The organism is Bacillus sp. FSL E2-8887 (genome assembly GCF_038007205.1).
Taxonomy (GTDB): Bacteria; Bacillota; Bacilli; order Bacillales; family Bacillaceae_G; genus Bacillus_A; species Bacillus_A mycoides.
The window spans coordinates 57,672-173,014 of sequence record NZ_JBBOWS010000001.1 but is presented as its reverse complement, the minus strand read 5'-3'; the positions used below and the strand labels follow the sequence as shown (position 1 = coordinate 173,014).

Annotated in this window: 96 protein-coding genes, 2 rRNA genes, 2 pseudogenes and 7 riboswitches (2 of these 107 cut by a window edge); of the genes and pseudogenes, 29 read left to right on the top strand and 71 right to left on the bottom strand. The window is 36.2% G+C overall.

The genetic code is table 11. The features are described 5' to 3' along the window. From NSQ08_RS00715 to NSQ08_RS00690, 6 genes are all read right to left on the bottom strand, one after another. On the bottom strand, nucleotides 1–677 hold the 5' portion of the coding sequence (locus NSQ08_RS00715; RefSeq protein WP_002139487.1) for an ABC transporter ATP-binding protein. The gene continues 73 nt to the left of window position 1, outside the view; 677 of the gene's 750 nt are visible here — the first part of the coding sequence; its start codon is at nucleotides 675–677; its stop codon lies beyond the left edge, outside the window. Continuing rightward, nucleotides 674–1,672, bottom strand: coding sequence for an ABC transporter substrate-binding protein (locus NSQ08_RS00710; protein WP_240380876.1), 999 nt, complete (start codon nucleotides 1,670–1,672; stop codon nucleotides 674–676). Before NSQ08_RS00710 ends, NSQ08_RS00715 begins: the two co-directional genes overlap by 4 nt. Then, the gene (locus NSQ08_RS00705) at nucleotides 1,669–2,442 is read right to left on the bottom strand and encodes an ABC transporter permease (protein WP_002091231.1); all 774 of its coding nucleotides are present in this window, start codon (nucleotides 2,440–2,442) and stop codon (nucleotides 1,669–1,671) included. The genes NSQ08_RS00710 and NSQ08_RS00705 overlap by 4 nt, the downstream gene beginning before the upstream one ends. Next, nucleotides 2,414–2,734 (bottom strand): MTH1187 family thiamine-binding protein, encoded by a 321-nt coding sequence (locus NSQ08_RS00700; RefSeq protein WP_000082898.1) that lies wholly within the window; start codon nucleotides 2,732–2,734, stop codon nucleotides 2,414–2,416. Before NSQ08_RS00700 ends, NSQ08_RS00705 begins: the two co-directional genes overlap by 29 nt. 101 nt (nucleotides 2,735–2,835) lie before the next feature. Continuing rightward, nucleotides 2,836–2,937, bottom strand: a riboswitch (TPP riboswitch). Between the two features lie 51 nt (nucleotides 2,938–2,988). Beyond that, entirely contained in the window at nucleotides 2,989–6,561 is a 3,573-nt protein-coding gene (locus NSQ08_RS00695; RefSeq protein WP_445685282.1) for a non-ribosomal peptide synthetase family protein, read from the bottom strand. Nucleotides 6,562–6,724: 163 nt separating this feature from the next. After that, complete coding sequence (locus tag NSQ08_RS00690) at nucleotides 6,725–8,464, bottom strand: methyl-accepting chemotaxis protein (RefSeq protein WP_340770372.1); 1,740 nt, start codon at nucleotides 8,462–8,464, stop codon at nucleotides 6,725–6,727. Between the two features lie 140 nt (nucleotides 8,465–8,604). Further along, a riboswitch (cyclic di-GMP riboswitch) is annotated at nucleotides 8,605–8,689 on the bottom strand. A 282-nt stretch (nucleotides 8,690–8,971) separates the two neighbouring features. Between NSQ08_RS00690 and NSQ08_RS00685 the strand changes: the two genes are divergently transcribed. Further along, a complete protein-coding gene (locus tag NSQ08_RS00685; protein ID WP_340770369.1) occupies nucleotides 8,972–10,285 on the top strand; it encodes an anaerobic C4-dicarboxylate transporter in 1,314 nt (437 codons plus the stop codon). Between the two features lie 117 nt (nucleotides 10,286–10,402). Here the strand turns inward: NSQ08_RS00685 and thiE are convergent, their stop codons facing one another. Then, complete coding sequence (gene thiE, locus NSQ08_RS00680; RefSeq protein ID WP_201051113.1) at nucleotides 10,403–11,062, bottom strand: thiamine phosphate synthase; 660 nt, start codon at nucleotides 11,060–11,062, stop codon at nucleotides 10,403–10,405. Nucleotides 11,063–11,075: 13 nt separating this feature from the next. Then, the gene (thiM, locus tag NSQ08_RS00675) at nucleotides 11,076–11,885 is read right to left on the bottom strand and encodes a hydroxyethylthiazole kinase (protein WP_340770359.1); all 810 of its coding nucleotides are present in this window, start codon (nucleotides 11,883–11,885) and stop codon (nucleotides 11,076–11,078) included. A 72-nt stretch (nucleotides 11,886–11,957) separates the two neighbouring features. After that, a riboswitch (TPP riboswitch) is annotated at nucleotides 11,958–12,067 on the bottom strand. Nucleotides 12,068–12,295: 228 nt separating this feature from the next. On the opposite strand from thiM, the gene topB reads away from it, so the two are divergent. Next, the gene (gene topB / locus NSQ08_RS00670) at nucleotides 12,296–14,485 is read left to right on the top strand and encodes a DNA topoisomerase III (RefSeq protein ID WP_340770357.1); all 2,190 of its coding nucleotides are present in this window, start codon (nucleotides 12,296–12,298) and stop codon (nucleotides 14,483–14,485) included. 39 nt (nucleotides 14,486–14,524) lie between these two features. Here the strand turns inward: topB and NSQ08_RS00665 are convergent, their stop codons facing one another. The 4 genes from NSQ08_RS00665 to NSQ08_RS00650 all read right to left on the bottom strand — a co-directional run bounded on the left by NSQ08_RS00665 (nucleotide 14,525) and on the right by NSQ08_RS00650 (nucleotide 22,105). Continuing rightward, entirely contained in the window at nucleotides 14,525–17,500 is a 2,976-nt protein-coding gene (locus NSQ08_RS00665; RefSeq protein WP_340770354.1) for a YhgE/Pip domain-containing protein, read from the bottom strand. A gap of 305 nt (nucleotides 17,501–17,805) precedes the next feature. Then, nucleotides 17,806–18,597 (bottom strand): endonuclease/exonuclease/phosphatase family protein, encoded by a 792-nt coding sequence (locus tag NSQ08_RS00660; protein ID WP_340770351.1) that lies wholly within the window; start codon nucleotides 18,595–18,597, stop codon nucleotides 17,806–17,808. A gap of 4 nt (nucleotides 18,598–18,601) precedes the next feature. After that, a complete protein-coding gene (locus NSQ08_RS00655; protein ID WP_002016687.1) occupies nucleotides 18,602–20,239 on the bottom strand; it encodes a PTS transporter subunit IIBC in 1,638 nt (545 codons plus the stop codon). A gap of 201 nt (nucleotides 20,240–20,440) precedes the next feature. Continuing rightward, nucleotides 20,441–22,105, bottom strand: a complete 1,665-nt coding sequence (locus NSQ08_RS00650; RefSeq protein ID WP_340770343.1) for a glycoside hydrolase family 13 protein — start codon at nucleotides 22,103–22,105, stop codon at nucleotides 20,441–20,443. Between the two features lie 376 nt (nucleotides 22,106–22,481). Here NSQ08_RS00650 and NSQ08_RS00645 point away from each other — a divergent pair, with 376 nt between their 5' ends. Then, nucleotides 22,482–23,816: an FAD-dependent oxidoreductase gene (locus NSQ08_RS00645; RefSeq protein WP_340770341.1), complete on the top strand. Its 1,335-nt coding sequence runs from the start codon at nucleotides 22,482–22,484 to the stop codon at nucleotides 23,814–23,816. A 30-nt stretch (nucleotides 23,817–23,846) separates the two neighbouring features. Here the strand turns inward: NSQ08_RS00645 and NSQ08_RS00640 are convergent, their stop codons facing one another. Next, nucleotides 23,847–24,773 (bottom strand): methyl-accepting chemotaxis protein, encoded by a 927-nt coding sequence (locus NSQ08_RS00640; protein WP_445686578.1) that lies wholly within the window; start codon nucleotides 24,771–24,773, stop codon nucleotides 23,847–23,849. 15 nt (nucleotides 24,774–24,788) lie between these two features. Then, nucleotides 24,789–24,974, bottom strand: a pseudogene (locus tag NSQ08_RS29840) (HAMP domain-containing protein); the annotation flags it as partial. A 375-nt stretch (nucleotides 24,975–25,349) separates the two neighbouring features. Here NSQ08_RS29840 and NSQ08_RS00635 point away from each other — a divergent pair. The 3 genes from NSQ08_RS00635 (at nucleotide 25,350) to NSQ08_RS00625 (ending at nucleotide 27,774) form a co-directional block, all read left to right on the top strand. Continuing rightward, complete coding sequence (locus tag NSQ08_RS00635; protein ID WP_078185151.1) at nucleotides 25,350–26,072, top strand: amino acid ABC transporter ATP-binding protein; 723 nt, start codon at nucleotides 25,350–25,352, stop codon at nucleotides 26,070–26,072. Between the two features lie 121 nt (nucleotides 26,073–26,193). After that, nucleotides 26,194–26,988: an ABC transporter substrate-binding protein gene (locus tag NSQ08_RS00630; RefSeq protein WP_002091263.1), complete on the top strand. Its 795-nt coding sequence runs from the start codon at nucleotides 26,194–26,196 to the stop codon at nucleotides 26,986–26,988. 93 nt (nucleotides 26,989–27,081) lie between these two features. Further along, on the top strand, nucleotides 27,082–27,774 hold the full coding sequence (locus tag NSQ08_RS00625; RefSeq protein ID WP_002113621.1) for an amino acid ABC transporter permease: 693 nt from the start codon (nucleotides 27,082–27,084) through the stop codon (nucleotides 27,772–27,774). Nucleotides 27,775–27,824: 50 nt separating this feature from the next. On the opposite strand, the gene NSQ08_RS00620 is transcribed toward NSQ08_RS00625, so the two are convergent. Next, the gene (locus NSQ08_RS00620) at nucleotides 27,825–28,910 is read right to left on the bottom strand and encodes a fatty acid desaturase family protein (RefSeq protein ID WP_002091268.1); all 1,086 of its coding nucleotides are present in this window, start codon (nucleotides 28,908–28,910) and stop codon (nucleotides 27,825–27,827) included. A gap of 578 nt (nucleotides 28,911–29,488) precedes the next feature. On the opposite strand from NSQ08_RS00620, the gene NSQ08_RS00615 reads away from it, so the two are divergent. Further along, complete coding sequence (locus NSQ08_RS00615) at nucleotides 29,489–31,015, top strand: FAD-dependent oxidoreductase (protein ID WP_340770315.1); 1,527 nt, start codon at nucleotides 29,489–29,491, stop codon at nucleotides 31,013–31,015. A 98-nt stretch (nucleotides 31,016–31,113) separates the two neighbouring features. On the opposite strand, the gene NSQ08_RS00610 is transcribed toward NSQ08_RS00615, so the two are convergent. Together NSQ08_RS00610 and NSQ08_RS00605 are read right to left on the bottom strand one after the other, a co-directional pair. Continuing rightward, nucleotides 31,114–31,896 (bottom strand): nucleotidyltransferase domain-containing protein, encoded by a 783-nt coding sequence (locus NSQ08_RS00610; protein WP_002191799.1) that lies wholly within the window; start codon nucleotides 31,894–31,896, stop codon nucleotides 31,114–31,116. Between the two features lie 113 nt (nucleotides 31,897–32,009). Then, nucleotides 32,010–33,119, bottom strand: coding sequence for a PRK06851 family protein (locus tag NSQ08_RS00605; protein WP_340770308.1), 1,110 nt, complete (start codon nucleotides 33,117–33,119; stop codon nucleotides 32,010–32,012). Nucleotides 33,120–33,268: 149 nt separating this feature from the next. Continuing rightward, a riboswitch (SAM riboswitch) is annotated at nucleotides 33,269–33,381 on the top strand. Between the two features lie 85 nt (nucleotides 33,382–33,466). Here NSQ08_RS00605 and NSQ08_RS00600 point away from each other — a divergent pair. Beyond that, nucleotides 33,467–34,099 carry a cyclase family protein gene (locus NSQ08_RS00600; RefSeq protein WP_002091277.1) on the top strand — a complete coding sequence of 211 codons (633 nt, stop codon included), beginning with the start codon at nucleotides 33,467–33,469 and terminating at the stop codon, nucleotides 34,097–34,099. 25 nt (nucleotides 34,100–34,124) lie between these two features. On the opposite strand, the gene NSQ08_RS00595 is transcribed toward NSQ08_RS00600, so the two are convergent. From NSQ08_RS00595 to NSQ08_RS00565, 7 genes are all read right to left on the bottom strand, one after another. After that, the gene (locus NSQ08_RS00595; RefSeq protein ID WP_033708170.1) at nucleotides 34,125–34,508 is read right to left on the bottom strand and encodes a hypothetical protein; all 384 of its coding nucleotides are present in this window, start codon (nucleotides 34,506–34,508) and stop codon (nucleotides 34,125–34,127) included. Between the two features lie 229 nt (nucleotides 34,509–34,737). Beyond that, nucleotides 34,738–35,964 (bottom strand): ATP-binding protein, encoded by a 1,227-nt coding sequence (locus NSQ08_RS00590; RefSeq protein WP_044444297.1) that lies wholly within the window; start codon nucleotides 35,962–35,964, stop codon nucleotides 34,738–34,740. A gap of 143 nt (nucleotides 35,965–36,107) precedes the next feature. Then, on the bottom strand, nucleotides 36,108–37,373 hold the full coding sequence (locus NSQ08_RS00585) for an S-adenosylmethionine decarboxylase related protein (protein WP_340770294.1): 1,266 nt from the start codon (nucleotides 37,371–37,373) through the stop codon (nucleotides 36,108–36,110). Nucleotides 37,374–37,604: 231 nt separating this feature from the next. Next, a complete protein-coding gene (locus tag NSQ08_RS00580) occupies nucleotides 37,605–38,273 on the bottom strand; it encodes a DUF2642 domain-containing protein (RefSeq protein ID WP_340770290.1) in 669 nt (222 codons plus the stop codon). Between the two features lie 179 nt (nucleotides 38,274–38,452). Continuing rightward, nucleotides 38,453–38,902 (bottom strand): spore coat protein, encoded by a 450-nt coding sequence (locus tag NSQ08_RS00575; protein WP_340770288.1) that lies wholly within the window; start codon nucleotides 38,900–38,902, stop codon nucleotides 38,453–38,455. Between the two features lie 20 nt (nucleotides 38,903–38,922). Beyond that, the gene (locus NSQ08_RS00570; protein WP_088293265.1) at nucleotides 38,923–39,447 is read right to left on the bottom strand and encodes a spore coat protein; all 525 of its coding nucleotides are present in this window, start codon (nucleotides 39,445–39,447) and stop codon (nucleotides 38,923–38,925) included. Nucleotides 39,448–39,695: 248 nt separating this feature from the next. Beyond that, nucleotides 39,696–39,935 carry a helix-turn-helix domain-containing protein gene (locus NSQ08_RS00565; protein ID WP_002010190.1) on the bottom strand — a complete coding sequence of 80 codons (240 nt, stop codon included), beginning with the start codon at nucleotides 39,933–39,935 and terminating at the stop codon, nucleotides 39,696–39,698. Between the two features lie 182 nt (nucleotides 39,936–40,117). On the opposite strand from NSQ08_RS00565, the gene NSQ08_RS00560 reads away from it, so the two are divergent. Next, complete coding sequence (locus NSQ08_RS00560) at nucleotides 40,118–40,486, top strand: hypothetical protein (RefSeq protein WP_002010187.1); 369 nt, start codon at nucleotides 40,118–40,120, stop codon at nucleotides 40,484–40,486. Between the two features lie 231 nt (nucleotides 40,487–40,717). Here NSQ08_RS00560 and NSQ08_RS00555 read toward each other — a convergent pair whose 3' ends face one another. Beyond that, nucleotides 40,718–41,767 carry an NAD(P)/FAD-dependent oxidoreductase gene (locus NSQ08_RS00555; RefSeq protein WP_340770279.1) on the bottom strand — a complete coding sequence of 350 codons (1,050 nt, stop codon included), beginning with the start codon at nucleotides 41,765–41,767 and terminating at the stop codon, nucleotides 40,718–40,720. Nucleotides 41,768–42,097: 330 nt separating this feature from the next. Between NSQ08_RS00555 and NSQ08_RS00550 the strand changes: the two genes are divergently transcribed. The 3 genes from NSQ08_RS00550 to NSQ08_RS00540 are packed head-to-tail and all read left to right on the top strand — an operon-like array spanning nucleotide 42,098 to nucleotide 45,108. After that, nucleotides 42,098–43,015: an iron-hydroxamate ABC transporter substrate-binding protein gene (locus tag NSQ08_RS00550; RefSeq protein WP_000732562.1), complete on the top strand. Its 918-nt coding sequence runs from the start codon at nucleotides 42,098–42,100 to the stop codon at nucleotides 43,013–43,015. A 48-nt stretch (nucleotides 43,016–43,063) separates the two neighbouring features. Continuing rightward, nucleotides 43,064–44,104 carry a FecCD family ABC transporter permease gene (locus NSQ08_RS00545; RefSeq protein WP_002091286.1) on the top strand — a complete coding sequence of 347 codons (1,041 nt, stop codon included), beginning with the start codon at nucleotides 43,064–43,066 and terminating at the stop codon, nucleotides 44,102–44,104. Next, a complete protein-coding gene (locus NSQ08_RS00540) occupies nucleotides 44,101–45,108 on the top strand; it encodes a FecCD family ABC transporter permease (RefSeq protein WP_340770266.1) in 1,008 nt (335 codons plus the stop codon). The genes NSQ08_RS00545 and NSQ08_RS00540 overlap by 4 nt, the downstream gene beginning before the upstream one ends. Before the next feature lie 46 nt (nucleotides 45,109–45,154). Here NSQ08_RS00540 and NSQ08_RS00535 read toward each other — a convergent pair whose 3' ends face one another. The 3 genes from NSQ08_RS00535 to mtnK are packed head-to-tail and all read right to left on the bottom strand — an operon-like array spanning nucleotide 45,155 to nucleotide 48,136. Next, entirely contained in the window at nucleotides 45,155–45,796 is a 642-nt protein-coding gene (locus NSQ08_RS00535; RefSeq protein WP_002029515.1) for an L-fuculose-phosphate aldolase, read from the bottom strand. Between the two features lie 54 nt (nucleotides 45,797–45,850). Continuing rightward, nucleotides 45,851–46,894 carry an S-methyl-5-thioribose-1-phosphate isomerase gene (gene mtnA, locus NSQ08_RS00530; protein WP_340770263.1) on the bottom strand — a complete coding sequence of 348 codons (1,044 nt, stop codon included), beginning with the start codon at nucleotides 46,892–46,894 and terminating at the stop codon, nucleotides 45,851–45,853. A gap of 12 nt (nucleotides 46,895–46,906) precedes the next feature. Next, nucleotides 46,907–48,136 carry an S-methyl-5-thioribose kinase gene (gene mtnK / locus NSQ08_RS00525; protein WP_002124934.1) on the bottom strand — a complete coding sequence of 410 codons (1,230 nt, stop codon included), beginning with the start codon at nucleotides 48,134–48,136 and terminating at the stop codon, nucleotides 46,907–46,909. Nucleotides 48,137–48,726: 590 nt separating this feature from the next. Between mtnK and ahpC the strand changes: the two genes are divergently transcribed. Beyond that, nucleotides 48,727–49,290: an alkyl hydroperoxide reductase subunit C gene (gene ahpC, locus NSQ08_RS00520; protein ID WP_000924420.1), complete on the top strand. Its 564-nt coding sequence runs from the start codon at nucleotides 48,727–48,729 to the stop codon at nucleotides 49,288–49,290. A 14-nt stretch (nucleotides 49,291–49,304) separates the two neighbouring features. Next, on the top strand, nucleotides 49,305–50,831 hold the full coding sequence (gene ahpF, locus NSQ08_RS00515) for an alkyl hydroperoxide reductase subunit F (RefSeq protein WP_002124933.1): 1,527 nt from the start codon (nucleotides 49,305–49,307) through the stop codon (nucleotides 50,829–50,831). A gap of 50 nt (nucleotides 50,832–50,881) precedes the next feature. On the opposite strand, the gene NSQ08_RS00510 is transcribed toward ahpF, so the two are convergent. Both NSQ08_RS00510 and NSQ08_RS00505 read right to left on the bottom strand, forming a co-directional pair. Next, nucleotides 50,882–51,490, bottom strand: a complete 609-nt coding sequence (locus tag NSQ08_RS00510; protein WP_340770260.1) for an SAM-dependent methyltransferase — start codon at nucleotides 51,488–51,490, stop codon at nucleotides 50,882–50,884. A 152-nt stretch (nucleotides 51,491–51,642) separates the two neighbouring features. Then, nucleotides 51,643–52,758, bottom strand: a complete 1,116-nt coding sequence (locus NSQ08_RS00505; protein ID WP_002124929.1) for a M20 peptidase aminoacylase family protein — start codon at nucleotides 52,756–52,758, stop codon at nucleotides 51,643–51,645. 289 nt (nucleotides 52,759–53,047) lie between these two features. Here NSQ08_RS00505 and nhaC point away from each other — a divergent pair, with 289 nt between their 5' ends. Beyond that, nucleotides 53,048–54,469, top strand: coding sequence for a Na+/H+ antiporter NhaC (gene nhaC / locus NSQ08_RS00500; protein ID WP_002010164.1), 1,422 nt, complete (start codon nucleotides 53,048–53,050; stop codon nucleotides 54,467–54,469). Here the strand turns inward: nhaC and NSQ08_RS00495 are convergent. Beyond that, nucleotides 54,466–55,743 (bottom strand): transcriptional regulator, encoded by a 1,278-nt coding sequence (locus NSQ08_RS00495; RefSeq protein ID WP_340770255.1) that lies wholly within the window; start codon nucleotides 55,741–55,743, stop codon nucleotides 54,466–54,468. The two genes, nhaC and NSQ08_RS00495, sit on opposite strands and share 4 nt — an antisense overlap. 93 nt (nucleotides 55,744–55,836) lie before the next feature. Between NSQ08_RS00495 and NSQ08_RS00490 the strand changes: the two genes are divergently transcribed. Together NSQ08_RS00490 and NSQ08_RS00485 are read left to right on the top strand one after the other, a co-directional pair. Then, entirely contained in the window at nucleotides 55,837–56,946 is a 1,110-nt protein-coding gene (locus tag NSQ08_RS00490; RefSeq protein ID WP_078203774.1) for a mandelate racemase/muconate lactonizing enzyme family protein, read from the top strand. Nucleotides 56,947–56,960: 14 nt separating this feature from the next. Continuing rightward, a complete protein-coding gene (locus NSQ08_RS00485; protein WP_340770247.1) occupies nucleotides 56,961–57,656 on the top strand; it encodes a GNAT family N-acetyltransferase in 696 nt (231 codons plus the stop codon). 132 nt (nucleotides 57,657–57,788) lie between these two features. On the opposite strand, the gene NSQ08_RS00480 is transcribed toward NSQ08_RS00485, so the two are convergent. From NSQ08_RS00480 to rlmD, 5 genes are all read right to left on the bottom strand, one after another. Next, nucleotides 57,789–58,496 carry a M48 family metallopeptidase gene (locus NSQ08_RS00480; RefSeq protein ID WP_340770245.1) on the bottom strand — a complete coding sequence of 236 codons (708 nt, stop codon included), beginning with the start codon at nucleotides 58,494–58,496 and terminating at the stop codon, nucleotides 57,789–57,791. Between the two features lie 94 nt (nucleotides 58,497–58,590). Next, nucleotides 58,591–59,109: a YehS family protein gene (locus NSQ08_RS00475; RefSeq protein ID WP_002029506.1), complete on the bottom strand. Its 519-nt coding sequence runs from the start codon at nucleotides 59,107–59,109 to the stop codon at nucleotides 58,591–58,593. A 375-nt stretch (nucleotides 59,110–59,484) separates the two neighbouring features. After that, nucleotides 59,485–61,503, bottom strand: coding sequence for a GAF domain-containing sensor histidine kinase (locus NSQ08_RS00470; protein ID WP_340770241.1), 2,019 nt, complete (start codon nucleotides 61,501–61,503; stop codon nucleotides 59,485–59,487). Nucleotides 61,504–61,716: 213 nt separating this feature from the next. After that, complete coding sequence (locus NSQ08_RS00465; RefSeq protein ID WP_088293279.1) at nucleotides 61,717–62,706, bottom strand: tRNA dihydrouridine synthase; 990 nt, start codon at nucleotides 62,704–62,706, stop codon at nucleotides 61,717–61,719. A gap of 201 nt (nucleotides 62,707–62,907) precedes the next feature. Continuing rightward, a complete protein-coding gene (gene rlmD / locus NSQ08_RS00460; protein WP_215590608.1) occupies nucleotides 62,908–64,284 on the bottom strand; it encodes a 23S rRNA (uracil(1939)-C(5))-methyltransferase RlmD in 1,377 nt (458 codons plus the stop codon). 121 nt (nucleotides 64,285–64,405) lie between these two features. Next, a riboswitch (purine riboswitch) is annotated at nucleotides 64,406–64,507 on the top strand. A 197-nt stretch (nucleotides 64,508–64,704) separates the two neighbouring features. Here rlmD and NSQ08_RS00455 point away from each other — a divergent pair. Further along, nucleotides 64,705–65,901, top strand: coding sequence for a NupC/NupG family nucleoside CNT transporter (locus NSQ08_RS00455; RefSeq protein WP_002010061.1), 1,197 nt, complete (start codon nucleotides 64,705–64,707; stop codon nucleotides 65,899–65,901). 46 nt (nucleotides 65,902–65,947) lie between these two features. On the opposite strand, the gene NSQ08_RS00450 is transcribed toward NSQ08_RS00455, so the two are convergent. Next, nucleotides 65,948–66,655 carry a hypothetical protein gene (locus tag NSQ08_RS00450; RefSeq protein ID WP_012260238.1) on the bottom strand — a complete coding sequence of 236 codons (708 nt, stop codon included), beginning with the start codon at nucleotides 66,653–66,655 and terminating at the stop codon, nucleotides 65,948–65,950. Nucleotides 66,656–67,160: 505 nt separating this feature from the next. On the opposite strand from NSQ08_RS00450, the gene NSQ08_RS00445 reads away from it, so the two are divergent. Beyond that, complete coding sequence (locus tag NSQ08_RS00445; RefSeq protein WP_340770220.1) at nucleotides 67,161–68,243, top strand: polysaccharide deacetylase family protein; 1,083 nt, start codon at nucleotides 67,161–67,163, stop codon at nucleotides 68,241–68,243. 116 nt (nucleotides 68,244–68,359) lie between these two features. Next, complete coding sequence (locus tag NSQ08_RS00440; protein WP_002029496.1) at nucleotides 68,360–69,589, top strand: aminopeptidase; 1,230 nt, start codon at nucleotides 68,360–68,362, stop codon at nucleotides 69,587–69,589. A 40-nt stretch (nucleotides 69,590–69,629) separates the two neighbouring features. Here the strand turns inward: NSQ08_RS00440 and NSQ08_RS00435 are convergent, their stop codons facing one another. The 10 genes from NSQ08_RS00435 to NSQ08_RS00390 all read right to left on the bottom strand — a co-directional run bounded on the left by NSQ08_RS00435 (nucleotide 69,630) and on the right by NSQ08_RS00390 (nucleotide 80,589). Beyond that, the gene (locus NSQ08_RS00435; protein WP_000263259.1) at nucleotides 69,630–69,953 is read right to left on the bottom strand and encodes a DMT family transporter; all 324 of its coding nucleotides are present in this window, start codon (nucleotides 69,951–69,953) and stop codon (nucleotides 69,630–69,632) included. Nucleotides 69,954–70,000: 47 nt separating this feature from the next. Further along, nucleotides 70,001–71,452, bottom strand: coding sequence for an NADP-dependent succinate-semialdehyde dehydrogenase (gene gabD, locus NSQ08_RS00430; protein ID WP_340770213.1), 1,452 nt, complete (start codon nucleotides 71,450–71,452; stop codon nucleotides 70,001–70,003). Continuing rightward, nucleotides 71,445–72,812 (bottom strand): sigma-54 interaction domain-containing protein, encoded by a 1,368-nt coding sequence (locus NSQ08_RS00425; protein WP_002029493.1) that lies wholly within the window; start codon nucleotides 72,810–72,812, stop codon nucleotides 71,445–71,447. The genes gabD and NSQ08_RS00425 overlap by 8 nt, the downstream gene beginning before the upstream one ends. 306 nt (nucleotides 72,813–73,118) lie before the next feature. Further along, nucleotides 73,119–74,483, bottom strand: a complete 1,365-nt coding sequence (gene gabT / locus NSQ08_RS00420) for a 4-aminobutyrate--2-oxoglutarate transaminase (protein ID WP_002124901.1) — start codon at nucleotides 74,481–74,483, stop codon at nucleotides 73,119–73,121. A gap of 155 nt (nucleotides 74,484–74,638) precedes the next feature. Continuing rightward, the gene (locus NSQ08_RS00415; protein ID WP_340770201.1) at nucleotides 74,639–75,385 is read right to left on the bottom strand and encodes an HAD family hydrolase; all 747 of its coding nucleotides are present in this window, start codon (nucleotides 75,383–75,385) and stop codon (nucleotides 74,639–74,641) included. Between the two features lie 194 nt (nucleotides 75,386–75,579). Further along, on the bottom strand, nucleotides 75,580–76,485 hold the full coding sequence (locus NSQ08_RS00410; protein WP_002010051.1) for a diacylglycerol kinase: 906 nt from the start codon (nucleotides 76,483–76,485) through the stop codon (nucleotides 75,580–75,582). A 521-nt stretch (nucleotides 76,486–77,006) separates the two neighbouring features. Continuing rightward, nucleotides 77,007–78,434, bottom strand: coding sequence for an Asp-tRNA(Asn)/Glu-tRNA(Gln) amidotransferase subunit GatB (gene gatB / locus NSQ08_RS00405; protein WP_002010050.1), 1,428 nt, complete (start codon nucleotides 78,432–78,434; stop codon nucleotides 77,007–77,009). 14 nt (nucleotides 78,435–78,448) lie between these two features. Continuing rightward, on the bottom strand, nucleotides 78,449–79,906 hold the full coding sequence (gene gatA, locus NSQ08_RS00400; protein WP_002010048.1) for an Asp-tRNA(Asn)/Glu-tRNA(Gln) amidotransferase subunit GatA: 1,458 nt from the start codon (nucleotides 79,904–79,906) through the stop codon (nucleotides 78,449–78,451). Between the two features lie 14 nt (nucleotides 79,907–79,920). Further along, entirely contained in the window at nucleotides 79,921–80,211 is a 291-nt protein-coding gene (gene gatC / locus NSQ08_RS00395; protein ID WP_000086999.1) for an Asp-tRNA(Asn)/Glu-tRNA(Gln) amidotransferase subunit GatC, read from the bottom strand. 141 nt (nucleotides 80,212–80,352) lie between these two features. Further along, on the bottom strand, nucleotides 80,353–80,589 hold the full coding sequence (locus NSQ08_RS00390; RefSeq protein WP_002029490.1) for a YiaA/YiaB family inner membrane protein: 237 nt from the start codon (nucleotides 80,587–80,589) through the stop codon (nucleotides 80,353–80,355). Nucleotides 80,590–80,819: 230 nt separating this feature from the next. Between NSQ08_RS00390 and NSQ08_RS00385 the strand changes: the two genes are divergently transcribed. The 4 genes from NSQ08_RS00385 (at nucleotide 80,820) to NSQ08_RS00370 (ending at nucleotide 83,422) form a co-directional block, all read left to right on the top strand. Beyond that, complete coding sequence (locus NSQ08_RS00385) at nucleotides 80,820–81,302, top strand: MarR family winged helix-turn-helix transcriptional regulator (protein WP_000942491.1); 483 nt, start codon at nucleotides 80,820–80,822, stop codon at nucleotides 81,300–81,302. A 228-nt stretch (nucleotides 81,303–81,530) separates the two neighbouring features. Beyond that, nucleotides 81,531–82,712, top strand: a complete 1,182-nt coding sequence (locus NSQ08_RS00380) for an ArsA family ATPase (RefSeq protein ID WP_340770193.1) — start codon at nucleotides 81,531–81,533, stop codon at nucleotides 82,710–82,712. Continuing rightward, nucleotides 82,705–82,896: a DUF3926 domain-containing protein gene (locus NSQ08_RS00375; RefSeq protein ID WP_002167044.1), complete on the top strand. Its 192-nt coding sequence runs from the start codon at nucleotides 82,705–82,707 to the stop codon at nucleotides 82,894–82,896. Before NSQ08_RS00380 ends, NSQ08_RS00375 begins: the two co-directional genes overlap by 8 nt. Nucleotides 82,897–82,957: 61 nt before the next feature. Continuing rightward, nucleotides 82,958–83,422: an HXXEE domain-containing protein gene (locus tag NSQ08_RS00370; RefSeq protein ID WP_340780019.1), complete on the top strand. Its 465-nt coding sequence runs from the start codon at nucleotides 82,958–82,960 to the stop codon at nucleotides 83,420–83,422. Nucleotides 83,423–83,589: 167 nt separating this feature from the next. On the opposite strand, the gene NSQ08_RS00365 is transcribed toward NSQ08_RS00370, so the two are convergent. Genes NSQ08_RS00365 through NSQ08_RS00355 form a run of 3 tightly spaced genes read right to left on the bottom strand, consistent with a single transcriptional unit; the run spans nucleotide 83,590 to nucleotide 86,140 of the window. Beyond that, nucleotides 83,590–84,444, bottom strand: a complete 855-nt coding sequence (locus NSQ08_RS00365) for a MetQ/NlpA family ABC transporter substrate-binding protein (RefSeq protein WP_340770189.1) — start codon at nucleotides 84,442–84,444, stop codon at nucleotides 83,590–83,592. A 21-nt stretch (nucleotides 84,445–84,465) separates the two neighbouring features. Beyond that, nucleotides 84,466–85,131, bottom strand: a complete 666-nt coding sequence (locus NSQ08_RS00360; RefSeq protein ID WP_001261868.1) for a methionine ABC transporter permease — start codon at nucleotides 85,129–85,131, stop codon at nucleotides 84,466–84,468. Next, nucleotides 85,121–86,140 carry a methionine ABC transporter ATP-binding protein gene (locus NSQ08_RS00355; protein WP_340770184.1) on the bottom strand — a complete coding sequence of 340 codons (1,020 nt, stop codon included), beginning with the start codon at nucleotides 86,138–86,140 and terminating at the stop codon, nucleotides 85,121–85,123. The genes NSQ08_RS00360 and NSQ08_RS00355 overlap by 11 nt, the downstream gene beginning before the upstream one ends. A 126-nt stretch (nucleotides 86,141–86,266) precedes the next feature. Beyond that, a riboswitch (SAM riboswitch) is annotated at nucleotides 86,267–86,371 on the bottom strand. Nucleotides 86,372–86,611: 240 nt separating this feature from the next. On the opposite strand from NSQ08_RS00355, the gene NSQ08_RS00350 reads away from it, so the two are divergent. Beyond that, nucleotides 86,612–87,154, top strand: a complete 543-nt coding sequence (locus NSQ08_RS00350; protein WP_340770181.1) for a cysteine hydrolase family protein — start codon at nucleotides 86,612–86,614, stop codon at nucleotides 87,152–87,154. A gap of 116 nt (nucleotides 87,155–87,270) precedes the next feature. On the opposite strand, the gene NSQ08_RS00345 is transcribed toward NSQ08_RS00350, so the two are convergent. The 7 genes from NSQ08_RS00345 to NSQ08_RS00315 all read right to left on the bottom strand — a co-directional run bounded on the left by NSQ08_RS00345 (nucleotide 87,271) and on the right by NSQ08_RS00315 (nucleotide 97,765). Continuing rightward, nucleotides 87,271–88,428, bottom strand: coding sequence for an acyltransferase (locus NSQ08_RS00345; RefSeq protein WP_340770178.1), 1,158 nt, complete (start codon nucleotides 88,426–88,428; stop codon nucleotides 87,271–87,273). Nucleotides 88,429–89,027: 599 nt separating this feature from the next. Continuing rightward, nucleotides 89,028–90,575 carry an L-glutamate gamma-semialdehyde dehydrogenase gene (gene pruA, locus NSQ08_RS00340; RefSeq protein WP_002124887.1) on the bottom strand — a complete coding sequence of 516 codons (1,548 nt, stop codon included), beginning with the start codon at nucleotides 90,573–90,575 and terminating at the stop codon, nucleotides 89,028–89,030. Nucleotides 90,576–90,728: 153 nt separating this feature from the next. Further along, nucleotides 90,729–91,499 carry a TSUP family transporter gene (locus tag NSQ08_RS00335; RefSeq protein WP_002029466.1) on the bottom strand — a complete coding sequence of 257 codons (771 nt, stop codon included), beginning with the start codon at nucleotides 91,497–91,499 and terminating at the stop codon, nucleotides 90,729–90,731. Between the two features lie 94 nt (nucleotides 91,500–91,593). Next, nucleotides 91,594–92,790, bottom strand: coding sequence for a CamS family sex pheromone protein (locus NSQ08_RS00330; RefSeq protein WP_063217654.1), 1,197 nt, complete (start codon nucleotides 92,788–92,790; stop codon nucleotides 91,594–91,596). A 16-nt stretch (nucleotides 92,791–92,806) separates the two neighbouring features. Further along, nucleotides 92,807–94,816, bottom strand: a complete 2,010-nt coding sequence (ligA, locus tag NSQ08_RS00325) for an NAD-dependent DNA ligase LigA (protein WP_002010032.1) — start codon at nucleotides 94,814–94,816, stop codon at nucleotides 92,807–92,809. Nucleotides 94,817–94,831: 15 nt separating this feature from the next. After that, on the bottom strand, nucleotides 94,832–97,063 hold the full coding sequence (pcrA, locus tag NSQ08_RS00320) for a DNA helicase PcrA (protein WP_002010031.1): 2,232 nt from the start codon (nucleotides 97,061–97,063) through the stop codon (nucleotides 94,832–94,834). Between the two features lie 12 nt (nucleotides 97,064–97,075). Next, nucleotides 97,076–97,765: a heptaprenylglyceryl phosphate synthase gene (locus NSQ08_RS00315; RefSeq protein WP_002029470.1), complete on the bottom strand. Its 690-nt coding sequence runs from the start codon at nucleotides 97,763–97,765 to the stop codon at nucleotides 97,076–97,078. Between the two features lie 325 nt (nucleotides 97,766–98,090). Here NSQ08_RS00315 and NSQ08_RS00310 point away from each other — a divergent pair, with 325 nt between their 5' ends. The 3 genes from NSQ08_RS00310 (at nucleotide 98,091) to NSQ08_RS00300 (ending at nucleotide 99,720) form a co-directional block, all read left to right on the top strand. Continuing rightward, a complete protein-coding gene (locus NSQ08_RS00310) occupies nucleotides 98,091–98,474 on the top strand; it encodes a YgaP family membrane protein (protein WP_002167052.1) in 384 nt (127 codons plus the stop codon). Nucleotides 98,475–98,694: 220 nt separating this feature from the next. Then, complete coding sequence (locus NSQ08_RS00305) at nucleotides 98,695–99,540, top strand: SPFH domain-containing protein (RefSeq protein WP_002063557.1); 846 nt, start codon at nucleotides 98,695–98,697, stop codon at nucleotides 99,538–99,540. Between the two features lie 15 nt (nucleotides 99,541–99,555). Further along, complete coding sequence (locus tag NSQ08_RS00300; protein ID WP_001085171.1) at nucleotides 99,556–99,720, top strand: toxin-antitoxin system HicB family antitoxin; 165 nt, start codon at nucleotides 99,556–99,558, stop codon at nucleotides 99,718–99,720. Nucleotides 99,721–99,756: 36 nt separating this feature from the next. Here NSQ08_RS00300 and purD read toward each other — a convergent pair whose 3' ends face one another. The 12 genes from purD to purE form a co-directional block, all read right to left on the bottom strand. Then, on the bottom strand, nucleotides 99,757–101,028 hold the full coding sequence (purD, locus tag NSQ08_RS00295) for a phosphoribosylamine--glycine ligase (RefSeq protein WP_340770153.1): 1,272 nt from the start codon (nucleotides 101,026–101,028) through the stop codon (nucleotides 99,757–99,759). Nucleotides 101,029–101,562: 534 nt separating this feature from the next. Further along, on the bottom strand, nucleotides 101,563–103,098 hold the full coding sequence (gene purH / locus NSQ08_RS00290) for a bifunctional phosphoribosylaminoimidazolecarboxamide formyltransferase/IMP cyclohydrolase (RefSeq protein WP_193652539.1): 1,536 nt from the start codon (nucleotides 103,096–103,098) through the stop codon (nucleotides 101,563–101,565). 24 nt (nucleotides 103,099–103,122) lie between these two features. After that, nucleotides 103,123–103,710, bottom strand: a complete 588-nt coding sequence (gene purN / locus NSQ08_RS00285; RefSeq protein WP_340770145.1) for a phosphoribosylglycinamide formyltransferase — start codon at nucleotides 103,708–103,710, stop codon at nucleotides 103,123–103,125. Continuing rightward, nucleotides 103,707–104,747, bottom strand: a complete 1,041-nt coding sequence (gene purM, locus NSQ08_RS00280; protein ID WP_340770144.1) for a phosphoribosylformylglycinamidine cyclo-ligase — start codon at nucleotides 104,745–104,747, stop codon at nucleotides 103,707–103,709. Before purM ends, purN begins: the two co-directional genes overlap by 4 nt. Nucleotides 104,748–104,847: 100 nt before the next feature. Continuing rightward, nucleotides 104,848–106,263, bottom strand: a complete 1,416-nt coding sequence (gene purF, locus NSQ08_RS00275; protein WP_002124870.1) for an amidophosphoribosyltransferase — start codon at nucleotides 106,261–106,263, stop codon at nucleotides 104,848–104,850. Continuing rightward, nucleotides 106,248–108,467 carry a phosphoribosylformylglycinamidine synthase II gene (purL, locus tag NSQ08_RS00270; RefSeq protein WP_002124868.1) on the bottom strand — a complete coding sequence of 740 codons (2,220 nt, stop codon included), beginning with the start codon at nucleotides 108,465–108,467 and terminating at the stop codon, nucleotides 106,248–106,250. The genes purF and purL overlap by 16 nt, the downstream gene beginning before the upstream one ends. After that, complete coding sequence (gene purQ, locus NSQ08_RS00265; protein ID WP_002140189.1) at nucleotides 108,451–109,134, bottom strand: phosphoribosylformylglycinamidine synthase subunit PurQ; 684 nt, start codon at nucleotides 109,132–109,134, stop codon at nucleotides 108,451–108,453. The genes purL and purQ overlap by 17 nt, the downstream gene beginning before the upstream one ends. Continuing rightward, nucleotides 109,131–109,385: a phosphoribosylformylglycinamidine synthase subunit PurS gene (gene purS, locus NSQ08_RS00260; RefSeq protein ID WP_000278823.1), complete on the bottom strand. Its 255-nt coding sequence runs from the start codon at nucleotides 109,383–109,385 to the stop codon at nucleotides 109,131–109,133. The genes purQ and purS overlap by 4 nt, the downstream gene beginning before the upstream one ends. Continuing rightward, a complete protein-coding gene (gene purC, locus NSQ08_RS00255; RefSeq protein ID WP_002029482.1) occupies nucleotides 109,378–110,097 on the bottom strand; it encodes a phosphoribosylaminoimidazolesuccinocarboxamide synthase in 720 nt (239 codons plus the stop codon). The genes purS and purC overlap by 8 nt, the downstream gene beginning before the upstream one ends. A gap of 88 nt (nucleotides 110,098–110,185) precedes the next feature. Continuing rightward, the gene (purB, locus tag NSQ08_RS00250) at nucleotides 110,186–111,493 is read right to left on the bottom strand and encodes an adenylosuccinate lyase (protein WP_002124866.1); all 1,308 of its coding nucleotides are present in this window, start codon (nucleotides 111,491–111,493) and stop codon (nucleotides 110,186–110,188) included. Next, complete coding sequence (purK, locus tag NSQ08_RS00245) at nucleotides 111,490–112,641, bottom strand: 5-(carboxyamino)imidazole ribonucleotide synthase (protein WP_002140188.1); 1,152 nt, start codon at nucleotides 112,639–112,641, stop codon at nucleotides 111,490–111,492. The genes purB and purK overlap by 4 nt, the downstream gene beginning before the upstream one ends. Further along, nucleotides 112,638–113,123: a 5-(carboxyamino)imidazole ribonucleotide mutase gene (gene purE / locus NSQ08_RS00240; RefSeq protein WP_002167058.1), complete on the bottom strand. Its 486-nt coding sequence runs from the start codon at nucleotides 113,121–113,123 to the stop codon at nucleotides 112,638–112,640. The genes purK and purE overlap by 4 nt, the downstream gene beginning before the upstream one ends. A 111-nt stretch (nucleotides 113,124–113,234) precedes the next feature. Continuing rightward, nucleotides 113,235–113,336, bottom strand: a riboswitch (purine riboswitch). A gap of 298 nt (nucleotides 113,337–113,634) precedes the next feature. Here purE and NSQ08_RS00235 point away from each other — a divergent pair. Further along, a pseudogene (locus NSQ08_RS00235) lies at nucleotides 113,635–113,889 on the top strand (hypothetical protein). Between the two features lie 43 nt (nucleotides 113,890–113,932). Here the strand turns inward: NSQ08_RS00235 and rrf are convergent. After that, nucleotides 113,933–114,048 (bottom strand): 5S ribosomal RNA (rrf, locus tag NSQ08_RS00230). A gap of 49 nt (nucleotides 114,049–114,097) precedes the next feature. Beyond that, nucleotides 114,098–115,343: ribosomal RNA gene (locus NSQ08_RS00225) — 23S ribosomal RNA — on the bottom strand (it continues 1,676 nt past the right edge of the window).

Sequence of the window (115,343 nt, the reverse complement as noted above, 5' to 3'; positions counted from 1 at the left end):
ATATCCATCGTTCGCGGCCTAGGTAATTCCACTTGGACCTCGCCAACTATTGATGCTGGTCTTTGAGATAAAATAAATACGCGATCAGAAAGTAAAATTGCCTCATCTAAGTCATGTGTAACCATAACAATTGTCTGCTTTTCTTGATGCCAAGAATTTAAGAGCCAACTATGTACTTCCATTTTTGTAAATGCATCTAATTTTCCAAAAGGCTCATCAAGTAGCATAATTGGCTTTTCACATAAATACGTGCGAAGGAAACTAATTCTTTGACGCATTCCACCTGACAACTCATCTGGATAATGGTCCGCATATTCATCTAGCTCAAACTGCTTTAATGCTTCCATTCCTTCTGTCAGCCTTTGTTTTTTAGGCTTTCCTTCAATTTCCAATGGAAGAACGATATTTTGCAAAGCCGATCGCCACGGTAGTAATAAATCTTGTTGCGGCATATAACTAACAACATCTTGTTTTTTTACATACTCTTCGTTATAAAACACTTCTCCGCTCGTTGGCTCTTCAACACTTGCAATCATATTTAATAATGTACTTTTTCCACAACCACTCGGACCTACAAAAGAGACAAACTCTCCCTCTTGTATAGAAGCACTAATATTTGCTAATACATTCTTTCCATCGAAAGCTTTTACAATATCTTTTATTTGTAATCCACTCATTTTTCACTTGGAAGGAATTCATTTGTAAAGGCATCTTTTACATCGATTTTCTTTTTAATAACTTTGTTGTCATATAAGAAATTCATGTAATTTGTCCAAATCTCTTCCTTCTGTACTCCCCACGCTTTTGCATCATCTTGATACTTTGTACTTAACCACTTTTGGCTTTCTTGTACTAATTCTTTATTCACATCTGGAACAGCTTTAATTAAAATATCCGCAGCTTCTTTCGGTTCTTTAATTGCAAAATCATAACCTTCTGTCGTTGCCGTCATAAATTTTTTCACAAAATCTTTATCTTGCTTCGTATGTTTTTCACTTGTAATAATAACAGGACTATAGAAATCAAGCGCTGGATCTAAGTCTTTTACCATAATTGTATTTAACTCTTTTCCTTGACGCTTCGCTTCAATTCCATCCCATCCATAATAAATCCATTCAAAGTCTGCATCACGACCGATTGATTTAAAGAAATCTGTTTGTCCAAGAATAATTTTTTCAACTTTATTAAAATCAGCTTGATGTTTCTCCATAATCGTCTTTAACGTCGCTTCTTCTGCTGGTCCCCCCCAGCCGCCATAACGTTTACCTTCAAAACCTTTCGGTGACGTCATATTATCTTTTTTTAGAGATGCAAAAGCAGAGGTATTATGCTGAATAATTGCCCCAACAGAAACAACTGGGATTCCTTCAACACGAGCTAATGTTACATTTTCTTGTGCGCTTATCGCAAAGTCTGCTTTCCCAGAAGCAATCATCTGCTCTGCCGTTACATTATCACCAGGTTGGATAATTTCTACATCAAGCCCTTGCTTTTTGTAATAATCTTTCGTTTGCGCTACATATAAGCCAGTATGATTCGTATTTGGAAACCAATCTAAAACGACTTTTACTTTTTTATCTTTACTTGAACTTTCTTCTTTCTTCGCCGGATTACATCCGGCAACAGTTACTGCTAATAATGCAGCTAACATAATTTTTAAACCTTTTTTCATTTTCTGCCGCCCTTTCTGTATATCCATGGTGCTGTTATTCTTGCCATAAATTCAACAATAAAGTACAGACATAATGTCACCATGACGATAATCGCTGCAACACCAAATACTCGAGCCGTTAAAAAGGATTTTGTTGCTCTTGTAAGCATAACTCCTAATCCTTCGCTGGCACCAAGCCATTCCCCAATAATCGCCCCCATCACACTATATGTAACAGCAATTTTTAAACCTGAGAAAAAGTATGGGAGTACTGCTGGAAACTTTACTTTCTGGTAAACTTGCCATTTCGTTGCCTTCATTGTTTGTAACAGTTTCAGCATATTTTTATCTACCGTTTGGAAACCTTCTAAAATGCTAAGCGCAATTGGGAAGAAACAAACAAGAATAACAACCATTACTTTTGGCAACATTCCGTATCCAAACCAAATAATAAATAATGGTGCGAGCACAACGATTGGAATTGTTTGCGAAATAACGAGCAATGGATTCATTAAAATCCGAAATAAAGGAATGACATCCATAATGATAGCAATACTCGTCCCAAGTAAAATTGCAAAAAACAACCCAATTATTACTTCCTGTAACGTTTGCACTGTATTCGGTAATAGTAAATCTTTCATTCCAATTAACTCTTGCACAATTGCAGAAGGCTTCGGTAAAATCCACGGCTCAATTTTAAATAATGAAACAGATCCTTCCCATATAGCAATGAGAAGGATAAGCCAAATTGTTGTGATTATTTTAGATCGCTTCTGGTTTTGCATATTCATCACGGTACTTCCAAACTTTTTCGTCAATCGTTACGCCCGTACTTGGACGATAGTGAATTTTAATAGAAGTGATTACTTCTTCTGCTCCAGCATCGACGCAAGCTTGTTGTGCGCGTTTAATGACGTCAAGAAGTACATCTAATTCTCCTTCCAACGTTGTTTCCATTGCCCCTACTTCATAACGAACTCCCGACTGTTGTACAACTTCAATTGCTTTATCAACAACGGAATACACATCTTTGTTCTTCGCTTGTGGTACTACTGAAAATGAAATTGTAACTTGTTGTGACATAATCAAATCCCCCTTACAAAATATGGTTCCCAAAAAAGAAAAGGCTTTCCTACCATGTAGGAAAGCCTTGTATACAAGTTATTCTATAATAACTTATGCTACATCACTTTAAAGTAACTCCCTACGCTGGCATTATCCAGATCAGGTTGAGGGTCGATGTATACTTACATCCTCTCAGCCAATTGGCTCCCCGGTTCTTAATTCGTTTTCATTGTAGCATGATTTATTTTATTGAACAAACAAAAGCGTACATATCATTTCATTATTTTTGGAAAATATCCAACTTCTTCACCATGAGCTAATAATTGCTGAATAAATTCTTTATTAATCGCTGGCACTACCAGTTCTTTTTTCTTAATCCATTCATTCGTTCTACGAGTACCCATTACAATTTCAGATTGCTGTGCTCCATCTCCTGCAACTTGAGAAGCAATTAGCTCTGCTATTACTTCATTTCCCTTCGCTAATTCAAGCCCGGTATTTACATATTCCGAAAGTGGAACCATTTCAAGATTGTATCCACATTCCTCAATTAGCTTTATAAAATGTTCAAATTCAATTTGATATGGGTGACAGATGTGTAACATTTCTCCAGCTATTTTTGAATCTTGTACATATGTTACAATCGATTTACTAGCAAAATCAATTGGTGTAAAATCAATTTTCCACTTTACATTCGGAGCTTGTCCAATAAGTAACATCGCTTTAATCAGACGATAAAATGCATTTCCTTCAATATTTTGTTGGAACCTTCCTGTTTCTGAATGACAAGCTAAGTTACCCGCACGATAAATATTTCCTCGTACACCATCTTTTATCGCTTCACGAACAAGGTTTTCTGCCTGTAGTTTACTATTAGAATACACATTCTCCAACAACACATCGTAGTTAAAATCACCTGTTTTTTCATATCTATCCCATTGATCCATCGCTAATTCTATCGGAATACCAATTGTTGAAACAAAGTGGAATGTCGCTCCTTCTTCAGTTAACGCTAGCATACGACCCGTTCCTTGCACATTCACATTTTCAAACTGATCCACATCTCCAAAATGTCTTACATCTGCACCACAATGAATTACAGTATCAACCTTGGAACGAATGACTTTAAATTCTTCCTCACTCATACCAAGATTCTCTGCCCCAAGATCACCAGGTACTGCTGTTATACGTTGTAGCCATTCTTTTTTTATATTTTTAAAGTAATTTGTTAATGTATTAACAATTCTTTGTTGTATATCTTGCGTTGGTCTTACTAAGCAATAAATATGTGCTGTTGTATCTTTTAGTAATTCATGCAATATGTGAGAACCTAAATAACCAGTAGCTCCTGTTAAAAAGATATTTGAAACTTTACCGCTTTTCACTTCTTTTATATGTGAAATTGTTGCTGGCTCATGAATTACTTTATATTCACGGAATACTTCTTCTTCCTCTACTTTTAATTCCCTTTGAATTTGCGATAACCTATATATTGTGCGTTCCTGGAAAAAGTCTTGAATTGTTAAATGCGGGAAATCCTCTTTCAATAGAGTTAAAACTCGTAATACCTTTAACGAATGCCCACCAACTGTAAAGAAGTCGTCATGGACACTAACTTTCGAGACGCCTAATACATCAATCCAAGCTTTTGCTATTTTTGCTTCCGCTTCAGTAGATGGTGCGATATATTCTTGTGAACGAACTGGCTCATACTCTTCTTCCAGTTGTGCTAATCGCTTCACATCAACCTTTTTATTTGGTGTAAGTGGCAGTTCATTAATATAAATTAACTTAGATGGCACCATATAATCTGGTAATTGTTCTCTTAAATCGTGTATTAAGGTTTCCATAGCAACTTCATTAACAGTTGTATAGAAAGCAACTAAATAATGACTACCTTCTTCACTTTTCTTCGTAAATACAACGGCATCTTTTATCATTTCATATTTTGCAATTGTATTTTGGATTTCACCTAGTTCAATTCGGTGCCCTCTAATTTTCACTTGATTGTCTTTACGGTGTAGAAATTCAATATTTCCATCTTCCAATATTTTAACAACATCACCTGTTTTGTATATCCTACTATCGTAATTTAAGGGGTGTGGAATAAACACTTCTTCTGTTTTCTCTGGCTTATTAAAGTAACCTTTCGCGATACCTACTGATTCTATATATAATTCTCCTGGAATACCAATTGGACAAACTTTCATATTGTCATTTAATATCCAAACTTTATAATTATCCGCTGGCTTCCCAATTGGAATACTAGCAAATTTATCATTTAACTCCGCTGGAATTGGATAAGTAGTTGTTGTAATTGTACATTCCGTCGGACCATATGCATTATTCAATTGAACATGAGTACCAATTCTCTGTCGCCATAATTTCACTACTTCAGCAGTAAGCATTTCTCCACCAACTGCAATTCTCTTTAATGAATCCAACTTATATTTACTTTCATCTGGAAGGTATGTTGCTACTTGTTGTAAGAAAATTGTAGCTAATCCTAAGATAGATGTTGCCTTTTCTTTATAAATTGCATTTGCAAAAGCATCGACTGAAAGTCTTTGCTCATCTAATAAAACATATACATTTCCACCACAGAATAATGAAGCAAATAACTCCCAAATAGACGCATCGAAACTAAATGATGGAAACTGTGCAAAAACATCTTCTTCAGTTAATCCATAATGTCTTTGCATCCATGTACATAAATTAACTACCCCGCGGTGCGCAAGCATTGTTCCTTTCGGATTTCCTGTAGAACCTGATGTGTAAATCATATATGCAATATCATCAAGATGAATTGACAATTTCACATCTGCATCTGAAAATTTTTCAAGATTATAAAGAGACAACTCTCGAATGCCTTCATACGGAATTTTTGTTTCTTTTGTTAGCACTAATTCCGATTGGCTATCCTCAATAATATACTGCACCCGATTGGCAGGATAATCTGGATCGATTGGAATATACGCAGCGCCTGCTTTTAAAACCGCTAATAAACTTACTACCGTATCAATACTTCGCTTCATAAAGATACCAACATAATCGCCTTGTTTCACTCCATTATGTAATAACATATGAGTGATTTGGTTACTTTTTTTATTTAATTGTTCATATGTTAATGTTCCTTCTAACGAAGATAAAGCTATACGATTTGAAAACTTCCTTACTGTTTCATAAAACATATCGGAAATACTCTTATTCGGATATGGTACTTCTGTATGATTTATCTCTTTATATATTGCTAACTCCTCTTCTGGAATAATATCCATAGCTACAATACATTGCTTCTCGTTTGTAATTCCTTGCTGTAATACATACTCAATTTGCTCTATATAACGAGTCGCTGTTTTTTCTTCCAATTGCATTTTATTATAAGAAACCTCAAAGTAATTATTCTTTAATTCAATAAAGTTCAACTGACTATTTCTATTCTCTTTTCCTACTGTAACTGCAGGTTTCCCCCATTTTCCTTCATCATATTGTAATAATACTTTTTGTACTTCTTCCATGTTTTCTAACTGCACAATTTGATTATTAATTTCTACTTTTAGCTCTTCATAAGAAAGTTCCTCTGAAATCGTAATACATAACGGATAACTACTCTGTTCCATATAATGAGGAATCACTATACATTTTTCATTACTAACATGATGCAACCATACAAAAGTAGCGACTATTATATCTAACTTACTATGTTCGATCGCTTGTATATCCTCAATTTTCATCTGCTTATATTCGTTTACTTGAAAATCCTTCGGTATCATAAGTGATTCATAATTTTGTTGCAAAAATTGTTCATATCTCTCCACATATGAACGTTTTAAGAAAATACTCATACTGAATCCTCTCGCTCTCCATAAAATAAAGTAAAACTTTAATCAGTAGGGGTGTTCATCCCCCACTGATTAAAGTTTTACTTCTAACATCCTTAAATTTAGATATTAGACTATTAATTAAAGAAATAAAGGTGCAGATTATATCTACACCTTATATTTTTTATTAACTTTTAAATTCTCCAATCAACTCTTGTAACTCCTGTGAAAGCCAACTTAAAGATGTAGCTAATTCTGCAATATCTTGTACTGATATTTCTTGCTCCTTCATACTTTCTTCAACATTACTACTGCTATTCGCATAAGTATTCGCGATATGTGATAATTCATTTACGACTTGAACGATATTCTGGCTATTTTGTAAAATATCACCTGAGTTGCTAGAAACAGCCCTAACTTGATCTGTAACAGACTGTGCTGACTTTGAAATTTTCTCGAAGAACGCACCACTACTTTGAACAAGAGTAATTCCAGATTCTACTTCTTTTGAACCTTTCTGCATTGAAACTACAGCCTCTTCTGTTTCAGTCTGCGTTTCACTAATTAATTTCGCTATATCTTTCGCTGACGTTTCAGTTTGTTCTGCTAATTTGCGCACTTCATCAGCAACAACTGCAAACCCTCTTCCAGCTGCTCCAGCACGTGAAGCTTCAATAGAAGCGTTTAAGGCTAATAAATTTGTTTGATTTGAAATACCTGTAATTACAGTTACAATATCACTAATTTCTTTTGACCTTGTTTCTAACGAATAGATGATAGAAGATAAATCTTGTACTGCATTTTGGATTAAACTCATTTGATTAATGATTTGTCCAATGACTTCATTACCTTCAATTGAATGTTGCTCCATACCTTCTGAAGCAACTGCAACTTGTTTCGCAGCCCCAGTTATCTCTTCTACCTTATTTTCCATTCCATGTACAATTCCTAGGCATTGTTGTACTGAAGTTTCTTGAGATTGCGCTCCTACTCTTAAACCTTCAATAGAACTTGCAATCTCTTGAACTGCCATACTGTTTTCCTCTGTACTTGCCGACAATTCTTGTGAAGAAGAAGAAACTTGCTCAGCAGTCTGTCTTACTTTATCTATAATCCCTTTAAATTTATCAATCGTGTTATTGAAATATATATTAATAATTCCAATATCATCTGGTCTTTCTTTTAATTTAATACTTAAATCACCTTCACCAATCTTACGTAATCCCTCTCGTAAATCTTTTAATGGAGCTAACGAGTGACGTACGATAAAGAATTGAGTAATAGTTGCCATTGCTAATGAAATAATAATAAAGAGTATACCCTGTATCACAAAATTCTTCTTTGTACTAGGAACGATAGAAGCATCTAAGTCAGCCGCAACAATTGCAACAATATTGTTTTCTCCATCTGTAATTGGCTCTAATATTGTCACCCACGAACCTAATTCATCTTCATATACTTCTGTCATCTGAGCCTTTTTCGTATCCATCACTTTATCGTATGCATTCATCCAATGAGCGGGTTGTTCATAATAATCTCCCGGCTTTACAGGGACTGCATTTGTTAACTCTGTAGTCAAACCAATGAGTTGTAACTCTCGCTTTTCATTCGCTTTTGCTCCTGTAACATACGTTTGTCCAACACTTTTCAATTCTTTTGACACTTCATCTAATTGCCCTGTTAACTTTTCTTTTTTCACTCTTTCGGCTGTAGGATCTTTCGTCATGTCTCTAACTAATTCTACATCCAGTTTTTTTAGCACTATCTCTCCCGTTTCAATAGACTGTCTTTCAAATAAAGACATCATACTATTTTGAAACATGTTGAAGCTTAATGCACCCATACTTCCAACAAGCGTCAAAATAACTAAGACAGTTAATAAGACGTTCTTTTGAAGAAATGATAACTTATGCCAATACTTTTTCACTAATATTCACCTTCCTTAATTATCAAAATTAAAAACAAAAAAACAAAATATACGAATATTTTGTTTAGAAATGATTCTCAATATGTTCGAGAATAAAAAAAGACCAATGTAAAAGCATTGGCCAAGACCAACCCTATCCGTCCGGTAACTGGCTAGCATAGCCTTTCGACCTTAGCTCCTGTAGTTTTGCGTCCTCATGTTTCCATCAGTTTGCCTTTCTCGCTGAACGAGTTGAACGATATGGGAGTTCTATGAGAATTACAATATTCTCTTTCAAAGATTACAACATAAAAATTAAAATGTCCACCCATTTGTACATATAAATATAAAGTTTTAACGGATTATTTTTTCGAAATAATTTAACAAAGTACGTGAATGTTACATTTCTTGTGTTATATAATAAAAAATGTATATAAAATAAGGATTATCACGGATATCTATTTAATTTTCATTCAAATTAAATTATTCGAATATATCTTAACTTACGAATTTCGGAGGTAGTTTATCATGTTTTGGCTACAATTTCTTACGTTACTACTCTGCATTTTTATTGGCGCACGCCTAGGCGGAGTTGGTCTAGGAGTAATGGGTGGCGTTGGTATGGCAATACTTGTTTTCGTCTTCCACTTACAACCTACAGCCCCTCCTATTGATGTAATGCTTATGATTTTAGCAGTAATTACAGCTGCCGGTGCTTTGCAAGCTGCTGGAGGAATGGATTACCTTGTCTACCTTGCTGAGAAAGCATTACGAAAAAATCCAAAGCGCATTACATTTTTTGCTCCTATTGTTACTTATTTATTCACGCTATGCGCGGGAACTGGTCATGTCGCTTATTCTGTACTTCCCGTTATCGCCGAAGTATCTCGTGAATCAGGAATTAGACCTGAACGACCAATGTCAATTGCCGTTATCGCTTCCCAGCAGGCAATTACAGCTAGTCCAATATCGGCTGCAACAGTTGCACTTTTAGCAATGTTAGCCGACTATAAAATCACCTTGTTAGATATTTTAAAAGTCAGTATCCCTTCTACTTTTATTGCTTGTATGGTAGCTGCATTCGTTGCTAGTAAAATGGGAAAAGAATTAAATGAAGACCCTGAATACTTGAAGCGATTAAAAGAGGGAATGATCCCTAAACTTGAAGAGAAAAAAGAATTTGCGGGTGTAAAAGGCGCTAAATTATCAGTTATCCTTTTCCTAGTAGGAACTTTCCTTGTCGTACTTCTTGGTTCATTTGAAGCCCTTCGTCCGGGATGGATGGTTGACGGGAAGTTAGCTCGTCTTTCCATGCCAAACACAATTGAAATGGTCATGTTAACCATTGCTGCTCTTATTATTATTTTCTGTAAACCAAATGTGGAAAGCATTGTAACTGGTAACGTCTTTAAAGCAGGCGCAACAGCAGTTGTTGCTATTTTTGGTATCGCTTGGATGGGAGATACTTTCTTCAACGGAAACTTAAATATAATTCAAGGATCAATTCAACACTTAGTGACAAGTGCACCATGGCTATTTGCTATTGCACTATTCATTCTATCTATTTTACTGTATAGCCAAGCAGCAACAGTTCGTGCTTTAGTGCCACTTGGACTATCACTTGGTATTCCGCCGGCATTACTTATTGCTATGTTCCCTGCAGTAAATGGATATTTCTTCATTCCAAACTACGGGACAATCGTTGCTGCAATTAACTTTGACCGTACTGGTACAACAGGAATTGGTAAATATGTTTTAAATCATAGCTTTATGATTCCTGGCCTAATCGCAACATTCATTTCTATCGGAATTGGAATGCTCTTAATTTCAATTATGTTTTAAAGAAAAAGCACAAACCTTTATTTAAAAAGGTTTGTGCTTTTTTAATCAAACGTTTGTTTAAACTTTTTTGGCAGTCTATTCCTCCATATAGCATTTAAAATATTACATGGGCTTTTTCTACAAACTCTTATTTACTTCTTCAACTAATTTCTTCGTACTTTCATACGCAGATTCCGCTAAGCTAATCGCTGAAATAACTGAAACACCATCCGCACCCGCTTCTATAACAGAAGCTGTATTTTCAATTGTAATCCCACCAATCCCAACGATCGGTATTGTAATCTCTTGTTCCCTAAAATACTTTAGACCTTTCGTTCCTTGAACCGCTTTTGTATCTTTTTTCGTACTCGTCGGGAAAATTGGACCAACTCCTAAATAATCGGCTCCATTTTCAATCGCCCAGCGTGCTTCTTCAATTGTATGTGTAGATACTCCAATAATTTTATCTCCCATTTTTTTACGAACAGATGTAATTCCTTCATCATCTTGTCCAACATGCACGCCATCTGCATCTAACTCGAGGGCTAGTTCCACATCATCATTTACGATGAATGGTACACCGTACTCCTTGCAAAGCGCTTGTAGTTCTTTCGCAAAATCAATACGTTTCTCTCCCGTTAAAGCCCCTTCTCCCTTTTCACGAAGTTGAAAAATTGTTATACCACCTTCTAGTGCATCTCTCAATACTTGTAGTGGCTCCTTCGTACAATTGTTACTTCCCATAATAAAATATACTGGTAATACCCTAGACATTTCATCCATTGTAATGCGCGACATCTAGTTCCCCTCCTTACTGTATAACCTCAATCTTTCCATACTTCTCAATATCATCTGAAGTTGTATTCGCTAACTGATTTAAAAATTCAATTTGAAAGCTTCCTGGTCCACTCTCTACTGTTTTCGAAGCCGCTATTTCTGCTGCTACTCCATAGAATGTTAATGCGGCTACTGCTGCCTTTACATAATCCTTTTCTACCGCTACAAATGCTCCTATTACAGAAGTTAGTAAACAACCTGTTCCAGTAACTTTCGTTAAAATAGGATGGCCATTTCGAATAAGAATAGTTCGCTCTCCATCTGTAACAACATCTTCTTGTCCAGTAATTATCGCAACTGTATTTAATTCATCCGCTGCCTGTTTTGCAATATTTACAACATTACCGTTTCCAGTACCAGCATCTACACCTTTAATTTCCCATTTCTCATTAATAACGTTAGCTATTTCAGCTGCATTTCCGCGGATAACAGCTAAATCGATTTCAGCTGGAATATATCTCGCAACTTCTGTTCGATAAGAAGTTGCTCCTGCCCCAACTGGATCAAACAATACTGGTACATCATTCTTATTTGCTGATTTACCAGCAAGTAACATCGCTTCTACCTCTTCAGGACGAAGTGTACCCATATTTAAAACAAGGGCTCCCGCAATGCTAGCCATTTCAGCTACTTCTTCTTTTGCATACGCCATTACAGGTGATGCTCCTAATGCTAACAAACCGTTTGCTGTAAAATTTGTTACAACAACATTTGTAATATTATGCACGAGTGGATTAGACCCTCTCACCAATTCCACTATTTTACTAATTCCTTGTACATTCATTCTATTCATCTCCTAACTTTAATGATGGGAGATACACAAAAAGGCACTTTGCGCGTACGCAAAGTGCCTGAACATGTGCTTTTACACTCTCCCTACGCTGGCATTATCCAACAGGTTCAAATGGTCAATGACGGATTAGTCATACTCTCAGTTTGCATCCACAAACTCCCATGTGTTTATTATTCATCTACTTCAAAGTCTACTCTTATTCTAGTAAAATAACAAGTTCTTTACTTTTATAGAATGATAGAGATCAGAACTCTCCTGGTTCAACCATTCTTCGCCTTTATATAAGTAAAACTCTCACACGTATATTTCACCACAAATAACTCAAACCGTCAGCAAGACTGAATAGAACAAAGATGTATGCTATATTTAACGTATGGAAATTTGAAAGGATGTTTTTAAATATGGCAAAAAGTATTGTAATTGCTGAAAAACCTTCTGTTGCACGTGATATCGCACGTGTACTGAAATGTGATAAAAAAGGGAACGGCTATCTTGAAGGTAGTAAATATATTGTTACTTGGGCTTTAGGTCATCTCGTTACATTAGCTGATCCAGAAAGCTATGATGTGAAATATAAACAGTGGAATTTAGAAGATTTACCAATGCTACCGGAGCGTTTAAAACTAACCGTTATTAAACAAACAGGGAAACAGTTTAACGCTGTAAAAAGTCAGCTTCTTAGAAAAGATGTAAATGAAATCATTATAGCTACTGACGCCGGTCGTGAGGGAGAGTTGGTCGCACGCTGGATTATCGATAAAGTTAAAATGCAGAAACCGATTAAACGTCTATGGATTTCATCTGTTACCGATAAAGCAATTAAAGATGGCTTCGCAAATTTAAAACCAGGAAAAGCATATGACAATCTATACGCTTCAGCTGTCGCACGTTCAGAGGCTGACTGGTATATCGGACTTAATGCGACTCGAGCATTAACTACTCGCTTTAATGCCCAACTAAATTGTGGTCGTGTTCAAACACCTACTGTAGCCATGATTGCAAGCCGTGAAGATGAAATCAAACATTTCAAAGCTCAAACTTACTATGGTATCGAAGCTCAAACAGCTGAGAGATTAAAGCTAACTTGGCAAGATACAAAAGGAAATGGCCGTAGCTTTAATAAAGAAAAAACTGATGCAATCGTGAACAAAATTAGTAAACAAAATGCTACTGTTGTAGACATTGATAAAAAACAAAAGAAATCGTTCGCTCCTGGTCTTTACGATTTAACTGAACTACAACGTGATGCGAATAAAATATTTGGTTACTCTGCGAAAGAAACATTAAACATTATGCAAAAATTATATGAACAGCATAAAGTTTTAACGTACCCTCGTACAGATTCACGCTATATTTCATCTGATATTGTCGGAACACTTCCAGAGCGTCTGAAGGCTTGCGGAGTTGGAGAATACCGTCCTTTAGCACATAAAGTATTGCAGAAACCTGTAAAATCTAATAAATCATTTGTTGATGATAGTAAAGTAAGTGATCATCACGCAATTATTCCAACAGAGAGCTATGTAAACTTCTCAGCTTTCACAGATAAAGAACGTAAAATTTATGACTTAGTTGTAAAACGTTTCTTAGCTGTTTTATTCCCGGCCTTTGAATATGAACAACTAACATTGCGCACGAAAATTGGTGACGAAACGTTCATCGCACGCGGAAAAACGATTTTACATGCTGGTTGGAAAGAGGTTTATGCAAATCGGTTTGAAGATGATGATGCAAACGATGATGTAAAAGAACAAATCTTACCTCGCATCGAAAAAGGCGATACATTAAACATAAAACTAATTGTCCAAACATCAGGTCAAACAAAAGCACCTGCACGCTTTAATGAAGCAACATTACTTTCAGCAATGGAAAACCCAACAAAATACATGGATACGCAAAACAAACAACTTGCTGACACGTTAAAGTCAACTGGTGGATTAGGTACTGTAGCTACACGAGCTGATATTATCGACAAGTTATTCAATTCGTTCTTGCTTGAAAAACGTGGTAAAGATATTCATATTACTTCAAAAGGCCGTCAGTTACTTGATTTAGTGCCAGAAGAACTGAAATCTCCTACACTAACTGGTGAATGGGAGCAAAAGTTAGAAGCTATCGCTAAAGGAAAATTAAAGAAAGAAGTATTCATTTCAGAAATGAAGAACTATACGAAAGAAATTGTTGCTGAAATTAAATCGAGTGATAAAAAATATAAACATGACAACATTTCAACGAAGTCTTGTCCAGACTGTGGTAAACCGATGTTAGAAGTAAACGGTAAAAAAGGTAAAATGCTTGTATGCCAAGATCGCGAATGTGGTCACCGTAAAAATGTATCCCGCACTACAAACGCACGCTGTCCTCAGTGTAAAAAGAAACTAGAACTTCGTGGTGAAGGAGCGGGCCAAATTTTCGCATGTAAATGTGGCTATCGTGAGAAACTTTCTACATTCCAAGAGAGACGTAAAAAAGAATCCGGCAGCAAAGCTGATAAACGTGACGTCCAAAAATATATGAAACAACAGAACAAAGAGGAAGAACCATTAAACAATCCATTCGCAGAAGCATTAAAGAAATTAAAATTTGATTAAATAAAAAGGTTCCTACCTCTATCGGTAGGAACCTTTTTATTAATGAATGATTTTACTTCCTTTTGCATTCTCAACGAATTTTTCACTTGATTTGTTAATTGGTGTTTTCAGTAATAACGCAGCAACAATCATAACTACTACGAAAACACTTAACACAAGTAAATCTCTAGTTACTATATCCCAAAGCATTCCGCCAACTGTTTCACGAATTGCACTAATTGCATATGTGAATGGTAAGAACGGATAAATCGCTTGGAAGAACGGTGGTGTCATTTGAATTGGGAATGTTCCGCCTGATCCTGCTACTTGCAGTACAAGTAAAATGATCGCCATCGATTTCCCAACGTTTCCGAAAATAGAAACGAGTGAGTACACGATACAAACAAATACTCCCCCAATAAATAAACTAAATAACACAAACCAGAACTTATCGACTACGTACGTACCGAGTAAGAATATATCTCCCATTGATACGATAAACGCTTGTGAAAGACCTATCGTTAAGAATGTTAATAAACGTCCGAAGTAAACTTCATGGCTCTTATAATTCGCGCCCTCTTCGTGTACTTCTACCGTTAATAATGAAACCATTAATAATGCGCCTACCCATAATGCAAGCACTGTATAGAATGGTGACATTGCTGAACCGTAGTTCGGCATTGCAAATAATTTATTCTCTTTTAAATTTACTGGATTTGCAAAGTAGTCACTTTGCTTTTCAACATCATTCTTTAATAAGCGTATGATGTCTTTTATATCCTCTTCAGATTCAAAATCACGAATTTTATCTGCTAATTCTTTAATCTTTTTCTCAGTAGCTGGCATTTCAGCTTTAATATCTGCAATTTTCTTTTGACCATCTACTAAGCCTTTTGATGAATCTTCAAGTAATTTTTTCACATCTGGAAGCTTCTTATCTGCCTCACCTAAAATTTGAGATGTATTTTTAGACATCTCTTTTGTACGAGCAATTGCTGCGTTAAAGTTTGGAACGATTTCTGAGTCATATTTAGCTAAAATGTCACCAATTTGGCCCGAAACATTTTTAGACACTTGATTAATACTTTCAATAACATCTGCTGCTGGTTTTTGACCTTTATTAATAGCGTCAATTCCTTTATCAGTTAAATCGATTCCTTTTTGCAAACCATCTTTTGCTTTATTTAACTTAGCAATTGTGCCATTAAGATTTTTATCACTATTCACATCGCCCAAAACTTTATTTGTACTTTCCATAACCGGAATCATATCATTAACTAAATTCCATCCTGCTTTGAACTGTCCATTTAAATCATTTAAGGCTACTTTTGTAGAATCTAATCCATTAACACCTTTGTTACTTAAGTCTTCTCTTGCTTTTTCAAGCTCCGTTTTTAATCTGCTGTAATCATTTACAGCCTTATCATATTTTTCTCTACCATTGTCTAATGCTTCATTTGTTTGGTTTACTAAATCATTTGCTGCTTTTATATCTTGATTTAAATTCCCTCTTAACTGCTGAGCATCTTCTTTTACATTTTCAGCTTTGTTTTTCAATTGCTCAGCTGTGCTTACTGCTTTTTCGAAATCTGCTACAAACGTAGCATTATAATCTGCTTCTGCTTGATTTACCAAGTTATTTATTGCATCTAATTTTTTATTAGTAGCGTCTCTTACATCTTGTTTCACTTCTTGCCCTGTACCAATAATATTGGCAATATCTTTAACGCCACCATTTGCATTTTCAATAGCTGATTTAAGGTTTGTTAATTTTTCTATTCTCTTTTGGAAGAATTCTTTTCCAAAATCAGTTGATGCAGACTCTTTAAATTTAGTAAAGACATCAATTAAATATGAAACACTATCTGCTCGACCTTGCAGCGTCTCAGAAACCTTATTAAGATCTTGTTTCGCTTTTTCCGGATCCAAATTACCATTTTGCAACCCGTTTATAACACCTTGTGCATAAGTTGTTCCGACACGTATCGAACTAAAAACATTATTTACAGTTTGATCAATATTTTTAGCAATATTTTTATACCCCTCACCATTCACTTGCGGTAACGCTGGAATTTCTGGTATTTGTGGTACTTGCGGAATAGTTATATTAGGCAACACTGGGAATTTAGCCGGATCTGGAAGTGTCAGATTAGAATCAAATGATGGATTTTTTAAGAAATCCGTAATTGCTGCCGCACTATCTAAACCTTGTTGCATTACAATTAAATTATTCTTAATTGTTCCAGGTGCACGCTTCAATGTTTCATCATTTCTCGCAAAGAATTTATCTAAATTCCCTAACGCTTCCTGCCCATCATTCATAACACTTTCTACAACTGGCAACTCTTTTTGCGCTACTTTCACAACATCTTCTGCCCGAGTCGCATCATCTAATGCCTTATCCACAAGTGTATTCATTTCTGGGAACTGTGCTTCTAACTTAAATACGAGATCCTTGACCTTCTCAATACTTGGTAAGTTAGTTTCTAAATCGATTCCAAGGTCATTGAAGATTTTAAAAATCTCACCGTTTGCTGTTTTAACAAAGTTTTTACTAACCTCTTCTGTAAGACCCGATGCACCTTTAGCTGTAATTTTCGGTGCAATCGCATTTACTTTTTCATTTACATAGTAATCAAGTTCTGGTTTCTGTGGATTTTCATTCAAGACCGTTGCAATCTTTTCAGAAAAATCTTTTGGAATAGTAATACTTGCGGAATAATCTCCACGCTCTACTCCATAAATTGCTTGCTTTTCATCAACAAACTTCCACCCGAAATTTTTGTCCTTCTTAAGTGAATCTACAATTTCTTCCCCGATGTTAATATCTTTCCCTCTTAAATTTGATCCAACATCTTGGTTAGAAACTGCAATTTGGATTCCTTTCGTATTTCCGTAAGGATCCCAAGAAGCTTTAATGTTAAACCATGCATATAACGATGGTAAAATCATTAACCCTAAAACAATAACAATTGCAGCCCAATGTTTGGCTACATTCCGTAAATCTGTCTTATAAATACGCCAAATTTGTTTCATAAAAGTTATCACCTAATTATATATTTTTCCTTCTTTAGAAAATGATACATACATTTTGTAATTATATCACTTTCTACATCGTGGATTAAACGAAAACATACTATTTTTCCCATTAAATATTTCACTTACTTCATTATATAACGAAGTAAAAAAAGTATGCATACAAAATGACCAAATTAGTTTTACATTCAATAATAACAAATATATAGGAAATGTCATAAAAAATACAAGTATTTTCTCTTGGGAATATTTGTATTTATCAAAAAACCCTCCCAGCTTTTCATTATCTGTGAGGGTTTCTTCTATTATATATCTAATTGTACTTCTACACCGAAATGGTCAGAAATTACATTTTGATTTGTTCCATTAAAAATGACTTTTGAAGAAGTAACTGTTTTACTTTGATTGCTTAATATTAGGTCGATTCGTAAGTTTTGTTTATTTTCATCCCAACCAGCAATCTCTCCTTGGACAGTTGTTCCTTCATCCTTCTCTATCGCTAGTTCATATGTGTCATATAAACCTTTTTGCATCATATACTCATAACCCTCTCCTTCCAAACGAGCATTGTTATTAAAATCACCCATTAAGAAGGAAAGTTCATTGCTATTTACACGCTCCATTAAACGATCAACTTGGTCTTTGAATGATTCTTCTTCATCATTCCACCAACCGAGATGGCAAGAATAAAACGTTATATTCTTATCATTATAAGCAATTGTTGCACTTACAATTTTGCGTGTTTTCCAATACGTTGTATCCTTATTTTCTGAGACAAAGAACGTATCTTCCTTTACAATGTTGTGCTTTGTTACAATTGCTAATCCTTCTTCGTACACATCATATCCAATATGAGAGAAATCCCAAATAATATTGTATTCTTTTACATTTAGTGCTCTTAACTCTTCTAGCAGTAAAAGCCCAAAATTATCTTTTTTCTTGTTACCGCATACATTTTCAGCTTGTATAGACTGACTTACTTCTTGCAATGCGATCACATCATAATCTTCTTCTTGAATTGCTTTAGCAAGATACTTTATTTTTTCAATTTGATTCTCTTCTTGCCAAGAGTGACAATTTAAAGTTAGCAATTTCATATTATTACGCACCTAACATATCTTGAATATCTGACTTTAATACGTCAGCTTTCGGGCCATATACTGCTTGTACACCTTTATCTTTTACAATAAGTCCTAAAGCACCATTTTGTTTCCATTTTGCTTCTGGTGCAACGGCATCTAAATCTTTTACTGTTACACGTAAACGTGTCATACAAGCATCTACGTCAGCAATATTATCTTTTCCGCCCAATAAATCAATAACTTTTGTTGCTAATGAACCATCTTGTACATTTCCTGTTCCTTCTGTTGACTCATCTTCATTATCAATATAGTTTCCTGCACGCCCTGGCGTTGGTAAATTGAATTTTTTAATTAAGAAGTTGAATAACGTAAAGTTAAGGCCGAAGAACACTAATGAAACAATGACAAAGTTGATTAAATCTCTCGTTAAACCTGCATTGATCATCATTGGTGTACGTGTAATTAACTCAATAAATCCAAATGCATGAACACGTAAATTAATTAAATCCGCTAATGCGAATGCAAGTCCTGTTGTAATTGCATACACAACATATAATACTGGTGCAATAAACATGAACATGAATTCAATTGGTTCTGTTACACCTGTTAAGAATACTGCTAATGCAGCTGATAAGAACATTGGTTTATATTTTGCACGTTTTTCTTTATCGACATTACGGAACATCGCAAACGCAATCCCCATTAACGCTGCCGTTGAGCCGATAACTTGTCCAGCTTTGAAACGAGCTGGTACAACGTTATTTAATAAATCGTTATATGCTTTCGTATCTCCATTTGCTAATAAGTTATTTAAATCTGTAATCCATGCAAGCCATAACGGATCTTGTCCCGCTACAATTTGTCCAACCTTTGAGCCAGTTAACATCGTATATGTTCCGCCTAGCTCTGTGTAGTTCATCGGAATTGTTAACATATGATGTAATCCAAATGGTAATAATAAACGTTCTAACGTTCCATATACAAACGGTGCAATAACTGGTGCACTATCTTTAGATGCTGCAATCCAGCGACCAAATTCATTTAATCCACTTTGGATAAATGGCCATACAAGTGATAATACAATCGCAGTGACTGTAGACCAAACAATTACAACGAATGGTACGAATCGTTTTCCATTAAAGAATGCTAATGCCTGTGGCAGTTTATTATAATTGTAGTATTTGTTATATAAAGTAGCTCCTAAGAAACCTGTGATAATCCCTACGAAAACTCCCATGTTTAATGCTGGTGCACCAAGTACAGAAGTAAAGTAATCTTTTACAAGTAAATCTCCTGCTAAAAATGAAGAAACTGTCGCTTTTGAATCCGTTAACATTTGAGCGTTTACGCCAAATATAGCTCCTGTAATTCTGTTTGTTAAAACGAATGCTAATAGTGCTGCAAATGCACCACCTGCTCGATCCTTCGCCCAAGATCCCCCAATTGCTACTGCGAATAAGATGTGTAGATTTGTAATAATTGCCCAACCGATGTCTTCCATTACTCGAGCAATGGTATGAACTGCGTTAACATCCCCAGCAGACATCCCAATTAACTTACCGATGGAAATCATTAAACCAGCTGCTGGCATTACAGCTACAACAACTAGTAACGCTTTCCCGAACTTTTGCCAAAAATCAAAAGACGTAATTTTCATCTGTTTTTCCTCCCCTTTATTTATAACAACATAATGATTTAAATTATAATTTCTGTTTCTCTTATGAAAACGATTCCTTATGTTTCTTTTTCTCTTTACGCAACCGTTTTCATAAATCTATTTTAATAAAAGCGTTTTCACATTGCAATAGAAATTTATTTTTTTTCATAAAAAAAGATGCTCAAGGAGCATCCTTTTTCATTATAAAATGCGATAAACCCTTGTTTCATAAGGTTTCAACGTGATTGTAGTTATTTGTTCATGTTCCGCAACTTCATAGTTATTTAAAAGCAAACGTTTGCGTTCTAATGCGAATAAACTCTCATTATGCACAGCTTCCTCTTTTGAGATATTACTAATTACAATGACTTTTTCATCCTGTAGCGTACGTGTATATGCATAAATTTGTGGATCGTCTTCTAATAGTAAATCGTACGTACCGTAGTTCAGTACATCGTGCTCTTTTTTCAAGGCAATCATTTTCTTATAGAAATTGAAAATAGACTTTTCTTCATTTTTTTGCTTTTCAACATTAATTTCTTTGTAATTTGGATTCATGCTAAACCAAGGTGTACTTGTTGTGAAGCCAGCATTCATTTCATCATTCCACTGCATAGGTGTACGTGAATTATCGCGGCAAGAAGCCCATATAATTTCCATCATATCTTGATGTGATACGCCCTCTGCAATTTTCTCACGATATAAATTTTTAATTGCTACATCATCGTAATCTTCAATATTTGGGAACTGAACATTTGTCATACCAATTTCTTGTCCTTGATAAATAAACGGTGTGCCGTGCATAAAGAAATACATCGCTCCTAAAGCCGTTGCACTTTCACGCCAATATTCTTTATCATTTCCCCAAGTAGACACAATACGTGGCTTATCATGATTTTCAATATATAAAGCATTCCATCCCTTATTTTCTAAACCTTTTTGCCACTTTGTTAATACTTTTTTCAACTCAACAACATCAAGATCTTTCTTCTTTTCTGCATCCCATAAGCTTAAATGCTCAAATTGGAATACCATATTGAATTTACCATTCTCTTCTCCAACCCAAAGATCAGCATCTTCAACTTTCACACCATTTGCTTCTCCAACAGTCATAATATCGTATTTAGCAAATGTGTTTTCTTTTAATTCTTCTAGTAATGGCTGAATACCATTTACATTCATATGTTTGTCAAAAGAAGGCACATACTTTAACCCTTTTGGGTTTGGCATATCCTTGAGGCCATCTTCTTTTTTTATATGACTAATCGCATCGACGCGGAAACCATCAATACCTTTATCAAGCCACCAATTAACAGTATCATATAAAACTTCACGAACTTCTTTATTCTCCCAGTTCAAATCTGGTTGTTTACGCGAGAATAAATGTAAATAATATTGCTCTGTCACTTCATCATATTCCCATGCAGAACCATTAAAGATACTTTCCCAATTGTTTGGTTCCGCGCCGTCTTTACCATCCTGCCAAATATACCAATCACGCTTCGGATTGTCTTTAGAAGAACTTGATTCAATAAACCATGGATGTTCATCACTTGTATGATTAATAACTAAATCAATAATAAGCTTCATGTCACGCTTATGAACTTCATCTAGTAGCATATCAAAATCTTCCATCGTACCAAATTCATCCATAATATCTTGATAGTCACTAATATCATAACCATTATCGTCATTAGGTGATTTATACATTGGACAAATCCAAATTACATCTATACCTAAATCTTTTAAATAATCCAGCTTTGCAATAATCCCCTGTAAATCTCCAATACCATCACCATTTGAATCCATAAAGCTACGTGGATAAATTTGATAAGCGACAGCTTCTTTCCACCATGTCTTATTCATACTAATTCTCTCCTTTTGCATCCCATCGGATTTTTTTATGCAAACGTTTTCGTAACACTATCATAACAAAATATGAATAGTTTGCAACTGTTTTCATTGAACTCTATGTAGTTTCCTTATTCTTATGCCTTATTTATTTCTCACAAAGATAAAGTGAAACTTTAATCGTTAAGGAGATGTCCATTCCCCGCTGATTATTAGCCCTTACCAATCGAGCTTTTACGAGCAGCCCTATCTTCTTTGTTTCAGCCGGATTGTCTTACTGCTCGCAAATAACGGGATAAATCTAACCCTTCTCTTCTTCTCGTCCATGCGTGTTAAATACACTCTTCATATACTAATACAAGCTCATATTATTTCAGAAAGGAGATATAAATTGAAACAAACAAAATTAACTGGTCGTATCGTCGTTCCCTCGGATCCTGGGTATGACATAGCCCGAATAAATTTAAATTTAAGCATTCCAAAATTTCCTTGTATTATTGTTTTTTGTCGAAATAAAAATGATGTGTGTAACGCCTTAAAATGGGCACGTGAGCGTCATATACCATTTCGCTTAAGAAGTGGACGACATAGCTACGAAAATTTCTCTCTTTTAAATGGCGGGCTTATTATTGATGTGAGTGAAATGAAGCAAATTACGGTTAGTACAGGAAAATTAACAGCAACAATTGAAGCGGGTGCAAATCTTGGCACTGTGTATAAAGAACTTTGGAAATATGGTGTTACAATACCAGCTGGCACAAGTGCAAGTGTCGGAATTGTGGGGTTAACACTCGGCGGTGGCATTGGCATGCTTTCACGCTTATTTGGACTAACATGTGATCAATTAGTAGAAGTCGAAATGGTACAAGCGTGCGGAAAATTTGGTGCAAAAATCATTCGTGCAAATGAACAAGAAAACCCTAACCTATTTTGGGCATGCCGTGGCGGTGGCGGTGGAAATTTCGGGATTATTACTTCCTTAACCTTTCGAGTCCACCCTATTAAAAACGTATCAATTTTCTCACTTACATGGGAATGGAAAGACTTTATTGCTGCATTTCAAGCTTGGCAAAACTGGGCACCTTATATAGATGAACGTCTCACTTCATCAATTGAATTATTCTCTAAACAACGAAATAAAATCGAGGTGAAAGGTGAATTTGTCGGCTCTCCTTCTGAACTCTATCCTCTATTATCTCCTCTTCTTGAAACTGGTAATCCTTCTCTCTTTATAGATGAAGTCCCGTATATAAAGGCTGTTCAATTCTTTAATAGCGGCAATATTCCTGAAAAATTCAAACGCTCTGGTTCCTACGTATATAAACCTATCCCTCTTAAAGGTATTCAAATCTTACAATATTTTCTTTCTCATGCACCAAATAAAGATGCGAGTATTTGGCACCAATCACTCGTAGGTGCTGTAGAAAACATTTCGCCTAATGAAACAGCTTATTTCCACCGCAAGGCAATTATTGCTCAAGAATATATTACTTCTTGGAAATGCAACGATGAAGAAAATCGAAATATACGCTGGGTTAAAGATTTACGGGAAAGCTTAGACCCTTACACGCTGGGAGACTATGTAAATTGGCCCGATATCGACATAAAAAATTGGCAAACTAGTTATTATGGCTCTAATTTTCAAAGGTTGCGTAAAGTGAAGACAGTATATGACCCTTGTAATGTTTTTCGTTTTCAACAAAGCATTCCTCCTTTCCATACGTAAAAAGGAAGAACAGAATTCTGTTCTTCCTTTTTACATTGAAAATCGTTCAATGGTTTGTTTCAAGTCCGCTGCTTGCTTCTCTAAATCCTTTAATAATTGATCGATTACTACCATATTTTTAGATTGTTGCAACGTCACACGTGCCACTTCTTGTGAACCAGCTGATGTTTCCTCAGCAATTGCTGCTACAGCCTTCGTCTGTGCTCCTGTTTGATGAATGTGACTCACTTGTTCGTTCATATAGCTACTAATTTGCTTAGTTGCATCGGCAACTTCCATAATACTCGATGACATTTCTTTTAAAATTAATTCAGTAGCTTCTCCTCGTTTTGCCTCTTCTTTAGCTGTTTTCACTTGCTCCGTCATTTTCAATGCGACTTGTTGCACTTCCTCTTGCATATTTCGTAATAACTGCGATATATTTCTTGCAGAATGATCGCTTTCATCAGCAAGTTTACGTACTTCTTCAGCTACAACTGCAAAGCCCCTTCCATGCTCTCCAGCACGAGCTGCCTCAATAGAAGCATTTAATGCTAATAAATTCGTTTGACTAGCAATCTCACTCACAACAGAAACAATATGTTCTACTTGTTTCATTCGTTCTTCTAACTTCTGTACATTTTGCATCGAAGCTTCATTCTCTTTTGCCAATGTTTGAATGCCTTGAATTAAAGAAGTAAAGACACGTGTACTTTGTCCTAAAGCTTGAACCATTTCTAAAGACAATTCGTCGGACTTTTTTGCTTTTTCTTCTACTTCACTCGCAATAGAGGTTGTTGTATCGACAGTTGAAACAATCGCCTGAATGGAAGCTGCTGATTGCTCGGCGCCAGAAGAAATCTCTGCAAGAGTTTCAGACACACCGCGTGCTTGCTTTGTCGCTTCCCCTGTTTGTCTTCTAATTTGCTGAACTTGATTATTTGTATACGAAAATGTAGTATCAATATTTTTCACCATACCTCTTAAGTTCTCGAGCATCATATTAAATGCAACACTTAAAGATTTAATCTCATCATCTACTTTTGGCAACGGGACATCTTCACGAATATCACCATCAGCCGCTTTCCTTGCTGCTTCTTCCAACTTTCGAAGTGGTTTAATTAAAAATATTGCTGCCCCATACGCTAAAATTCCAGACCATACTACACCTAATAACATAACGATAATATTATAAACAGTTTGACTTACATAACTTTGAAAATAATCATATATAACGTAAATAAAAAATAAACTTGTTGAATATGTAATTAAAGCTAAAACTGTAGTGAATAGCATAAGTTGTGTACGTAAGCCAAAGGAAAATGTCTTCCTTTCTTTTTCCATCTCTTCTTTCCCCCTTCTTATAAGCAATATAAGTGCTACCTATATATTATTATCCATATTTTCGTCATACAAAGATATAGAGATTTTAAAAATCATAATTCCCTTGAATATCAAATTCCGTCAAAAAAATAAAGGATTCTGACAATTTGTGACTAATAACAGAAATAAGGGGAAACATTTGTAAAATATATTTTTGACTGGGGGTTTTGTATGATTCAGGTTCGAAATCTAGTAAAATCATTCGGCTCGCTTGATGTTTTAAAAGGAATTGATTTAGAAATAACAGAAAAAGAAGTTGTTGTTTTAATTGGTGCCAGTGGTTCCGGTAAAAGTACATTACTTCGCTGTCTTAACTTTTTAGAAATGTACGATGAAGGTGAAATTCACTTACAAGGTGAACGAATTGATCCGAAGCATTCAAATTTAAACAAAGTCCGTGAAAATGTCGGTATGGTTTTTCAACACTTTAACCTCTTTCCTCATATGACCTCACTAGAAAACATCATAGAAGCACCTATTCACGTAAAAAAATTGGAGACAGCAGACGCGAAGGATGTTGGGAATCAACTCCTACAAAAAGTCGGCCTACAAGATAAGGCGGATGTAACTCCTCACCTCCTGTCAGGTGGTCAAAAACAACGCGTTGCGATTGCACGAGCTCTTGCTATGAATCCTAAAATTATGCTATTTGATGAACCTACCTCAGCCTTAGACCCTGAACTTGTTGGAGAAGTATTGCAAGTTATGAAAGAACTTGCTGAAGAAGGAATGACCATGATTATTGTTACTCATGAAATGAATTTCGCAAGAGATGTAGCTGATCGCGTCATATTTATGGATGACGGAAAGATTGTAGAGGACGCTCCGCCAGCACAATTCTTTTCAGCTCCATCACATGAACGAGCAAAACAATTTTTACGCAACGTTTTATAATATAACTTCTGTTTCAAATGAAAAGAAATACATCCATACGGTGCACAACTAATTGTCCAAATAAAATATCTCAGTAACATACTTAAAACCATCCGTATGATCAATATATAGGAGGGGTTTTATGAAAAGAAAACTATTAACCATTGTTGCGAGTATTACATTATGTACATCCTTCATACTAGGAGCCTGTAGTAAGGAAAGTGCTACTACTTCTTCAAATGGTGAAAAAGAATTTCGTTATGCGATGAGTGGCTTATATAAACCTTTTAACTATAAAGAAAATGACGGAAAGCTTGCCGGTTTTGATGTGGAAATTGGTGAGGCACTTGCGAAAAAAATGAATATGAAACCCACTCCTATTACAAATCCATGGGAAACGCTAATTCAAGGTCTACAATCGAAAAAATATGATGCTATATTGGGCAGTATGGCAATTACAGAAGAACGCTTAAAAGCTGTTAGTTTCTCCAATCCTTATTATCGCTCTGGTGCTCAAATTTTTGTGGCTAAAAAGAATACATCTATCTCTTCTCCAGAAGATTTGAAAGGTAAGAAAATTGGTGTTGTAAAAGCTAGTACCTTTAAAGACCTTGTTGCAAAACATACAGATCAAATCACAGAATATGATAGCGATATTACTGCACTTATGGACTTAGAGCCTGGACGTATTGATGCAGTAATCACTGATCAAATGGTCGGTTTACGTATGATCAAAGAAGGTAAATCAAATATAAAAGAAGCTGGAAAACCATTAAATCTTGATGAAATGGGAATTGCTATTCGTAAAGATGATAAAGAAATGGTTGAGAAAGTAAATAAAGCTTTAGATGAAATCATTAAAGATGGTACGTATGAAAAAATCAGTAAAAAATGGTTTGGGCGTAATATTCTTGGAGACGAGGCAAAAACAAAGTAAGTTAGCCATTTAGAGATTTCATAAATCATGCCCCACTTTGTATGTGGGGCACTTCATTCACTACTAAAATCCATACAATATGAGGTGACACATATGTTTGAAATTTTTATCTCTACCTATCCCACACTCTTAAAGGCTACTATTGTCACATTACAATTAACATTAACATCCCTATTACTCGGTTCACTAATTGGATTACTAGTCGCTTTCTTTCGAATCTCTAACAATAAGGTTTTAAATAGTATTGCTCATGTATACATCGCCATTATTCGTGGTACACCTTTAATTGTTCAAATCGCGATTCTCTATTTTGGGATTACATCCGTTGTTGTTTTTACCCCTTTTTGGGCAGGAGCAATTGCTTTAGCAATTCATAACGGTGCATATATTACTGAAATTTTCCGCGGATCCATTCAGTCCGTTGACCGTGGACAATTGGAAGCTGCTCGCTCTTTAGGGATGCCTTACCCTTTAGCGATGCGCCGGATTATATTACCACAAGCATTTCGTCTGTCTCTTCCCCCTCTAGGGAACCAATTTATTATTGGATTAAAAGATTCTTCACTTGTCGCTTATGTAGGAATGTCCGAATTATGGGGATCCGGTTTATCAATTGCCGCAGGTAACTTCCAGCAATTAGATACATATATCATTGTTGGTGTATACTATCTCGCACTAGTTCTTCTATTTACTTATCTTGTTAGTCTTCTAGAAAAACGACTACAACGAAAAGAAAATAACTCTGTCCAGGTCAAGACGAAGAACAAGAAAGAAGTCTCTTTATAACAAAAAGCAAGCTCTAAGAGAGCTTGCTTTTTCATCGTAAAATATGTCTATTATTGATTTACTTTTTTTATAGTCTCTTTTTCCTCTATATGTTCCTCACGATATGAAATATTATGAGGATCCAATCCATTTCCTAAAGAACCATAGAAATGCTCCCTATGCGGATCAACCAATTCACTTCCGTGATAATACACACGTGGTGTATTCCAAAGTGCTGCCAAAGCTTTTGTCATCGGCATTTCGTGATAGCGTTCCGGCCACATTTCTTTAATTTTATCTTTTACTAATGGATAGTATTTAGAACTCATAGCAGGAAACAGATGATGTTCTGTATGGTATGAGAAATTGAAATGTAAAACGTCTACCCAGCGCGGTACTGTTACTGATAAACAGTTTGCTAAAGGATCATTTACTGGAACAATAGGATTTAAGCGGTGATTTGTTGCGATATACGCCATTACAATAAAGTTAGCAATTAACAACGGAATCACGTATGCAAAGAACCACTTTGTAGGTCCCATAATAAACAATAAACTAATCCAAACTGTCCAGGGCAAAAGAAGTTGAAGCCATACAGATTTTTGATTGGATGACTTAAATTCTTTTATAAAATGAAAGAACATTCGAGTCGAATGTAACGTAAATTGAATTGTTAGTGACAGGAAACTAAAGAATGAACGTACATGAAGAGGCATGCGATATACCCAACTCAAAAACTTACTCTTTTTCAGTTTCTCAAATGTCGGCCATGCATCTGGATCATTCTCTTCATGCTGTGTGTGAACATGATGCGTTGCATTATGCCACTTTCTCCAAAGTTTTGGGCCAGTTGATAATGGCATAAATGCTATCGCACCTAAAAAATCACGAAGCCATGCCTTTCTTACAACTGTTCCATGTAAAATTTCATGTCCTAAAAATCCAAGTGAAGCAAAACATAATCCAAGAACAATTGCAATTCCTAGATTTGCCCACACATTCAATTCAAATACACCGATCGTTATTAAACCAGCCAATGCCACAAGTAAATAAGCCAGTCCACCAAATAATCGATTAGGAACTGGTTTAAATGCTTTTTTCGGCAAATGTGGTGCTACACGTGCTGCATACCACCCAAACGTATGAAGCTCCTTCATCCTTTTGCCCCTTTCTTATGCCGCGCCCCGCGCAACTTGCATATATCAATTCTTGCTTCCAGATTGATTTTACTACGTGATCCAAAAAGCATTTATCATAAGGAAAATATACTCACTCTATCGTCACTTAATTTTCGCTTTTATTATCAATGAAAAACATTTCTCTTTTTACTCTCTATCAACCTTTCCACATGATGAATCATAACAATAGAATTTCTATATTGTCAACAACTTTTATGACCTAGTAATAAAAGTTGGTTATATTTTTATAATTATACTTTATTTCACTAAAGAAAAAGCATAGATTTCATAAGGCTTTATCAGGTATATATACATATCCACTTAAACAATATAGACTCTATCTTATTCAAGAACTATCTATGTAATCAACAAATGGAATCACTTGAATTTAGCTTTATATAAATCCTACTTCTTCATACTGCCCCAATAAAATAATTATATTAAAATATTTTTTCTTTCGTTTAGTAAAAATAAAACGCTACGAAAACAACATACATGAATTCCATATAATATGGAAATATTAAAAGGAAAATTGTTCTAATTTGGAGGTTTTCAAAATGACAGATGACACATTTCCGCAGTTACCATCATCCTATTGGATTGAATCTACTCAATTACCTACTTTTCCTCATTTATCCGAAAATATAAAGACAGAAGTTGCTGTTATCGGAGCTGGTATTACAGGCATTACCACCGCCTATTTACTCGCTAAAGAAGGAATGAAAGTCGTTTTAATTGATTCTGGTTCTGTTTTAAATGGAACAACTGGGCACACAACCGCAAAAGTAACAGCTCAACATGATCTTATTTATGATGAATTAATAAACAATTTTGGTGTTGAAAAAGCCAGGCTTTACTACGAATCAAATAGTAAAGCTCTACAATTCATAAGCGAGACTGTACAAACATATAAAATCGACTGTAATTTCACAAATGAAGATTCGTATTTATATACAACTACCAATAATGGCCTGCGAAATTTAACGAAAGAATATGAAGCCTATCAAAAATTAAATATTCCTTGTGACTATGTTCAATCCCTGTCGATTCCTATTCCCGTACAATCTGCACTTGTGATGAAAAATCAAGCGCAATTCCATCCCCTCCTTTATTTAAAAACAATTTTAGAAAAGTTTGTGGAAATGGGCGGAAAAGTTTATGAGCAAACAACAGCCATTGATGTGGAAAAAGGAGATTATCCACAAGTTATTACAAAGGGTGACCATCGCATCACTTGTAAATATATTGTCTCTTGTTCACATTTTCCTTTTTATGATGCTAATAGCTTTTTCTTTACGCGAATGTACGCAGAACGCTCCTATGCCCTCGCAATAAAAGCAAAAACGGATTATCCAGGGGGCATGTATTTAAGTATCGATGATCCAAAACGCTCCATACGTTATACGACAAGCAATGGAGAAAAGTTGATATTTATTGGCGGAGAGAGCCATAAAACAGGCCAAGGAATTAATACGATGCTTCATTATGATGCACTATATTCCTTTGCTGAATCTACTTTTGGAGTAGATGAAATTCCTTATAGATGGTCAGCGCAAGATTTAATCACGCTAGATAAACTCCCTTATATCGGACATATTAACGAAAGGAATCCAAATATATTTGTGGCAACTGGATATCGTAAATGGGGAATGACGACTGGAACTGCAGCAGCTCATTTACTGAAGGACTCCATTCTAAAAGTCCACAGTCCATATAAAGAACTGTTTGCACCATCACGCTTTCATGCAAACCCGGATATAAAAACTTTCCTCTCTCAAAACATTGATGTTGCTAAACACTTAATTGAAGGAAAAATTGAAACCGCATTACGTAAGCCAGAAAATCTTGAAGTTGGCGAGGGTTCTGTTGTACATGTCAACGGTAAACGAGCAGGTGCTTATAAAGATAAAGAAGGAAAATTACATATCGTCGATACAACTTGCACACACCTCGGCTGTGAAGTTGAATGGAATAGCGGTGATTGTACTTGGGATTGCCCTTGTCACGGTTCCCGTTTTTCAATTGATGGGGATGTTATGGAAGGTCCAGCAGATCAACCATTAAAGCGAGTTGATAACGAATAATTACAGATTCAGCGTGAGTTTTCATTTACTCCCTTTTGTAAGAATAATCGTAACTAGCACCGTTTTCTTTATTCCTAAAACACAAAAAGAGCACAAACTCACTTGTGCTCTTTTTCATATACTTCAAACAACATATTTCGAAATAATGTATTCAAACTCTCAATATCAATCCCTAATCCCTTTTCAATCCCTTTCACGTATTGCTCATAATAATCAATTTGTTCTTCTAAAAATTGATTTAACACCTCAATTTTCAATCCAACATCTAATTCCGTACCTGCTTTTTTCTTTATTAACAACTTTTCAATTTCATCTAATACACTAGGCTCTACTGATAGTTCCATAATTAACCGGTCAAATTCTACTGGGGGCAATGTCCCTTTCTCTTCTAACCATTTACAAGCTAAAATAGGACGTAATACGTAAAAGTACTTTTTCAACTTTACATTTTCACCTTGTAAAAATTCACGATAGTTTTTTGAAGCCATATGTAAGTAATGATATATCGTTGATTTCGGATTAAAATCCTTTTCACTCATTTGCTGAAGCTGTTCTGGAAGGTTCGAGTTTTTCGAATAAAAAATCGGCGATCGAATCCATTCGAGTAACGCTGGATTTGACTTTGCAAACAGTTGCAATGCCTTTTTAATATCCCAACCACTTATGTCTAAATCATCACTAATTGGATATTCGATTACATCACGCTTATCATGAATTGATAAATACCATTCTACTGGATGTATATAAACAAACCTAACATCATAATCGCTATCTTTCGATGGGAATCCCCAAGCACGACTCCCTGATTCCACTGCAAATAAAATTTTCACATCATTCTCTTTTTCAATTCGTTCTAGTTCTAATTCAATTTTCTCTCTCATTTCATACCATCTCCATTTTTTGATTATTTCCCTGGTAATTCGACAAATATACGACTAATTTTACTATATACCAAAACAGCTGTCAGAAAATTTCTGACAGCTCAATAAAGCACCTATTTTTTCTTTTCCATTACAGTAGCAGTAATTCGTTCAAACTCTTTTTGAATTTCCTCTTTATATGCATCCACTTTTGAAAAATCCATAGCAGCAATATAAATTCGTTCTAATTTATCACGAACTGATTTTGCTTTTGCTAAGAAAGACATTGCCTCATTCATTTTTGCTTTATATTGAATGGAAACGTCACGAATTTCTGTAGCATACTTCTCATCCGTCCCTGGTTTAACAATAAGAGTATACATATCTATAATCTCATCACCTTCGCGACTTGGAAAATATTCATGTGGTGCGGTACTATCAAAAATTGCAAATCCTAATTCTCTTACGATAACCATATCAAGACTATTCGGGTCAAATCCGCAATGATATACTTCAACGTCAAAACCTTTTTCTTCTGCTGCCTTCGATAACTTTTTAAGCATTGTTGATTTTCCAGAACCCGGGCGTCCTTTTATAAAATAACGATGTGGTAATCCTTCTGTTAAATTAGGAACAAAATCAACTGCTCCTTTCGGTGTAGCAGCTCCTAAAAAACGATGTTTCACAATCGATTGTTTTCCCTTTTTATCTGCAAATAATTTCTGAATTAGCTGTTCTGTTAGTTCATTTGCTTTATTAAAATCAATGTTATTAATATATATTTTCTCCCACTCATCATGTATAACTAACGCCTCTTTAAAACATCCGTAAGCAGATTTGAAAGCCTTGCCCGCTTCTAATACAAACCGTTCAATTTCTAACTTCTGCTTTCTTAATTTATCTGAGTCCCAAGCAACTCCTAAATTTATATACTCTTCAATAACTCCTGGCATTTTCGGCTCAATAACATGCGGTGATGTTCCATCAACAATTCCTACTTTTAATTTCGGAATAATCACTCCATCAACTGACTTATTATCAGAAGAACAATGCAAAAGTTCAATATCATATCCTTTTTCAACCCATTCACGACCTATTGCCTTAATTAAAGAAGATTTTCCCGTTCCTGGACCACCCTTTAAAATAAACAACCTATCTAGCCCTTTTAAATTCTCTTCGTATAAATTATGAAATCCTCTAGCTGTATTGCCACCAGCATAATAATTTAATACATTCCCTGTCACTGCACTCACTCCTTCGCAACAGTCTACTTACATAAGCTACAATATGCGAGCAACTTTATTTGGGTGAACACCTAATTTGTATTGCACGAAAAAAGGAAATGAATTACAATTTAAATATCACAAATATTCCGAATTTAAAACCGAATAAACCTTTATCAAGAGAGGCAGAGGGACCGGTCCTTTGAAGCCCAGCAACCTCAGTTTATGCAAACTGAATAGGTGCTAATTCCTGCAAAATGCATTGCATTTTGGAAGATAAAACTCAACTAGTATGTAAAGCTCATCTTTCTTGATTATGAAGGATGGGCTTTTTATTATTTGAAAAAAATATATTGGAGGTATGTAAAATGAAAGTAATTGATCTATCACAAACGTTTGAAAATAATATGTCTCAATTTCCTGGAACACCAAAAATCCAACTAGAAGCCATTACAAGCGTTGAAGAAACAGGTTATCAAGTTACGAATTTTCATTCTGTCGTTCATGTTGGTACGCATTGTGATGCGCCTGCTCATTTCATTTCAGGCGCAACCACTATTGATCAATTACCCCTAAATCAATTTGTAGGCGAAGCTGTTCTTATCGATGTGACTCATGTTCAAGAGCGAAAATTACCTAAGGAAGTATTACATACTGTCGACATAAAAGAAGGCGATATTGTCATTTTCCATTCCAATCTATCTAATAAATGGAATACCGAAGCTTATGAGAAAGAAGCGTTTTATCTTTCCGAAGAATTAGCTGAAGAACTAGTTCAATTAAAAGTAAAATCTGTCGGTTTAGATTTTATTTCTCCTGATGAGGTAACGACAGAAACATCACCGATTCATCACATACTGTTAGGAAATAATATTTACTTAATTGAAAACTTAACAAACTTAGATGCCATTAAAGCGAAACGATTCTTTTTCTCAGCAGCACCTTTAAAAATTAAAAATAGTGACGGTGCTTTCGCAAGGGCATTCGCTGTTATTTTTTAAACATGTTCTACAAAAAAAGCAAAGATCACTTTTGACCTTTGCTTTTATATTTTTTATTTAAGTTAAAAAAGAATTGCTCCACCCTTGGGCGTATCCAAGCTAAATAATCTTTATCTTTCTTCTTTGTACAAGCTATCTCTTCTCCATCTACCATTTCGACAAGTTCTAGCTCTAACAGTTGCCTCGTAAATGCTACCATATTTACTTCTTCTGCTGGATATTCTTCTTTTAATTTCTCCTCAATTTCTCCCAATAAAAAACCGTCACGCATCATTGCTAGTGCATCAATCCAAAGTGGCGGCATTTCATATGTCTCTCCTGTAATCGTATCTTTTACAATATAGTTCTTTTGCTCTTTTCGAAATTGAATCGTGTGTAAACATACAGTCGAATTTAATGTTAATTCCATCATACCACCCCTTTCATCATATCCGCATAGAAAAAAGGATGCGCGTGCACCCCTTCTTTTCTTTTCATAACACTACTGAACCGTTACATGAGCTAAAAGCTCTATGTCGATATTTTCCTCCATTATAAACGAAGTTTTTTATAAAAAAAACCCTTCTTGAAACATTTTATAAAATGTTTATATTTACACAACAAGAACACTTTTCTGAAAAGTAATTTCGTCTAATGCACTACACTGTTGGTAAATAAATTTCCACTTTCGTTCCTATCCCCATACTACTTTCAATCGCGATACTCCCTTGATGTTCTTCAATAATTTTATATGTAATCATTAATCCAAGACCTGTACCATTCTCTTTTGTTGTATAAAAAGCTTTTCCGATCTTTTCTATTTTCTCATTTTCTATCCCAAGACCTTGATCTTCAACAGAAATACACAAGTTCTCTCCAGCTTTTTCATATGCCAGAATCTGAATATTCCCGCCTCCTGGCATCGATTCAATTCCATTTTTGATGATGTTTAACAACACTTGTTTTAATTGCTTATCATCACCATTTATAACGGGTAAATTTCCATCTACTTGCAAATTAAATTTCACTTTATATTGAGTTGCATAGCTTTCCATTAACTGTACAACATATAAAAGGATTTCCCCTATATTACACCATTCATAATTTGTTGGTTTCGGTTTTCCTAATAACATCAATTCACTAACAAACCCATTAATTCTCTCAATTTCTTGCAGCATAATCTCATAGCTCATCGTATCTTCAGGATTTCTTTCTTTTTGAATTTGTGTAAATCCTTTTAAAGCTGTTAATGGATTTCGAATTTCATGAGCGATTGTTGTAGACATAGTCCCAATAACCGCTAAATTTTCTGTCTCTTTCATACTGTTCATCATCTCAACAACTGTCCTTACATAAGATTGAAATCTCTTTAATAAAGAATGCGAAATGATGAAAAAGAATATACATAATACAAGCGGAATCACAACTTTTACATCTTGTAATATCAAAGTAAAAAATACATATTTTCCAATTACACTACAGGAAACGAAATAAAAATATTTTCTGTTCACGAAAATCGGTGCAAATAGAATTAAAAATATTTCAACCATATTTCCATTTTCAAAAACACGATCACTGTGTAAATAAATCATTAAGTTATTAATAAGATCAATAAGCATATACCCAATTAAAAATAAGTATTTCACAAAATATACATAACCTTGTTTTTGAAGATATATTGAAATAGGAAATAAAGATATTACTAATATATATACACCTATTCCCATACCACCTTCTGGCCACCCTACCCTTGCTTCATTAATATTCATAGCGGGATAAACAAAATAATAGATAACGTCATATAAAAAGAATATAATATAGAATAATAATATAAATACTTTTAAAGCTTCTCTTTCTTCATAAATCAAGCTCTTGTATTTGTTCATATAAAAACTCCTCTTGATCAATACAAAAAAACATTTCAAGTGTTATCTCTTTAAATTATAATTATGAAATTGCTTTCAGGGCAACATGTAACCTTCTAATACTAAAAGGAAGGAGATACAGCTCCTTCCTTTTCAGTTACAATTTATATCCATCTTACCCTATCATTTAGCAATCCATCTGTAAAATTATTATGTCCTACTACAAAATCCTTCATATATAAATTTAAATATTCCCCATACTTACTTTCAGTATTTAATAATAATTCTTCTACATAATAAGCGCCTTGTCCAAAAGTATCTAACAGTAAACTACATAAGCCAGCATAAATTCCACACCCTACTTGGAAGTACGTCGCATTTGTTTTATATTTTTGAAAAACTTGGCTACTATTCATTACATTATACATGTATGTCTCATTATGTTCATAAACGAGCAACACACCGACTAAATCTTCTCCTATAATATCATCTTCTGCTGGATTAAATACTTTACGATTCCAATTCCATAAATCTTCCACTTCATCTAAGTTCTGTCTAATTAAGTTTGTTGTATACTCATTGATCCGATAAAGAAAACCCACTTCCATATTAAAAGATTTCCCTAAAATTAAAACTTCTTCATGTGGCATTAAGCAACCATAAAATTCTTTTTCACCTAACTTTACTTTATACTCTGAAGCATATACATCCTCATAAAAGTAAAGTGGACGATGATGACTCATATACATAGGATAACTCCATATCGCTTCATCCAGAAAACGCTCAACTGCCCACGATGCATAAAGTGTATGAGGTTTTATAAGCTCTTTATCATTCAAAAATGAAGTATCATGTTCTACAATATAGCATGCTCGCGGCTTTTCATTTGGACGTTCTTTCATAAGCTCAACAACCATCCATTGAACAACACCAGGATTCATACCTGAGCCTATAATCGCTCTTGTATTTGTAAATGTTTCTTTCTCCTTCTCAAACCTCGTATACCTTTCCGTAAGCTGAAAACCAAGTAAACTATCGTCTTGATCTACTGCCTCATTTTCCAAAGCCGAATTAATATAACAAATGCCAAGGTCATTACAACAACTCAGTACCCTAATTGTATCTGCACCTGAAACATCAATAACAACCTTCGTTCTTTTTTCCTTTAAATGATGTTTAAATTTGACTACATCTTGAAGGTTTATTTCATATAAAAAAAATTGCTCTTTCAAATTTGGAAACAACTCATCATAATAACTTTTATCTTTTTGTTTTATATCCACCAAATGGAAGTTCACATTCTTTATCACTTCATAAATTGGATCTTTTTCATTTACTACCGCTTGATTCAAAATTGCTAACACTGCTTTTGCTGCTCCACCAGCACTGCCAAGTAATGTAATCGAAAACGAATCTGGAAACTGCTCCACAAACAAAACCCCTTTAATAAAGTAGTTGAGCAGCACTTCCTCAAAAGTGAGTTGAATACACAAAAAGGTAGCTCGTACACCTTTAGTACAAGATTGCCCCTTCAAAGATCACACTAACATACCTATATGATATTCAATTCATTTCCCCCTCATATCCAAATCGAATTAAACAAATAGGCTCGACCTTTTCTTCCCTATATATAAAAGAAAAAGCCAGCCCTTTCAACTAGCCTACGGACAATGGACAGATTTCACATGTTGAATATTCACGTACATTTTTGCGTCACGTGCTTTTAATATTTCAATATGCCCTTCATCAATTTTCGTCATCTTTCCGATTTTATTAGATTCCTCGCCTAAATCAAACACCATAATTTTCCCTGACATTTTAATAAGCTGTTCTTCAAAAGTTCTAGCTAGAGTAATATTTAATGGATTTACGGGGAGTTCATTTTTATTGAGGGAATAAGGCACTTGGTTCTCTTTATAAGGAATTAACCACTTCAAATGCTTTAAAGATATATATACAGTTTTGTAAACAGGGCTATAAAAAACAATATAATCGTTCATCACACTTGTAACATAACCGTGTATCGGAACATTTCCTGCCACATAAATTTCTGTAAAAATCCCTTTAGATGTGATTAATACTTTTCTCAAAGAAATTGAAGGTGATTCCCTCTTAATTACAGAGTCCACACCAGGCCTTAATATTTCTTCATCATGCTCTCTTAAAAATTTATAATACTGGATATGGTATAAAGATATATATACATAGTCTTGTCCATTGTAAAGAACTACAATATCATTTCCTACATCAATTAATACACCTTTAAATCTTTTTTCACCGATTAATTTAACGTATATATTTTCTCCAATATTTTTGTTTAACTCATTCATCTATATCCTCCTTTCTATAAAATACTACTTTTCCTGCCTTCCATTTCTAAAAAAAATAATCAGGGCAATGTTCTGTCTTTTAATAGTAAGAGATCCTTTTCATATATCGTTCATAATTGTAGCGAACTATGAAATCGTTCTTTACTTCCAATCATAATGCCCCTCTTATTTATTAAACATTATTCATCTTCATTCTTTTTACATTTCACTACTTGACTCACACTCTTAACATGATAATTAATTATATAAATAACTTCATCACAGTTTACTAGTATAATACATTCTTCATGCACTTCACTTAATAAACCTTCTACACACTCTGGTCCACCGCGATTAATCTTTATCCACTTATACTTCAGGTCTTTTAATACATCAAAAAAAGTATCTTCATCAGAATAGAAACCTGAACCATAGTAATCGTCACATTTTGTTTCTTTCACTTTCTTGACTAGACTCTTCACATGTTTCAGCTGATAATACACTACTTCTCCATGGGGTAATTGTAGTGTAAGGTAATCTTTTCCTAACGATAACAGTACACCTACTCGACTTTCTGGTCCGCGCAGATTTACTTTTACATTCTCACCGACTAAACCTTTAATTTGATCACAGCATAATACGCTCTCCAAGTTCGTATCCTCCTTCCTTATTATCTTCCTCTACTTGATTGTCTTTGTGCACGAGTTCGACCTGAATTATTGCTTTCACTATTGCTTTCACTGTTGCTTTCACTGTTACTTTCTTCGCTCTCTCCGCACACTACTGGGCTATAACTAACACTCTTAATATGAGTTATTGAGATTAATATAACTTCTTCTTTTACAATTAATGTCACATAATCACAAGAAACATCTTGTAAAATACCTTCAATTTTTTCTGGGCCACCCCGATTAATTTTCACCCAGCGATATTTGAAGCTTTGAAGTAGCTTTTCAAAGTCATCTTCATATTCCAACCATCCATAATCATCTGCTTCACAATCTTTCGTATTTTTTGTAACACTTTTTAGATGGCGAAGCTGATAGTAAGAAAGCTCTCCTTTTTCACTCTTTAATACAAAGTAATCCGAACATACTGCGACTATTATTCCTTTTTGAGATTCTGGACCACCTCTGTTTACTCTCACGTAAGATCCAATTAAGTCTTTCAAAAAATCACAATGAAATAAACTCACGAGAAAACCCCTTCCATTAATTTATAAGCTTTTGCACTGATAGTATATGTATCTGTACAGGTTATGTTCGCTATGTTTGTCCCCGCTATGAAAAAATATGCTTTTAACTAATAATACTAATCCCCATAAAATCTTCTTTCCCTTAAAGTAACTCTAGGATTTCGGATGACTTTTTCATCCCTTAATATAAAAAGCCCCCGTATTAAGATACATTTCTGCATATCTTAATACGGGGGCTTTTTATAAATTTAATCTTCGTCTTTAACATCCATATCTTCTGGAATTGGTTCATTTAATATTTCTTCCACTAACTGCTTATATTTCTCCATTTGTTCTAAATGTGTATTAAACTGTTCCTTATTTATTAAATATTGCTCTCCATCAAACAATGCACGAACTTTCTTTTGCTGAATTAAGTCTTCAACATACGATTTTGGTAATTTCAAATACTCCGCAGCCTCTTCTATCGTTATATACAATGTGTTCATTCCTTTATTATTTTTTCATATACATAATGTATCTTACTTTATTTTTGTAAACAAATAAAAAAGATTTTGTAAATACAAATTAAAAAGCAGGTAGATGCATTCCATATATTGTATAATAGTATAGTAAGTATTTTTTTAAATATAGAATGGTATTACCCATTTACACAAAGGAGAGTTAACATATGGCTACTCGTCACATCATTACAATGTTAGAAAAAACATTACGAGTTGAAACAGAAAACACAATTTCTCATCTATCTAAGTCTTTATCCGATCGTATTCTTTCACAAAGTGCAGCAGTACATGAAAATAATTGTTATCATACGATTGGTGAATGGTACAAAAATCATTTCTTATTCCAACAAGATGATTTCCTTTGGGCTAAATACGTTTTCTATGATGCATATTGTGAAGCTATAAAAAAACAAGGCAATCTTACAAAACGCGTTCGTCAAATATTAGAATCATTAGCTCGACAACATGGAAAACAATATATTGTTTCTATACAAAATATCCCATTTCCTAATGAACAGGAAAAAGGGACAGCATAATTTAATAATGTTCCGCACAAACCAACTATAGATTCATTGTTTCCTAGAAAGATTTACAAATAAAATGTTCAAGTCTTTGTGTTCCCTTTTTATAGAAATACATTCATATGACATGAACTAATGAAAACGGTGTCATGAAAATGATTGAAAATATAGTAAACAGGAAAAACCCCATTTGTATCTCTCGTCCATAGAAATAGAGATGTAAATGGGGGTATACTTGTTCCTTTATTATTTCATCATCTGCTTAATCAATTCTCGATTTCTCTTCTTAAATACTTCATTATGGGAAGAAACCATTCCGTACTCACTTGCATCAGGTTGAATAAATTGTTTCGCTTTATTCACAGCATTTCCAGCATCTTGGAATGCCCCTGCAATTAAATGTAATTTTCCGTCATGCTTTAAAATATCTCCAGCGGCATATAATCCGTCTACCGAGGACTCACTATTTGCATTCCCTGCAATATAATAATTATCAACAATAGCAACATCTAGCTCACTATTTTCTAATAATGTTATATCGCGTTCATATCCATGATTAATAATAACTTCATCGATAGATAAATGAGAAACTTCTCCAGTTTCATGATTTGTTAATTCTACATATTCAATCGCTTCATGGTTATCACCAGCAATTAATTTTGTAATCGATGTATTAAAGAAACATTCTGCTGAACTGTTCATAAGTTGTTTTACTTGTGCTTCATGACCAGATAATTCTTCTTTTCTATATGTTAAATAAACTTTTTTCGCGATTGGTTCTAATTCGTTCACCCAATCAATTGCGGAGTTCCCTCCGCCTGAAATAATTACCGTTTTATCTTTGAAACGTTTTAACGATTTAACTGTATAATTTAAATTTGAGACTTCGAATCTCTCAGCACCTTCAATTGATAACTTTTGTGGATTCAATATACCACTCCCAGTTGCGACGATCACTGTTTTTGAAAAATGTTCTTCCCCAGAGCTTGTTTTCAACGTAAAAATGCCATCCTGATTACGAATAATTGATTCTATTTTTGTATTCAATACAACTTCAGGCTGAAATGTTAATCCTTGTTGTACAAGTTGCTCAATTAATTTCTCACCAGTAACCGGTAATAATCCGCCAATATCCCAAATCATTTTCTCCGGATAAACATGTATTTTTCCACCTAACTGTGGTTGAAATTCTATTATTTTCGTTTTCATCTCTCTTAGTCCACTATAAAAAGCTGAATAAAGCCCTGCAGGTCCTCCGCCTATCACAGTTACATCAAACAATTCTTCTTGATTCATTCGTGTCACTCCTCAGCTACTAATAATTGATTATCATTCTCAATAAAATATAACTTGTTTTTATAAATTTTACAATCAAAATCACTATTGACAATACACCTATATAAAATTATAGTATTTAAAGAATCAATAGTGATAATCATTATCAATTTGTTAATTATTAGCAACTGTGAGATTACATCTTCTTCTATTACTATGGTGAATACTATATGGTAAAATCTCAAGTTCAAGATTGTTAATAAGACTTTTGTATTACCACTAACTTTTCAAAAGATCAAAGCTAAACAATTTATTGTATATCACATATCATCTATCAAAAGGAGAAAGACGATGAAAAAATTATTTATTTCACTAACAGTTCTGTTCGTCCTTGTTATGAGTGCTTGTAGCAACGGTTCAACAGACAAGAAGAACGACGCAAAAGGTAAGAAATCAGAAACAATTACATACCAATCTGAAAATGGTAAAGTAGAAGTTCCAGCAAATCCACAACGTGTTGTTGTCCTATCATCATTCGCTGGTAACGTAATGTCATTAGGTGTAAATCTTGTTGGGGTAGATTCATGGTCTAAACAAAACCCACGTTTCGATAGCAAGCTTAAAAATGTCGCTGAAGTATCAGATGAAAATGTTGAAAAGATTGCAGAATTAAATCCAGATTTAATCATTGGTTTATCAAATATTAAAAATGTTGATAAGTTAAAGAAAATCGCTCCTACTGTAACATACACTTACGGAAAAGTTGATTACTTAACACAACACTTAGAAATCGGTAAATTATTAAATAAAGAAAAAGAAGCAAAAACTTGGGTTGATGATTTCAAGAAACGCGCACAAACAGCTGGAAAAGACATTAAAGCGAAGATTGGTGAAGATGCAACAGTTTCTGTTGTTGAAAACTTCAACAAACAGCTTTACGTATACGGCGAAAACTGGGGCCGTGGAACAGAAATTCTTTACCAAGAAATGAAATTAAAAATGCCTGAAAAAGTAAAAGAAAAAGCTTTAAAAGAAGGATACTACGCATTATCTACTGAGGTATTACCTGAGTTTGCTGGTGATTACTTAATCGTAAGTAAAAACAAAGATACTGATAACTCATTCCAAGAGACAGAATCATATAAAAACATTCCAGCAGTAAAAAATAATCGTGTATATGAAGCAAACATGATGGAATTCTATTTCAATGATCCACTTACATTAGATTTCCAACTAGACTTCTTCAAGAAGAGCTTTCTTGGTCAATAATACAAACATGAGGAATTCTTAATTTAAGAATTCCTCTTCCTTTATTCTATGAAAAGAAAAGATGTGAAACGAATGAAAAAAGAGCAAGACAACCTACGTTCCAACGCTTTTACATACAAATTAATTTTGAGTATCATTGCATTCTTTCTTATTTTTATGTTTGCAATGGTGTTAGGCGCTGCAGATACTTCTATAAAAGACGTATGGTTAGCACTTACTTCCTCTGCTAAAGGAGATAAGCTATCCATCCTTCGTGAAATACGTTTACCACGTGAAGTTGCTGCTATTTTTGTAGGAGCTGGACTCGCTGTTTCTGGTGCAATTATGCAAGGATTAACGCGAAACCCACTTGCCGATCCTGGATTACTTGGCCTAACTGGTGGCGCAAATGCTGCACTTGCACTAACACTTGCCTTCAATCCTTCTATAAGCTACCTTTACTTAACACTAGCTTGCTTTATCGGTGCTGCAATTGGCGCTATTATGGTATTTGGAATTGGCATGGTGAAAAAGGGCGGACTTTCCCCTCTTCGAATTGTATTAGCTGGTGCTGCTGTTTCAGCATTTCTACTTGCAATCTCAGAAGGTGTTGGCATTTACTTTAAAATTTCACAAGATGTATCAATGTGGACGGCTGGGGGAGTAATTGGAACGAGTTGGAGCCAATTAAAAATTATTATTCCGGTTATTTCAATAAGTATATTTATCGCTATCTTACTTGCAAAGAAATTAACAGTTCTTAGTTTCAGTGAAGAAGTTGCCGTTGGACTCGGTCAAAAAATTATCGTCATTAAAACAATTTTATTTATCATTATTATCTTGCTTGCAGGTGCTTCTGTAGCGCTTGTCGGAAACATGGCATTTATCGGCCTTATGGTACCCCATATGGTTCGTCCAATCGTTGGACCAGATTACCGTTTTGTTATACCGATGTCAGCGATCGCTGGTGCTTCCTTTATGCTGCTCGCAGATACAATCGGACGTACAATTAACGCTCCGTATGAAACACCAGTTGCTGCAATCGTCGCAATTGTAGGATTACCATTCTTCCTATTCATTGTTCGTAAAGGAGGAAGAACTTTCTCATGATGCAATCTATTCTAAAGAAACAACGCCTTATCATACTTGCATTACTCATACTTACCATCACAACAATTGTAATTGGAATGGGACTCGGTTCTGCCGCTCTCTCCTATGACAGATTAATCCCAACACTTATGGGACAAGGTTCATTTAAAGAAGAATTCGTTTTATATTCTTTAAGGCTACCTAGAATCGTCATTACATTATTAGCTGGTATGGCACTCGCTTTATCAGGTGCTGTATTACAAGGTATTACCCGAAACGATTTAGCTGAACCTGGTATTCTCGGCATTAACGCTGGTGCTGGTGTTGCAGTTTCTGTTTTCTTTCTATACTTCCCGATAGACGTAGGTTCATTTCTTTACCTACTACCAGTCGTTGGATTTATCGGTGCGTTTCTAACAGCTGTTCTAATTTACGTATTTTCATATAGCAAATCCACAGGCCTTCAGCCAATAAGATTAACATTAACCGGCATCGGTTTTTCATTTGCACTATCTGGCGCGATGATTGTACTTATTTCATCTGCAGATCGTATGAAAGTAGACTTTATCGCTAAATGGATTGCCGGAAACATTTGGGGAGATGACTGGACATTTGTTTTAGCAATGCTTCCTTGGCTAATCGTATTAATCCCATTTGTTTTCTATAAGGCAAATAGATTAAATATACTAGCATTAAACGAGCCAGTAGCAATCGGTGTTGGAATTGAAATTGAAAAAGAACGAAGATACTTATTAATCGCAGCCGTTGCACTTGCTGCCGCTGCTGTTTCCGTAACAGGAGGCATTAGCTTTATCGGACTTATGGCTCCTCACATCGCCAAATCTTTAGTAGGTCCAAGGCATCAAATATTCATCCCTATCGCCGTTTTAATCGGCGGATGGTTATTACTACTAGCGGATACAATTGGACGAAATATCGTCGAACCTAGCGGTATTCCAGCTGGTATTATCGTTGCTTTAATTGGTGCACCTTACTTTATGTATTTGTTATTGAAGAAGGCATAGAGAAACACCCTCAAGATTTTTTTCTTGAGGGTGTTTTTATTTCATTCTACTGCTGCCCATACCCTTCAAACTTCTTCGCCAAATTCTCCATCTCGTCTTCTGGCAGTAATTTCGGTTCTCCGACACTTTTCGTTTGATAATAAATTTGAGCACAAAACTCTATTTCTTCTGCAATAGTAAACGCCATTTTTATATTATTCGCTCCGGCCATTAAACCATGGTTCGCAAGTAAAACTGCACGGCGATCAATCATGCCCTCGAAAGCAGCCTCTGCTAATTGCTCCGTACCAAATGTTTCATACGGTGCACAGCGTACATTCGGGCCTGCAAAAGCAATTAAATACGATACTGCAGGAAGTTCCCACCCTAATGATGCGATTGTCTTCGCGTAAGGAGAATGTGTATGCACAAGCGCATTTATATCTTCACGATTTCTATAATAGATAAGGTGCATATCTAATTCGCTTGATGGTTTTCTCTCTCCTTCTATCACTTCACCATCTAAATTCAATATAACTACATCTTCAGGCGTCGTTTCATAATAATCTAGACCACTTGGGCTAATTGCAACAAGACCTTGTTCACGATTGAAAATACTAATATTACCGCCAGTCCCCTTTGTTAAACCACTAGAAATCATTTTCTTTCCGTACGCTACAACTTCTTCTCTTTCTTTTTGCAGTAACATATACATCCCCCTAGTAAGAAACTTATGATGACTATTTTTCTAAAAACTATCTACTTATTGAAATAGCTTTTTTAAATTCTCCATAAACGGTGCTCTCACAATTCCTTTTTCCGTAATAATCGCTGTTACATTTTCATATGGCGTGACATCAAATGCCGGATTGTATACTTTACTTTCTTGCGGAGCAGAGTATTGTCCGAAACGATTGATCACTTCAGAAGCATCCCTTTCTTCAATTGGAATTTCTTTTCCTGTCAGTGTTTTCAAATCAATTGTCGGCGTTGGTGCTGCTACATAAAACGGAATGTTATAATATTTAGCCAAAATCGAAACACCTAATGTTCCAATTTTATTTGCTACATCCCCGTTTGCTGCTACACGATCACATCCAACGATTACTGCATCGATTTTCCCTTGTGACATGACCATTGCCGCCATATTATCTGTAATGACCGTTACATCAATTCCCGCTCGCTGCAGTTCTAATGCCGTTAACGTTGAACCTTGTAATCTAGGGCGTGTTTCATCGGAATAGATTTTTAAGTCCCATCCTTTTTCTTTCGCTAAGTACATTGGAGCTGTCGCAGTGCCATACTTAGTCGTTGCTAACGCACCTGCATTACAATGCGTTAATACCCCCATGCCATCATGGAATAATGTTAATGCATGTTCTCCAATTTGACGGTTAATTTCTTCATCTTCTCTATGAATCTCTTTTGCTTCTTCTAATAATCTATCTTTCAACTGCGCAATTGATAAGTGAGCATTCTCTTTCGCGACTCTTTCCATTCTTTCAAGCGCCCAAAATAAATTTACTGCCGTCGGTCTTGATGTCGCTAAGTATGCACATACCTTTTTTACTTCCGCTATGAATTCTTCCGCCGAACTTTCCGCAACTTCCTTTACTCCTAAATACACACCGTAGGCTGCTGAAACACCTATTGCCGGCGCTCCTCGTACTTTCATTACTTGAATCGCATCCCACACACCCTCAGCCGTTTTAAAAGATTCATAGACTACTTCGTTCGGTAATACCGTTTGATCCAATAACACTAAAGTATCATCTTTCCACTGAATTGGTATTAATTGCTCTGCCATCATCTTCTCCCCTTATTTCGCACTATGCATTGACTGTTTTTTTAACGTTTCTACAAAGCTGCTACCTGTTTTATATTGATTCGCTTGTAAAATAAACTTCTTCGCTGTCTGAAGACAAATTCGCTCCGCTCTAGCACGCGCCTCTTCATTCTCAATACAAGTCATATCCTTTACCTTCGCTAGACCAACAATACGACGAATTAACTCAAGACCCGTCACTGCAGCTGTATCCTCTAATACAGATTGTAAATAAACTCGGTTAAAGCCTTCTTCCTTCGCCATAATCTCTGTCACATGAATATCCCAAGCATCTAAAAACTTCTTCTTAAATAAATCAATTACATCTATCATGGTAGATTCTATCCAGTTCATATATGTATCTTTCTCAATACCAGATTGCATCACTGCATCTGCATTCACCCATGCAAACATTAAATTCGCCATTATATTCCCAACGTCATATCCCATAGGTCCATAAAAAGCAAATTCAGGATCAATAACCTTTGTAGAATCACTTTTTACAAAAACAGAACCAGTATGTAAATCACCGTGAAGTAGCGCTTGTGCATTCGTCATAAACGAAAACTTAAGTTTTGCTACTTCCATACGAAGCTCTTTATCACTATAAATATGCTCCCTAATCCATCCTTCATTTAATTGAAACAATTCGTTGCGTTTATTATGGTTTGTGAATGGCTCTGAATATACGAGGTCCTCTGTAATCTCACATAACTCAGGATTTATATAATTTTTCACGAGTTCCTTCTTCTCTTTATGATTCATTACAACATCTGATGTTAATAGAAGGGTATTTACCATAAAAGTAGTTAAATCATCAGCAAGCCTCGGAAACATTTGATGATTTATGAGTGCTGTACGCAATATTGTGTGATCTGATAAATCTTCCATCACGCAACAATTCATCACACTATCAAACAAATATACATTTGGCACGAGTCCAGATGCTAACTCTCCTTCTAATCGCAAAACATCTGATTCTATACGGATTCGATTCGTCGACAACTTAAACTCATCTGAAATACGCGCTGTATCCCCAGCTTGCTTTACAATGACAGAAATGTTCTTCTGTTCATCCCAAACGCGGAACACATAATTTAAATTACCATCACCTATTTCTTTACACTTTAGCCCCTTTGCATGCTCGAACTTAGGTAATTTCTCTTGCACATATGCAATCACATCTTTAGCTTCCATTAAAAAATACTTCGTGAACTTAGACATGGTTTCCCCTCCACACTAAATGTAAACGTTTTCTAAAAGCCGTAAAAAATAATAGACTGAAACTTTTTCAATCTATACTATATCTTCTCTATTGCAATACATATCTCGCTTTTATTATATCTTGTTAGAAATGAGCGTCAATGTTTCTATTTCTCATTGCAATATACTTCTTATTATATATATTTAAGATGACAATAATTGTTCACAAAGATTCCGATACATTTTGTTTTATTTATTGCACAATTCTTTGTAAAATAGAAGTAAGCAGTTCCTTTTCAAATCCACAACTTCTAAGAAATATTGCCTTCCTAAGAATTTATACTTACACCATGTCTCTAACATACACACTACTCTTTCAAACACTCATTGAAAATTTATGACTTGAAAATTACCTTTTAATTCCCGAGCAGCCTTAATTGAGAATAAATATTAATTAAATTGGTATAAAGTTGGTTTATTCTCTTGACAAAATAACCACTTCTATATGATAATTAATATCGAATTAGAATTATTATAGTTAATTAAAAAATATATTTTATGAGCAAACTAATTTCCGATGCTCAAAACCAACCTTTAGGAGGAATTTTAATATGTTATTAATCGGCACAGAAGTAAAACCGTTTAAAGCTAATGCTTACCATAATGGAGAATTTATCCAAGTTACTGACGAAAGTTTAAAAGGAAAATGGAGCGTAGTTTGTTTCTATCCAGCAGACTTCACATTCGTTTGTCCAACTGAACTTGAAGACTTACAAAACCAATACGCAACTCTAAAAGACTTAGGCGTTGAAGTATACTCTGTATCTACAGACACTCACTTCACTCACAAAGCATGGCATGATAGCTCAGAAACTATCGGCAAAATCGAATACATTATGATTGGTGACCCAACTCGCACAATCACTACAAACTTCAACGTTTTAATGGAAGAAGAAGGTCTTGCTGCTCGTGGTACATTCATCATCGATCCAGACGGCGTTATCCAATCTATGGAAATCAATGCTGACGGTATCGGCCGTGACGCAAGCATCCTTGTTAACAAAATTAAAGCAGCTCAATACGTACGTAACAACCCAGGTGAAGTTTGCCCAGCTAAATGGCAAGAGGGTTCTGCAACACTTAAACCAAGCCTTGACCTTGTAGGCAAAATCTAAGGAGTTCGATCAAAATGATACTAGATGCAGATATAAAAACACAACTATCCCAATACCTTCAGTTAATGGAGAACGATATTTTACTTAAAGTAAGCGCAGGAGACGATAACGTATCTAAAGATATGTTATCTCTAGTAGATGAATTAGCTACTATGTCATCTAAGATTACAGTAGAAAAAGTTGAACTAGAGAGAACACCAAGCTTTAGCGTAAATCGCCCTGGTGAAGACACTGGTGTCGTATTCGCTGGTATTCCATTAGGACACGAATTTACTTCATTAGTGTTAGCTTTACTACAAGTTAGTGGACGTGCTCCAAAAGTTGAACAAAAATTAATCGATCAAATCAAAAACATTCAAGGCGAATATCATTTTGAATCTTATATCAGCCTAAGTTGTCATAACTGTCCTGATGTTGTACAAGCTCTTAACGTAATGAGCGTTCTAAACTCTGGTATTACACATACTATGATTGATGGCGCTGCATTTAAAGAGGAAGTAGAAAGTAAAGACATCATGGCAGTACCAACTGTTTACCTAAATGGCGAATCTTTCGGAAGCGGTCGTATGACACTTGAAGAAATTTTAGCTAAAATGGGTAACGGTCCAGATGCATCAGAGCTTTCTGATAAAGATCCATACGATGTTCTTGTTGTTGGTGGCGGCCCAGCTGGTGCAAGTGCAGCAATTTATGCAGCACGTAAAGGCATCCGCACTGGTATCGTTGCTGAGCGCTTCGGTGGTCAAGTAATGGATACTATGGGTATTGAGAACTTCATCAGCGTAAAACGCACTGAAGGTCCTAAGCTAGTAGCAAGCCTTGAAGAGCACGTAAAAGAATACGACATCGATGTAATGAATCTACAACGTGCGAAACGTTTAGAGAAAAAAGAACTTATTGAAGTGGAACTTGAAAACGGCGCTATTCTGAAAAGTAAGAGCGTAATCGTTTCAACAGGTGCTCGCTGGCGTAATGTTGGCGTACCGGGTGAAGCTGAGTTCAAAAACAAAGGTGTAGCATACTGCCCACACTGTGACGGTCCATTATTCATCGGAAAAGATGTAGCGGTTATCGGCGGTGGTAACTCTGGTATTGAAGCAGCTATCGACTTAGCAGGTATTGTGAAGCACGTAACTGTTCTTGAATTCATGCCAGAATTAAAAGCTGATGCTGTATTACAAGAACGTCTTAACAGCTTACCAAACGTAACTGTTCTGAAAAATGTTCAAACGAAAGAAATCACTGGTACTGATAAAGTAAACGGTATTTCTTACATCGATCGTGAAACTGAAGAAGTACACCATGTTGAATTACAAGGTGTATTCGTTCAAATCGGTCTTGTGCCAAACACAGACTGGTTAGGCGAAACAGTTGAACGCGTTCGCGGTGAAATCGTAACAGACAAGCACGGCGCTACAAACGTACCAGGAGTGTTTGGTGCAGGTGACTGTACAAATAATCCGTACAAACAAATCATCATCTCTATGGGTTCAGGTGCGAATGCAGCTTTAGGTGCATTTGATTACTTAATCCGTAACTAATTATATAAACGTGAGTTTTAAAAAAGCAGGTGCCAAGGCACCTGCTTTTTTTATAATCCTAATGTATAAACTAAAAATCTCTCATTCCCATTCTTCTCATAAGCACCCGGTAATCTTATTTCCTTCTTCAATTCAAATGCAGTCTGATTCTCCAAGAAGAAAATATAATCTTCAGAAGGGTAGTATAAAATAATATCAATCTCTCTCTCCACCGCTTCTACTGAAAGCAAAATGTTATTTACTACGTTCATAAACACTTGTACAGAAAATGGATTGAAGAAATAAAACCGGTTATCACGCGGATCAATCTCATATTCCTGCGCTAAACAACATTCAAACCGAATTTTATCTTTACTGTTTCTCACTTTTCGCGCATAATGATCACGATTATCCATTGCTTCTTTATAAAACTCTTCATTCATTTCAATCCCAACGGCCGAAGCATCACACTTATGGTGCATGTAAAAATTCAATCTCCCTTTTCCGCACCCAAAGTCTACAATTCGATCGCTACTTGTTATTTCATATTGATTCAATAACTCATCTAATCCGCTATATGGCGTCGGTTCATAACGGTGATAATGCATAGACTTATTAAATCCTTTTTGCTCGCCGACAGTTTTTATATTTAATACAGCATCGTAATATTGTTCGTTCATTCGTTTGCTCCTATTAAGAATATATTACTATTATTATACACCACGTACTGAATGCTCATTTTTATCAAATTAATTGGTACGTGAAATTATATTATCGCGAAATCGAATATATCGACTTAACAACAAATTCCTACCAAAAAAACAGGAGCTTTCTAGCCCCTGTCTTCTAATACTTTCAATACAGTTTGTTTCAATATTTCTACTCCATCCATTATACAGCTATGATCAAACTTCATATACGGATGGTGTAATCCAGGTTGTAAGTTCGCCCCTAGTCCAAGCATGACAGCTTTTAAATGGGGTCTTTTCACTGTATAGTAATGGAAATCATCGCTTCCTGTCGTATACAGTGGTCCAGTACATCCCTCTTCCCCGTACACTTCAAGAATGCCTTTCCGCATGAAACGCTCAGCTTCTTCTGACACTTCAGCTCCTGGTGCGAGATCAATCCACTCATAAGAAAGTTTAGATCCCATTGATTCAGCTGACTGAATTACTTGCTCTATTTTTCGCTTCAATTCATCTAGTAATATGTTATTTTCTGCTCTTACATCTAAACTAAAGTGCCCGTTACCTGGAATAATATTTAGATTATCACCACCAGCTTGGCATCTCGTCATCTTAACAGAATAAGACGTCTGCGGCGGTAACCATATATTTTTCAATCCAATATTGATCATCGAAATGACATCAATTGCATTTATACCTTGATGTGGGCGTGCCCCGTGTGCATCATCTCCATGAATCATCCCTTCTAAAAATGCTGCAGCTCCGTGACGAATAGATGGGGCTGCTTGTTTCAAAGGCAGTTCTTCAATCGGCCTTAAATGAACACCAAATAAGAAATCAGCATCATCCACGGCGCCCTTCTCTACCATCTTTAAGGAACCATTTCCTTTTTCCTCTGCCGGCTGAAAAATAAATCTAACAGTACCACTATCCCATCTCATATTTTTCAATTGTAAAATAAGGCCCATCACAATTGTCATATGAGCATCGTGGCCGCACGAGTGATTCGCTTTAAATTCTCCGTCTACTTCTTGCCATAGTGCATCCATATCAGCACGAATCGCGATAACTGGATTCCCTCTTCCGATTTCAGCAATCACGCCAGGGCAATCATCAAATATTTTATATGAAATTCCTTCTTCTTTTAGAAAGTTAGTAATATAAGCTGTCGTTTCATATTCCTTCCAGCTTACTTCAGGGTTTTCATGTAAATGCTGAAAAATTTCAGTTAAACGCTCTTGTAGTTCTAATGTTTTCAAAGCTTCATTCTCCTTCCCCTAATTACAAACCATTCAGATTAATTATACTTATGAAAAACAGATGTTTTTATGAACATATTGAATTTTAAGAAAAAAGTCAATTGTTTATTTTTTAATACCGTTAATACCCGATTTCAACTCATCTTATAAAGATATCCATACAAATAGAAGATTCGATATTTTCTGTTTTTATATTGACGCTTACATCTATTTTTAGTTATTATAACTTAATAACGTCTATTTTGCGACAATTCTAAAAATACAAACATACATAATGAGGAGGCAGTTTATGAAAAGAGAAATACCTTTTGGCATAGCAATAATCCCTATTATCATTACAGTTGCAGTTATGATGGTTACAATTGTTGTATTAGAACAAAGCCCTCACGTCCCACTTATTATCGGTACAACCGTTGCTTCGATCGTCGCTTGGCGATACGGTTACAAATGGAATGACATTGAAGAATCGATGTATAAAGGAATTCGCCTTGCATTACCCGCTATCGTTATCATTATTCTTGTAGGTTTAACGATCGGTGCTTGGATTGGCGGCGGAATCGTCGCTACTATGATTTATTACGGCTTAAAACTTTTAACTCCATCACTATTTTTAGTTTCAATTACAATTATTTGTTCTATCGTTGCATTAGCAATCGGTAGCTCTTGGTCTACAATGGGAACAATCGGTGTTGCTGGAATGGGAATTGGCCTAAGTATGGGAATCCCAGCTCCAATGGTTGCTGGCGCTATAATTTCCGGTTCTTATTTTGGCGATAAAATGTCACCGCTTTCAGACACGACAAACTTAGCAGCGGGATTAACAAATACAGATTTATTCACACATATTCGTCATATGTTATTTACTACAATTCCAGGTTTAATTATTACTCTTATCGTCTATGCTTTCTTAGGAAGAAGCTTCGGCGATAACAATATCGATGCAAAAAGCATCGATCAAACGTTACAAGTATTGCAACAAAACTTTGTTATTTCGCCTTTCCTATTAATTATACCCGTAGTCGTTATGGTATTGGTCGCTAAAAAAGTCCCTGCTATACCAGCTATTCTCGTAGGTGTTATTTTAGGATTCTTATCACAAGTCTTTATTCAAGGTGGCTCTGTCTCATCAGCTGTTGGTGCACTCCAAAGTGGATTTGTCATAGACACTGGAAACAAGCTAGTAGATGAACTATTTAACCGTGGTGGCTTAAGCTCTATGATGAATACAGTTTCTATGACAATTGTCGCTATGACTTTCGGCGGAGTACTAGAACATACTGGCATTCTTCGCTCAATTGTAAATCAAATTTTAAAATTAGCGACATCATCAAAAGGACTTATCGCTTCTACCATCGCATCTTGCTTTGCAACGAATCTTACTTGCTCTGAACAATATATTTCGATTGTTGTTCCTTCAAGAATGTATGCAAATGCGTACACAGAAAAAGGACTACATTCTAAAAATTTATCCAGAGCATTAGAAGATGGTGGAACATTAACTTCTGTTTTCGTACCTTGGAATACATGTGGTGTATTTATACTCGCAACACTTGGAGTCGGTGCATTCGAATATGCTCCTTATGCTATATTGAATTTCATCGTACCTATTATCTCAATCATTTATGGTATAACTGGCTTCACAATTACGAAGCTATCTGATATTGAAAAAGCAGACCTATTGAAAAAACAGAAAGCACAACTAGAAGCTTAAAATTTTTGAAACGAATACAACGGTAAATTTAGCTCATATATTGCACGAGGGCGCCCTTGTTGATAGGGCATTTCCTCGCCGCAAATATTGGCATATCTGTAATCAACTAATTTCTTTAACAGCCTTTCCGTCGATCGCCGAGTCACTTGTAAGTACTCAGAAAGATCCGCCGCTGTAAATTTCAATGATGGATGCGATTGACTAAATTGAATGATTTTTGACAAGTTTGCAGGACTAAGCTTCGTTTCCTTCGCTATTTTCATTAATTCAGGATTATCGTTTTTTAAACTTTGTACTCTCTGTTCTTTCGGGAACGGACCAAATAATTCTTTATCACTTGTTAGTATATAAAAGCAGCTTTCTATCGGATTATTCTTTGCGAAACCTCGAGCGATTTTTGCATTTTGTTCCGCTTCATTTACTGTTTTTCCGTAACCAAATCCAATAGATACTGCGCCTTCTATATTCATAAATAAACGATCTATCGTATTTGTTTTTATACTCAATTCAATATCACCACGAGTTGTATACAAAATAAAAGTCATTTCATCAACTTGTTTAAATGAACCACGTAATTCTTTTGAAATTATATTTAATTGTTCAAGCGAGCTTTCTTGTAACTCTATAAAGGATATAATACAAGCACCAACAGTAGCTGAATGGCTTTTTGCTAACTCAGCTTTTATTTTTGCATCTTTTAACCCATGTATAATTGATTGCGTTGGATCTATCATACGCTCTGAAGGAATCCCTATTTTTTGAAGTTCATCGTAGACAGCGTGAATACTAGTTAAAGCTAAATCAACCTCTCCAGATTGATATTTAGCTAAATGAAAATCAATGATTCTCTTAATTTCATCATTACTCCATAACATATTTTCATAATCCATCACTTGCGGCGTTTCTTTTAGACCGATGTCATGGAACACATTTGTAATAAACGAACGATCTACTAAATCAATTGAAATTTTATGAGGTTGAATACTTTGATGGTATATTATAGAAAGGAGTGAAGATGCGACAGTTGTCTCGTCTTGCTGCAAATATACACTTGGAATTGGTAATTGTTCTCTTATTTCTTTTGCCATATAATAAGGTAGGGCACCCGAGAAAAAGATAGCATCACAAGGTTTTAAACGCTTTAATAGTTCAGAAGATTCTGCCGGATGAAGGTAAATATATGGATCAATCTCTATTTCTTCTAGTTTATGAGCAATAGGTAAAAGATTCTCCATAAACTCTTTTGAACCGACAACTGCAATTTTTATCATCATTTTCTCTAACTCCTTATCATTAATTAACGACTATTTAACGTCAACTATATCAAATGTACAAAACCATTGTAAACAGGAAGGGGTCTTTATTCAATGAAAATTACAGCTATTCATCTTTACGCAATTCGTTTACCACTTCGCGATCCGTTTGTTATTAGTTATGGTTCTTATTCTGATATGCCTTCTATTATCGTCAAAATGGAAACAGATGAAGGCATTATCGGTTACGGTGAAGGCGTTGCTGATGATCACGTTACAGGTGAATCATGGGAAAGTACTTTCCATGTTTTAAAACATACACTAGCTCCTGCTCTAATTGGGAAAAATCCAATGAATATCGAAAAAATACACGATATGATGGACAATACAATTTACGGTATTCCTACTGCGAAAGCTGCGATTGATATCGCTTGTTTTGATATACTGGGTAAAAAACTAAATCAACCTGTATATCAATTAATTGGAGGACGCTACCATGAAGACTTTCCTGTCACTCACGTCTTAAGTATTGCAGATCCAGAAGACATGGCTGAAGAAGCTGCCTCTATGATTCTAAAAGGTTACCAATCTTTCAAAATGAAAGTCGGTACAAATGTAAAAGAAGATGTAAAACGAATTGAAGCTGTACGTGAACGTGTAGGAAATGATATCGCGATTCGTGTTGATGTAAACCAAGGATGGAAAAATAGCGCAAACACATTAACAGCACTTCGTTCATTAGGTCATTTAAACATCGACTGGATTGAACAACCTGTTGTAGCGGATGATATTGACGCAATGGCTCATATTCGTTCGAAAACAGATCTTCCGCTTATGATTGATGAAGGACTAAAAGGCTCTCGTGAAATGCGCCAAATTATTAAATTAGACGCAGCTGATAAAGTGAATATAAAACTAATGAAATGCGGCGGCATATATCCAGCTGTAAAACTCGCTCATCAAGCTGAAATGGCAGGCATTGAATGCCAAGTTGGATCCATGGTCGAATCATCTGTTGCCTCTTCCGCAGGATTCCATGTCGCTTTCTCAAAAAAAATCATTACTAGCGTCGAGCTAACAGGACCATTAAAATTCACGAAAGACATCGGAAACTTACATTACGACGTACCATTTATTCGCTTAAACGAAAAGCCGGGACTTGGCATTGAAATAAACGAAAATATATTACAAGAATTAACCGTCTTTCAAGACGTTGTACGCTAAAGGAGGACTAACACATGACGACTCTTTACGAAGGAAAATTAAAACAAAACAACGATCCATTTCACGTTACATTACTATCTTTAGAACATATGGAACAAATTTTATCATTACAAAACGTTGTAGTTGAAGCGCTAGAAGATAAAGGTCGTTTACAACCACTCTCGCTAGAAGAATTTCAATACATTCTAGAAGGAAACGGCATGATGATCGGGGCGTTTATACAAAACGAGCTCATCGCATTTCGTGCCCTACTAGTCCCTCCTATCGACGATGAACATTTAGGGCTTGATATTGGTCTACCAGAAAGTCAGCTACACCGCGTCATCTATCAAGAAATCTCAAACGTTCATCCAAACTGTCGAGGAAATGGCATGCAAAAAATATTAGCCACAGTCATCATGGATGAATTACAAAAAGAAGACAGCCAGTACGACTATGTTTGCTGCACCGTTGCACCTTTCAACATCCCTAGTTTAAAAGATAAGTTTGCGCAAGGGATGGAAATTGCTGCGCTGAAGGAGAAGTATGGCGGGAGTATGCGGTATGTTTTTGTGAAGGAATTGCGTAAGGACACAGAAAGAGATTGGACGAATGTTAAAAGTGTTCCGATGAGTGATGTTAGTGAAAAGCAAGCGTTACTTTCAGAGGGGTATCGTGGATATAAGATGGAGAAAATAGATGGGAATTTCGTTGTGAAGTTTGGGCGATAATCTATATGAAAAAAAGGAAGGGATACCCCTTCCTTTTTACGTTCTCCTCACTGAACAGTTCCTTGGTAAAGGAACTTATATTAACGATTCAACAAGGAATATCGATTTACCGACAAAAATCGATATTTCCTACTAAACCGTCATCTTCCAACTAGATAACGCTAACCAGTTTTCCATTTCCTTATAATCAGGCATTATCTTGCCAACAAGACGCCAAAAAGAGCGATCATGATTTAAATGAACCATATGACACATTTCATGAACAACTACATAATCAATTACCCTTTGAGGTGCCATTGCTAGCTTCCAATTAAACGTTAGCTGTAGATTTGAATCACAAGTTCCCCACGTACGACTACTATCTTTAATACGAATAGAACGCGGCTTTGTTTTGAAGTTACTTTGATGCACTTTAATACTCTTCTCTACTAATGCTTTGCACTGCTTATAGTAAAATCGTTTTAAAGCCTGCTGGATTTTCTCATCCTTAAGCTCATTCACATAAATGTGTAGCTTATCCCCTTCAAACACTGCATTGTCTTGCTCAATACTTGCATCCTGAGAAATCTGTATCGGATACGTATTCCCTAAATAGAGAAAACCCTCTCCTTGATCATAACCCTTTTCCTGTGGTCCAAGCGCTCGCTCCTGCATTTCCTTACGTGTTTTCTGAATCCAATCCCATTTCTCCTCTAACAATTGGACTAAGTATTCAACAGGCGTTCCTTTTGGAGCTTGCACTTCCACATTTCCGTACGAATCTACAAAAAGACGCACCGACTTTTTCTTCTTATAAGTTATATGAAAATTAATTGTCTCACCTAAATATGTATGTACCATTTCATCACCTAGTGTATTATTTTACAAATAAAAAAGAATAGGACACACACGCCCTACTCTATCTATTATATCATTTACTGTTTCACCGAACTTATTATCCTCTGTACTTTACACCTAATCCCTTAATGAAATTCCTTGCGTATCTATCGCCGCACTCTTTGTAATGCTTATGGCCTTTCTTTCTTAATAAAGCGCCTAACTCTCCTTTTGTTACGATGACGCCCACGCTGTCTAATATATCAAGCACATCTTCACTCGTTAAAGATAGTGCTATTTTCATTTTCTTTAAAAGAAGGTTATTGGCACTCTCCTTGCTCTGTACAGGTGCCGGTTGCCCTGGTTTCGGATCTTGCTTCCCTCTTTTTAAAGTAATAAATCCATTTAAAAATGCCTCTAGCATCATCATGTTGCATGTTAATACGTACTCATCTTCGATTACATCATCATCTTCCGCTTCATGTTGTGGACTTCTCTTTACTTTTGTAAGCATATCAAGTACGTCCTCTTTCGTTACTTCCATCCCGCCAAGTTCAAAGATTTCTACCATATCTATATCTCTTATATCTAAAGCGTATCTTACTCTTTTTAATATATCGTTGTTGCTCATTGCCATTGTATTTCCTCCTGAAATGTTGATTATAGTAATGCTTTTAGCATGTATAAATTAATATCGTTAAGTTACTACTTTAACATTTTAGAGGTAGGTTTTGTAGTCTTAGGTGGATTAATGCTTTTGGGGATGATTTTAAAACAGCAAAAAGGATGGGATAATCGCGCAAAATTACGGATGGGGATTTACTATTAATTAACACACTTAAAAATGGACTAACCTGATATAGGTTAGTCCATTTCTTTTTATGCAACTCTAATTTAGTGGGCAACTCAAACATGAATGTTACGCAAAATTCAGGTGAAATATATTGATTGTGTTTACTTAGGTTTTCCTTTTTATTTGTGGTACGGTTCACCGTAACTAATCTAAATGAGGTTATTGTTCATTATTTTCATAATTAAATTTAACAAAAAAGGTAGTACCTTCCGAGCCTGTTTGAATTTCTATTTTCGCATTATGCCGGGCAGCAATGGCATAACATATGCCTAATCCCAATCCAGTTCCATTATCTTTGGTCGTGTAAAATGGAGTACCCAGTTTCTCTAATACTTCAGGCCTGATACCTTTTCCTTGATCCCGCACTGCAAGCACCACACAATTTTGACATTCCTTGTAGGTGCTAATGGTTAGAATTTTCCCTGTGCTCATCGCTTCTAAGCCATTACGGTATAGGTTTATTAATAATTGCCGTATCTCATTACGATTTAAAAGTAATTCCGGAATGTCATTTGTATCGACTTGAATATATTTATTTTGATTATACGTATCAATCTTTATTAAAGGAATAATATCGTGGATAATTGAATTTAAATCTAACATCTGCAAATCCGATTTCCTTGTATTACCGATTGAGAGAAATTCAGTAATAATAGAATTGGCACGGTCAAGTTCTTCAATCATTAAATTAAAGTACTTATTATGTTTCTCATAGGTGTGCTCTTCTTTTAATAACTGCAAAAATCCTCTTACTGTTGTCATTGGATTTCTAATCTCATGGCTGATACCTGCTGCCATTTGTCCTATTAAATCTATGTTGGATAACCTTTTCAATTCCTGCTCATATTGCTTTTTTTTCGTTATGTTTTTAAAAATACAACAAATACCATCATCATACGGGTATGCAATAACTTCGTGCCAATATTCATCAGAGATAGAAAAAAATTCGAAATGAACTGTAATTCGCTCTGACATTGCACGATGAAATTCCTTATACATAACTGCGTCGACGCTACTCGGGAAAACCTCCCATATATTCTTACCTAATACATCTTTTGCTGTTTTTCTTTGTGGAAAATATTGATGCTTATTTACGTACGTGAATTCCCATTTATTATTCAAAGTAAAGAATCCATCCGTAATAATTTCAATCACACTTGTAACTTTTTCATTAGCAGCAGCTAGTTCTCTCGTTCGCTCTTCCACCATGCTTTCAAGTTGATCCATATATAACAAGTTTGAAAACGTAGGAGCTGTGGCATCAACGATAGATTTTGCCAGTTGAATTTGGGAATTATCGTAATTGTGAGCTTTTCCCTCTTTGCCCACGACGATTACCCCTAATACTTCTCCCATTGAAACCAATGGAATCATCAGTAGACCCTTACTATCTATATTTTTTGCTTGAATAACCTCTTGGATCTTGGCTTCATAGCTTTTCTCCATCCAATCCGCTTCTGTCCAATCACAGTCCTTGCTTAACTTCGTTGTTTTAATCGTTGTTTTGTCTATCGGGTCTAAAAGGTGGGCAGCCATGTTTTTACTCTCTAAAATCTGTCCTAAGTAAAAAAAACATTTATCAAAACTCTCCTGTATCGAGGAACACATTGATAAATCACGGGTAACATCTAGTAACAGCTGCTTCTCGGCAATAAGGTTTTCCTTTTGTGTTAAATTATTTGCGTTTTGAATTGCGACCGCAGCCATATTTACATAAGCTTCAACACTTTGAATCTCTGAATCTGTTAAGTTCATTGGAACTCCATAATCAAATAAAAAAACCAGACCAAATAACTCTTGTCCAAATGAGATAGGCAGGGCTAATAAGGACTTAATTTTGAACGCATCAACTGGTCTTGGATCCGGTCGATGATCCTTTGAGGTATCAGGGATATAGATGGTTTTTTTTGTTTCAATAACTTCTTTTGCCAGTAAGTCTATTTCAGGATCAATTACCTGAGTATCGAGCGTTACGCCATTTATGGTCTCTGGTTTCCCTGCAAACCCTCTAAATGTTCCATCTTCCTGGGGTAAATAAATTCCAACAGCGTTGCACCTAACAATCTCCTCTGATATCGCCATTGTTACACGCTGCAATACTTCACGTAGTTCTAATTTTGTATTTATTATTTTTGTTATATTCGCGAGCCTAGAATATCTCGTCTGATCACTTAACATTCACATAGCCTCCAAGTTATAGGCATAATAAAATAAACATGATAATATCAGTGAAAATCAAGACCAACCTGCCATTTTCAATTTTCTCCTGTATTCTTTTCTTACCCTTGTTTTACATAGAATACCTCACTTACTTATGATACGGTTCACCTCAATTAAAATGGAACAAACACTCATAAAATCGCTACACCCTATCCCTCTAACTTTCAAAAGTTACACTGTTTCACTATCTCCATCCTTATCAACACTCGCCTCAAACTTATCAAGCAACGCACGCACTTCATCCGTTGATTTCGTGTTCATCAATTGATTTCTTAGTTCAGCAGCTCCAGGGAAGCCTTTTACATAAATTTTGAAGAAGCGATGAAGCCCTGTGATTGAGCGTGGTAGTACTTCTGCATATTGATCTTGAAGATCAAGCTGTAGTCTTAAAAGGTCAAGGTGTTCTTTACTGCTATGTTCTCTTGGCTCTTTTTCAAAAGCAAATGGATTTTTAAAGATACCTCGTCCAATCATAACGCCATCAATACCGTATTTTTCAGCAAGTTCCATTCCAGTTTGACGATCAGGAATGTCTCCATTGATTGTTATTAGCGTATTTGGTGCGATACGGTCACGTAATTTTTTAATTTCCGGAATTAGTTCCCAGTGCGCATCTACTTGGCTCATTTCTTCTCTTGTACGTAAGTGAATAGAAAGGTTCGCAATATCTTGTTTGAAAATGTGCGTTAACCAATCTTCCCATTCGCTTAACTCTTTAAAGCCAAGTCGTGTTTTTACGCTGACAGGTAGTCCGCCCGCTTTTGCTGCTTGAATAAGTTCTGCCGCAACGTCTGGACGTAGAATAAGGCCACTACCTTTTCCTCTTGATGCTACATTCGGTACAGGGCAGCCCATATTAATATCGATACCTTTAAATCCTAGCTCTGCCATACCAATACTCATTTGGCGGAAATATTCAGGAGTATCTCCCCAAATATGCGCGACTATCGGTTGCTCATCTTCTGTAAAAATTAAACGGCCACGTACACTTTTCATACCTTCTGGATGACAATAGCTATCCGAGTTTGTAAACTCTGTGAAGAATACATCTGGGCTACCAGCTTCACTTACTACGTGACGGAAAACAACGTCTGTCACATCTTCCATTGGTGCAAGTACAAAAAACGGTCGCGGTAAATCATTCCAAAAATTATCTATCATTTCAAATTCAAATCCTCTCAATATGAATACAATTTCAAACTCTCAATTTAAAAATATAAAGCCAAATAGCAAAAGTACATTTGGACATTTATATTTTGTGAAAATCAGCAATACTCATTTTAACTAAAATCGTTGCTGAATGGTATTTTTATAAACCAAAAAGCAGATGGTATAGATTTTTCTATATCAACTGCTTTTATATTATACCAACTTAAGCCAAGCCACACACTCCACATGAGTCGTATGCGGGAACATATCAACAGGCTGTACTTCCTGTGTTTTATATCCGCCTTCTTCTAGTACTTTTAAGTCACGTGCTAATGTTGCTGGGTTACATGATACGTATACGACGCGCTTTGGCTTCATGTCGATGATTGTGTTTAGTAGTGCTTCGTCACAGCCTTTACGCGGTGGGTCTACGACCATTGTGTCGGCGATTACGCCTTCTTTGTACCATTTTGGAATGACTACTTCTGCTTCTCCTACGCCAAATTCAGCGTTTGTCATGTTGTTTAGTGCTGCGTTTCGGTTTGCGTCTTCGATTGCTTCTGGGACGATTTCAACGCCGTACACTTTTTTCGCTTTTTGTGCTAGGAATAAGGAGATTGATCCAATTCCGCAATAGGCATCAATTACTGTTTCGTTACCATTTAATTTTGCGTATTCTAACGTTTTATCGTATAGTACTTTCGTTTGTTCTGGGTTTACTTGATAGAATGAACGTGCTGAAATCGCAAATTTAATGTCACCGATAAAGTCATAAATATATTCTGATCCGTACAGTACTGTCGTTTTGTCTCCGAAAATAACGTTTGTACGTTTCGTGTTTACGTTTTGAACGATTGATTTTACTTCTGGGAATTTCGCTGCGATTTCTTCAATGATTGCTTCTTTATTTGGCAATTCAGCTGTACGTGTAATGAAGACAAGCATAATTTCCCCTGTTACTTGTCCGTAGCGAGCCATTACGTGGCGAAGTGTTCCTTTGTTACGCTCTTCATTGTAAGCCGAAATACCGTGCTTTTCACAAATACGTTTTACTTCTTGAATTAATGTATCGTTTTCTTCCGCCTGAATTAAGCATGATTCCATATTAATGATGTCATGCGTTCCTTGACGATAGAAACCAGCTACAAGTCCACCTTCACGTTCTCCAATTGGCACTTGTGCTTTATTGCGGTATACCCACGGGGTTTTCATGCCAAGTACAGGATGAACAGGAACATCACTTAATCCACCGATGCGCTGCATAACGTCACGTACTTGTTTTTCTTTCGCTTTTAATTGTCCTTCATATGTTAAGTGCTGAAGTTGACAACCTCCGCACTCGTTGTACACGGGGCATTCTGCATCTTTACGATATGGACTTTCTTGATGAAGCTTCATTAAACGACCGAACGCGAAGTTTTTCTTCACTTTAATAATTTTAATTTGCGCTTCCTCACCTGGTAATCCGTTTTTTACGAAAATAGGATATCCCTTCACTTTCGCAACACCGGCACCATCATGTGTTAAATCTTCAAACACTACATCTATAAACTCGTTTTTTTCAACTGGTGGCGTCATTTTTATACTCATTTTCCGACCTCTCTTTTTCATAACACTGCGTTACATTTTATCATACTTATATGGTCTATTTCTATTGGAAGAAAAAAAGCTATTGACGATAGTTCTCTAGTAATGTTACGCTACTACTAATTTAATACGGACGATGTTACCTCATATATAGTCGATAATATGGATCGAGAGTTTCTACCCGGCAACCTTAAATTGCTGGACTATGGGGAAAACTAATGAATATTAGCCTATGTATAAAAAAGACTCCTATTGATTAGCTTTCTCTCATAGATGAAAGTGAATCCATAGGGGTCTTTTTTTTATTTTTCAAAAAGGTCAGACATCTTACGTATGACATGAAACTTCCATTACTTTATTTTTAGTAATATAACGAGCGTTTTATGTAAAAACTTTATACGAACTTCTGAAAGGGGCAACTACATGCAATATGTAATGAGCATTATCGGTATTCTTGTCGTTTTAGGTTTATGCTTTGCTTTGTCAAACAATAGAAGTAAAATCAACTTCCGTGCAATTGCTATTATGATTAGTTTCCAAATTTTAATCGGTTGGTTTATGTTTGGCACAAAGATCGGACAGCAAATTATCATCTTCATTAGTAAAGTTTTCAACAAACTAATTAAACTTGGTACGACAGGTGTCGATTTTCTCTTTAATGGAATTCAAAGAGATTTTGTTTTTTTCTTAAACGTATTACTAATTATCGTATTTTTCTCAGCACTACTTTCTATCTTTAGTTATTTAGGTGTTTTACCATTCATCGTTCGTATTGTCGGCGGTGCACTTTCAAAAATTACTGGTTTACCACGCGTTGAATCATTCCACGCAGTAAATTCTGTATTCTTTGGTTCAAGTGAAGCGTTAATCGTTATTAAAAATGATTTACAACATTTTAATAAAAACCGTATGTTTATCATTTGTTGTTCTGCAATGAGCTCAGTTTCTGCCTCTGTAACAGCATCATACGTTATGATGTTAGATGCGAAATATGTATTAGCGGCTCTTCCGCTAAACTTATTCTCAAGCTTAATCGTTTGTTCATTATTAACACCAGTTGATACGAAAAAAGAAGACGAAGTGGTTCAAAAATTTGATAGAAACCTATTCGGAGATAGCCTTATCGGCGCTATGATTAACGGTGCGCTTGATGGTTTAAAAGTAGCTGGTATCGTTGCTGCGTTAATGATTGCCTTCATTGGTGTTATGGAAGTTGTAAACTACGTAATTAGCGCTGCTTCAGGTGCAATGGGATATGCTGTTACTTTACAACAAATCTTCGGTTATATACTTTCTCCATTCGCATTCTTAATGGGTATTCCAACTCAAGATATTATCCCAGCTGGCGGTATTATGGGTACGAAGATTGTATTAAACGAGTTTGTAGCAATCCTTGATTTAAAAGGCGCTACTGCAACATTAGCTCCACGTACAGTTGGAATCGTTACAGTATTCTTAATTAGCTTCGCAAGTATTAGCCAAATTGGTGCGATTGTTGGTACAATCCGTGCCCTTTCTGAAAAACAAGGAAGCATCGTATCAAAATTTGGTTGGAAAATGCTATTTGCATCAACACTTGCTTCTATTTTATCTGCAACAATCGCTGGATTGTTTATTTAATAAAAAATCACCTTACGCTTTTAAGTAAGGTGATTTTTTTGATTCCTTATGAAATAGAACGGAATTCAATTACTTCCTCTTTACTAATAAGTTTTCCTTCGTGTATACCTTTTACTGAAATATCAATAATGGATTTATCCTCTCCTTCAAGCTTACCCAAAGAAAATATATAAATTAAATTTTCTTCTTTTAGCATCCATTGCTTGCCATGCCAGGGCCCCGTTATCTTTTGTTCCAAAGATGTTTTTTCTTCTCCAACATACTGACATTCTCCAAACGAAGTTTTTACTATATTTTTCTCCGTATCAATTACTATATTTCGAAATAGCTCTAAGTTTTTGCTTGAAACAATTTCTATCTCATGGTTACTTTTTTGTTTAAATTGCAGTTTTCCATCACTTGTATTAGATAAACTACTATTCTCAACGGCGTTCCTAAAAAAGTTATATTCTTCTTCTGTAATACCAAAATTAGGATGATATGGCTTCACCTGTTTATCTATATGCCCCGATATGTAGTTTACATACCACTCTTTATCATTTTTCACATGATCACTCATTTTTTTAGTAATAGCCTCTACTTTTTTACGAGTATCACGATCCATCTCAATCGTCATAATATCCGCCGTCACTTCCGCATTCATAAGATGCGGTGGAATATACTCCTCCACACTATTCGCTTTACTCACTTCACTTTGACAACCGACTATGAATAGCGATATGAAAAGGATATATACTAGTTTTTTATATTTCATTTCTGTTCTCCACTCCGTACATCATTCTTACTTACATTTATAGCGGTTCTTATTATAGTCCAAGATCCTGATATTTTAATAGAAACTACTCTACATATGCAAAATTGCATATTAATAAACCTTTCTCTTACTTTAAAATTAACTTAAATTATTTACCAAAATATACAAATTACAAATGAAAAATGTTATAATTTGTAAAAAACATATTGGAGGATATTATGAAAGTTCACGCCCTTTTCGACTTCTTACACTTACTAGTTTTAAGCATGAAAAGCTATTATGTATGGGGAATGCCAATCTATGTATTCATTATCCCTCTTATTTTTGTAGTAGGTTATATCATTATCAAATCAAATAAGAAACGCAAGAATACCTCTATTCAAAGTCACTAACCTACCATTCACCTAAAAATGATATGATGAACAAGGGTATATCCCCACCTCTCTTATAGCGGTGGGGATTTTAATGTAAGCATGCAACATAATACACAATAGAAGGTGATTTTATGAGAAAATACGCAGCGATTGCTTTATGTACATCTGCTATTCTAGTAGGCTGTAATACTAGCAATGTAAGCCAAGAACCTAAAAAAGAGAAAAAGGTACAAGAGGTCAAAAAACAAGAAGAGACGGTGCGGGAACAAGGTAAAATTTCTTATAATCCAATTACGCACGAATCTACAAACGCAAATATTCATATTACAGACATAAAAGATTCTTTAACCGAAGTACAATATAAAATTTGGCGCACTGCTGATGGAAAAGAAAGTGCTAAATCTTTTTCTTCTAAAGAGAAAGATCAACAATTTACACTTCCCTTTGATATAAAAGAATTTGAAGGAAAACGCGGTGAATATCAAATTGAAGCTACAGGAACAACAGAGGGCGGAAAAACTATTCCACTTACGAAATCTACTATTACTTTCGAGCAAAAAGTTCCTGTTCTTATGTACCACGCAATTGATGATTATCATGGACAAGGTATTAAAGATTTATTCGTATCGCCTGCTAACTTTGAAGCACAAATGAAGTATTTAAAAGAAAATGGTTATACTTTGTTAACGTTTGAACGCTGGGGCGATATAAATAAAGTAAACAAGCCGATTTTCGTTACATTTGATGACGGTATGAAAAATAATATGAATGCATTTCATGTTTTACAAAAACTAAAAGACGATACATTTAAACCAGCGGCAACAGAATATATGATTGTTGATAACGTTGATGTAGAAGGAGCTCTTTCTACATCTGAAATAAAAGAAATGGTTGATTCAGGTATTTTTTCTGTACAATCTCACACAGCAACACACGCAGACTTGCCGAAAATTACAAACTATGATGAAGAGTTAAAAGGATCAAAAGAAAAGCTAGAGAAAATAACAGGTAAGCCTGTTATCGCAATTGCTTATCCATTCGGTCATGTAGATGATAAAGTTGTCGCAGAAACAAAGAAACACTATCAATTTGCAACAACAACGAAGCCTGGACAATTCATTACGAAAGGTGAACCTGATGAGTTGTTAAAAATGAAGCGTGTTCGCATACACCATACAACGACTGTAGAACAATTTGCTTCTTCGATTAAATAACTATTAGAGCTCAATACATTTTGAGCTCTCTTTTTACGTTATATTTATATATATTTTTAGAATTTTCTTGTATTATATATAGTAAGAAATCTTTCAAACTAAAGGAGATTATACATATGTCATTTGAACAAACGTTAGAGAAATATGCTGCCCTTGCAGTCAATGTTGGTGTTAATATTCAACCCGGACAAACTTTATCAATCAGTGCACCTCTTGAGGCTGTACAGTTTGTACGCCTAGTTACAGAAAAAGCATATAAATCTGGTGCAAAACACGTATATGTTGATTGGAATGATGAGACGTTAACACGCTTAAAGTTCGATCTAGCTCCTGAAGAAGCTTTCTCTGAATTCCCTTCTTGGAAAGCAAATGCTCGTGAAGAATTAGCAAAAGAAGGCGCTGCATTTATGTCCATCTATGCAGAGAATCCTGATCTATTAAAAGGTGTAGAACCAAAGAAAATTGCAACAGCTCATAAAGTAGCTGGAGAAGCGATGAAAGTATACCGTGATTATGTACAAGCAGATAAAGTAAGCTGGTGCGTAATTTCTGTTCCTACGAAAGAATGGGCTGCAAAAGTATTCCCTGACGTAGCGCCAGAAGAACAAGAAACAAAGCTATGGGATGCTATCTTCAAAGCTACTCGTGCTGATTTAGAAAATCCTGTGGAAGCATGGAAAGAACATGATGAAACACTACATACAAAAGTAGATTACTTAAACGAAAAACATTATAAAGCTCTTCACTATACAGGCCCTGGAACAGACTTAACAATCGAACTTCCAGAGAAGCATGTATGGGCTGGTGCTGGTAGCTTAAATGAAAAGAACGTAGCATTTATGGCTAACATTCCAACTGAAGAAGTATTTACAATGCCTCTTAAAACAGGTGTGAACGGCCAAGTATCTAGCACAAAACCGTTAGCATTTGCAGGTAATATTATCGATAACTTTACATTAACATTCGAAAACGGACGTATCGTAGACTATAAAGCTGAATCTGGTGAAGAGGCTTTAAAACATTTAGTAGAAACAGATGAAGGTTCTCACTTCTTAGGCGAAGTAGCTTTAGTACCTCATGATTCACCAATTTCAAACACAAATATTTTATTCTACAATACGCTATTTGATGAAAATGCATCTTGCCACCTTGCAATCGGAAATGCTTATGCATTTAACTTAGTTGGCGGAAAAACAATGTCTAAAGAAGAACTTGCTGAAAATGGCGCAAACGCTAGTATTACACACGAAGACTTCATGATTGGATCAGCTGAGCTTGATATCGACGGCATTACAGCTGATGGAAGACATGAACCGATCTTCCGTAAAGGTAACTGGGCGTTTTAATAAAAATAAAAGGCTATCTTCCACGCTGGAAGATAGCCTTTTATGATGCCGATGACACTTTCAGTCCAATTACTCCTAAAACAATAAAGAGAATACAAAATGCTTGGAATAAATTAATATGCTCTTTAAAAAAGTACACACTAATGATTGTAATAAGTAGCGTTCCCACACCAGACCAAATTGCATAAGCAATGCTTAAATGAATCTTTTTAACAACGATAGCAAACACGCTGAAACAAATTCCATAGAATACGAAAATAAGTACACTTGGAACAAGCTTTGTTAAACCGTTCGATAACTTCATCGCAATCGTTCCAGCTACTTCAAAAATAATTGTTACGAGTAATAATAGCCAATATACCATACTAGAATCTCCTTCTCTGTTACCTTATAGAGATTCTAGTATACTACTTATAGTCCTAACGAAATATATTTAATTTCTAAATATTCCTGGATACCGAAATGGCCTCCTTCACGGCCGATACCACTTTCTTTAAAGCCCCCAAATGGTGCTTGTGCAACTGATGGAAGGCCATCGTTTAAGCCGATAATTCCGTACTCTAACGCTTCACTAATTTGGAATGCTTGGCTAATATCTTTTGTGAAAATATAAGCAGCCAAGCCATATGGTGTATTATTTGCTCGTTCGATTACTTCTTCAACTGTTTTAAATTTCGCAACTGGTGCAACCGGTCCAAATGTTTCTTCATTCATACAAAGCATCTTGTCATTTGCCAATCCAATTACTGTTGGCTGAATGAAATAACCATCTAACTCTGCAAATTTATGGCCACCGTATAAAACTTCTCCGCCCTTTTGAATTGCATCTTCAATATGTTCTTGTACTTTCGAAACTGCATTCGCATCAATAAGTGGACCTACAGTTGTTCCTTCGCCGAATCCATCTCCGACTTTCAGCTGCTCTACAGCTGTTGTGAACTTCCCTGCAAATTCTTCATACACTTCTTCTTGAACAAAGATGCGGTTTGTACATATACACGTTTGTCCTGCGTTACGGAATTTCGAACCAATTACCGCTTCTACCGCCTTATCTAAATCAGCATCATTCATAACAATAAATGGAGCGTGACCACCTAATTCAAGCGAAACCTTTTTCATCGTTTGCGCAGCGCTAGCCATTAATTCTTTTCCAATTTCAGTTGATCCTGTAAAGGAAACTTTTCGAACGCGCTCATCTTCCATCCACGTATCAGCAATTGCTTTTGCACTACCTGTTACAATATTTATTACACCTTTTGGAATATCTGCTTCATGTGCTAATTCAACTAACTTCAATGCAGTTAATGGCGTTTGACTCGCTGGTTTCACAACTGCCGTACAGCCTGCTGCAAGTGCTGGAGCTACCTTTCTCGTAATCATAGCAGCCGGGAAATTCCAAGGCGTAATAGCTGCCATAACCCCAACTGGTTGCTTCATAACTAAAATACGCTTATTCGGATGAGAAGCAGGAATCATTTCACCGTATATTCGCTTTCCTTCTTCTGCGTACCATTCAACAAAACTATTTGCATAATTCACTTCACCAAGTGCTTCTGCAAACGGCTTCCCTTGCTCTCTCGTCATGATTGCTGCAATTTCTTCTTTATTTTCATCAATGAGCGTGAACCATTTTTTTAACTTTACTGCGCGATCCGCTGCCGTTAATTTTGACCATAATTTAAAAGCCTCATGTGCAGCATCAACTGCTTGCTTTGCCTCTGTAATCCCGCCCTTTGGTACAGTTGCAAATACTTCCTTTGTCGCTGGATTATTCACTTCGATTTGTTCTTGCAGTGTAATCCACTCACCATTTATATACATCGCTTTTTTATCTAAGTTTACGAACGTCGCTTTTTTATCCAATGTTTTCTTCCTCCTCTATGAACTTCTTAATCTTCCTAGTGGCAGCAGATTGACTTATTTGTAAAAACTCAGCCACTTTATAACTTGATCCATACGTTTTATACGCTTTAAGAATAATATTTCTTTCTACCTCTTCCAGCATTCTATAAAGACTTTGTCCGGATTGTTCAACTGTGGCCTCTTGCATAGATAGTGGCAAATCTTCTACCGTTACAAAATCATCTGCAGTGATAACAATTCGTTCAATTACATTTTCAATCTCTCTATTATTTCCTTCCCAAGGGTACCCTACAAACATTTGTAACGTACTAGGAGCTAACTTTACATCACGTCCGTACTTTTTATTAAAATGCTGTAAATAATGATAGATGAGCGGCAATATATCTTCTGTTCTCTCCCGAAGTGGCGGAATTGAAATTGGAATGACATTCAGACGATAGTATAAATCTTTCCGGAATGTTCCTTGTTTCACCATCGTACTTAAATCTCTATTTGTTGCCGCTACAATTCTAACGTCCACCTTTTTTAATTCTCTTCCACCTATAGGACGAAACGTTTTTTCTTGCAATACTTGCAAAAGCTTCGCTTGAATTTCAAGCGGCATTTCACCAATTTCATCTAAGAAAAGAGTTCCTTTATGCGCTGATTCTAATAGCCCCTTTTTCCCTTCACGATTTGCACCTGTAAAAGACCCACCTGAATATCCAAAAAGCTCAGATTCGATTAAATTCGTCGGCAATGCCGCACAATTAATTTCATAGAAACTTTCATTCTTCCGGTGACTCACTTCATGCAAATGGCGTACTAATCGGCTTTTCCCCACTCCAGTCTCACCTAATACGAGAACAGTACTATCTACTACTGATACTTTTTTTATTGTTTCGATTATTTTTTGCATAGCGATACTTTTAAAAATAAGTCCTTCGTGTTCATATGTTTCTCTTAATTCTTTTTTATATGTTTTTAACTGATTATCCATTTCCTCTACCTTTTGACGTAATTGATAGAGTTCTGTAAGATCACGAGAATAACTAATCACTCTTCTTAAATTTCCCTCATCATCAAAAACAGGCCTTGTACGAACATGCAAATACTCTCCTGATTTCGTTGTTTGAACAAGTTCAACTGGCCTTTTCTTTTCAATTACTTCTAACGTTGCAGACGGATAAAAAATCCCTTCTTTTTGTAGTTCTTTTACATGCTTTCCTACTAATTCCTTAGCAGAGAGCTGGTAATGTCTTTCACACATGCTATTTACACGTACAACGATTCCTTTATCATCCGTAACAAAAATTTCGTCAAATGCATATTCAAATACATCTTGTAAATCCATCAACACTCGTTCCTTTTCTGCAACCATCCTAGCCACCCCTTACTTTAAATCCATCGATTCACTTCACTACCTTTATTATAAAGTGAATTTTCTGCATTTTATATAGAGTAAGCTAGAATGTTTTCAATTTGTTATTTATACAAATCTATTTATATTTTTCAACACATAATTCGCTGCCTTGAAAAATACAGAATGCCATCGCTACCACACCCTCACTTTGTTTTAGCTTGGCATGGGGCAGGAAAAGGGGCTGATCGATTATATATATGACCAGATGCTCTCTTCCGCCTAAAAAGAAAAGCTTTATGCCCTTTTTTAAGTTATCCCAATTCTTTAAACACGAGCGATATTTGCTTGCTCATAACAAGCTTGCAATGATTCTTCAATTATTGTTAAACCTTCCTCAAGTTGCTCATCTGTAATCACTAATGGCATTAAAACACGAATAACATTTCCATATGTTCCTGCTGATAGTAGAAGTAATCCATGCTTATTTGCTTCTGCACATAAATTAGACGCTAATGTTTTATCAGGCGCTTTCGTCTTGCGATCTTGAACGAGCTCGAATGCACACATTGCCCCTAAGCCGCGCACATCACCGATGCAATTATATTTGTTTTTCATCTCTTGGAATCGGTTCATTACGACTTTCCCTACTTCTATCGCTCTATCATTTAATTTCTCTTTTTCTATTACATCAAGCACAGCTAATGCAGCCGCACATCCTAGTGGGCTTCCTGCATATGTTCCGCCCAGTTCTCCCGGTGCAGACTCATTCATAATTTCTTTACGTCCAATCACGCCACTTATCGGTACACCAGCACCTAATGATTTAGATACCGTAATTAAGTCTGGAACGACATCATAATGATCAATTGCAAAGTATTTTCCGGTACGACTAAAGCCTGTTTGAATTTCATCAGCTACAAATAAAATACCGTGCTCTGAACAAATGCTGCGTACTTCTTGAACGAATTTCTTACTTGGAACGATAAATCCGCCTTCCCCTTGAACAGGTTCCATTACAACTGCTGCAATTGTTTCTGGTGCTACTTCTGATATGAAGAAGTTCTTAAACTCTTCAATGATAAAGTCATCATACTGCTCTTCTGTTAAACCTTCTGGGCGACGGTATTCATATGGGAATGGCGCTTTATATACTTCTGGAGCAAATGGGCCAAATCCAAATTTATATGGTTTTACTTTACTTGTCATCGTCATTGTCATTAATGTACGCCCATGAAATCCTTTAGAAAATGCGATAATTCCAGGTCTCTTCGTATATTTACGAGCAATCTTCACTGCATTTTCAACCGCTTCTGCCCCACTATTTAAAAACAGCACTTGTTTATCGAAATTACCTGGCGCTAATGCGGCCAGCTTTTCTGCCAATTCAATATACGGCTCATACATCATCACATTAAATCCAGTATGAATATATTGATCTACTTGTTTATGAAGCGCTTCTTTAACAGCTGGATGACAGTGTCCTACATTAATTGTCCCAATTGCTCCTGCGAAATCAATGTACTGATTTCCATCCACATCTGTTACGAGTGCACCATTTGCAGACTGTACAAATGTTGGAATACCATTACTTACTCCTTTTGGTACTATATTTTGGCGGCGTTCTAATAAAGACGCTGCTTTCGGTCCTGGAATTTGTTCATTTACTTTAGCAAATTTTTTTGTGTTCATTGTGTACCCCATCCTTTTCTATACAATGTTTTCTCTTTATATTGCAAGATCTATGCCAACTTCCTCTTTCTAGTATTCATCCCATTCTCTTACTATCTCGGCATAAAAAAATAAGTCTATAAAGACTCATATAGAGTCCTTATAGACTTATTCATTTATACATTAGACTTTCCTTGTTCCCAAATAAACTCACCTGAATGAGAAATTAAATCTTCAACAGATTGTAATACTAAATCTGCAAGTGGTTCTAGCGTTTGACGATCACCCGTACCAGATAGTACGCCAATCGCATAACAGTCGCCACCATTTTTCGCTAAATATAAATCCGTCGGTGTATCCCCGACGACTGCTACTTCACATGTCTCTAAATTAAATCTCTCACAAAACGATTCTACAATTTTTTTATCTGGCTTCTGTGCTGGAAATGTATCTGAAGCTATAACACAATCAAAAAAAGCTTCCAATTGATATTGCTTTAAAAATAATTCTGTCGGCGCGAAATCATCAGCTGTAACGACACCTAGAATAAACCCTCTATCCTTTAACGCTTGTAAAACTTTCGGTAAATCTGCCGTCATTCTCATATGTGAACGATGCTCGTACATAAGAGCAAACAACTTTTCACTCACCCATTGATGCATCTCTTCTTCTCTAGATGATGCAATATACTTACAAAGCCCCTTGGCCACATCAAGACTCGTTCCAGCAGCGAGCGCACTACGCGGGTGAACAAATGCTCCATCTACGCCAATCTCTTTTAATAAAGCCTGCTGCATTGACTTTGGCAGTTCATATAAATTTATACATTCCGCCACAAGTTCTTCAGCCACTTTTATCCAAATTGAATGAAAATCCATTAATGTCCCATCTTTATCAAATAGTATTGCTTTTACCTTCTCCATAGCATCCTACCTCTCATTTCTTATCTCTTCCAGTGTATCAATAAAATATGGATATAAAATAAACGAATTGTAAAAATACCATAAAAATCAAACTAACTTACAATTTACAATTCATCTGCACATAGAGAAACTTTAATCAGTGGGGGAATCTTATTGCTCGCAAATAGTGAGGTGAAAGCAAAAAAAAGATGCCTTTACAGGGCATCCTCTTGATGTTCAGGAACAAATAGTTCCAGACAATGATATATATTTTCAAATTCCATTGGTGCATCTCCGCCATATTCACCATCTAAGTTGATCATTAATTTATCAGGTGAATGCACTTTAATACGATTCGCTTGTGTATATAGTACTTTCGGATTGTTAATATGTTCCCCACGCTGCGCTTGTGTTGCTGCTTTAATTAAATCAGCGATAGAACCTTTTTTCAGTACTAATAAATCAAATAATCCATCGTTAATAGATGCATATGGTGCTACTTTTTCGAATCCACCAACTGAACGAGTATTCGTAATTAAAAACATCGTAATTTCTTCTTGTAGCAACTTCCCATCATACTCAATTTCAACATATGTTGGATGTAATGATGGTAACATTTCGATTCCTTTTAAATAGTAAGCAAGTTGGCCTAATACCGTTTTTAGCTTGCTTGGTACTTCATATGTTAATTCTGTAATACGGCCGCCACCAGCGATATTAATGAAATATGTATCATTTGCTCTACCAAGATCTAACGGTACCGTTGTTCCTTCACAAATAATATCCGCAGCCTCTTCAATAACACGAGGTACACCGATCGCACGCGCAAAATCATTTGTCGTTCCAACTGGAATAATTCCAAACTTTGGACGATGCTCATGTCCTACTAAACCGTTCACTACTTCATTTAACGTACCATCACCACCAGCTGCGATAACAACATCAAACTTACGATCCGCAGCTTGCCTCGCTGCCACAGTCGCATCTCCAGGACCAGTTGTCGCATGACAAGACGCTTCATATCCAGCTTGTTCTAATTTTTGTAATACTTCTGGTAAGCTCTTCTTAAATAGCTCGCGCCCAGAAGTAGGATTATAAATAATTCTTGCTCGCTTCATCATTTATTAGCACAGGAAATTCCTTATTCATTGAAAAACGAATACACCGAACCCTTATTCAGTATCCCTATGCTTACCTCCTCTCATCTTCCTATCCTTCTTTAATTCCGCTCAAACAGGCAGTAAGAACCCGATTCGTGTAGCCCATCAAAAGTAACTATTCACTCCTGATAGTTTTACTTTATTTAACCAAGAAATTTATCCCGCTATTTACGGGCAGTAAAACTCTCACATCAATTTACATATAATGAATAATAATTATCTATTATTTCATGAGATGAAAAAACTCTCTATGTCTAGATTTATCATTATTCCCACCTTTTTGCAACTATCATACCATAGTTGCTATACAAACATTTTTTCACTTTTGACAGTTAATCAAACGTTTGTTTAAATTATTTTTCACCATTTAAACAAACGTTTGATTAGCTCAGAAAAAACACCCAAATACGGGTGTTTTTTCTGTTTAATCTTTAAGAATCTATACTATTTTAGCGTTCAAAAATAAGAATTCTTCTCTTTTTTTAGCGCTTATTAATCTCTTCAAGTAAGATTTTATTAACAAGCGGTGGATTTGCTTGTCCTTTTGTAGCTTTCATAATTTGACCAACTAAGAAGCCAATTGCACGGTCTTTACCGTTTTTAAAGTCTTCAATAGATTGCTCATTATTATCAAGAATTTCTGTTACAACCTTACGAAGTGTTCCTTCGTCAGAAATTTGAACCAGACCTTTCGCTTTAACGATTTCTTCTGGGTCTCCACCTTTTTCAATTAATTCATTAAATACTTTCTTCGCGATTTTAGAAGAAATTGTACCTTTTTCAATTAATTGAACCATTTTAGCTAAGCCAGCTGGCGTTAATGCAACGTCTTTTAATTCTTTTTGTTGTTTGTTTAAGTATGCAAGTACTTCACCCATTAACCAGTTTGATGTTAATTTCGCATCAGCACCGTCTGCAACTGTTGCTTCAAAGAAATCAGACATCTCTTTCGTTAATGTCAATACATGCGCATCATAAGCTGGTAAGCCAACTTCTTCAACATAGCGAGCTTTACGTGCATCTGGAAGTTCTGGAATAGAAGCACGAATTTCTTCTTTCCACTCATCGTCGATGTAAAGTTCAACTAAGTCTGGCTCTGGGAAGTAACGGTAATCGTCAGATCCTTCTTTTATACGCATTAAGATTGTTTTCTTCGTTGCTTCATCATAACGACGTGTTTCTTGTTGGATGATACCACCAGATAATAATTCTTTTTCTTGGCGCACTTGCTCATGCTCAAGACCTTTTTGCACGTAAGTGAAAGAGTTTAAGTTTTTCAGTTCTGCTTTTGTACCGAACTTCTCTTGTCCAACTGGACGAAGTGAAATATTCGCATCACAACGAAGAGAACCTTCTTCCATCTTACAATCAGATACACCTGTATATTGAATGATTGATTTTAACTTCTCTAAGTACGCATATGCTTCTTCTGGAGTACGCATATCTGGCTCAGATACGATCTCGATTAAAGGCATACCTTGACGGTTGTAGTCTACTAATGAACCGTCAGCTGCATGCGTTGATTTACCAGCATCTTCTTCTAAATGAAGACGTGTAATACCGATACGTTTCTTTTTACCGTCTACTTCGATTTCAATCCAACCATTTTCACCAATTGGCTTATCAAATTGAGAGATTTGGTAAGCTTTCGGATTATCTGGGTAGAAATAGTTTTTACGGTCGAACTTCGTTTCCGTTGCGATTTCACAGTTTAATGCCATTGCGGCTTTCATTGCAAAGTTAACTGCTTCCTTATTTAAAGTAGGAAGTACCCCTGGGTATCCTAAGTCAATTACACTTGTTTGTGTATTTGGCTCCGCTCCGAATTCTGTTGGACTCGCAGAGAAAATTTTCGAATTTGTTTTTAACTCAACGTGAACCTCTAAACCAATAATTGTTTCTAAATTCATCTATGCTCGCCTCCTTACAGACTTGCTTTTTTTGTATGATAGTCTGTTGCTTGCTCAAACGCATGTGCAACGCGGTAAATCGTCGTTTCATCGAAGTGTTTACCAATGATTTGTAGACCAAGTGGCATGTTGTTAGCACCGAATCCACATGGAACAGAAATCGCTGGAACACCCGCTAAGTTTACTGGAATTGTTAAAATGTCATTTGCATACATTGTCATTGGATCGTCCACTTTTTCGCCCACTTTAAATGCTGGAGTTGGCGTTGTTGGTCCAATAATAACATCGTAGTTAGCAAATACATTTTCAAAGTCATTTTTAATTAATGTACGTACTTGTTGTGCTTTTTTGTAATATGCATCATAGTAACCAGAGCTAAGAGCAAATGTACCAAGCATAATACGACGTTTTACTTCATCACCGAAACCTTCGCTACGTGTATTTTTGTAAAGATCTAATAAGTTATTTACATTATCAGAACGAACACCGTAACGTACGCCATCAAAGCGTGAAAGGTTCGCAGATGCTTCAGAAGAAGATAATAAGTAATACGTTGCTAGAGCGTATTTAGAGTGCGGAAGAGATACTTCCTCCCAAGTTGCGCCCATACCTTCTAACACTTTTAAAGCAGCTAGTACTGACTCACGAGCTTCTTCGCCAACACCTTCGCCTAAGTATTCTTTCGGTACAGCAATACGTAAACCTTTAACATCGCCTGTTAAACCAGCTAAGTAGTTTCCTACTTCAACGTTTGCAGAAGTTGCATCCATACGGTCAATACCTGAAATAGCTTGTAATAAGTATGCATTGTCTTCTACTGTACGTGTAATCGGTCCGATTTGGTCAAGTGAAGATGCGAATGCTACTAATCCGTAACGAGATACGCGTCCGTAAGTTGGTTTTAAACCTACAACGCCGCAATATGCAGCTGGCTGACGGATAGAACCACCCGTATCAGAACCTAGAGAGAATAATACTTCTCCTGCTGCTACTGCTGCTGCAGAACCACCACTAGATCCGCCTGGAACGTAATCTAAGTTCCATGGATTTTTTGTAGCGTAGAAGCCTGAGTTTTCATTTGAAGAACCCATTGCGAACTCGTCCATATTTAATTTACCGATTGTAACTGTGTCAGCAGCTTTTAGCTTTTGTACAACTGTCGCATCGTAAATTGGATCGAAGTTTGCTAATATTTTGCTCGCACAAGTTGTACGAAGACCGTTAGTTACAATGTTATCTTTTACACCAATTGGCATACCGAATAATAAACCATTATCCTCAGCACCAATCTTTGCATCTAATTCTTTCGCTTTCGCGCGTGCATTTTCTTCATCTAATGTAAGAAAAGCTTTTACGTTATCTTCAACATCCGAAATACGTTTGTAAGATTCTTCTACTAAATCCGTAACGGAAATTTCTTTGTTGTTTAACTTCTTATGTAACTCTGATACAGAATGATCAAATAATGACATCGAAATTCCCTCCTCTATTCTAATACTGCTGGAACACGGATTTGATTATCTTTGTGATCCGGTGCATTTTTTAATACTTCTTCTACTGGTAAACCTTTTTCTGGCACATCTTCACGCATAACATTTTTCATAGTTAATACATGAGTTGTTGGTTTTACATCAGTTGTATCTAATTCATTTAACTGTTCTGCAAATGTAACAATTGCATCTAGTTGTTTTTGAAATTTTTCTGCTTCTTGATCAGTAATTGCAAGACGTGCTAAATGTGCTACGTGCTTTACATTCTCAACGGAAATTCTTGACACGGCTAGGCCACCTCCATAATATATCGTTCAATCTACAATACTATTGATGATACCAAATTTCCAGTACTTCAAGCAAGTCAACACACGGCACTTACGGTATTTTTACATAAAAAAAGAAAGGCAAATGCCTTTCTTTACAATTTACTCTTTATCTAACGATTTATTTTTCGGAAATCTCTCGTTATCTTCTTCATTATCACGAATTGTTTTTTGTAATACAAAACAAGACATCGTTAAAAATAATGTTCCAATTAAATAGTATCCTTTTACACTAAGCGTTTCATCTAGCGTATAAATCCCAATTAGCATTCCTGAAAGCGCACAAACAAATGAAGTCCATGCTAAAAACGTGAACGCTTGCGTATTTCGTCTTCTCATCGTTCTCCCCCTCGTTAGCTGTACACCTATTATAGATAAATATATTTATCACAATGGGTTTTTATGTAAAATCATTTTTCTATTTATTAATCTATCACAAAAAATTTCTATTTTGAAGATAATTTTCTTTCAAATCTGAAAAAACAGTTAAAAACATTGACATTTATTTCAATTCCACATAAAATAAAAACAAATATTACGAACCTCGAAATATACGGGAGTGGAAATAATTGTTACAATATGAACATTTTTTAGACTTACTGCTAGATAACGCCAAGAAACTTTTCTATCCAGAAGAATGGGTAAGCCTTGATTTAACACTTTCCAAGACAGAAGTATTTTGTTTACTTTGGATGGAGCGAAATACGGATATTACAATGACAAAAATTGCTGATCTTCTTGATATACCAATGAGTACAACAACGGGCGTTGTAAATCGCCTTGTAAAAAAGGGATATATTGAACGCTACCGGAATGAAAGCGATCGACGCATTGTATTAATTCGTTTAACAGAAAACGGCGTAATGCTCGTTCAAGAAGTAAAACAAAATGCGGCCCATTACTTTAGCCTAGTGACAGATGCATTGTCAGAAGAAGAAAAAGCATTCTTACTACAAATATTCCAAAAGATCATGAATCACATTGCTACGTCACAGCAAAAAACAGAAGAAAAGGTTTCTACACCTAAAATGAAAAACATTCCGATTGAATAAAGTGAAACCTTAATCAGTGGGGGTTTTTCTCATCCCTCACTGATTATTAGTTGAACCAATCGGGCATTTACGGACAGTTGACCTCCCACCTAATTTGTTTGCTCCAGTCGAATTTTTGGGCGGGAGTCTTACTGCCCGTTAATGCGGGATAAGACCCTAGTTGGGTTTTTATTCAATTAAATATTTCGACACTCGTAATATTCGACATTCGAAACAAAGGGGATATTAATGATGAGAATTATTCTGTATACAGGTAAAGGCGGCGTAGGAAAAACTAGCATTTCAGCAGCCACAGCAATCCAAAGTGCAAAACAAGGATTAAAAACATTAGTAATGAGTACAGATCCTGCTCATAGTTTAGGGGATTCATTGGGCATAAAACTATCTTCTGAGCCACTAGAAATTCGCGAAAACTTGTGGGCACAAGAAATTAACACTATTTATGAAATGGAAAAAGGCTGGGGGAAATTGCAGAAATATATTACACTACTCTTCACTTCAAAAGCAGCTGATGATATTACAACAGAAGAATTAACGATGTTCCCTGGTATGGAAGATTTAATTAGCTTACTTCGAGTACTCGATTACTATAAACACAACACTTACGACGTCATCATTATTGATTGCGCACCGACTGGAGAAACTTTAGCAATGCTTAGCTTTCCAGACATGCTCGGCTGGTGGATGGAAAAACTCTTTCCTATTAAAAGGAAGATTTTAAAAGTTGTTCGTCCTGTAGCTCAACCACTTCTTGGTGTCCCCCTTCCAACTGATGATATTATGGACGAATTAACGAATACGCTTGAACAGCTCGGAGAAATGAGAGATATTTTATCAAACCGAAAAGTAACGAGTATTCGCGTTGTTGTAAATCCTGAAAAAATGGTCATTAAAGAAGCTCAGCGTAGTTTTACTTATTTAAACTTATACGATTATAACGTAGATGCCATTATGATTAACCGCGTCATCCCTAACACTGTTACCGACCCTTACTTTCAGGCATGGAAAGATACACAAAAGAAATATAAGGCGTTAATTAAAGATAGTTTTCAGCCACTTCCTATTTACGAAGCTCCCATGTTTGAACAAGAAGTTGTTGGTTTAGCTATGTTAGAGCGTGTAGGAAATGCTTTATTTAAATCAGACCCTTCTCCTACTGAAGTGAAATTTAATGGCCGCACACAATATGTAAAAAAAGATGGCGATGAGTATATTTTCGTTCTGTCCATTCCCTTCTCAAACAAAAGTGAACTTTCATTAAATCAAAAAGGTGATGAACTTATTATTCGAGCCGGCTCTATGAAGCGAAATATCACCTTACCAAAAACATTAACACACCTTTCTATTCAAGGAGCTAAGTTTGAAGATGATGTACTAAACATTCGGTTTGGAGGTGTAGTACATGCATGATGAATTACTAAGAAAGGTAATTCGTACAAAAATAAAAATCGGTATGCGTATATTAGAAGAGCTACCGAATCCGATTCAGCAACACGCTAAACAAACGCTAAATATTTTGCAAGAGGAGCTAGCTGCTTATCCGAAAGAACAAGAGCATCCTGAAGATAATTTAAAAAGTATTGTAATTGAATAACTATCTCTGTATAGAGGGCCTTTTTAGGCTTTCTATACCTTTATTGGAGTGATATAAGTTGATGAAAAAACATTCTACTATTATACCTTGGATCATTCCTTTTTTATTTCTCATTCATAACCTTGAAGAAGCTTTCCAGATGCCACAATATCTTGCTAATCAATTTTTAATTCGTTTCATAGACAATAAACAATTTATCATTGCAATTACTATATTAACAATCTCTGTTCTACTCATAGTCATTCTATACCAATTACAAATCTTACCTTCTATTTACTGGGTTATTTTTATTCAAGGAGCTATTTTCTTTAACGCTGTTCAACATATTATTTTATTTGTTATTTATCGTTCTTATAATCCAGGAGTAATCTCAGCATCTATCATTATCCTATTTTCTCTTTTCTTATTTTCACCAAAGAAACTATTAATCCCTAAAAAGAAATTAGCAAGTACACTCATTTTTAGTTTAATCTCTTACCCAATCATAATTTGGATTTCCTTATTATTAGCCAGCTGCTTTAATTAAAAAAAGACCAGGAAAACTCCTGGTCCATCACTCTACTTAACAAACATTGGATTCTATGTTATACAAAATTAGAAGGTACAGAATTAGGGTTTTGTTTGTTAAGTAGATTATATGTTGAACGAGCTAACAGCGGAGGGGTTCCTACTGTTAGTCGTTAAACTCAATAATTATTTTACGATTTTTTCAAGCTCATCAAGTGAAAGATCTACTGAAATTGAACCATCATTTGTTTCTTTCTTAATTGCATCTGTTACTTCTTTTGAATGGTATAACTCAATTACTTTTTTCAGTGTTGGATCATTTTTATCTTTCGTACGAGCTGCGAAAATATTAATATAGGCCTTTGCATTTTCATTATTTGGATCTTCTAAGAAAATTGGATCCTTCGCTGGGTCTAATCCAGCTTGACCAGCAACACCGTTATTAATAACTGAAGCCGCTACATCTTTTAACACACGAGGTGTTTGCTGTGCGATAACCGGTGTAACTTTTAGCTTCTTCGGATTTTCAGCGATACCGCTTGGATCCCCAAATAGACCAAAATCTTTCTTAAGCTTTAATAAGCCAGCTGCATCAAGAAGTTTTAATGCACGTGCTTGGTTCGTTGGATCATTCGGAATAGCAATTTCCGAACCATTTGGGATTTCATCTGCTTTCTTATATTTTTCAGAGTATAAGCCCATCGGTGCAATTTGCGTTGTACCAACAGCTGTAATATCTAACTTATGCTCCTTTTTAAATTGCTCTAAGAAAGCAATGTGCTGGAATGAGTTTAGTTCAATATCTCCATCAGCTAACGCTTTGTTGGGTGTTGTGTAATCAGAGAACTCAACCAGTTTAATTTTAATCCCTTCTTTTTCAGCTTTTTTCTTTAAAATTTCCCAAACGTCTCCATCTGTTCCAGTTACACCGACGCGAACTACTTTCTCTTTCGCTCCTGCACCTGTGTCTCCACCTGAGCAGCCGCTTAATGCTGTAATTCCTACGATCGCTGATAATGCAAATGCTAAAATTTTCTTCATTTTCTTTTCCACTCTTCCTTTTTATGATCTGCGTAAAAAGACTTTCGCAAAGTAGTTCCCTAAATTTTGAGCCACCTGTACAAGAATAATAAGTAAAACGACCGTTACAAACATAACTGACGTATCAAAGCGTTGATAACCATATGTCATTGCTAAGTCACCAAGACCGCCACCACCGACAAGTCCTGCGACTGCAGAAAATTCAATTAAACCGACCGTCATAAACGTGACACCTAGGATCAATGGTGCTAAAGCTTCTGGTACGAGGATTTCAAAAACAATTCTAATTGGTGAAGCACCCATTGCTTGCGCTGCTTCAATTACCCCTTTCGGAACGGAAACAAGATTTGTTTCAACCATTCTAGCAATACCAATTGATGCGACTAACGTCATTGGAAAGATTGCTGCAGCCGTTCCAATCGTCGTTCCAATAACACTTCTTGTTAGTGGGCTTAAAGCTACTAAAAAGATAATGAATGGAACCGGACGAATTGTATTAATTATGATATTAAGAATAGAAAAGACCCATTTATTTTCTAAAAAATTTCCTTTTCTCGTTACATACAATAGTAAACCTAGAGGTATACCAAGAATTGTAGCGAATATAAGGGTTACAATTACCATTAAGAGGGTATCCCCCGTCGCATCTAATATGCGAGGCCAAAATATACTCCAATCAACTCGCATGAGCTTCTACCTCCTTCAGCTGCACTTGCAGTCTTAGATGTTGTAATGCTTTTTGAATTTCTTTCTGTTCACCTTGTAGCTCTACAAGAAGATTTCCAAATAGCACATTTTGGAGTTCAATAATATTTCCATAAAGAACATTTACATCGACGTTATAGTTTTTCGCAATATATGATAGTACAGGCTGCCCTGTCTCTTCCCCAGTAAAAGTCAGGCGATAAATCTGACCTCCGTTTTGAATTTTCGCTAGAACACTTTCTGGTAAGTGATCATTAATAACAGAGCGTACAAAATTTTGAGTGGTCTTTGTTTTCGGTTGTGTGAAAACGTCAAACAGTTTTCCTTCCTCAATTACTTTTCCTCTTTCCATAACGGCTACACGGTGACAAATTTCTTTCACAACGTGCATTTCATGTGTAATAAGTAGGATCGTTAAATTGTACTCTCTATTTACTTTCTTTAATAAATTTAAAATTTCTGTTGTTGTTTCCGGATCTAAAGCCGATGTTGCCTCATCACATATGAGAATATCTGGTGATGTCGCAAGCGCTCTTGCAATCCCAACACGTTGCTTTTGCCCACCTGATAACTGTTCTGGATAATAGTTCGCTTTATCTTCTAAACCAACAAATTTTAGTAGTTCATTCACTCTTTCTTTTATCTCATTCTTCGGCAATTTCGCTAACCTTAATGGATAAGCAATGTTCCCAAACACTGTTCTTGAATTAAATAGATTAAAGCTTTGAAAAATCATTCCAATTCTTTGTCTTAGTTTCCGTAATTCTTTCGCCGATAATGATGTAATTTCTTTATCATCTATTGAAATTGTTCCTGCAGTTGGTCTTTCTAACATATTTACTAAACGTAATAATGTACTCTTTCCAGCACCACTAAATCCGATAATGCCAAAAATTTCGCCCTTTTCAACTGACAGCGTTACATCCTCAACCGCATGAACAGATTGCCCACCTGATTCATATACTTTACTCACATTGTTAAAAGAAATCATTTTCTTCCCTCCTATATGCTGTAAAAACTTGAAGTAGAGCTTTCGAGGTAAAATAAAAAGTGCTCTCCTTCTTATCAGTAATAAAAGATAAGAAGGAGAGCACTTTTATATGTACTCATTCACATCTTCTCATCTTCCAAGCCTTTATAGGCTTGCTGGAGTTAGCACGGTATTAAAAAACCCGTTGCTGAGGTATCGTAGGGCCAGTCCCTCCACCTCTCTGGATAAGAGTGTATCGATTTAATTGTCGTTTAATTAAGTCTTATTATAGAACTCAGAATAATGAGAGTCAATACAATTTTTAGAAAAAATTAATTATTTCTCTATTTAAATTTTTAAATAAGAAGTAACAATACAATAGTGATTTTTAAAGTTATGTAAAATCCTTCTCACTCATACTTTTAAAAAGGAGAATCTTCTCTACTCATTGAATAACATTATTTGAATATGAAATCGGAGGAAGATAGATATATGAAAACAGCTCTTTTGCTCGTCGACATTCAAAATGATTATTTTCCAAGCGGAATGATGGAATTACGTAATCCAGTAGAAGCAAGTGAATATGCTAGTCAGCTACTACAACATTTTAGAATAAGAAACGAACCTATTTTTCATATCCAACATGTAGCTATAAAAGATAGCGCTACTTTTTTCCTACCCAATACAGAAGGTGTCCATATTCACGAAAATGTCCGTCCACTTAGAGAGGAAACCGTTATCCTTAAACATTATCCAAATAGCTTCCGAGAAACTGATCTTCTAGAACAATTACAACGTTCAGGAATTGAGCACGTCGTAATATGCGGGATGATGACTCATATGTGTATTGATGCTACCGTAAGGGCTGCATTTGATTTTGGTTTTCGTTGTACCGTTATACATGACGCTTGTGCTACAAAAGATCTTTCCTTTAAGAATGCTACTATACCAGCTGTTTATATTCACAATACAATTTTGGCTAGTTTGAATAAAATCTATGCTGAAATACTTAGCACAAAAGAGTTTGTACAATGAAAAAAATCCTTTTGAATTTTTCAAAAGGTTTTTTTTCTGACTATATCATATTTATCATTTTTTCATTCCCTATTTTTAGGGATTCATATCATACCTATAACAATCTCACTAATTATTTACATTGATACATTATCATTTTTACTATCTTTTAATTGAGTCCAATTTTTCCATAAAAATTGAATATTACATGTACGAGAAGCTTCCTTAAAGCTCATTCCTGTTAATGGATAACATGTAATTTTCATACTTGCAAAAATTATAATTGCTATAATTGTTATAGCCGTAATTATTATGAAAGCAACCAGTAACATCACCGTTGATTGTGCTGGCCATAGATTTAATTTATTCCCAATATATACAACTACTAAATTATGCATTAAATACACACCAAATGAAAAAGAAGATAAGACTTGTATCCCCTTAAACATAAATGGCTTCATTGAGTAATTCCTAAAATATTCTTTTACTAATAAGAAGATTGAACTTGAAAGTACTACTTCAAATACTCTAACATATGCCTTGAAATCCTCAGAGTACTCCCCGATTTTAACCGTCTGATACCAAGTACCCAATATAATTAGGAGCGTATCTATAACAATTATAGAAAATAACAACTTTTTTGATACCTTCTTCTCATACGTCATTAAATAATAACCTAAGAGGAAATACCCTATATATCCACCTAAAAAGTTCATATCAAAATTAGGATACAACGTGAATATTGGTTTAAATTTATCCGGAACTAGTACTGCAATTGTTGGCAATAGCGAACTTACTGTAAACCAAAGAATTAACATATACTTTATAAGATCTTTACTTAAGGCATCTACCATTTTCTTCAAAAGAGGAGAAAGAATATACAATGGAATAATAGCATACATAAACCAAAGATGTACTGTCGCCGCTTGATTCGGTATATATAAAATACTCTTAATAACATTTGTTATTTGTATCGGTCTTGGCGTAAAGTATAAAACGGCAATAATTGACCATATAATAAATGGCACAATTAATTTTGGCAACCGTTCTGTATAAGTTATTTTAAGCGATGTCGTTTTACTACTCCTCATTAACATCGCACCAGAAATCATAAAGAAGATAGGCACACTTGTACTAAAAACCGTTGTCAGTGCATTAGTTATATGCCAAGTACCTGAACCAATATTCCCTCGCAAACTTCCTGCAGCAGTATGAAGAAATACTACCGCAAACATCGAAAATACGCGTAGTACGTCAACATATTCAACATAATTCTTTTTCACCCCATTACTCATCTAACAATCATCCCTTCCCAAAGAATATTTTTTCTAATCATTTTCGTCTTTTCAAAAAGCACAAACCTCTTATATCGGAATATAATTAATGTTAAAACAAAAATGAATACCTAAAATTTCGATATTCGACTATACAAACACTGACTATACTATATAAAATTTTAACAATAAATTCAATTTTTTCTTATATTTGCATAATATTATATAAATATAACATTTAAATAGGGCGGTTTCCTTCTATCTGATGATTTAATATTCTTAATATAAGGTTTTTAATCTATCAAAATAAAAAAACACCCCTTTCAGTGAGCAAAACCGAAAGGAGTGTTCTCTTGTCTAACCATAGATTTTCTTTCAAATTGTATTATACAGGAAATTCTCAAAATGAATACTAAAAAATATGACTAATAAGTCAATTTTTCTCGCTGTTTTGTTTCTATTTACATGTTTATCCCGATATTAATAGGGTTAGCTAGTTCTAACCACCAAATAGTAATATATGGTAATCCCTTTCGATTCAAATTAACTAACTCCTATTATAGAGAGTTTCTCAAAAAGAAGAGATCTTCACAGACTGTGAAGATCTTTTCTACTATTTCTTATAAAGTTTCAGAAGTAGTTTTTGCTTGCATGTGAAGTGCTAAGTAGTCAGGGCCACCAGCTTTAGAGTCTGTACCAGACATGTTAAAGCCACCGAATGGTTGGTAACCTACGATTGCACCAGTACATCCACGGTTGAAGTATAAGTTACCAACGTGGAAGTCTTCACGTGCTTTTTCAATATGGTCACGGTTGTTAGTAACAACTGCTCCTGTTAAACCGTATTCTGTATTATTTGCAATTGCAAGTGCATGATCAAAGTCTTTTGCTTTACAGAATGCTACTACTGGTCCAAAGATTTCTTCTTTCATTAAACGAGCATCTTCTGCAACGTCAGCAACGATTGTTGGTTGGATGAACCAGCCTTTAGAATCGTCTCCTTCGCCACCTGATACGATTTTACCTTCTTCTTTACCAATTGCAACATAGCTCATTACTTTATCGAATGCAGCTTGGTCATTAACAGGTCCCATGTTAATATCTTTTGCATCTGGGTTACCTACTGTTAATTCTTTTGTTAATTCAACAGCACGATTTAATACATGATCGTATACATCTTCATGGATTACTGCACGAGAACATGCAGAACATTTTTGTCCTGAGAATCCGAATGCTGATGCAACGATAGATTTAGCTGCTAATTCAAGATCTGCCTCTTTATCAACAACGATTGTATCTTTACCGCCCATTTCAGCGATAACACGTTTTAACCAAATTTGTCCTGGGTTTACTTTTGCTGCACGTTCGTAAATACGAATACCTACATCGCGAGATCCAGTGAAGCTAACGAAACGTGTACGAGGGTGATCTACTAAATAGTCACCAACTTCAGAACCATTACCTGGAACGAAGTTTACTACGCCAGCTGGTAAACCAGCTTCTTCTAATACTTCCATAAATTTCGCTGCTACTACAGGAGTTGTACTAGCTGGTTTTAGTAATACTGTGTTACCAGAAACTACAGCAGCTGTTGTCATACCTGCCATAATTGCGAATGGGAAATTCCAAGGAGAAATGATAACACCTACTCCTAATGGAATGTAAGAGAAACGATTATATTCAATTGGACGGCTTTCTACTGGAATACCGTCTTTTAATTTCAACATTTGACGAGCATAATATTCCATAAAGTCGATTGCTTCTGCTGTATCAGCATCTGCCTCATTCCATGGTTTACCTGCTTCTTTTACAAGAATAGCAGAGAACTCATGTTTTCTACGACGAACGATTGCTGCAGCACGGAATAAAATATCTGCACGCATTTCTGGTTTTGACTTTCTCCAAGTTTGGAATGTTGCATCCGCTACTTGCATTGCTTTTTCAGCTAATTCACGGCTTGCTTTTGAAACACGACCAACAAGTTCCTCTTTATTTGCAGGGTTTACAGAAACAATTTTGTCTTCTGTAGTGATTTTTTCTCCCCCGATAATTAATGGATAGTCTTGTCCAAGATAAGATTCTACTTTCTTTAAACCCTCTTCAAACGCTAATTTGTTAGCCTCTACTGAAAAATCTGTAAATGGCTCATGTTTGTATGCTACTACCATCTTTTTAGCCTCCCCTTAGAAAAACGTTTACATTTTACAACATTATTCTACACGATAATTTAGATTTATTCAAATATTCCTAGACTTATATTTTAAAAATTAATAAATTTTTAAAATATAATAAAAAAAAGAGATTCATACATACGTATGAATCTACAAAATATGAGTATATTCCAAAACATTTTTCCCGATTAATAAAATAGTAACTAATAAAAATAAAGTCCTTACATATCCAACACCTTTTTGAACCGCAAACTTCGATCCAAAATAAGCACCTAAAATCATTGATAAGCCCATAATTATACCGTATTCAAAATGAATCACATCTAAAAATAAAAAAGTAATTAAAGATACGATATTACTAACGAAGTTCAAAAGTTTTCCAGATGCTGCCGCTTGAATAAAATCCAAACCAATTAATAAAAATGCAAAAATTAAAAAGGATCCTGTCCCTGGTCCAAAAAATCCATCATAAAATCCTATCATTAAAATAACAAAGAAAAACATTAATGTTTTTCCTTTTGTCATCTTTTTATAGGTAGATGCACTTCCCCAATCTTTTTTCGCAATAATATAAATGGCAATAAAAACCAACATTACGAGCACTAGTGGACGCAAAATATCAGGCGGAATAAACTTTACTACTAAAGCCCCTGCGACTGCTCCAATAATAGTTAATGGGATTAACTTTCCTACAATCCGAAAATTCACCTTACCTGATCGAATAAAATAAATTGTGCTCGTAAGCGTCCCCATCGTTGCAGCTAATTTATTCGTTGCGATTGCCGAAGCTGGTGATAAACCAACAAACATAAGTGCAGGAAGCGAAATTAACCCTCCTCCTCCAACAACCGAATCAATAAAAGCAGCTAAAAACCCGAATGCAATTAATAAAATAATGACTTGAAAGCTTAGTTCTTCCATGACTTTGCCCCTTACCCCTTTATTTGTAACATTTAAAATTATAACAAAATTTTTCAAGAAAAAAAGCTGTTCCTTTATGGAACAGCTCTCATCTTTAATCTAAAATTTTCACAAATGGTTCATCTTGCTTCGCTTCACGTATAATAATTGCTTCTGGACGTTCTACAGATTTAATTGTTACTTGTACTTTCATATAATTCGGGAAGTATTCCATAACAAGTCCAGCTACATATTGTGTAAAACCAATTACTTCAGCTTTCCCATTGAATTGGACAGGAATATCGAGCTTCATTTCTCTTAATTCATCATCTCTATACATTCCAGTACCGATAACAGCTGTATAATCGCCTTGGAAATACTCACTTAACTTCGCTTTAAAGTTTGACACCCTTGCAAGGTCTTCACGTTTATTATCCGCTTTTGCCTGTTCTGACGGGAACAAATAATATTTCTCATTGATTGGTTTCCAATCCTCAACCGTTTCACTACCTTTTTCTACCTTAGCATAAGAAACAAAATTCCCTGGTACAAGCGAAGACTTTGGACCTTGACGATAAATCGCAAATGTAACCGGAATATTTTTTATTTCAGGCTTTTTTTGCTGCATTACTTTCAAGATTTCTTGGGCCATCCTTTTCCCTTCAGCTAACATTTTTACATCTGGAATTGCAGCCTCACGCGGATAACCATGCTCTTCCTCATAATATTGAACAGAATTCATCGCTAATCCAACTACAATGCCACCACGTTCAACATCGTTCTCACCTTTTCTTACATAATAATCATGCTCTAAAATATTTGAGATATACATTGGACTTTTTTTATTCTTTACTTCTAGCGATTCTGATCCTTCACTTAAGGCTGGATTCAACCCTACATTCGGAAATTTAACTGCATCTTTTTTCAACTTGTCCTCTAGCTCTTTTTGTTCAGCGTCTGTACGCTTTCTTTTTACAAGCATTTGAACACTTTGAGTATCTAAAACGTCTCCGCCTTTAAAGAAATAATCTTTCGTGCTAAATGATTCTTTGGCAATACGCATTAATCCTGTTTCAAATTCATCTACATCTAGACGACTATTTAAACCTTGCACAACTAAACCACGTGCAGATCCTGCATTAAATGGAACTGTTGTCTTATAATATTCATCCGAAATCGAGTATTTCGGGATAACAGCTTGCTCTTTCGCTTTCCCCGATTTCTCAACTGTTTTTTCATCTTTATTAGAACCAATGCTACACCCACTTACAAGTAGGCTAAGACTTAATACTGCTAACGCTATTTTTTTCATCGTAAGTTTGCACCTCTTACTTATTCAGCTCTTGTAAGAACCTCTCTTCATTCCAAACTTCAACATTGTGCTTCTCTGCTTGCGCTAATTTCGAGCCTGCAGCTTCACCAGCAACAAGTAAATCCGTACTTTTACTAACACTTCCTGTTACTTTTCCACCTAATGCCTCAATTTTCTTCTTCGCTTCACTGCGGCCCATAACTTCTAATTTCCCTGTTAAGACGACAGTTTTTCCTGCGAAGTACGATTCAACATTTTGTAAATCAGCAATTTTTATACCTTTGTATGCCATGTTCACGCCATACTCTTTAAATTGTTGTAATAGCTCTAATACGTCTTCATTATCGAAATACGTTACAACGGATTGAGCCATTTTTTCACCAATCTCATTAATTGTTTTTAATTCTTCTTCCGTCGCTTTCACAAGCTCATCCATCGTTTCGAAATGCTCAGCAAATGTACGTGCCGCTTTCGCACCGACATGACGAATACCAAGACCGAATAATAATCGCTCTAATGAGTTTTCCTTAGAATTCTCAATTGCTTGGACTAAATTTGTTGCTGATTTTTCACCGAAACGTTCTAGTTCTAATAATTGCTCTTTCGTCAATGAATATAAATCAGCAAACGTACGAATATAATCCGCATCAAAGAGTTGTGTAATTACACGTTCTCCAAGTCCATCAATATTCATTGCATTTCTTGAAACGAAATGGATTAATCCTTCACGAATTTGAGCTGGGCAAGTCGGATTTATACATCGAAGTGCTACTTCTTCTTCTAAACGAACAAGTTCACTCTCACATGCTGGACAATGCGTTGGCATATGATATTCTTCTTCCTCACCAGTACGCTTATCAAAAATAACGTTCACAACTTCAGGAATGATATCTCCAGCCTTTTTCACAACAACGTAGTCACCAATTCGAATATCCTTTTCACGAATTAAATCTTCGTTATGTAAAGAAGCACGACGAACGATAGTACCAGCCACTCTAACTGGCTCGAGCTCTGCAGTTGGTGTTACAACTCCTGTGCGGCCGACACTTAATTCAATCCCTGTTAATCTCGTCACAACTTCTTCAGCTGGGAATTTATAAGCTATTGCCCATCTTGGACTCTTTGCTGTAGTTCCTAAGCTTTCTTGAATAGCAACATCGTCTACTTTTATAACGATTCCATCAATCTCATAATCAAGATGCGGGCGTTTTTCTTGCCACTCTTCTACATAGGCTATTACGTCTTCAATTGTTTCACATGTACGACGATTTGGATTCGTCTTAAATCCAAGCTCACCTAAGAAATCCAGTGATTCACTGTGGGATGGAATTGTTTTTTCTTCTACATTAGCAAGACCATACACAAACATAGATAAGTTACGCTTCGCTGCAATTTTCGGATCAAGTTGGCGTATCGATCCTGCTGCCGCATTACGTGGATTCGCAAATACATCTTCACCATTTTGCTCTTTTTCTTCATTTAATTTAACGAATGAACGCTTCGGCATATAAGCCTCGCCTCGTGCTTCTAACGTTACTTCTTCATTTAAACGCAGCGGGATAGCTTTAATCGTTTTTAAGTTTTGGGTAATATCTTCACCCGTTATACCATCACCACGTGTTGCTCCTTGAATGAAGCGTCCTTTTTCATAATGAAGTGAAACAGCAAGTCCGTCAATTTTTAATTCGCATATATATCTTACATTCGCATCATCAATTCCCTGATGTACTCTTCGATCAAAATCACGCAAATCTCCTTCATTAAACGCGTTTCCTAAACTTAACATTGGTGATTTATGCGTTACCTTTTCAAATATATCAAGAACAGTCCCCCCAACGCGAATGGAGGGCGAGTCTTCACTCATAAACTCTGGGTTCTCTGCTTCTAATTTTATAAGCTCCTGCATATCACGGTCATATTCCGCATCAGAAACAGAAGGATTGTCTAATACGTGATATTGATAGTTAAATGTATTTAACAAATCACGCAATTCTTCTATACGTTTTTTGGCTATCTCTTTTGACATATCCTCAGTCCTTTCCTATTGTTTCGTCACAGGTGCAAATTTTGCTAATAAACGTTTAATACCAATTGGGCTTGGGAATGCAATATCTAATTCTTTTGAATCACCTTCACCCTTTACACTTACAACTGTACCGACTCCCCACTTCTGGTGAGCTGCTTTATCGCCTATTCCCCAGCCAATTTGCTCGCCACCTGTCGTCTTAACAGCCGGACGCGCGAAAGCTGAACGAGAACGTGTTGTAGTTGCGCTTGTCGTTCTTCCCTTTGCACCAAACGAAGTTTCACGCTTCGGTGCTGTTTCGTTTAATGGTTCTACTAATTCTGCCGGAATTTCTGTAATAAATCGAGATGCTGCATTCATACTTGTTCTACCAAATAAAGTACGCATTTGAGCATTGGATAAGTATAGCTCTTCTTCTGCACGAGTAATACCTACATAGGCAAGACGACGCTCTTCTTGCATTTCATCCTCTTCCATAAGAGAACGAGTATGCGGGAATATCCCTTCCTCTAAGCCAACAATAAAGACAACTGGGAACTCTAATCCTTTTGCAGAGTGCATCGTCATTAAAATAACTTCTTCACCAGCAGTTGGATCTTCATCTACACGATCAATATCCGCAACAAGAGCTAAGTCTGTTAAGAATGCAACAAGGCTCTTATCTTCGCTTTGGGATTCAAATGTTTGTGTAACAGATAAAAACTCGTCTAAGTTTTCTAAACGACCTTCTGCTTCTAAAGAACGCTCATTTTTCAACATATCGCGATAGCCTGTCTTCTCAATAACTTCTTCTACTAATTCTGTAACAGATAAATACTCTTGCATATTTACCCAGTTGTGTAATAAACTTGCGAATTCTTTTACTGCTTTTGTTATTTTTGCACTTACACCAACATGCTCAATCTCATCAAATACAGCAGTTAATGAGATTCCGTTTTGCACACCATAATTAATAATTTTATCGATAGAAGTCGCACCAATCCCGCGCTTTGGCATGTTTATAATACGTCCAAAACTAATCTCATCATCTGGATTCCCAATTAAACGTAAGTACGCCAAAATGTCTTTAATCTCTTTACGATCATAGAACTTAGTACCGCCGACAATTTTGTAAGGGATATTAGATTTTAGGAAAATCTCCTCAATCATACGAGACTGGGCATTTGTACGATATAACACTGCAAAATCAGTATATTTTCGGTTCCCCATTTGAATATCGTCACGAATTTTTTTCGCAACAAAATACGCTTCGTCCTTTTCGGTTGCAGCACGATAATACGAGATTTTGCTTCCAATTTGATTTTCTGTCCATAATTTCTTCGGTTTACGGTTTGAATTTTTTTCAATTACAGCATTAGCTGCATTTAAAATATTTTGTGATGAACGATAGTTTTGTTCTAACAGAATAACTTGTGCATTCTCATAGTCTTTTTCGAATGACAAAATGTTAGAAATGTCAGCCCCGCGCCAGCGGTAAATAGACTGATCCGAATCACCAACAACACAAAGGTTTTTAAAACGTGATGCCAAATGTTTAACAAGAAGGTACTGAGCTTTGTTCGTATCTTGATACTCATCAACGTGAATATATTGGAATTTACGCTGATAAAACTCTAGTACTTCTGGAACACGTTCAAATAGCTGAATCGTCGTCATAATTAAATCATCAAAGTCTAATGAGTTATTTTTCAAAAGACGTTTTTGATATTCTGTATATACATCGCTCGTTAATTTTTCATATGGATCAGCGGTTGTAATTTTTTTTGCATATTTATCTGCAGATAACAGTTCATTTTTCGCATTGCTAATACCCGCTAAAATAGAGCGCGGCTCAAACTTCTTCGGGTCAATATTGCGCTCCTTCATAATTTTTTTTACTACAGTTAACTGATCACCTGAATCTAAGATTGTAAAGTTACGATTAATACCAATGCGGTCAATATCACGTCGTAAAATACGTACGCACATAGAGTGGAACGTAGAAATCCAAATATCTTCTGCTTCTGGTCCAACAAGTTTATCAATACGCTCACGCATTTCACGAGCAGCTTTATTTGTAAAGGTAATTGCTAGTACATTCCATGGCGCCACACCTTTTTCACCAAGTAAATATGCAATACGGTGTGTTAACACACGTGTTTTCCCACTACCTGCGCCTGCCATTAATAGAAGTGCTCCATTTGTTGTTTGTACTGCTTTTTGTTGCTGCGGATTTAAACCATTTAATAACTTATCTGTCGTACTCATATGTGCCTGCACCTACTCTCCTTTTACTGCTTTAACTGTTTTTAATGCCGATTTTATATCATCATAAATAATATTTCCAACAACTACTGTATCAGCATACTGTGCCATTTCTTTCGCTTGTTCTGCATTAGAAATACCACCGCCATAATATAGCTTAGCTTGTTTCAATTCTGCTTTTACATTTTTAACAAGCTCAATGTCTCCATACGTCCCGCTATATTCTAAATAGAATATAGGTAAATGTAATAGCTTGTCTGCTAAACGCGCATATGCAATAACATCATCTTCTGTTAAATCACATTTTGCATCTGTAAGCTGGGCTACTTTCGCTTCTGGGTTTAAAACACAATACCCTTCCATGTAAATTTCGTCCCAGTCCATAATATCCCCAAATTCTTTCAATGCCTCATGATGAACACCTGTTACCCATTCTACTTTTCGGCTATTTAAAACACTTGGGATGTAATAAAAATCAAATCCTGGTGTAATTGCCTCCACATCAGAAACCTCTAACACACAAGGCACTGCATATCTACGAATGCTAACTAGCATGTGTAATACGTTATCAATTGTTATACCGTCACTTCCGCCTACAATAACAGCATCCGTTCCAGATTCACAAATCATTTCTAAATGTTCGTCACTTAACTCCTTATTTGGATCAAGCTTAAATACATGTTTCCATTTGGAAATATCGTACATGAAAACACCCTTTCTTTTCTCTAGTTATATAATTTCTGTTCAAAATAACAGTTAATTTTTATCAAGATTTTTTACATTCCTTGCTATATCTTTACCAGACTGGCGTATGCAACGATGAAATGCGACAGCTATCTTTACCGGACTTTTTGAACTTCCTTTTACGCATTCTTTCATTATAACAAAAAAAACTACCTACACACACGCCCAATCCAACATCTTTTTCAACGTCAAATGTTGGATTACATATCAAAAAACTTATACGGAATACTAACAAATGAAATAGTATTTTCTATTTCGAAGTTAATTAAAAAGGAGTGTTTTTCTAATGAAGCAAAACATCGGCACAATTAGTGCTCTAATTCGAATTACACTCGGACTCATCCTCTTCGGTTGTAGTACAGCTAAACTCGTACGTAAACCTTGGTGCACTTGGTCTAAAGTTTTGCTATGGATTGGTGCCATGAAAATTGCGGAGGGGATCGTTCGTTTCTGCCCTATTGTTGAAGCCTGTAAGTTTGGAAAATATATGAATATGAGCGCATTTAAAATGCCTAGCATGAATTTCACTGAAAAAGGACATAATAAAGAAGAAGTTAATTCAGCTTCCAGTCATGACAAGCCAAAGGCAAAGTCAGATGGAAGTTATGACACTTCTGACAAAGAGATTGAGTCAGCGATTGAAGAATTAATCCTGGCAAAACCGCTTTGAATCATTTGTCACGATGCAAGATGCTCTCAAAGGGACTTAGCTGCTGCAGTGGGCAGCTAAGTCTTCTTTATTTTACCACGAAACAGAACGTACATTCTTGTTTTTACCCTTAAAACGTACATAAAAGATATCAAACAATAAAATTCAGAAAATTAGGTGTAACCCTCTTGCATGTAATGATATAAAAGTGATATCATTTTTATATCAAGGAGGCGATCATATGAAAGAAAAACAAGTATTTTATGTTAATGGATTTCTCGGCGTTATTGGAATTTTAGTTTTAGCCGCTATCGGTGTATTTTGCCTTGTACAAGAAATGTTTGTAATAGCTATTTTAGCTCTCATATTAGCATCTGTTTTAGCTACAGGTATCGGTATCGTTCAACCGAATCAAGCGAAAGTTATTACGTTCTTCGGTAGTTATTTAGGAACAATTCGTCAAAATGGTTTATTTTTAACAATTCCATTCGCTTTTCGTCAAACTGTATCTTTACGTGTTGAAAACTTTAACAGTAAGAAATTAAAAGTAAACGATGTTGAGGGCAATCCAATTGAAATTGCAGCCGTTATCGTATATAAAGTTGTTGATTCCGCAAAAGCAATGTTTGGTGTTGAGCATTACGATCGATTCGTAGAAATTCAAAGTGAAACAGCAATCCGCCACGTTGCTACAAAATATCCTTATGATAATTTCCAAGATGAAACTTGCATCACGTTACGAGGAAATACTGAAGAAATCTCTGAAGAATTAAAGCGTGAGTTAGAAGCACGCCTTGAAATCGCTGGCGTAGAAGTATTAGAAACTCGTTTAACGCATTTAGCTTACGCAACAGAAATTGCCCATGCAATGCTCCAACGTCAACAAGCAAAAGCAGTATTAGCTGCTAGAAAAGAGATTGTTGAAGGTGCTGTGAAGATGGCGAAAGATTCAATCCATATGTTAGATGAAGAAGGCGTACTGGAACTCGATGACGAGCGTAAAGCAAATATGGTGAACAATTTATTAGTTGCCATCGTTTCAGATAAAGGTGCGCAACCAGTTATTAATACAGGAAGCCTATACTAAAGGTTGTAAGTGATTATGGCCAAAAAGAAAAGCTTTCCATTACGTATTGATCCTGAATTACACGCAGTCATCGAAAAATGGGCGAATGATGAGTTTCGTAGCGTCAATGCACACATCGAGTATTTACTTCGAGAAATGGCAAAGCAAAAAGGGAAATTAAAAAAAGATAAAGATGCATAAAAATCCCGCTGAGAAATCAGCGGGATTTTTTATACATTAGCTTTTCATCATCTCATGCCCAATTGCACGATATCCTATATCACTTCGGTAAAATAAACCATCACTCTCAATTTTACCGATTTCTTTATAGACCTTATCTTTCGCTTCTTGTAAACTATTCGCCTTACAAGCAACAAATAATACACGGCCACCGTTTGTTACAAAGTCACCATGTTTCATCGCTGTACCCGCATGGAAAACTATTACATCTTGCAGTGCATCTAATCCGTTAATAATTTCACCTTTTTTATATGCTTCTGGATATCCTTTCGAAGCAAGTACGACACCAATAACTGCTTCCTTTGACCATTGTAACGTTAATTCACTTTCATCTAATACAGCGTTACATACATCAACTAAATCATTTTCTAAGCGTGGTAATACAACTTCCGTTTCAGGATCGCCAAAGCGTGCATTGAACTCAATTACCTTTGGACCATCATTTGTTAAAATAAGACCTGCGTATAAAATACCTGTAAACGAACGGTTTTCTGCAATCATCGCCTTGGCAGTTGGGTGTAATACTGTTTGAATCGCTTCTTGAACTGCTGATTCTGGAATTTGTGGTACTGGAGAATATGCACCCATTCCGCCTGTATTCGGACCTTTATCAGCATCAAAAGCGCGTTTATGATCTTGAGCAATTACCATCGGATGTACGGTTGTTCCATTTACGAATGCCATTAATGAAAATTCTTGTCCATCTAGAAACTCCTCAATAACGACCTTCTTGCTTGCTTCACCGAATTTCACATCTTGCAGCATTTCTTTCACAGCTTGTAATGCATCTTCAAGCGTCATTGCTACTGTTACACCTTTACCAGCAGCTAACCCATCTGCCTTAATTACGATCGGTGCACCAACTTTCTGAATGTACTTTACTGCCTCTTCATAGTCTGTAAAAGTTTCATATGCCGCAGTTGGAATATCATACTTTTTCATCAATTCTTTTGTAAAAGCTTTACTACCTTCAATAACAGCAGCCGCTTTATTAGGTCCAAATACACGAAGTCCCTCTTCCTTAAAGCGATCAACGATTCCATTCATAAGTGGAATTTCTGGTCCAACGAAAGTTAAGCCTACATTGTTTTCTTTTGCGAATAAGACTAATGCATCAAAATCATTCTCATCAATATCAACTGGTGTTGCAACATCTCGCATACCTTCATTACCTGGCGCTACATATATTTTTTCTACCTTTTCAGATTGTGCAAACTTCCAAGCTAAAGCATGCTCACGTCCACCACGGCCAATTACTAAAACATTCATATTCCATCCCCCAATAATTAAATAAGTACAAACTAGAAGCTATGCTCCTAGTTTGTTTTCATATCAATAAAAGTTTAAAAAGGAGGATCAAGAGAACCGAGCAGGTCGAGGCGCATTTGCCAGGAGGACACGGAGTGTAGCTTTCCTACATGAGTACCGCACTGCATTGCAACGACTACATGCGACAGTTATCTTGACCGGACTTTTTAAACAACCGTATCAATAGAAAGTTAAAAAGGAGGATCAAGAGAACCGAGCAGGTCAAGGCGCATTCGCCAGGAGGACACGGAGTGTAGCTTTCCTACATGAGTACCGCACTGGCATTGCAACGACGACATGCGACAGTTATCTTGACCGGACTTTTTTAACAACCGTATCAATAGAAAGTTAAAAAGGAGGATCAAGAGAACCGAGCAGGTCGAGGCGCATTTGCCAGGAGGACACGGAGTGTAGGTTTCCTACATGAGTACCGCACTGGCATTGCAACGACGACATGCGACAGTTATCTTGACCGGACTTTTTTAACATCCTCTATTAGTGTTTGAAATGACGTACGCCAGTGAACACCATAGTAATCCCATACGCATCTGCCATTTTAATAGAATCTTCATCACGAATCGATCCGCCTGGTTGGATGATTGCTGTAATTCCAGCTTTTGCTGCTTCTTCTACTGTATCTGGCATTGGGAAGAAAGCATCAGATGCAAGTGCGCTACCTTGTGCTTTTTCGCCAGCTTGTGTAATTGCGATTTTTGCAGAACCTACACGGTTCATCTGTCCCGCACCTACACCAACTGTCATGTTATCATTCGCTAAAACAATTGCATTTGATTTCACATGTTTTACAACTTTCCAAGCTAGTTTTAAATCTTTCCACTCTTGCTCTGATGGTTCACGTTTCGTTGGAATTGAAATTGCGTCCTCATCTAATGATAACGTATCTTCCTCTTGAACAAGAAGTCCACCTTGTACAGAAGTTAGCTTTTTACTTGCGCTTGTTGCTTTTTCAATATTTACAGTTAGTAAACGTAAATTTTTCTTACTTTGCAATACTTCTAAAGCTTCTTGTGAGAAAGAAGGTGCGATAACAATTTCTAAGAAAATTTCGTGTAACTTTTCTGCTGTAGCTTTATCAATTTCACGATTCGCTGCAATAATGCCTCCGAAGATTGATACTGGATCTGCTTCATAAGCGCGTGTGTATGCTTCATGAATATCCGTACCCACTCCAACACCACATGGATTCATATGTTTTACCGCTACTACTGCTGGTTCTGTAAATTCTTTCACGATGCTAAGTGCTGCATCCGCATCGTTGATATTGTTGTAAGATAATTCTTTACCGTGTAATTGTTCTGCATATGCAACAGAAGAAGTTGCTGCGAATGGCGCTTTATAGAACGTTGCTTTTTGATGTGGATTTTCGCCATAGCGTAAATCTTGTTTTTTCTCAAATGTCACTGTTAATGTTTCTGGGCTTTCTTCGCCCATTTGCTCTGTTAAGTAGTTAGAAATTAACGCATCATATGCCGCTGTATGACGGAATACTTTCGCTGCTAATTTACGTTTCGTTTCCTCTGTTACTTCACCGTTCTCTTTCAGTTCCGCTAATACAACATCATAATCTACTGGATCTACAATTACCGATACAAATTTATGATTTTTCGCAGCAGAGCGGATCATTGTTGGGCCACCGATATCAATATTTTCAATTGCATCAGCAAATGTTACATCAGGCTTAGCGATTGTTTCTTTAAATGGGTATAAGTTAACAACAACAAAGTCAATTGGCTCCATACCTAATTCATTCATTTGCGCTACATGCATTTCATTATCACGAACTGCTAATAGACCACCATGAATATTTGGATGTAATGTTTTTACACGACCATCCATAATTTCTGGGAAACCAGTTACTTCAGAAATACCAATTACTTGCAAGCCGTTTTCTTCTAATAATTTTTTCGTTCCACCTGTTGAAATAACTTCAATCCCTTGTTCAAGTAAACCTTTAACAAATTCTACTACTCCTGTTTTATCTGAAACACTTACTAATGCACGCTTTTTCATTTATCCTTCACCCCTGGTTGTATGTTAGTTAACAGTTGGTTTTTTCACAGACTGAACAATTTGATTCACTGTATTTACGTATAATTTATGTTCAACTTGTTGAATTTTCTTTTGTAAGCTTTCTCTCGTATCCCCTTCAGAAACAACTACTGCTTCTTGCGCAATAATTGGACCTGTATCCATACCTGCATCTACATAGTGAATCGTTACTCCGGTTACTTTCACACCCGCTTCTAACGCTTGACCAACAGCATCTTTCCCTGGAAAACTCGGTAGTAGTGATGGATGAATATTAATAATCTTCCCGCCGTACGCTTCTAGTAAAGTCGTTCCAATTAAACGCATATATCCAGCTAAAATAACATAATCAATTTCATACTCTTCTAGCTTTTTTAATATCTCTTTTTCAAATGCTTCTTTTGACTCATATGCTTTCGCTGAAAAGGAAAAACACGGAATATGGTGATAGTGTGCCCGTCCAATAGCGCGTGCCTCTGTTTTATCACATACTAATAAACTAATATCTGCATCCAATATTTTGTCTTCTACCGCATTAATGAGAGATTGAAAGTTAGAGCCGCTCCCAGAAGCAAAAACTGCTAATCTACTCATACTTCTGTTCCCTCAATAAAGGTAACACCAGACCCTTGTACAGTGTGTCCAATAATATGAGCTTTCTCGCCTTGTTCCTCAAGAAGACGAACAATATCTTTTGCCTCTTCTTCCTTTACTGCTACTACCATACCAATACCCATGTTAAAAATATTGAACATTTCTTTCTCTTCTAGTTTTCCAACTTCTTGAAGTAAACTGAAGATCGGTTGAATTTGCCAAGATCCTAATTCAATTTCCGCACCGATTCCTTCTGGCAACATACGTGGAATATTTTCAATGAACCCGCCACCTGTAATATGCGCCATACCGTATACTTCATGTTTCTTCAATAGTTCTAAAATAGGTTTGACATAAATTTTCGTTGGTTTTAATAATTCTTCACCAAGAGGTAGTTCTAAGCGTCCGTAAATACGATTTAAAGATAGTTCTCCATCTTCTAGTAGCACTTTTCTTACTAAAGAATAACCGTTACTATGAATACCGCTAGATGCTAAGCCAATTAATACGTGACCAGCTTCAATTTTTTCACCTGTTACAATTTTCTTTTTATCAACAATTCCAACTGTAAAACCAGCTAAATCGTATTCTTCCGTAGAATACATTCCTGGCATTTCAGCTGTTTCTCCACCAATTAATGCACAACCAGCTTGGCGACAGCCCTCTGATATACCTTTGACGATGTTTTCAATTTTACTAGGTTCAGCTTTACCACAAGCAATATAATCAAGGAAGAAAATCGGCTCTGCTCCTTGGACAACAATATCATTTACACACATTGCTACTGCATCAATACCAATTGTGTCATGTTTATCTGCCATAAAAGCGAGCATCAATTTCGTTCCCACGCCATCTGTTCCAGATACTAATACAGGTTCTTCTAATGCAAATTTTGATAGATCAAACATACCTCCAAAACCGCCTAAACCGCCTAGCACTTCTTTTCTCATTGTTGTTTGTACGTGTTTTTTCATGCGAGATACCGCTTCATATCCAGCTTCAATATCTACTCCTGCTTGCTTATATGCATTCGCCATCGTTATTTACACCTCGTCTTTTAATTTCTCCCCATCCAGGGCGGCCGTTTTAAGAAAGAAGCTAGCTTCTACATCAAAAGAAGTAGAAGCTTTTTTCTTCTTATTTCATACTTTCTAAAAGCTCTTGCTCATAATCATAAAGAGCTGTTGGATAGTCTCCATTGAAGTAAGCCATACATAGACCACCGTATTTCCCTTCATATGGGCGTCCAATTGCATCTACTAATCCATCTTCACTTAAAAATGTTAGTGAATCTGCTCCGATGATTTGACGGATTTCTTCTATTGAATTATTTGCTGCGATTAATTCTTTTCTCGTTTGAATATCAATGCCATAGAAGCATGGATACTTAAGAGGTGGTGAAGCAATTCTTACATGGACTTCTGTCGCTCCAGCCTCGCGAAGCATACGAACAATTCGTTTACTTGTCGTTCCTCTTACGATAGAATCGTCAATCATAACAACTCGTTTTCCTTCAACTACGCCTCTTACTGCTGAAAGCTTCATCTTAACTCCTTGCTCACGCAGTTCTTGAGAAGGTTGAATAAACGTACGTCCAACGTAACGATTTTTAATTAACCCTAACTCATACGGAATTCCTGTCGCCTCCGCATAACCAATTGCTGCTGAAATACTAGAGTCTGGTACACCAGTAACAACATCAGCTTCAATAGGAGCTTCCGCCGCTAAACGTTTCCCCATGTTTTTACGTGCTGCATGAACATTAATACCAGCTATATTAGAATCTGGACGTGCAAAGTAAATGTATTCCATACTGCAAATCGCGTGGTCTACTTCATTTGTAAAACGATCTACGTGAATTCCTTCATCATTGATAATAAGCAATTCACCAGGTTCTACATCACGAATGTATGTTGCACCAACTACATCGAAAGCACATGTTTCCGATGCTACAACGTAAGCATCCCCCATCTTTCCAATTGAAAGAGGACGGAATCCATTTGGATCTAGCGCAACGATCATTTCATTTCCAGTTAGTAAAAGATATGCAAACGCACCTTTCACTTTATTTAGAGCCTCTTTTACACTATCAATTAAAGAATCTTTTGTACTACGCTTAATGAGGTGTAAAAGTACTTCTGTATCTGAACTTGTTTGAAAAATACTTCCCTCTGCCTCTAATTCACGACGAAGCATTTTTGCATTAATTAAATTTCCGTTATGAGCTAACGCCATGCTATGATCGGAAAAACGGAATAATAATGGTTGAACGTTAGCAACTTCACTTCCACCAGCTGTTGCATATCGTACGTGTCCAATTGCTGATTTCCCGTTTAATCCCTCTAGCTCACCTCTTGAAAACACTTCTGATATTAAACCTAACCCCTTGTGACCGATGATTTTTTCCCCATTATTTACAACAATGCCTGCGCCCTCTTGCCCACGGTGCTGCAAACTGTGCAATCCGTAGTACGAAACTTGTGCTGCATTTTCATGCCCCCAAATTCCAAAAACGCCACATTCTTCATTTAACCCCTTTATTTCAGCAAGCATGGGATTGCTCCTTTCCAAGCCTTTCTCATTTCATCTACATTTGCTGTAAGTAATACTTCATTTTCTTCATTATGAATTGTTACTTCATTTGTATTTGTCACTTCTCCAACTTGAATTGCTTCAACCACTTTCTCAAATGCTTCTTTATTTTCACGTTTTACGGTTATAACGAAGCGCGATTGTGATTCTGCAAATAATACTGCTGTTGCTTCTCCGTCTAATTTCACAGTAGCACCTAAACCGTTAGCACCAATTGCACTTTCAGTAATTGCAACTGCTAAACCACCTTCTGCAACATCATGTGCAGATTGAACAAGGCCAGCTTGAATTGCTGCTAGTACTTGTTTTTGGCGTTTTAATTCTACATCTAGATCGATGCTTGGTGATTGACCGAAAATTTTTCCGTAGATCATTTTCTGTAATTCACTTCCACCGAACTCAGCTTTCGTCTCTCCAATTACATAAACTAAATCGCCAGCTTGTTTAAATTCTTGTGTTGTTACGTGTTTTAAATCGTGTACAAGTCCAACCATCCCAACAGTTGGTGTTGGATATACAGCTTCACCACTACGCTCGTTATACATTGATACATTCCCGCCGATAACTGGCGTTTGTAACTTGCGGCAAGCTTCACTCATACCGTCTACTGATTTCTCAATTTGCCAGAAGATCTCTGGTTTTTCTGGGTTACCGAAGTTTAAGCAATCTGTAATTGCAAGTGGCTCCCCGCCAGAACATACGATATTACGTGCTGCCTCTGCTACTGCAATTTTACCGCCCACTTCTGGATCTAAATAAATGTAGCGAGAGTTACAATCTGTCGTCATTGCTAATCCTTTTTCTGTGCCGCGTACACGTATAACCGCTGCATCTGAACCTGGTGTAACGATTGTGCTAGTGCGCACTTGATAATCATATTGATCATATACCCACTCTTTACTTGCAATCGTTGGTTGTTGTAATAAAGATAATAACGTTTCTTTATAATCTTCTACTTTTGGTGTTTCCATTTTCATCTGCTGGAACTCAGCAAAGTATGCTGCTTCTTTTGACGGTTTATGATAAATTGGTGCTTCTTCTGCAAGAGCATCCGCTGGTACTTCAGCTACCATTTCGTCTTTATGGAATAGGCGAAGCATTTTATCTTCAGTTACTTTCCCCATCGTAACTGCTGCAAGACCATACTTTTCAAATAAATCTACTATTTCTTGCTCTCTACCTTTTTTCACAACGATTAACATACGCTCTTGTGATTCAGATAACATCATTTCATATGGAGTCATTCCAGTTTCACGCTGCGGTACATCATCTAAGTACATTTCAATACCCATACCTGCTTTACTTGCCATTTCTGCAGAAGATGATGTTAAACCAGCAGCTCCCATATCTTGAATTCCAACAAGTGCATCAGACTGAATAAGTTCTAAACATGCTTCAATAAGAAGTTTCTCCATAAATGGATCCCCTACTTGAACTGCCGGACGCTTCGCTTCTGAGCTTTCAGATAACTCTTCAGATGCGAATGTTGCACCGTGAATACCATCACGACCAGTTGATGCTCCTACGTACATTACTGTATTACCAGCACCATGTGCTTGCCCTTTTTTTATATCTTCATGATTAATTAGACCTACACACATTGCATTTACAAGTGGATTTCCTTCATAACATGGATCAAACTGTACTTCGCCGCCAACAGTAGGAATACCAATGCAGTTACCGTATCCTGCGATTCCTGCTACTACTTCTTCGAATAAATATTTCACACGTGGTGATTGTAATTCACCGAAGCGAAGTGAGTTTAATAGAGCTACCGGACGTGCTCCCATAGAGAATACATCGCGAATAATACCACCGACACCTGTCGCTGCCCCTTGATATGGCTCAATTGCAGAAGGATGGTTATGACTTTCCATTTTAAATACAACCGCTTGATTATCACCGATATCTACAATTCCAGCGCCTTCTCCAGGTCCTTGTAAGACACGCTCACCTGTCGTTGGAAACTTACGAAGAACTGGCTTTGAATTTTTATAACTACAATGTTCAGACCACATAACAGAGAATAGTCCCGTTTCTGTATAATTCGGCAAACGGCCTAAAATCTTTTCAACCATGGCAAACTCTTCGTCTGTTAGCCCCATTTCCGCATATATACGCTCTTCTTTAATTTGTGTTGGATTTGGCTCAAGCATTAACGACATATGTTTCCCTCCACTGTTTTAAGATAGATTGAAAGACTTTTAACCCTTCAGCACCGCCAAGTAATTCATCTACAGCACGCTCTGGGTGTGGCATCATACCAAGAACATTTCCTTTTTCATTTACAATACCTGCAATATCTGAAACGCTTCCATTCGGATTTTCTACGTAACGGAATGCGATTTGATTATTCTCTTCTAATTGTTTAAGAGTTGCTTCATCACAATAGTAATTCCCCTCACCATGTGCAATTGGAATATTGATTACTTCATTTTTTTCATATTGTGATGTAAACATAGTTTCATTATTTTCAACACGTAACTGAACCGTACGGCACATAAACTTTAAGTTTTCGTTTCTCATTAATGCTCCTGGTAGTAATCCTGATTCAACAAGAATCTGGAATCCATTACACACTCCTAAAATTGGCTTTCCTTGCTCAGCAGCTTTTTGCACTGCTTTCATTGCGTTAGCAAAGCGAGAAATAGCACCACATCGTAAGTAGTCACCGTAAGAGAATCCACCTGGTAGTAAAATTGCATCATATTCATCTAAATTCTCTCTATCGTGCCAAACGTAATCTACTTCTTCACCAAGCTCATCTTTAATTGCATGGAACATATCGACATCACAGTTCGAACCTGGGAATACTATGACTGCAAATTTCACTGTGCGACAACCTCCTCAACTTCATAACGGAAGTCTTCCATTACAACGTTTGCTAATAATTTTTCACACATTTCTTTTACCTTGCTATCCAGATCAGATACTGATTTATCAATTGTTAATTCCATATATTTTCCGATTCGAACGTCTTGTACTTCTGTAAATGAAAGACTATGAAGTGCTCCCTTTACCGCAGTTCCTTGTGGATCTAATACACTTTCTCTTAACGTTACATATACCTTAACTTTATACATGTGAAGCTCCCCCTAAACGTTTTAAAATTTCTTCATATGCTTCTGTTAAATTCCCAAGATCACGACGGAATACATCTTTATCAAATTTTTCATTGCTCGTTTCATCCCATAAACGGCAAGTATCTGGTGAAATTTCATCTGCTAATATGATTTCCCCTTCTTCTGTTACGCCAAACTCTAATTTAAAATCTACTAATCTTACACGACAGCTTGCGAAATGCTCAATCATCACTTGATTGATTTGTAGAGCTGCATCTCGTAATACGCTTACTTGCTCTGGTGTTGCAACATTTAACAAACGAATATGATCTTCCGTTACAAGTGGATCTCCTAAATCATCATCTTTGTAGTAAAATTCTACGATTGGTGTTGTAAGAGCAGTTCCTTCTTCCATTCCTAGTCTTTTTGAAAGACTACCTGCAATTACGTTTCTTGTGACAACTTCTAATGGAATAATACTCACCTTTTTGACAAGTTGTTCTGTATCAGATAACTTCTCCACAAAGTGTGTTTTAATTCCAACTTCTTGTAACTTTCTGAACAATAAAGTTGTAATCTCATTGTTCAAACGACCTTTTCCTGTAATTGTCGCTTTTTTCTCCCCATTGAAAGCAGTCGCACTATCTTTGTACTCTACCCAAACCATATCTGCTGCTTCTGTACGATAAATTCTTTTTGCCTTACCTTCATACAGCAATTCTAGCTTTTGCATTTCGCAAGCCCCCTGTAGTTTGAAAAATGTGAATAATATTTTTATAAAGAATGGCACAGAATGACTCTATTCTGTGCCATATGAAATTTTACGCTTCGTTTAATCCAAGGCGTTCAAAGATTGTATCAACGTGTTGCATATGATGTTCATAATTGAAACATTCGTTAATTTCTTCTTGCGTTAACTTACTTGTAATACGCTCGTCAGATTCTACAAGCTCTTTAAATTGTACTTGTGTTTCCCAAGCTTCCATTGCTTTAGGCTGTACGATATCATAAGCTTCTTCACGTACCAGACCTTTGTCAATTAGTGTAAGCATTACGCGCTGAGAGTAAATTAAGCCGTATGTTCTTGTCATATTGCGTTTCATATTCTCTGGGAATACAGTTAAGTTTTTAACGATATTACCAAAGCGATTTAACATGTAATTTAACGCGATTGTAGCATCTGGTAAAATTACGCGTTCTGCAGAAGAATGAGAGATATCACGCTCATGCCATAACGGAACATTCTCGTAAGCTGTCATCATATAACCGCGGATAACACGAGCTAAACCAGTCATATTTTCAGATCCAATTGGATTACGTTTATGTGGCATTGCAGAAGAACCTTTTTGACCTTTTGCGAAAGCCTCTTCAACTTCACGTGTTTCACTCTTTTGTAAACCACGAATCTCAACTGCCATCTTTTCAACAGATGTTGCGATTAGTGCAAGTGTTGACATGTAATGTGCATGACGATCACGTTGCAATGTTTGTGTTGAAATTGGTGCTGCTTCTAATCCTAAGTTTTCACAAACATACTTTTCTACGAATGGATCAATATTTGCATATGTACCAACCGCACCAGATAATTTACCAACGCGAACTGTATCAGCAGCTTGTTTGAAACGCTCTACGTTACGTTTCATTTCTTCATACCAAAGACCAAGTTTTAAACCAAATGTTGTTGGCTCTGCATGTACACCATGTGTTCTTCCCATCATAATCGTGTATTTATGCTCTTTCGCTTTATTAGCTAAAATGCTAACAAAGTTTTCTAAGTCTTTTAACAAGATTTCATTTGCTTGTTTTAAGATATAAGATAACGCTGTATCTACTACGTCTGTAGATGTTAAACCGTAATGAACCCATTTACGTTCCTCGCCTAATGTTGGTGTTTCTGATACAGCACGAGTGAAAGCAACTACGTCATGACGTGTTTCTTTTTCAATTTCATAAATACGATCAATATCAAATGTTGCATGTTCACGAATTTTTTTCACATCTTCTTTTGGAATATCGCCAAGCTCAGCCCATGCTTCACACGCTAAAATCTCAACTTCTAACCACGCTTTAAATTTGTTCTCTTCCGTCCAAATCGCACCCATTTCAGGGCGTGTATAACGATTAATCATCTTTTTCCCTCCAACAGTTGTTCTTGATGGTCCCAAATATGCAAACTCTTCGCTTTTTCTAGAGCGACTTCAATATTATCATTTAAAATATTAACATGCCCCATTTTTCGCTGCGCTTTTGCTTCTTCTTTTCCATACAAGTGTAAATAGCACCCGGTTAGTCTATTCACTTGTCCTAGGACCCCTTCTATATGTTCGCCTAAAATGTTTACCATGACAACTGGTTTTAACAAATTTGTTTCTCCAAGAGGTAAATTACAGATTGCTCGAATATGTTGACCAAATTGACTCGTTTCACATGCATCCTGTGTATAGTGTCCTGAATTGTGAGGTCTTGGTGCTAATTCATTAATGTAAATCTCACCGTCAGCTGTAGCAAACATCTCTACCGCTAGTGTTCCCACAAGTTCTAGTTCATCCGCAAGTACCTTTGCGTAAGCAATTGCTTTTTGAGAAAGTTCTTCTGTAATGCGGGCTGGAACGATAGATTCATGCAAAATGTTATTTACATGAATATTTTCCGCTACCGGAAATACTTTCGTTTCACCACTTACACTACGAATTACAATAACTGATACTTCTTTTTCAAAGGGCACCCATTTTTCTAGAATGCACTCTGCTTTATTAGTAAGTTCTTTTGCTCTCACAACATCAGCTTCACTCTTTAAAACCACTTGCCCTTTACCATCGTATCCACCTGTCGTTGTTTTTAAGACAGAAGGGAAAGATAACTCTTTAATTGCTTCTGTAAGTTGATCTTGATTTTGAACCAATCTATACGATGCTACTGGTAACCCAGCTTTTTCAATTGCATTCTTTTCTGTAAAACGATTTTGCGTTTTATTTAACAACTGACTACCTTGTGGTAAGTAAGCATGTTTTTCAAGCCATTGTAAACATCTATAATCAATATTCTCAAATTCATATGTGACAACGTCGCTTATCTCTGCTAAATGCTGAATTGCTTTTAAATCGTCATATGGTGCAACGACTTCAACATCAGCAACTTGTGCACATGGTGAATGCTTTGTAGGATCTAAAACAGCAATTTTATAACCCATTTCCTTAGCTGCCAACGCCATCATTCTTCCAAGCTGGCCGCCTCCAATAATGCCGATTGTTTTTCCAGGTAAAATGATTCTCGTCATACTAGCTCACTACCTTCACGCACAGTTTTCTCAATAGCTTCTCGTCTCAACTCTAATGCATCATGTATATCATCATGAAATGATCCAAGTATTTGTGCAGCAAGTAATCCAGCATTCGTTGAACCAGCCTTACCAATTGCAACAGTTGCAACTGGAACCCCTCCTGGCATTTGGACAATGGATAATAACGAATCTAGGCCGTTTAACGCCTTTGATTGAACTGGAACACCAATTACAGGAAGATTTGTCTTCGCTGCAACCATTCCTGGTAAATGCGCTGCTCCACCAGCTCCAGCAATAATAACTTTTACTCCACGTTCACGAGCTGTTTCTGCATATTCAAACATATAATCCGGAGTCCGATGAGCGGATACAACTTTTTTCTCATACGGTATATTTAATTCATCTAAAATGTCACAAGCATATTTCATTGTTTCCCAGTCTGACGTGCTTCCCATTATGACTCCAACTAGTGATTTCATATTAGAATCCCCCCGATTCAAATAAAAAAAAGCCTGAAATAGAACAGTTTCTCTTTTACTATGAGAGAAAGTGCTCTACTCAGGCATACGTATCCCTTGTGAATAGAAAAATACCGAGTGACTTTCCCTCATAGTCTAACGAATAACGGTCGTTAGGTAGAGACTTGCAGGCCATATCCCCGCGATTATATGAGGTCTTATATATTATTGTTTCTATGGCTATATTAACAATATTTCATAAACAATGTCAATAAATAATCGAATGTTTTTTTATTAGTCATCGATAACGTTCGTGTTTTAGTTATATTCAAAAGAAGAATTGCAACTATATGCAAGAAGGAAAGGGAATTAGAATATATATTTCTAGAGATCTATTTTACGTATAACTATTTATATAATACTTCAGTATGTTTTAATCAATATATATACTCTCTTGTGTTCTATACATCGATAGAACCTATATTATAACGATTTAATTTCAAAGGAGGAATAACCGTGAAAAAAAATAACTGTGCTATTATCCTATTTATTTTTCTCTATCGCAGTAATTGCTGTAATTATTGAATGCTTATTTATATCATCCCATTTTTTCTACTCTCATTATTATGATAGAAATAATCTTTCCTATTCTTAGGGATTATTTTAGGAGCATTCGAAAAATCCGGAGCACAAAAAATCATTGCCATTATTTTAAACTGCCTCTATTTCATTCTTTTTTTCATCTTTAGGATTATTAAATTTATGGATTTTAACATTCAGTAAATAAAAATAAACACAAAAAAACCTAAGTCGAAACGACTTAGGTTTTTGCTTGGCGACGTCCTACTCTCACAGGGACAAGGTCCCAACTACCATCGGCGCTAGAGAGCTTAACTTCCGTGTTCGGTATGGGAACGGGTGTGACCTCTCTGCCATCATCACCAAACTGATGAAGGTATATTCCTTCAAAACTAGATAACATTGCTTCATATTATATGGTTAAGTCCTCGATCTATTAGTATTCGTCAGCTCCACATGTCACCATGCTTCCACCTCGAACCTATCAACCTGATCATCTTTCAGGGATCTTACTAGCTTACGCTATGGGAAATCTCATCTTGAGGGGGGCTTCATGCTTAGATGCTTTCAGCACTTATCCCTTCCGCACATAGCTACCCAGCTATGCCCTTGGCAGAACAACTGGTACACCAGCGGTGCGTCCATCCCGGTCCTCTCGTACTAAGGACAGCTCCTCTCAAATTTCCTGCGCCCACGACGGATAGGGACCGAACTGTCTCACGACGTTCTGAACCCAGCTCGCGTACCGCTTTAATGGGCGAACAGCCCAACCCTTGGGACCGACTACAGCCCCAGGATGCGATGAGCCGACATCGAGGTGCCAAACCTCCCCGTCGATGTGGACTCTTGGGGGAGATAAGCCTGTTATCCCCGGGGTAGCTTTTATCCGTTGAGCGATGGCCCTTCCATGCGGAACCACCGGATCACTAAGCCCGACTTTCGTCCCTGCTCGACTTGTAGGTCTCGCAGTCAAGCTCCCTTATGCCTTTGCACTCTACGAATGATTTCCAACCATTCTGAGGGAACCTTTGGGCGCCTCCGTTACACTTTAGGAGGCGACCGCCCCAGTCAAACTGCCCACCTGACACTGTCTCCCGGGTCGATAAGACCCGTAGGTTAGAATTTCAATACAGTCAGGGCGGTATCCCACCAGCGCCTCCACCGAAGCTAGCGCTCCGGTTTCAATGGCTCCCGCCTATCCTGTACAAACTGTACCAAAATTCAATATCAGGCTACAGTAAAGCTCCACGGGGTCTTTCCGTCCTGTCGCGGGTAACCTGCATCTTCACAGGTACTATAATTTCACCGAGTCTCTGGTTGAGACAGTGCCCAAATCGTTACACCTTTCGTGCGGGTCGGAACTTACCCGACAAGGAATTTCGCTACCTTAGGACCGTTATAGTTACGGCCGCCGTTTACTGGGGCTTCAGTTCAGAGCTTCGCTTACGCTAACCCCTCTCCTTAACCTTCCAGCACCGGGCAGGTGTCAGCCCCTATACTTCGCCTTACGGCTTCGCAGAGACCTGTGTTTTTGCTAAACAGTCGCTTGGGCCTATTCACTGCGGCTTTCCGTTAAGAAAGCACCCCTTCTCCCGAAGTTACGGGGTCATTTTGCCGAGTTCCTTAACCAGAGTTCTCTCGCACACCTTAGGATTCTCTCCT

Coding starts and splice junctions, on each gene's coding strand:
- NSQ08_RS00510 (WP_340770260.1), bottom strand. CDS start 51,490: ATGAACGAACAATATTACGATGCTGTATTAAATATAAAAACTGTCGGC.
- topB (WP_340770357.1), top strand. CDS start 12,296: ATGGCAAAAAGTATTGTAATTGCTGAAAAACCTTCTGTTGCACGTGAT.
- NSQ08_RS00450 (WP_012260238.1), bottom strand. CDS start 66,655: ATGAAATATAAAAAACTAGTATATATCCTTTTCATATCGCTATTCATA.
- ahpF (WP_002124933.1), top strand. CDS start 49,305: ATGATACTAGATGCAGATATAAAAACACAACTATCCCAATACCTTCAG.
- NSQ08_RS00415 (WP_340770201.1), bottom strand. CDS start 75,385: ATGGAGAAGGTAAAAGCAATACTATTTGATAAAGATGGGACATTAATG.
- ahpC (WP_000924420.1), top strand. CDS start 48,727: ATGTTATTAATCGGCACAGAAGTAAAACCGTTTAAAGCTAATGCTTAC.
- NSQ08_RS00355 (WP_340770184.1), bottom strand. CDS start 86,140: ATGATTTCTTTTAACAATGTGAGTAAAGTATATGAATCAGGTGGGCAA.
- NSQ08_RS00560 (WP_002010187.1), top strand. CDS start 40,118: ATGGCTACTCGTCACATCATTACAATGTTAGAAAAAACATTACGAGTT.
- NSQ08_RS00695 (WP_445685282.1), bottom strand. CDS start 6,561: ATGAGTATTTTCTTAAAACGTTCATATGTGGAGAGATATGAACAATTT.
- mtnA (WP_340770263.1), bottom strand. CDS start 46,894: ATGGCAGAGCAATTAATACCAATTCAGTGGAAAGATGATACTTTAGTG.
- purB (WP_002124866.1), bottom strand. CDS start 111,493: ATGATTAATCGTTATACACGCCCTGAAATGGGTGCGATTTGGACGGAA.
- NSQ08_RS00410 (WP_002010051.1), bottom strand. CDS start 76,485: ATGATGAAGCGAGCAAGAATTATTTATAATCCTACTTCTGGGCGCGAG.
- pcrA (WP_002010031.1), bottom strand. CDS start 97,063: ATGAGTACGACAGATAAGTTATTAAATGGTTTAAATCCGCAGCAACAA.
- purL (WP_002124868.1), bottom strand. CDS start 108,467: ATGTCGTTAATGCTTGAGCCAAATCCAACACAAATTAAAGAAGAGCGT.
- mtnK (WP_002124934.1), bottom strand. CDS start 48,136: ATGTCTAAGTTCACGAAGTATTTTTTAATGGAAGCTAAAGATGTGATT.
- NSQ08_RS00600 (WP_002091277.1), top strand. CDS start 33,467: ATGAAAGTAATTGATCTATCACAAACGTTTGAAAATAATATGTCTCAA.
- purF (WP_002124870.1), bottom strand. CDS start 106,263: ATGCTTGCTGAAATAAAGGGGTTAAATGAAGAATGTGGCGTTTTTGGA.
- gatB (WP_002010050.1), bottom strand. CDS start 78,434: ATGAATTTAGAAACAATTATTGGTTTAGAGGTTCACGTTGAGTTAAAA.
- NSQ08_RS00550 (WP_000732562.1), top strand. CDS start 42,098: ATGAAAAAATTATTTATTTCACTAACAGTTCTGTTCGTCCTTGTTATG.
- purK (WP_002140188.1), bottom strand. CDS start 112,641: ATGACGAGAATCATTTTACCTGGAAAAACAATCGGCATTATTGGAGGC.
- NSQ08_RS00435 (WP_000263259.1), bottom strand. CDS start 69,953: ATGGTATATTGGCTATTATTACTCGTAACAATTATTTTTGAAGTAGCT.
- purS (WP_000278823.1), bottom strand. CDS start 109,385: ATGTATAAAGTTAAGGTATATGTAACGTTAAGAGAAAGTGTATTAGAT.
- thiE (WP_201051113.1), bottom strand. CDS start 11,062: ATGTCGCGCATTACAATGGATGAAATGTCTAGGGTATTACCAGTATAT.
- NSQ08_RS00590 (WP_044444297.1), bottom strand. CDS start 35,964: ATGAACAAATACAAGAGCTTGATTTATGAAGAAAGAGAAGCTTTAAAA.
- NSQ08_RS00475 (WP_002029506.1), bottom strand. CDS start 59,109: ATGGCAATGAGCAACAACGATATATTAAAAAGAGTAAGATACGCTTTA.
- gatA (WP_002010048.1), bottom strand. CDS start 79,906: ATGTCATTATTTGATCATTCTGTATCAGAGTTACATAAGAAGTTAAAC.
- purD (WP_340770153.1), bottom strand. CDS start 101,028: ATGAATGTTTTAGTAATTGGCCGTGGTGGACGTGAGCATGCTTTAGCT.
- purC (WP_002029482.1), bottom strand. CDS start 110,097: ATGCAAAAGCTAGAATTGCTGTATGAAGGTAAGGCAAAAAGAATTTAT.
- NSQ08_RS00330 (WP_063217654.1), bottom strand. CDS start 92,790: ATGAAAAAAATAGCGTTAGCAGTATTAAGTCTTAGCCTACTTGTAAGT.
- NSQ08_RS00655 (WP_002016687.1), bottom strand. CDS start 20,239: ATGAAAATTACGTCTTTTGATTTTTGGCAAAAGTTCGGGAAAGCGTTA.
- purE (WP_002167058.1), bottom strand. CDS start 113,123: ATGAAATCACTAGTTGGAGTCATAATGGGAAGCACGTCAGACTGGGAA.
- NSQ08_RS00635 (WP_078185151.1), top strand. CDS start 25,350: ATGATTCAGGTTCGAAATCTAGTAAAATCATTCGGCTCGCTTGATGTT.
- NSQ08_RS00665 (WP_340770354.1), bottom strand. CDS start 17,500: ATGAAACAAATTTGGCGTATTTATAAGACAGATTTACGGAATGTAGCC.
- purM (WP_340770144.1), bottom strand. CDS start 104,747: ATGGCGAATGCATATAAGCAAGCAGGAGTAGATATTGAAGCTGGATAT.
- NSQ08_RS00595 (WP_033708170.1), bottom strand. CDS start 34,508: ATGGAATTAACATTAAATTCGACTGTATGTTTACACACGATTCAATTT.
- NSQ08_RS00310 (WP_002167052.1), top strand. CDS start 98,091: ATGAAGCAAAACATCGGCACAATTAGTGCTCTAATTCGAATTACACTC.
- NSQ08_RS00440 (WP_002029496.1), top strand. CDS start 68,360: ATGTCATTTGAACAAACGTTAGAGAAATATGCTGCCCTTGCAGTCAAT.
- NSQ08_RS00580 (WP_340770290.1), bottom strand. CDS start 38,273: ATGAATGAGTTAAACAAAAATATTGGAGAAAATATATACGTTAAATTA.
- NSQ08_RS00650 (WP_340770343.1), bottom strand. CDS start 22,105: ATGAATAAGACATGGTGGAAAGAAGCTGTCGCTTATCAAATTTATCCA.
- NSQ08_RS00700 (WP_000082898.1), bottom strand. CDS start 2,734: ATGTCACAACAAGTTACAATTTCATTTTCAGTAGTACCACAAGCGAAG.
- NSQ08_RS00705 (WP_002091231.1), bottom strand. CDS start 2,442: ATGAATATGCAAAACCAGAAGCGATCTAAAATAATCACAACAATTTGG.
- NSQ08_RS00625 (WP_002113621.1), top strand. CDS start 27,082: ATGTTTGAAATTTTTATCTCTACCTATCCCACACTCTTAAAGGCTACT.
- NSQ08_RS00375 (WP_002167044.1), top strand. CDS start 82,705: ATGCATGATGAATTACTAAGAAAGGTAATTCGTACAAAAATAAAAATC.
- NSQ08_RS00485 (WP_340770247.1), top strand. CDS start 56,961: ATGACGACTCTTTACGAAGGAAAATTAAAACAAAACAACGATCCATTT.
- gabT (WP_002124901.1), bottom strand. CDS start 74,483: ATGAACACAAAAAAATTTGCTAAAGTAAATGAACAAATTCCAGGACCG.
- NSQ08_RS00640 (WP_445686578.1), bottom strand. CDS start 24,773: ATGGTGAAAAATATTGATACTACATTTTCGTATACAAATAATCAAGTT.
- NSQ08_RS00455 (WP_002010061.1), top strand. CDS start 64,705: ATGCAATATGTAATGAGCATTATCGGTATTCTTGTCGTTTTAGGTTTA.
- NSQ08_RS00535 (WP_002029515.1), bottom strand. CDS start 45,796: ATGTTACTGCAAAAAGAAAGAGAAGAAGTTGTAGCGTACGGAAAGAAA.
- NSQ08_RS00305 (WP_002063557.1), top strand. CDS start 98,695: ATGAAAGAAAAACAAGTATTTTATGTTAATGGATTTCTCGGCGTTATT.
- NSQ08_RS00480 (WP_340770245.1), bottom strand. CDS start 58,496: ATGGTACATACATATTTAGGTGAGACAATTAATTTTCATATAACTTAT.
- NSQ08_RS00610 (WP_002191799.1), bottom strand. CDS start 31,896: ATGAGAGAGAAAATTGAATTAGAACTAGAACGAATTGAAAAAGAGAAT.
- pruA (WP_002124887.1), bottom strand. CDS start 90,575: ATGGTAGTAGCATACAAACATGAGCCATTTACAGATTTTTCAGTAGAG.
- NSQ08_RS00465 (WP_088293279.1), bottom strand. CDS start 62,706: ATGATAGATAATTTTTGGAATGATTTACCGCGACCGTTTTTTGTACTT.
- NSQ08_RS00365 (WP_340770189.1), bottom strand. CDS start 84,444: ATGAAGAAAATTTTAGCATTTGCATTATCAGCGATCGTAGGAATTACA.
- NSQ08_RS00710 (WP_240380876.1), bottom strand. CDS start 1,672: ATGAAAAAAGGTTTAAAAATTATGTTAGCTGCATTATTAGCAGTAACT.
- NSQ08_RS00620 (WP_002091268.1), bottom strand. CDS start 28,910: ATGAAGGAGCTTCATACGTTTGGGTGGTATGCAGCACGTGTAGCACCA.
- NSQ08_RS00300 (WP_001085171.1), top strand. CDS start 99,556: ATGGCCAAAAAGAAAAGCTTTCCATTACGTATTGATCCTGAATTACAC.
- ligA (WP_002010032.1), bottom strand. CDS start 94,816: ATGTCAAAAGAGATAGCCAAAAAACGTATAGAAGAATTGCGTGATTTG.
- NSQ08_RS00615 (WP_340770315.1), top strand. CDS start 29,489: ATGACAGATGACACATTTCCGCAGTTACCATCATCCTATTGGATTGAA.
- NSQ08_RS00545 (WP_002091286.1), top strand. CDS start 43,064: ATGAAAAGAAAAGATGTGAAACGAATGAAAAAAGAGCAAGACAACCTA.
- NSQ08_RS00660 (WP_340770351.1), bottom strand. CDS start 18,597: ATGAAATTGCTAACTTTAAATTGTCACTCTTGGCAAGAAGAGAATCAA.
- NSQ08_RS00565 (WP_002010190.1), bottom strand. CDS start 39,935: ATGAACACATTGTATATAACGATAGAAGAGGCTGCGGAGTATTTGAAA.
- NSQ08_RS00315 (WP_002029470.1), bottom strand. CDS start 97,765: ATGTACGATATTTCCAAATGGAAACATGTATTTAAGCTTGATCCAAAT.
- NSQ08_RS00335 (WP_002029466.1), bottom strand. CDS start 91,499: ATGGAAGAACTAAGCTTTCAAGTCATTATTTTATTAATTGCATTCGGG.
- rlmD (WP_215590608.1), bottom strand. CDS start 64,284: ATGAGTATAAAAATGACGCCACCAGTTGAAAAAAACGAGTTTATAGAT.
- purH (WP_193652539.1), bottom strand. CDS start 103,098: ATGAAAAAGCGTGCATTAGTAAGTGTTTCAGATAAAACAGGAGTAGTA.
- NSQ08_RS00490 (WP_078203774.1), top strand. CDS start 55,837: ATGAAAATTACAGCTATTCATCTTTACGCAATTCGTTTACCACTTCGC.
- nhaC (WP_002010164.1), top strand. CDS start 53,048: ATGAAAAGAGAAATACCTTTTGGCATAGCAATAATCCCTATTATCATT.
- NSQ08_RS00470 (WP_340770241.1), bottom strand. CDS start 61,503: ATGTTAAGTGATCAGACGAGATATTCTAGGCTCGCGAATATAACAAAA.
- NSQ08_RS00630 (WP_002091263.1), top strand. CDS start 26,194: ATGAAAAGAAAACTATTAACCATTGTTGCGAGTATTACATTATGTACA.
- NSQ08_RS00495 (WP_340770255.1), bottom strand. CDS start 55,743: ATGATGATAAAAATTGCAGTTGTCGGTTCAAAAGAGTTTATGGAGAAT.
- NSQ08_RS00540 (WP_340770266.1), top strand. CDS start 44,101: ATGATGCAATCTATTCTAAAGAAACAACGCCTTATCATACTTGCATTA.
- NSQ08_RS00425 (WP_002029493.1), bottom strand. CDS start 72,812: ATGGTTGCAGAAAAGGAACGAGTGTTGATGGATTTACAAGATGTATTT.
- NSQ08_RS00380 (WP_340770193.1), top strand. CDS start 81,531: ATGATGAGAATTATTCTGTATACAGGTAAAGGCGGCGTAGGAAAAACT.
- purN (WP_340770145.1), bottom strand. CDS start 103,710: ATGAGTAGATTAGCAGTTTTTGCTTCTGGGAGCGGCTCTAACTTTCAA.
- NSQ08_RS00685 (WP_340770369.1), top strand. CDS start 8,972: ATGTTTTGGCTACAATTTCTTACGTTACTACTCTGCATTTTTATTGGC.
- NSQ08_RS00370 (WP_340780019.1), top strand. CDS start 82,958: ATGAAAAAACATTCTACTATTATACCTTGGATCATTCCTTTTTTATTT.
- NSQ08_RS00360 (WP_001261868.1), bottom strand. CDS start 85,131: ATGCGAGTTGATTGGAGTATATTTTGGCCTCGCATATTAGATGCGACG.
- NSQ08_RS00350 (WP_340770181.1), top strand. CDS start 86,612: ATGAAAACAGCTCTTTTGCTCGTCGACATTCAAAATGATTATTTTCCA.
- thiM (WP_340770359.1), bottom strand. CDS start 11,885: ATGAATGTACAAGGAATTAGTAAAATAGTGGAATTGGTGAGAGGGTCT.
- NSQ08_RS00390 (WP_002029490.1), bottom strand. CDS start 80,589: ATGAGAAGACGAAATACGCAAGCGTTCACGTTTTTAGCATGGACTTCA.
- NSQ08_RS00445 (WP_340770220.1), top strand. CDS start 67,161: ATGAGAAAATACGCAGCGATTGCTTTATGTACATCTGCTATTCTAGTA.
- NSQ08_RS00345 (WP_340770178.1), bottom strand. CDS start 88,428: ATGAGTAATGGGGTGAAAAAGAATTATGTTGAATATGTTGACGTACTA.
- NSQ08_RS00555 (WP_340770279.1), bottom strand. CDS start 41,767: ATGAATCAAGAAGAATTGTTTGATGTAACTGTGATAGGCGGAGGACCT.